Raw genomic sequence first — 91,964 nt, 5'->3', positions numbered from 1 at the left:
AAGGCCGCACAGGAGACGACCGAGCCGAAGGCCGCCACCAAGGCCCCGGCCACGAAGAAGGCAGCCGAGCCGAAGGCCGCAGCCGAGGCGGCCGCCCCCGAACCCGCGGCCGCCGACGGCGACCAGGCCCCACAGGGGCCACCCGCACCCGACGACGAGAGCAGCACGGGTGGTGCGGGCGGGAACAAGACGGCCGAAGGCGAAGCCGAGGCCAAGCCCACGGCGAAGCGGAAGGCCACACCCAAGGCCAAGACCACCACGGGGACGAAGTCCAAGACGGCCCCCGAACCCGCAACCGCCAACGAAGCCACGGCCGCCAACGAAGCCACGGCCGACGCCACAGCCGGCGGTACGGACAGCGACGCGAACAAGACGGCCGAAGGCGAAGCCGAGACCGGCCCCGCCCTCCCCCTCGCCCGCGTCAAGACGCGCGCCCCCGGCCTCACCACTGCCTACAAGGCCGCCACCACCACCCTCGACTCCCACAACCTCACCGGCACCCGCGCCAAGGTCTACCTCGTCCTCGACCGCTCCGCCTCCATGCGCCCGTACTACAAGGACGGCTCCGCCCAGGCCCTCGCCGAGCAGACCCTCGCCCTCGCCGCCCACCTCGACCCCGAGGCCACCGTCCCGGTCGTCTTCTTCTCCACCGAACTCGACGGCACCGGCGAGATCACCCTCACCGACCACGAGAACAAGATCGACGACCTGCACGCCGGCCTCGGCCGCATGGGCCGCACCAGCTACCACGCAGCCGTGGAAGCCGTCCTCGCCCACCACGACAAGACCGCGCCGGACCCGACCACCCCCGCCCTCGTCGTCTTCCAGACCGACGGCGCCCCGGACGCGAAGACCCCGGCCACCCAGGCCCTCACGGACGCCGCCAAGACCCACCCCACCGTCTTCTTCTCCTTCGTCGCCTTCGGAGACCCGGAGAACAAGGCCTTCGACTACCTCCGCAAGCTCAAGACGCCCAACACGTCCCACTTCCTCGCCGGCGAAACCCCCCGCGAGCTCACGGACAAGGAGCTCTACGAGGGCGTACTGGCGACCTGGCGCCCGTAGGGCTCCGGCCCCACCGGCACCACCCACCCGCCCCACCCCACGCCGCCCGCGTCCCACCCCGCAAAAGGGGAGGCGGGCGGCGTACCCATGTCAGCTACGATTTCAAGGTTCCGTAGACGACCGAGACCACGAGATCGTCACCCCACGTAGCGACTTGGGAGCAGCCCGCGATGGCTCGACACCTCATCACCAGCGCCCTTCCGTACATCAACGGGATCAAGCACCTGGGCAACATGGTGGGGTCCATGCTCCCGGCGGACGTCTACTCCCGGTACCTGCGCCAGCGGGGCCACGAGGTCCTCTACATCTGCGCGACGGACGAGCACGGCACCCCCGCGGAGCTCGCCGCCAAGGAGCAGGGCGTCCCCGTGGACGCGTTCTGCACGGACGCGCACCACCAGCAGAAGGCGATCTACGACGGCTTCAACCTGGCCTTCGACTATTTCGGCCGCAGCTCCTCCCCGCAGAACCACGAGATCACGCAGGAGATCGCCCGCGAGCTGAAGGCGAACGGCTTCATCGAGGAGCGTTCGATCCGCCAGGTGTACTCGATCGCCGACGGCCGCTTCCTGCCCGACCGCTACATCATCGGCACCTGCCCGCACTGCGGCTACGACAAGGCCCGCGGCGACCAGTGCGAGAACTGCACGCGCGTGCTGGACCCGACCGACCTCATCGACGCCCGCTCCGCGATCAGCAGCAGCAGCAACCTGGAGGTCCGCGAGACCAAGCACCTCTTCCTCCTCCAGTCGGCGCTCGCCGGCGAGGTCGAGGCGTGGGTCGACGAGCGCGCCGACAACTGGCCCGTCCTCGCGTCCTCCATCGCCCGCAAGTGGCTGACGGAGGGCCTGCACGACCGCGCGATCACCCGTGACCTGGACTGGGGCGTCCCGGTCCCCGCCGACACCTGGCCGGACCTCGCCGCGGAGGGCAAGGTCTTCTACGTCTGGTTCGACGCCCCGATCGAGTACATCGGCGCGACGAAGGAGTGGGCGGACCAGGACCCGGCCAACCGCGACTGGCGCTCGTGGTGGTGGGAGTCGGACGCCGACGTCCACTACACGCAGTTCATGGGCAAGGACAACGTCCCCTTCCACAGCGTGATGTTCCCGGCGACGCTGCTGGGCACCCGCGCCCCGTGGAAGAAGGTCGACGTCATCAAGGCCTTCAACTGGCTGAACTACTACGGCGGCAAGTTCTCCACGTCCCAGCGCCGAGGCGTCTTCACGCACGACGCCCTCGACATCCTGCCGGCCGACTACTGGCGCTACTTCATGATGGCGAACGCCCCCGAGTCGGACGACTCGTCGTTCACCTGGGAGCACTTCACCGCCACGGTGAACAAGGACCTGGCCGACACCCTCGGAAACTTCGTCAACCGTGTCCTGTCCTTCTCCAAGAAGCGCTTCGGCGAGGAGGTCCCGGCGGGCGCCGAGCCCGGCGACGCGGAGGCGAAGCTGGGCGAGGAGATCGCCCGCCTGCTCGCGGAGTACGAGTCCCAGATGGAGGCCATCCAGTTCCGCAAGGCCGCGGCCGCGCTGCGCGCCCTGTGGTCGGCGGGCAACTCCTACCTGGAGGAGAAGGCCCCCTGGCTGGAGATCAAGACCAACCCCGAGGGCGCCGCGCTCACCCTGCGTACGGCGATGAACCTGATCCACCTCTACGCCGTGGTCTCCGAGCCGTTCATCCCGACGTCGGCGCGGAAGATGCGTGAGGCGTTCTCCCTGGAGAACGACACCGCGACCTGGGTCACCCCGGACGAGGCCCGCTCCCTGGCCTCCGTCCCCGCGGGCACCCCGTTCACCATCCCGCCGGTCCTGTTCGCCAAGCTCACGGACGAGGACCTGGAGTCGTACAAGGAGCGCTTCGGCGGCGAGTCGGCGTAACCCCCCGCCCCGCACCCGCCCCTAGGGGGATCTCCTCCTGGGGGCGGTCCCGTTTCCGGGCCGCTGTTCCTAAGATGACCGAGGGACACAGCCAACAAAGTGGGGGGACACCGATGGCACTGTTCGGCAACGCACACACCGTGAACCCGCAGTCGGCCCAGCAGGACTACGCCCGCCTCCTCGGCCACGGCGAGCAGGTCCACGCCGCGTTCCTGCTGATCCGCGACACCATCCTCTTCACCGACCGCCGACTGATCCTGATCGACAAGCAGGGCATCACCGGCAAGAAGGTCGAGTACCACTCGGTCCCCTACCGCAGCATCACCCACTTCGCGGTGGAGACGGCCGGCACCTTCGACCTGGACGCCGAACTGAAGATCTGGATCTCCGGCACCCCGACCCCCATCGAGAAGACCTTCACGAAGGGCGTCGACATCTACGAGGTCCAGGCCATCCTGACCCAGTTCGTGGCGGGGTAATCCGGAACATCGGGTGGAAGAACGGCCCTTGGGTATACGTTCGCTGACAGCTGGTCAGACAGGTGGGGGCGATGGGGGAACCGGGGGAAGCACGTCAGAGCACGGACACTGACACGGTCACGGTCCGTAATGAGTTCGCGCTGGAGCGCTATCGCTACGTGCTGCAGCAGATCCATGCCGTGAACGAGAACGCCCACCGGTTCCTCGCCATCTACCAGACCCTCGCCACCGCTCTCGTCACCGCGGCCCTCGCCCTCTTCGTCGGCTACCGCAAGTGGGACCTGGCGGCGGCCACCGCCCGTGGCGGAGTGATCGGCCTGCTTGCACTGGTCACGATGGTGGCCGCCTTCACCGGCACGCTGATCGTCGTGGGGGCGCTCGCCTGGCTCGACTACCGCCATGAGGAGTGCGACATCACCGACGAGGTCGTGGGGCCCGGCTTCCGGAAGCGCCCCCGCCCCGGCAACCTCCTGCGCTGGTACGAAACGTACGTCCTGCTCTTCATCCTCGTGTCGGTGACCACCATGTGGGTGCTCGCCGCATCATTCCTCCTGCCTGCTATGAGGTGACTTCACCCGGTGGCCGAGCTCGACTACACCAGCACGACTCTCTGGCAGAGCACCCTTGCCGGGCGGCCGGGCCCCGATGCCCACTCCGAGCAGCGGGAACGGCTGCGCACGTCGTACGCGGAGCTGCGCAAGAAGGCGGCCGTCCTCCTCGAGGAGAACGCCCGAAGCATGCCCGACTTCACCGTGCACGACATCAGCCACGTGGACGCTCTCTGGGAGACGGCCGACCTGGTCTGCGGTACCGAGGTGGCGCTGAATCCCGCCGAGGCCTATGTGCTGGGCAGCGCCTTCGTGCTGCACGACGCGGCGATGGGAGCGGCCGCGTACGGAACGACCGTGCCCGAGGCGCTCGGTGAGAAGCGGTGGCTCGATCTCGTATCGGTCGCCTACTACCACCGGGAGGGCTGCTGGCCAGACCGGGAGGAGCTGGACGCGCCCCCCGCCGAGATCGCCGAAGCCTGCGTGGCGACCGCGATTCGCGACACCCACGCTGCACAGGCCAAGCGGTTGGTGGACCAGCCGTGGCGGTCCACCACCGGCAATGAAATCTTCCTCATCGAGGGAGTTCAGCTGCGGGAGTGGTACGGCCCGCTGATCGGCGAGCTGGCGGCCAGCCACTGGTGGCCCGTGGACCGCCTCGCCGGGGAGTTCCGGCACTCGATCGGCTCCCTGCCCTGGCAGCCCAGCGAGTGGACCATCGAACCGCTCAAGCTGGCCTGCATCCTGCGGCTCGCAGACGCCACCCAGGTCGACAGCCGACGCGCACCCGGCTTTCTGTTCTCCCTGCGCAGACCGCAGGGGCTTTCCCGCGAACACTGGCGGTTTCAGGAACACATCAGCCGTCCCTACCGGAAAGGCGACCGGGTCACCTATAGCTCCCTGCGCCCCTTTCCCCCACAGGACGCCACCGCCTGGTGGCTGGCCCTCGAATATCTGCGAGGCATCGACCGGGAGCTGAAGGCCGTCGACGCCCTCCTGCACGACCTCGGCCGGGATCGGCTCGCCGCGCGTGCGGTCGCCGGTGTCGACTCCCCGGAACGCTTCGCGGAGCTGTTCCGCGTGCAGGAGTGGCGCCCCATCGACGCGACCGTCAAGGTCTCCGACATTCCCGCGCTGGTCGGCACGCTCGGCGGACAGCAGTTGTACGGGGACATGCCCGAGGTCGCCGTACGGGAACTGATCCAGAACGCTCAGGACGCGGTGTTGGCCCGGCAGACACTGCAGCCCGACTTTCCGCTCGGTCGGGTCGAGATCCGTCTGACCAAAACAGACGGCGACTGGTACCTGGAAGTCCGCGACTACGGCACAGGAATGGACGAGGAGACTCTCGTCCACGGGCTGCTCGACTTCGGCACAAGCGGCTGGAGCTCCACCAGCGTCCGTAACCGGCTTCCCGGCCTTGCAGACGGCGGCTTCGAGCCCAGTGGCCGCTTCGGCATCGGCTTCTTCTCCGTCTTCCTTCTCGGCGACCAGGTGGAACTGATCACCCGCCGCTACGACGCATCTCTCGTCGACGCCAGGCGCCTCACCTTCGACGGGCCCTCCAGCCGTCCGCTGCTCACGCCCTACACCGGACAGGGCTGGGTACCGGAAGGTACGACCGTACGCGTGAAATTGAGGAAGAGCCCTTACGAACTCCAGGGACTTTTCAACCGGACCGACGACGAACGGCTGTACCAGCTCGCTCAGCGCCTGGTCCTGGAAAATGCGGTGCCCGTCCACACGTGGGAGCCGGGGGCGGCCGATCCCGAGATCCTTCCACCGTTCTCCCTGGCCACCGGGTCGCCGGACGAAGTGTTCGACCGCCTGTATCCGCCCCAGGCAGCGAAGTGGCGCGCCGGCGAGGAGAAACTGCGCCTCCAGATGCGCGACGACTTCGTCAGCAGGGCCACCGAGTTGCGGGACGGCAAAGGACGGCGCATCGGGCTCGCCATGCTGTGGAACAACATGCACTACCAGAGTCGGCGCGACTTCTGGGGCACCGTCACGGTCAACGGCTTCCTTGCCGACACCTCGGTCTCGTTCGCCGGTTACCTCGCCGGGCAGCCGAGCCGGGCCTCAAGGGACAAGGCGGCGTTGGTCGCCACCCGGGACCAGATGCGGCAGTGGATGCGCACCCAGGAACAACGGCTCCGCGACACCGGACATTTCGACGATTCACTCCAGCTCGAGCTGGCCTTCATCCTGCACAACGCCTTCAACCCGCTCGCTGGCGACGTCGCCTTCGCTCTGACGTCACAGGGGGTGCTGCGCCTGTCCGAAGTACCCGAGTGGGCAGGACGACACAGCGAGATCTTCCTCGCCTTCGGCTGGCCCGTCACCTGGCGGACGCGTCCGCCGGAGCTCAACCACCCGCTGTCCGGGCAGCGGCTTCAGCTTCCCGACAACTGCATCTTCATCTGCCAGATCAGCTCCACCCCACCGCTGTCCCTTGTCTTCCCGGCCGCCGCCAATCGGGACACCGCGTACGAGTTCGCCCGCGACCACGCAACACCCACCTGGCAGAAACAGTGGTGGCGCACGTCGGGCGACCTGTACGGCCTGTTCCTCCGCACCCTGTGCAAGACCTGGTCTTGCACGCTCGAGTCCCTGTTGGCCCCCGTGGAACAGCGCGACTGGTCGGACATCATCCATCTTGAGGACGAAACCCTCGGCCCCGTTTCCGGGTACCTCCTCCGGCGGCCGTCGACCACGTGATGTGAACGTTTCTGCAGCTCTCGAAAGAGCGAACGCAGTCCGATCCCCGAATTCACCGCCCGTCGACAGACTTAGCTTGCGCTCATGGTCACATCAACCCATGAGACCTCGCACCGGATCTTCCAGGACCATCCGGAGGTTCTCACTCCCGCTTTCAAGGCGCTGGGGTTGCCACCGCCCGCGAAAGCGATTATCGAGGCCCTTACCCCCGACGCCACTGAGGTCAAGCCGCTGGAACGCCGCGTCGACACGGTGCTGAAGGTCGAACCGTCCGACGGAGACGCCTTCCTGATCGCCATCGAGGCTCAGACCGCTCGATCCCATGACAAGGGGTCGAGCTGGTCCTACTACGTGGCGTACCTGCACGCGAAGTTCCGCCTGCCGGTCCTGCTCGTCGCGGTCTGCCGTAACCGGCAGACCGCGGACTGGGCAGCAGGCCCCTTCCAGAGCCGCGTCGGAACCTGGACGACTCAGGCAACGCGCCCCTTCGTGCTGGGCCCGGACAACGTTCCCGAGATCGCCGACGAGTCCGTGGTGGCCCGGGAGCCGGCGTTGGCCACCTTCTCGGCGATCGTGCATAGCGAGAGCGAAAAGGCCCCCGCCATACTGGACATGGTGGCCCGCGGCATGCGGTCGTTCGACAGGGCAACAGCGAAATACTGGTGTGAATGGCTGGAAGTCGAGCTGGAGAACACTCCGGTCCGGGAGACATGGAGAGAGCTGGAGAAGATGGTCGCCACTTACTTCCCGGGCAGGGGAACCCTCTTCGAGGAGACGTACCTCGAAGGCAAAGCCGCAGGCAGGGCTGAAGGAAAGGCCGAAGGCCAGGCGGAGGACCGCGTCGCTCTGATCCTGCGCGTCCTGGAGAAGCGCGGCATCGGCATCCCCCAGGACACCCGCGACCGCATCTCCACCTGCACCGACCTCGACACCCTCACCCTCTGGTTCGATCGCTCCCTGACGGCCACCGCAGCGGAGGACCTGTTCGCCGACGCCTGATCGGCCGGCAACGGCAAGGACCCGCCCCCTTCACAAGGAGCGGGCCTCACGCCTGAGTCGGGGTGGGTCAGCGGGCCTCGCCCACGGCCGGCTTGCCCGTCACCGCCGCGATCTCCCCGCCCCCCGAGCCCGTCCGTTCACCGCGATGCGTGTGCCGCACGAACGCCACCCCCAGCACCGCCAGGATCGACGCCGCCGACAGCGTGTACAGGCCCCCGTTCGTGCTGCCCGTCGTGTCCTTCAGGTAGCCGAAGAGCGTGGGGGAGACGAATCCGCCCAGGTTTCCCAGGGAGTTGACCAGGGCGAGACCCGGTGCCGCGATCTTCAGGTCGAGGCCCGACTGGGCCATCGGCCAGAACAGGGTGGCCGCGCACTTGCCGCCGACCGCGGCCAGCGTCAGGGCGGCGAGGCCGAACCAGGGGGAGCCGAGCGTGGCGAGGAAGGTGCCGGTGGCGGACAGGACCAGGGCGATCGCCAGGTAGGGGCGGCGGTCCGGGGCGCGGTCCGTGAAGTGGCTCATCGTGTACATCGCGATCACCGCGCAGATCCAGGGGATCGCCGACAGCAGCCCGATCTGGAACGGCGACAGCCCGCCGATCTCCTCCACCAGACTCGGCAGCCAGAACGTGATCGCGTAGCCGGTGAGGGCCATCGCGAAGAAGACCGAGGTCAGGACCGCCACCTGAGGGTGGAAGATCAGCTTCATGCGGGACACCGACGGCGCCCGGTCGCGTACCTCCTTGTCCCGCGCCACCGCCTCGCTCAGCGCGTCCTTCTCCTCCTGCGTGAGCCACTTCGCGTCCTGGATGCGGGAGACCAGGAAGAACCCGGCGATGAAGCCGACCAGGATGGAGAAGGCACCCTCCAGGGCGAACATCCAGCGCCAGCCCGCGATGCCACCCGCGCCGTGCAGTTCGAGGAGCGCGCCCGTGATCGGGCCCGTCACGATGTACGCCGTCGCCGAGCCGCCCAGGAAGATCGCGCTCGCCCGGCCCCGGCTGGAGTCCGGCAGCCACTGGGTGAAGTAGAGCAGCACACCGGGGAAGAAGCCGGCCTCCGCGACGCCGAGCAGGAAGCGCAGTCCGTAGAACATCCACACGTTGTGGATGAAGCACATCGCCACGATCACCAGACCCCAGGTGATCATGATGCGGGTCAGCCAGACCCGGGCGCCGAACCGCTCCAGCCACATGTTGCTCGGGACTTCGAACAGCGCGTACCCGATGAAGAACAGGCCCGCGCCGAGCCCGTAGGCGGTGGCGCTGACTCCGACGTCGGCCCGCAGTTCGTCCTGGACGAAGCCCACGTTCGTCCGGTCCATCTGGTTGACCAGCAGCATCAGGACCAGGATCGGCAGCATGCGGCGCAGGAACTTGCCCACCGCCCGTTGCTCGGCCTCGGGTATCACTGTTGCGGCGTCTGACATCGTTGTCTCCCTTGCTGTACACGTACATGAACAGCAATCACGTACGCGTTCTCGAAGGGACCTTATGGAGGCCCGCCTTCCGGGTCAACGGGTTGAGTGGAAGTCCATGTATGTGAATGTGGGGCGGACGTCATGTATACGTCCGCCCCACCCGTATCCCTCAGCCCGCGGACGCCGTGGCCGATGCGCCCGGCTGGACGGAGCCCCCCGTGCCGTCCTGCGTGGCCTCGGGGTCGACTCCCATGGTGAGCGTGGCGGTGACGCCCTTCGCGATGGCGCCCTTCTTGTACTTCAGCTTCAGCAGACCGCCCTCGGTGCCGTTGCCCGGGTAGATGGTGTCGTCGTCGAGGGTGGTGCGGGTCGTGGTGTTGGTGGAGTACGGCGCGACCTCGGCCGTGGCCAGCACGGACGCCTCGTCGAAGAAGAGCTGCCCGGTGTGGCAGGTCGTGCCGCCCTCGTAGCCCGCGTCGGTCCAGGTGCCGTTCACATGCACCTTGGTGTGGATGTGAACGCAACGCCCCTGGTACCAGCCGGGGAAGACCGTGCGGAACACGACCTCACCCTTCTTGTCCGTCCGCCAGGTGCCCCGCAGGTAACGCTCGTCATCGGTGGGCTCTTCATGCCCTCCACCGCCACCGCCGCCTCCCGGAGGCGCACCCGTGGGGGTCCCGGTCGGCATCCCGGAGGGCGCACCGGAGGGAGGCGTACCGCCACCGCCCCCTCCACCGCCCCCACTGCCCATCGACTCGTACCCGGAGTACACGCCCAGCGCATTGCAGTGCCAGATGTCGACGGCGGCGTTCGCGAGCGGCTTGCAGGTGTCGGAGTCGATCACCCTCAGACGCAAGGTGAGCGGAATGCCCTCCTGGTCCTCGGTGACGTCCCGGCGGAGCTTGTCCGCGTCGATGTAGTAGGGGCCTTCGGTCGTCTCGGAGGTCAGCTTGTAGCAGGCCTCGCCCGAGGTTCCGGCCGTGTTCCCCTTGCCCGCCGTCGTCTCCTCGCCGGCGAAGGCGCCCGCGGCGAACGCACCGCCGACACCGACCGCCACCACCGCACCGGCGCCCGCGGCGACCACCTTGCGGCGTGTCAGATCCCGTTTGTGCTTCGGCCCTTGGGCCGTCTCCTGTCCCGTCATGGGAAGGGAAGCTAGGGAGCGCGGCTGTCAGGAGCCTGGGTGAGAGCTGGGTAAGAGCCCTGGACGCGAAAGTGGCTCGGAACCGGCGACGGTTCCGAGCCACTCACGGCAGATCGACTACTTCGGCTGCGGCTTGCGCACCGACAGGTGCAGTTCCTTCAGCCGGGCCTCCTCCAGCTCCGTCGGCGCGCCCATCATCAGGTCCTGGGCGTTGCCGTTGAGCGGGAAGGCGATGGTCTCGCGGATGTTGGGCTCGTCGGCGAGCAGCATGACGATGCGGTCGACGCCCGGGGCGATGCCGCCGTGCGGCGGGGCGCCGAAGCGGAAGGCGCGCAGCATGCCCGCGAACTTCTCCTCGACGGTCTCGCGGTCGTACCCGGCGATCTCGAAGGCCTTGAGCATGATCTCCGGCTCGTGGTTCCGGATCGCGCCGGAGGACAGCTCGACACCGTTGCAGACGATGTCGTACTGCCAGCCGAGGATGTCCAGCGGGTCCTGGGTCTCCAGGGCCTCCAGGCCGCCCTGCGGCATGGAGAACGGGTTGTGCGAGAAGTCGATCGCGCCCGTCTCCTCGTCCTTCTCGTACATCGGGAAGTCGACGATCCAGCAGAACCGGAAGACGCCCTCCTCGAAGTGCCCGGCACGCTTGGCGGCCTCGACCCGGACCGCGCCCATGATCTTGGAGACCTCGTCGAACTCGCCCGCGCCGAAGAACACGGCGTGACCGGCGGCCAGGGACAGGCGCTTGGTCAGCTCGGCGACGTTCTCCTCGGTGAGGAACTTCGCGATCGGGCCGGACAGCGAGCCGTCCTCGGCGACGCGGACCCAGGCCAGGCCCTTGGCGCCCTGCGAGACGGCGTAGTCACCGAGCTGGTCGAAGAACTTGCGGGGCTGCGCCGAGACGTCCGGCACCGGCAGGGCACGCACGTGCTTGCCGGCGAACGCCTTGAACTCCGAGCCCTCGAAGATGTCGGTGATGTCGACGAGTTCGAGCTGGGCGCGCAGGTCGGGCTTGTCCGAGCCGTACTTCAGCATCGCCTCGCGGAACGGGATCCGCGGGAACGGCGAGGTGACGTGGCGGCCGCCGCCGAACTCCTCGAAGAGCTCGGTCATGAGCTTCTCGACGGGCTGGAAGACGTCCTCCTGCTCGACGAAGCTCATCTCGACGTCGAGCTGGTAGAACTCGCCCGGCGAGCGGTCGGCGCGGGCGTCCTCGTCGCGGAAGCAGGGCGCGATCTGGAAGTAGCGGTCGAAGCCGGAGATCATCAGCAGCTGCTTGAACTGCTGCGGCGCCTGGGGCAGGGCGTAGAACTTGCCCGGGTTCAGACGGGAGGGGACGACGAAGTCGCGGGCGCCCTCGGGGGACGTCGCGGACAGGATCGGCGTCGCCATCTCGTTGAAGCCCAGCGCCGTCATCTTGTGGCGGATCGCCGAGATGACCGACGTGCGCAGCAGGATGTTGCGGTGCATGCGCTCGCGGCGCAGGTCGAGGAAGCGGTACTCCAGGCGCCGCTCCTCGTTGACCCCGTCCTCGGTGTTGATCGTGAACGGCAGCGGGGCGGCCGCGCCGAGCAGCTCGACCTCGCCGACCTCGACCTCGATCTCACCGGTCGGCAGCTCGGGGTTGATGTTCTCCGTGCCCCGGGAGACGACCTTGCCGTCGACACGGACGGTCGACTCCTTGGAGACCTTGTCGAGGGCCTCGTAGGCGGGGGTGCCGGGACGGGCCACGAGCTGCGTGATGCCGTAGTGATCGCGCAGATCGATGAAGAGGATGCCGCCCAGGTCGCGCCGATTGTGCAGCCAGCCACTCAGCCGGACGTCGCTGCCGACGTCAGAGGAGCGGAGCTCGCCGCAGGTGTGGGACCTGTACCGATGCATCGTCGTTCATCCAGTCTTCGCTGATCGGGGTCTGTGTTTCACGTGAAACTCGTCCCCAGCGTACCGGGCAGGCGAAGTCCGGCTCTCCACAGTTATGGATCGGGCGCGCGGTGGTTGTCGATCGAAGCACGCGGTGGTCGTTGATGGAGCACGCCGCAGTCGGTCGTCGAACACGCACGCGCTCGCCGTCGTTCGGGCACACGTCCGCTATCGGTGGCAGCGTTCGACGGCCTCTTCTTAAAGTAGGGCAATGCGCACTGGCGAGCCTCTGCCCGCCGTGGGGGAGGCCCTCGCCGCCCTCGCGACCGGCCTGTGGCACTGGGACACCGCCACCGGGCTGGTCACGGTCGATGCCGAGGCGGCCCGGTTGCTCGGGCTGCCCGCCGAGCAGGTCAGCCTCACGGAGGCCCAGGCCCGGGCCCGGCTGCACCCGGTCGACTGGAACGAGATCACCGGCGTGATCCAGCTGGCCGTGGCCGAGGGCACCCTCGCCGAGGTCCGGATCCGGATCATGGACGAGCTGGGCCGGGTCGTCCGGGTCGTCCGCAGCCGTTCCAAGCCGTCCTTCGACCGGGCCCGTAAGGCGTACCGGTTGATCGGCACGCTCCAGGAGGTCACCGAGCCGACGCCGGGCACCCCGGCCGGGCGCAGCGCGGTCACCGGCGACTGGCGGCGCTCACGGGAGGCGTTCCTGCTGGACGCGGGCCGGGCCCTGGCGGAGGCGCGCTCCACCCAGGAGGTCCTGCGGGTCACGGCGAATCTGTCGATGCCCGGGTTCTCGCCTGACGGGCTGGCGGTGTTCGGGATCTCGGGCGATCGCCTGACGATCATCGGCCACCACGGGCAGCAGCGGGGCACCGAGAGCCCCTTCTCGGACATGCCGCTGGACACGGACTACCCGGCCGCCGAGGTGGTGCGGACGGGCCGGGCCGTCTATCTGTCCTCCGCCGAGCACTACAAGGCCCGCTACCCGCTGACCTGGCCGCTCGCCGAGCGCTTCGGCCGCCGCTCCTGGGCGTTCCTGCCGCTGACCGTGGCCGGGCGGACGATGGGCGCGTGGATGGCGGCGTTCACCTACCCGGTCGCGTTCACCCCGGACGAGCGGTCCGTGCTGGCGACGGTGGCGCGGATGCTGGCGCAGGCCCTGACCCGGGCGGGCGTGGCCGAGAGCGAACGGGCCCTGACCGACGGACTCCAGCGCACGATGCTGCCGAGGCTCGGACCGCAGCGCATCCCGGGCATGAGCGTCGCCGCCCGCTACGTCCCGACGGGCGGCGGGCTCCAGGTCGGCGGCGACTGGTACGACGTGATCCCCCTGCCCAGCGGACGGTTCGCGCTGGTCATCGGTGACGTCCAGGGCCACGACGTGCGGGCGGCGGGGCTGATGGGCCAGCTGCGGATCGCCCTGCGGGCCTATGCCTCGGAGGGCCACCGGCCGGACGCGGTGCTGTCGCGCGCCTCCCGCTTCCTGCACGGCATCGGCGACGAGGACCCGACCGACGAGCGCTTCGCGACCTGCGTCTACGTCGAGGTCGACCCGGCGACGGGGGTGCTGGACATCGCCCGTGCCGGGCATCCGGACCCGGCGATCCGGATGGCCGACGGCACGGTGCTGACGCGGCCGACCTCGGGCGGTCTGCCGCTGGGTATCGACCCGGACGCCGACTACCCCACGACCCGGCTCGCTCTGGAGCCCGGCGAGACGATGTTGATCTGCACGGACGGCCTGCTGGAGACCGGCGGCCACGACCTCGATTCCGGCTGGCGGCGGCTGCGCGGGATTTTGGAGGATCACAAGGGCGATCTGGAGGAACTCGCCGACACCCTGGTGCAGGCCGTGCACGGGCCGTCCTCGCACCACACCACCGGCCCGCTGGCGGACCGCCGCGAGGACGACATCGCGATGCTGCTGCTGAGCCGGGAGGGCGGGGGCTGCGGCTGCGGTGACGCGATGACCGTACGGCCGCCGGTGCGGCGCTCGGTGCTGACCGTCGCGCAGGCCGAGCCCGAGCGGGTCGCGGTCGCCCGGCAGCAGCTGCGCGAGCTGCTGCACGACTGGGCCTCGCCCGACCAGGTCGACTCGGCGGTGCTGCTGCTGTCCGAGCTGCTGACGAACGTCCTCGTGCACACCGACCACGACGCGCTGCTGGTCGCCGAGATCACGGGCGAGGTGGGCGGGCGGCGGCTGCGGATAGAGGTCACGGACGCCGGCGACGATCTGCCGCACCGGCGCAGACCAGGGGAGCTGGCGTCCTCCGGCCGCGGCCTGGTGCTGATCGAACTGCTCGCGCACGCCTGGGGCGTCGACCCGCGCGGCGAGGGTAAGAGCATCTGGTTCGAGCTCTACGAGTCCGTGAACGGCTCGGGCGACGGCTCCTGGTCGCCGTAGCGGTCACGACGCACGAGAGACGGTGGCTCCTGGTTGCCGCGACCGTCACAGCTCCTGTGCCGGCGACGGCTCCTGGTCGCCGTAGCGGGTGCGCAGTTCCTGGACGATGCCGAAGGCCGCCGCGGTGAGGGGGACCGCGAGGAGCATGCCGAGCACTCCGGCGACGGAGGCACCGGCCGTGATCGTCACCATCACCACCGCCGGGTGCATCTGCACGGTCCGGCTCTGGATCATCGGCTGGAGGACGTGCCCCTCCAGCACCTGCACCGCCAAGACCACGCCGAGCGCCCACAGCGCGATGACGAACCCCCGGTCGGCGAGGGCGACCAGCACGGCCACCGCTCCCGAGAGGAAGGCGCCCAGGTAGGGGATGTAGGCGCCGACAAAGACCAGCGCGCCCAGCCCGGCCGCGCCGGGCACGTCCAGGACCAGCAGCCCCACGGTGATGCAGAGCGCGTCGATGAGGGCGATGAAGGTCGTGCCGCGCATGAACCCCTCGACGGCCCTCAGCGCCCGCCGCGCCATGGCCTCCAGGGTGTCGGCCGCACCCCGGGGCGACAGGGAGCGCAGCGTCCCGGCGGCCTTGTCGGAGTCGCGCAGGAAGAAGAAGACGAGCAGCAGCGCGAGGACGGCCATGGCGATGGACTCGCCGACCACGCTGACCCCGCTGATCACGCCGGAGGCGGCCGTACCGCCGAACTTGCCCAGCAGTTCACGGGCGTTGGAGGCGAGGTCGTCCAGCGAGGTGCCGGCCGCGCCGAAGTGCTCGGAGACCCCGCGGGCGGCCTGCTTGAGCGAGGCGACGATCTCGTCTCCGGTGTCGATGAGCGCGGCGACCACGATGTACACGGCCCCGCCGACCACGGCGACCACCGCGACACAGGTGAGCCCGGCCGCGACCGACCGGTGGACCCCGGCCTTCACGAGCCGCCGGTGCAGCGGCCCGAGCAGCGCCGTTCCGAGCAGGGCGAGCAGCACGGGCACGACGGCGGTCCGGAACTCCACGACCAGCCGGATCCCGACGTAGACGACCCCGGCGACCAGCAGCAGCACGGCACACCAGGCGGCGAAGCGCCGGACGGGGACGGGGAGGAGCGGGGTGGGGGCCTGCACATCCCCACCCGACCACGCCCCGGGCGGGCCGTCCCGTCAGGGAGGCCCGCCAGGGTGACGGGGCGTCAGCCGCCCCGGTGCGGAACCAGTCCCCGCAGGACTGACGCCCCGTGCGGAACCAGTCCCCGCAGGACTGACGCCCCGGTGCGACGTCAGTCCTGCGGACCGCTCGCGGTCATTCCGTGCACCGCCGGGACCGTGCCCAGGCGGCCCTTCTGGAAGTCCTCGAAGGCCTGCATGAGTTCGTCCTTGGTGTTCATGACGAACGGGCCGTAGTGGGCCATGGGCTCACGGATGGGCTGTCCGCCGAGCAGGACGACCTCCAGATCCGGGGTGTGGGAGTCCTGCTTCTCGTCCGCGCGGACGGTCAGCGAGGAACCCGCGCCGAAGACGGCCGTCTGGCCCGTGTGGACCGGGCGGCGGTCGGGTCCGACGCTGCCGCGGCCGGCCAGGACGTACGCCAGCCCGTTGAAGTCCTCGCGCCACGGCAGCGTGAGCTCCGCACCCGGGGCGATGGTCGCGTGGACCATCGTGATGGGGGTGTGGGTGATGCCGGGGCCCGCGTGCCCGTCCAGCTCACCGGCGATGACCCGCAGCAGCGCGCCGCCGTCGGGGGTGCTGAGCAGCTGGACCGAGCCGCCGCGGATGTCCTGGTAGCGCGGGGCCATCATCTTGTCCTTGGCCGGGAGGTTCACCCACAGCTGGAGGCCGTGGAAGAGCCCGCCGGAGACGACGAGATGCTCGGGTGGGGCCTCGATGTGCAGCAGGCCCGAGCCCGCGGTCATCCACTGGGTGTCCCCGTTGGTGATGGTGCCGCCACCGCCGTTGGAGTCCTGGTGGTCGAAGATCCCGTCGATGTTCCTCCTCGTGTACGCCCAGTTTAGTTGAGCGTTGAACTTTCTGCCACCCCAAACAGAGAAAACCGGGAAGGCATTCCCGACCCGGGGGACGGCGCAGCGAACCACGGGAGACCGGCACGGCGGAAGGCCGTCACCCCGTTGCGGGGTGACGGCCCTCGGCGTCCGGGGCAGGTCAGGCGACCAGCTCACGCTCCTCGCGCCCCGCCCCGGCGGGCCCGGACGTGCGGTCCCGCATCACCAGCGTGGCCACGACCGCCGCGGCCAGGACACCCACCGCGCTGATCGTGAAGGTCGTCGACATCGAGGCGGCGAAGGCCTCCCGGGCCGCCCGCACCAGCCCCGCGTCCCCGCCGGCGACGGCCAGCGCCCCGCCGATGGACTCGCGGGCCTGCTCGGGGGCGCCGGCCGGCATCTCGTCCGTGTAGCCGCTGGAGAGCAGGGAGCCGAGGATCGCGATGCCGAGGGCGGTGCCGGACTGCTGGATGGTGTCGTTGAGGGCCGAGCCGACGCCCGCCTTGTCCTCCGGGATGGTGCCCATCAGCGCGGCCACCGCGGCCGGCATGGCCAGACCGGCCCCCAGCCCCAGGATCCCCAGCGCCACCGCCGGGACCGTGAACCCGCTGTCGGCGGTGAGCGTGGTCAGCAGCCCGAAGGACGCGACCATCAGCAGCATCCCGCCGAGGATGACGAACCGGTTGCCGAACTTCACGGCGAGCTGCGCCCCGGCCGTGTTGCCGGCCAGCGCGGCGACGGCCAGCGGCAGGAAGGCCAGACCGGCCTTGACGGCGGACCAGCCGAGCACGAACTGGAGGTACTGGGTCAGCACCAGCAGCAGTCCGGCGTTGCCGATCTGGACGAGTGCCAGGGAGAGCGAACCCCCGCTGAAGTTGCGGTGCTTGAAGAGGACCAGCGGGACCATCGGCGCGGGAGTCACGTTCTGCCAGATCACGAAGCCGGCCAGGGCGAGCACCGCGACGGCCAGGACGACGAGGGAGCGGCCCTCGAACGCGCCGTGCTGCGGAATCTCGATGATCCACCACACCAGGGCCGTCATGCCCACCGCCGACAGCACCGCGCCCAGCGGGTCCGGCTTCTGCCAGGGCGCCTTCGACTCCGGCATCAGCAGCACACCGGCCAGCAGGGCCAGGCCGACGATCGGGACGTTGATCAGGAAGATGGCCTGCCAGGCGAAGTGGTCGATGAGTACGCCGCCGAGCACCGGACTGCCGACCAGGCCCAGCATCGACACCGAACCCCATGCGGCCATCGCCTTGGGCCGCTCGTCCTCGTCGAAGACGGTGATGAGGATCGACAGGGTCGAGGGCATGATCAGCGCCCCGCCGACGCCCATGGCGATCCGCACCGCGATCAGCTCACCCGGCGTGGAACAGAACACCGCCCCCAGCGAGGCCGCCCCGAAGAGCAGCAGCCCGATCAGCATCACCTTGCGGCGCCCGAACCGGTCCCCCAGGCTCCCCGAGGTCAGCAGCAGCCCGGCGAAGACCAGGGTGTAGGAGTCGAGGATCCACTGCATGTCCTGGGCGCTCGCGCCGAGGTCCTCGGTCAGCGCGGGCACCGCCACCGTCAGCGCCATGTTGTCGACGACGAGCACCAGCGTGCTCAGGCACAGCACGATCAGGATCCACCATCGGCGTGGATTGCGAGCGTCCATGTCGTTTCCCCTCCCACGAACTTCCTGCGAACACCGTTCCTTCGATGCGCACACTGTACGCATGGCGGAACAGTGTGCGCAACCCTTGAGATCTGTACGCTGATTGCGCACGCTGTTCGCACGCAGAGGTTCACCAGGAGGACTCCGATGAGCAGGACGAAGGACAAGAACCCCATCCCGTCCGTATGGACCCGCGAGCAGCGCCGTACCGACCAGCCCGCGCTCAGCCGGGACGCGATCGTCCGCGAGGCGATCGCCATGCTCGACGCCGAGGGGATCGAGGCGCTCAGCATGCGCAAGCTCGGTGCCCGGCTGAACGCCGGCGCGACCTCGCTCTACCGGCACGTCGCCACGAAGGACGAACTGATGGAGCTCGCGGTGGACGAGGTCGCCGCCGAGATCCACGTCCCGCGGGCCGGCGGCCCCGACTGGCGCGCGGCGGTGACCGAGGCGGCCGGGTCCTTCCGCACGACGGCGCTACGGCACCCCTGGCTGACCCTGGTCCTCGGGCAGGCCGGACTCGCCTACCTCGGACCGAACTACATGAACTTCTCGGAGCGGCTGGCGGCCCTGTTCACCGCCGCGGGATTCCCGGAGCCGAGCCGGGCGATCGACGCCGTCTTCTCGTACGTCATCGGCATGAGCACGACCGAGGCCGCGTGGCTCACCACCGTCGCCCGCTCCGGCGAGAGCGAGTCGGAGTTCGTCGCCCGGCTGCTGCCCGCGGCCCAGCGGGCCTCGGCCGGCTACGACCACTTGGCGGCCGCCGGGCCCGAGACCTCCGCGCAGGCCTCCGACCCCGCGAAACTGCGCGACGACAAGTTCGCCTACGGCCTCGAGGTCGTCCTGGACGGCCTGGCGCTGCGCCTGCCGAAGTGACTACGGCCGGGGCTCGGCCGCCGTACATCCGGCGGTGTCAGCCGCCATACATCCGGCGCATCGCGAACTCGACCATCTGCTCCACGGCCTTCGCGTCGAACACCATGCGGTGCTCGCCCTCCATGTCGAGGACGAAGCCGTAGCCGGTCGGCAGCAGGTCCAGCACCTCGGCGCCGGTGATCACGAAGTACTTGGACTCCTTGCCCGCGTACCGGCGCAGCTCCTTGAGCGTGCTGAACATCGGGATCACCGGCTGCTGGGTGTTGTGCAGGGCCAGGAAACCGGGGTTGTCGCCGCGCGGGCAGTAGACCTTCGACGTCGCGAAGACCTGCTGGAAGTCCTCGGCGGCCATCTGCCCGGTGGTGAAGGCGCGCACCGCGTCCGTGAGGGAGGGCGGGGACGGCTCGGGGTACAGCGGCGGCTGCTGCCCGTACCCGCCGGACATCGGCTGCTGCGGAGGGGCGTACTGCCCTTGCGGGCCCGCTGTCTGGTCGTAGCCGTACATGAGCGCAAGCGTACCGAGCGCGGACGGGCCGGCGGGCCGGTACGCCCGTCCCGGCAAACCGACAGCGACTCGACAGCGCCCGCTCTGTGGATCGCCGGGGCGGCGGCTCGTAGCGTCGTGTCATGAACGGACGCCATGACGAGGGCCTTCCCGAGCACGGCGGAGGCCTCTCCCACGACCTCCCCGTCCTCGCCCGCCGGCGGATGATCCGGCTGATGGCGGGCGCGAGCCTGATCCCGCTGGTGGGCTGTACACCGGAAGGGAAGACCCCGGCGGCCCCCTCCTCCTCGTCCGCGGGGTGCGCGGAGATCCCCGAGGAGACGGCCGGCCCCTACCCCGGCGACGGCTCGAACGGCGTGAACGTCCTGAAGGAGAGCGGGGTCGTCCGCAGCGACATCACCCGCAGCTTCGGCGACTCCGCGGGTGGCACGGCCGACGGCGTCCCCCTGACGATCACGCTCACGGTGGTGGACGCGGCCTCCGGCTGCGGGATGCCGAAGCGGGGCGCCGCCGTCTACCTCTGGCACTGCGACCGGGAGGGCGCCTACTCCCTCTACTCCGAGGGTGTCACCGACGAGAACTACCTGCGGGGCGTGCAGGAGACGGACGACGAGGGCCGGGTCACCTTCCGGAGCGTCTTCCCCGGCTGCTACCCGGGCCGCTGGCCGCACGTCCACTTCGAGGTCTACGGCAGCCTGGCGGACGCCACCGCGGCCACGTCGATCACGAACACCTCGCAGCTCGCCTTTCCGGAGGACGTCTGCGACACCGTCTACGCCACCGACGGCTACGACGCGAGCGTGCGGAACCTGAGCGTCCTCTCGCTGGAGGACGACGGGATCTTCCGTGACGGCCACGACCGGCAGCTGGCGGCGATGAAGGGGAGTACGGGGGACGGCTACACCGCGGCACTGACCGTTCCGGTGTGACCTGTCACAGATGACGGATCGGGGTTGCTTCTTATTACCGACGGGTAGCATCATCGTAGCTACTTGTTGGTACGTGAACTAGCGCGAGGATCCAGTGCCTCGCCGATCTCTCTACGGAGCCGGGAGCCGTCACCATGGGGCACTACAAGTCGAATCTCCGCGACATCGAGTTCAACCTCTTCGAGGTACTCGGGCGCGACAAGGTGTACGGCACCGGTCCGTTCGAGGAGATGGACGTCGAGACCGCGAAGAGCATCCTGGAGGAGATGACGCGCCTCTCGGAGAACGAGCTGGCCGAGTCCTTCATCGACGCCGACCGCAACCCGCCGGTCTTCGACCCTCAGACCAACACCGCGCCGGTCCCCGCGTCCTTCAAGAAGAGCTACCAGGCCTTCATGGACTCCGAGTACTGGCGCCTGGGCCTGCCCGAGGAGATCGGCGGCACCACCTCGCCCCGCTCCCTGATCTGGGCCTACGCCGAGCTGATCCTGGGCGCCAACCCGGCCGTGTGGATGTACTCCTCGGGCCCGGCCTTCGCCGGCATCCTCTTCGAGGAGGGCAACGAGGTCCAGAAGCACATAGCCACGTTCGCCACGGAGAAGCAGTGGGGCTCCACGATGGTGCTCACCGAGCCCGACGCGGGCTCCGACGTGGGCGCCGGCCGCACCAAGGCCGTGCAGCAGGAGGACGGCTCCTGGCACATCGAGGGCGTGAAGCGCTTCATCACGTCCGGTGAGCACGACATGTCGGAGAACATCCTCCACTACGTGCTGGCCCGCCCCGAGGGCGCCGGCCCCGGCACCAAGGGCCTGTCCCTCTTCCTCGTCCCGAAGTACCTCTTCGACTTCGAGACCGGCGAGCTGGGCGAGCGCAACGGCGTCTACGCCACGAACGTCGAGCACAAGATGGGCCTCAAGGCCTCCAACACCTGCGAGATGACCTTCGGCGACCAGCACCCCGCCAAGGGCTGGCTGATCGGCGACAAGCACGACGGCATCCGCCAGATGTTCCGCATCATCGAGTTCGCCCGCATGATGGTCGGCACGAAGGCCATCTCCACGCTGTCGACGGGCTACCTGAACGCACTGGAGTACGCCAAGGAGCGCGTCCAGGGCCCCGACCTGGCGAACTTCATGGACAAGACCGCGCCCAAGGTCACCGTCACCCACCACCCCGACGTGCGCCGCTCGCTCATGACGCAGAAGGCGTACGCGGAGGGCATGCGCGCCCTGGTGCTCTACACGGCCTCCGTCCAGGACGAGATCCAGATCAAGGAAGCCGCGGGCGAGGACGTCTCCGCCCTGGAGGCCCTGAACGACCTGCTCCTGCCCATCGTCAAGGGCTACGGCTCCGAGAAGGGCTACGAGCAGCTCGCCCAGTCGCTCCAGACCTTCGGCGGCTCCGGCTTCCTCCAGGAGTACCCGATCGAGCAGTACATCCGGGACTCCAAGATCGACACCCTCTACGAGGGCACCACGGCCATCCAGGGCCAGGACTTCTTCTTCCGGAAGATCGTCCGCAACCAGGGCGCCGCGCTGAACTCCCTCGCCGAGGACATCAAGAAGTTCCTGGCGCTCGGCACGGGCGGCGAGGAGCTCGCCGGTGCCCGCGAGCACCTCGCCAAGGCCGCCGTCGAGCTGGAGGCCATCGTCGGCCTGATGCTCACCGACCTCGCCGCCACCGAGCAGGACGTCAAGAACATCTACAAGGTGGGCCTCAACACCACCCGCCTGCTGATGGCCTCCGGTGACGTCGTCGTCGGCTACCTGCTGCTCAAGGGCGCCTCCGTCGCCGCCGAGAAGCTCGAGACGGCCTCCGCCAAGGACAAGGCCTTCTACACCGGCAAGATCGCCGCCGCGAAGTTCTTCGCCGCGAACGTCCTGCCGGGCGTCACCCTGGCCCGCAAGGTCTCCGAGGGCGTCGAGCTGGACCTGATGGAGCTGGACGAGGCCGCGTTCTAGATCCCTCACGTCCTCTGTCCGAGGGCCTGTTCCCCTACGCCGGGAACGGGCCCTCGTCCGTCGTTAAGGTGAACCCATGACCGAACCAGCCCGCTTCGACCGCGGCCACACCGACGACCTCATGACCTTCCTGGCGGCGAGCCCCACGCCGTACCACGCCGTGGCCACAGCCGCCGAGCGACTGGAGAAGGCCGGCTTCAAGCAGGTCGCCGAGACGGACGCGTGGGACGGGACGAGCGGCGGCAAGTACGTGCTGCGCGGCGGCGCGATCGTCGCCTGGTACGTGCCGGAGGGCGCCGCACCCCACACGCCGTTCCGGATCGTCGGCGCCCACACCGACTCCCCCAACCTGCGCGTCAAGCCGCTCCCCGACACCGGGGCGCACGGCTGGCGCCAGGTGGCCGTGGAGATCTACGGCGGACCGCTGCTCAACTCCTGGCTGGACCGCGATCTCGGCATCGCGGGCCGGCTGACCCTGCGCGACGGCTCGACGCGCCTGGTGAACGTGGACCGGCCGCTGCTGCGCGTCCCGCAGCTCGCCATCCACCTCGACCGCTCGGTGACGGCCGACGGCCTCAAGCTCGACAAGCAGCGGCACATGCAGCCGGTCTGGGGCCTCGGCCGCGACGTCCGCGACGGCGACCTGATCGCCTTCCTGGAGGAGACGGCCGGCATCCCCGCGGGGGAGGTCACCGGCTGGGACCTGATGACGCACTCCGTGGAACCGCCCGCCTACCTGGGCCGCGACCGCGAGCTGCTGGCCGGCCCGCGCATGGACAACCTGCTGTCGGTGCACGCCGGCACCGCCGCCCTCGCGGCCGTCGCCTCCTCCTCGTCGCAGCCGGCCTCCATCCCGGTCCTGGCCGCCTTCGACCACGAGGAGAACGGCTCCCAGTCGGACACCGGCGCGGACGGGCCGCTGCTCGGCAACGTGCTGGAACGCTCGGTGTTCGCCCGCGGCGGCTCCTACGAGGACCGCGCCCGCGCCTTCGCCGGCACCGTCTGTCTGTCCTCCGACACGGGCCACGCGGTCCACCCCAACTACGCGGAGCGGCACGACCCGACGCACCACCCCCGCGTCAACGGCGGCCCGATCCTCAAGGTCAACGTCAACAACCGCTACGCCACGGACGGTTCGGGACGGGCGGAGTTCACGGCGGCCTGCGAGGCGGCCGACGTGCCCTTCCAGTCGTTCGTCTCCAACAACTCCATGCCCTGCGGCACCACGATCGGCCCGATCACCGCCGCGCGGCACGGCATCAAGACCGTCGACATCGGCGTGGCCATCCTGTCGATGCACAGCGTGCGCGAACTGTGCGGCGCCGACGACCCGTTCCTCCTCGCGGGCGCCCTGACCGCGTTCCTGGAGAGGTAGAACGGGCCGTCACCGCATGGGTGTTCCCTTCAGGGGTACTCGGTGTTCCGGGACCGGAACGACCGGACCGTACAGGGAGGCGACACACATGGGCCTCGGCGGATGCATCATCCTCATCGCCGTGGGAGCCATCCTCACGTTCGCGACCGACTGGGACATGCAGGGGGTCAACCTCGACCTCGTCGGCATCATCCTGATGATCGTCGGACTGATCGGCGTCACCACGTTCAGCAGCATCGCCAGGCGCCGGCGCGTGGTGGTGCCCCCGACGACGCCCGGTGTCGTCGAGGACCCGGCGGTCCACCACCGCCGTGACGGCTACAGCGACGGATACGGCGTGTGACGCCCGGGATTCTCAGGCGTCCATCCCGGCCAGCACCAGTGGAAGCCGGTCCGTCCCCGCTTCGGTGAGACGGACGGGCACGCCCCAGTCCTGCTGGTGGACATGGCAGGCCGGGTACTCGTTCTCCGGGTCGTCGTCGCAGGAGGCGGCCATCGCGGACACGTGCAGCACACCCTCCGGTACGGCGGGGTCGAGTTCGAGGGCGCGGGACAGGTCCGTCCCCGCGCCCTCGCCGCCGCGCAGCAGCTCCGGCGGCGTGGACGAGACGAGCAGACGGGTCGAAGGGCCGTACCGGGTGTCCAGCTTCTGGCCTGCCGGGGCCTGGAAGATCACGTCCAACCGGAGCTGCCCGGGGGCGACTTCGGTGGCCTCCCGCTGCGTGCGGTGAGCGACCTCGGGCACCTTCACCGCCTCCTCCGGCAGCCTCAGCCGCGTCAGACGGTGGCGGGCCGACTCGACGACCACGATGTCGTCGCCGGCGAGCACCGCGTCGCTGGGCTCGCGCAGGTCCGTGGCGAGGGTCGTCACCTCGCCGGTCGCCGGGTCGTAGCGCCGCAGGGCGTGGTTGTAGGTGTCGCTGACCGCGACCGAACCGTCCGGCAGGGCCGTGACGCCCAGCGGGTGCTGGAGCAGGGCCTGTCCGGCGGCGCCGTCGCGGTGGCCGAAGTCGAACAGGCCGGTGCCGACGGCGGTGTGCACGGAACCGTCCGGCTCGACCCAGCGCAGGGCGGACGTCTCCGAGTCGGCGAGCCAGAGCCGCTCGGGTGTGGCGGCCAGCCCGGACGGCTGCGCGAACCAGGCCTCGCCGGCCGGCCCGTCGACGAGCCCCTCGTTGGTCGTCCCGGCCGTGACCGAGACCGTCCCGTCCTGCGGGTCGTACGCCCACAGCTGGTGGACACCGGCCATGGCGATCCAGACCTTGCCCTGCCACCGGGCGACGTCCCACGGGGAGGACAGGTCGACCTCGCGGGCCGGACCCGAGGTGGGTGAGCCCTGCCACCACTGCCGGCCCGTACCGGCGAGGGTGGTGACCTCACCGGTGGCGAGGTCCAGCCGCCGCAGGGCGTGATTGACGGTGTCGGCGACGACGACGGAGCCGTCGTCCAGCAGGGCGAGTCCCTGCGGTTCGCTGAAGGCGGCGGTGTCACCGGTCCCGTCCGTGAAGCCGCGCTCCCCCGACCCGACCCTGCGCACCACGCTCTCGCCGTCCCCGGCGAGCTCGACCAGCTGATGCCGGGTGGTGTCGCTCACCAGGAAGTTCCCGGACGGCAGCGACAGGGCCTTGCCCGGGAACCGCAGCACCGTCGGCTCCGGCTCCGGCGCCACGTACGGCCCGTCGCCCCGCCGCAGGGTCCCCTTCGCCGAGTGCTCCGCCTCCAGCTCCCCGACCAGCCGCTCGATGGCGTGCACATGCCCCTCACCGGCGTGCTGCGCGACGACGTACCCCTCGGGATCGATCACGACCAGTGTCGGCCAGGCCCGCACGGCGTACTGCTTCCAGGTGGCGAGCTCCGGGTCGTCCAGCACCGGATGCTCCACCCCGTACCGCTCCACGGCATCGACGACCGCCTGATGCTCCGCCTCGTGCACGAACTTCGGCGAGTGCACCCCGATGACGACGACCGTGTCCCGGTGCTTCTCCTCCAGCTCACGCAGCTCGTCGAGGACGTGCAGGCAGTTCACGCAACAGAAGGTCCAGAAATCAAGGATGACGATCCGGCCGCGGAACTCCACGAGGCCGGGTTCCTCGTCACCGGTGTTGATCCAGCCGCCCTTGCCGATGAGCTCGGGGGCGCGGACACGTGCGCGCTGTGCCATGGCTCCAGCCAATCACACCTGTCGCAGGCTCCTCCGTACGATCCTTCGGCGAAGCCTCTAGGCCAGCGCGTGCCCCGTCGTGGCGTCCACGTGGTCCGGGACCGCCTCGTGACGGTCGCCGACCGTGAAGGTGCCGGTGGGTTCGAACATGAGGATCGTCGTGGGGACCGGGGCGTACGGCTTGTGTTCGGTGCCGCGCGGAACCGTGAAGACGCTGCCCTTCGGCAGGACGACCGTGCGCTCGCCCGCCGCCTCGCGCAGGCCGATGTGGAATTCGCCGTCGAGGACGAGGAAGAACTCGTCGGTGTGGTCGTGGACGTGCCAGACGTGCTCGCCCTCGACCTTGGCGACGCGGACGTCGTAGTCGTTGACGGCGGTGACGATGCGGGGACTCCACTGCTCGGAGAAGGAGGCCAGAGCGTGGGCGAGGGAGACGGGTTCCTTGGTCATGAGGGAATCCTGCGGGGTTCCGCCCGTCCCGCACGAGTGCTAGGAATCGCACATGCCGCAAGGATCCTCGCAGGCGCAGTCTGCGCACCGGGTCGCCGTGATCGTCGACGAGGGCACCAACCCCTTCGAGGTCGGCGTGGCCACCGAGCTGTTCGGGCTGCCTCGACCCGAGCTGGGTCTGCCGGGGCCGTTGTACGAGGTGACGTTGTGCGGGCCCACCCCGGAGGTCCGGATGAACCACGGCTTCTTCACGCTCACCGGCCTCCCGGGCCTGGACACGGTGGACCGAACGGACACGCTTCTCGTGCCTGGCCGGCCGGACAACGTCGTACCGCGCGGCCCCGACGTGCTCGACGCGATCCGGCGCGCACACACGCGAGGCGCCCGGGTCGTGAGCTTCTGCACCGGCACCTTCGCTCTCGCCGAGGCCGGGCTGCTGGACGGGAGGCGGGCATCGACGCACTGGCGCTGGGCGGACTCGTTCCGCCGGCTGCACCCGAAGGTACTGCTGGAGCCGGACGTGCTGTTCGTGGACGAGGGCGACATCCTCACGGCCGCCGGCAGCGCGGCGGCGCTCGATCTCGGGCTCTACATCTGGCGGCGTGATCACGGCGCGGAGATCGCCAACCACGTCTCCCGTCGGCTGGTGTTCGCCGCGCACCGGGACGGCGGGCAGCGGCAGTTCGTGGAGCGGCCGGTGCCGGAGGTCCGGGACGAGTCGCTGGCCCCGCTGCTGGCATGGGCGCAGGAGCGGCTGGGCGATCCGCTGACGGTGGCGGACCTGGCCGCACGCGCGCGTGTCAGCCCCGCCACGCTGCACCGGCGCTTCCGCGCCCAGCTCGGGACGACCCCGCTCGCGTGGCTCACGGGGGAGCGCGTGGCGCTGGCCTGCCGGCTGATCGAGCGGGGCGAGGAGCGGCTGGACGTGGTGGCGGCCCGGAGCGGGCTCGGTACGGCCGCCAACCTGCGCACGCGCCTGCGGCGGGCGACCGGCCTCAGCCCGTCGGCCTACAGACGGCGTTTCGGACCGGGCGGCGGGGAAGCCCTGGTGTCATGAGATTCCTCGTGTACGACCGGCTCCTCGGCTTCGGTGACGACTACTGGATCGAGGACGAGCACGGCAGCAAGGTGTTCCTCGTCGACGGCAAGGCCCTGCGGCTGCGGGACACCTGGGAACTGAAGGACACCCAGGGGCGCGTCCTCGTCGACATCCACCAGAAGATGCTCGCCCTGCGCGACACCATGGTGCTCCAGCGGAGCGGGGAGCCGCTGGCGACGATCCGCCGCAAGCGGCTGTCGCTGCTGCGCAACCACTACCGGGTGTCCCTGGCCGACGGCAACGAGCTGGACGTCAGCGGCAAGATCCTCGACCGGGAGTTCGCCGTCGAGTACGACGGGGAGCTGCTCGCGGTGATCTCCCGGCGGCGGCTGACCGTACGGGACACCTACGGTGTGGACGTCGTCCGCGAGGACGCGGATCCGGCGCTGCTGATCGCGGTGGCCGTGTGTGTGATCCACCTGGCGGAGAAGGAACGGGAGGACTGAGAGCGCCGGTCAGGGCCTGCGCGGCGGCCGGAGTCCCAGCATCCGGTCCTTCAGCGCCGGGAACTGCTCCCGGGTCGCCGCGACCTTCCCCGGGTCGAACTCCACCGTGAGGACCTCCTCGCCGGCACCGGCCTGAGCCAGCACCTCGCCCCACGGGTCGACCACGATCGAGTGACCTGCCTGGGGAACTCCGGCGTGCGTCCCGGCCGTTGCGCAGGCGAGGAGGAACGACTGGTTCTCGACGGCCCGTGCCTGGGCCAGCAGCGTCCAGTGGGACCGGCGGCGCTCCGGCCAGCCCGCCGACACCACGAGCGTCTCGGCACCGGCGTCGACGAGACCGCGGAAGAGCTCGGGGAAGCGGAGGTCGTAGCAGGTGGACAGGCCCAGGGTCGTCTCGGGCAGACGCACCGTCACCAGTTCCGTGCCCGCGCCCATCAGCACGGCCTCGCCCTTGTCGAAGCCGAAGCGGTGGATCTTGCGGTAGGCGGCGGCCAGATCCCCAGAGGGGGAGAAGACGAGGGAGGTGTTGTAGAGCGGTCCGTCAGGGTCGCGTTCCGGGATGGAACCGGCGTGCAGCCACACACCCGCGTCGCTCGCGGCCTTCGCCATCGCCTCGTACGTCGGCCCCTCGAGCGGCTCGGCCTCGCGCCCGAACTCCTCGTAGGCGAAGGCACCCGTGGTCCACAGCTCCGGCAGGACGACGAGGTCGGCCCCGGCCTGCTCACGGACCGACGCCGCCACGCGTCGGCGGCGCGCTTCGACCGATTCGTCCTCGTTTACGGCGATCTGGATCACAGAGGCGCGCACACTACCACCGTCCTGGCATTCGAGCCGTCCACTCGGGCCTACGATCGTCACACGAAAGCACTGCCGGGGTGCCTCACAGCAGCGTAACTTAGCTCGCAAGACGCCCGCCGACAGCCGCCACCTCCCACTGGCAACGCCGCCACCACCTGCCCGTGACCGAACCGCCGAGGGGTCCCGTTCCGTGAGTCTGCATCCCACCCTCCAGCCCTACGCCGACGCCTGGACCCACTCCATCGAAGCGATATCCGAGCTGCTCCAGCCGCTCCCGGAGGCCGAGTGGAACCGGCGGACGCCGTGCCCGGGGTGGTCGGTGCGGGACGTGGTCTCCCATGTCATCGGCCTGGACTGCGAGATGCTCGGCGACCCGCGGCCCATCCACAGCCTCCCGCGCGACCTCTTCCACGTCACCAACGAGCACCAGCGCTACATGGAGATGCAGGTCGACGTCCGCCGCCACCACACGGCGCCGGAGATGACCTCCGAGCTCGAGTACGTGATCATCCGCCGCAACCGGCAGCTGCGGAACGAGTCGCGCGACCCGGGCACGAAGGTGCGGGGGCCGCTCGGCAGCGAGCTCACCCTCGAGGAGTCGATGCGGCGGCACGCGTTCGACGTGTGGGTGCACGAGCAGGACCTGCGCACGGCCCTCGGCCGGCCCGGCAACCTCGACTCCCCCGGCGCGCTGGTCGCCCGTGACGTGCTGCTCGGCGAACTCCCCCGCGTGGTCGCCGAGGACGCGCAGGCGCCGCGCAGTTCGGCGATCGTCTTCGACGTGCACGGGCCCGTGGAGTTCCTGCGCACGATCCGCGTCGACATCCAGGGCCGCGGCACCCTGGAAACGGCTCCGGCCCTCGGTCCCGCCGCGACCCTCACGCTCGACTGGGAGACGTACGTCCGCCTGGCCTGCGGCCGCGTGACCGCGGAGTCGGTGTCCGACCGGCTGAAGACGGAGGGCGACCCGGACCTGACGGCGGCGATCCTCAACCACTTCAGGGTGACGCAGTAGGGACGACTCGACCCAGCTGCGGGCATGCGCAGCCGCCCCTCTGCGGGCATGCGAGCCGCCCAGGGCGGCGCCCGTCCCAAGGAGAGCGGCACCCCGCGACGCCGGGCTGCGGACCCACCCGGCCCCAGCGCCCACCTCCAGGGCCCGAAAACCCCATGCCGTCGCCCCACCCCGGCCCCTACCGTCCTGGGCATGACCACACCACCCCACCGCACCCGCCTCACCTTCCACGGCCCGCTCTCCGAGACCCGCGCAGACGCCCTCGTACGCCGCCTCACCCGCCACCACCCCACGACGGTCCTGGACATCGGCTGCGGCTCGGGCGAGCTGATGCTCCGCGTCCTGGCCACCGCGCCGGAGGCGACCGGCACCGGCATCGACCTGGACACCGACGACCTGGCCCGAGGACGCAAGGCCGCCGCTGACCGCGGACTGGCGTCCCGAGCCCGCTTCCTGGAGGAGTCCGCCACCGGAACCACCCGCGGCCCCGCCGACCTCGTGCTGTGCGTGGGGTCGAGCCAGGCCCTCGGCGACCGGCTCCCCGAGGCGCTCGGAGAACTCCGCCGCCTGGTCACCGACCACGGCCGCGTCCTGCTGGGCGAGGGCTTCTGGCAGCGCACCCCGACCCCCGACGAACTGTCCCGCATGTGGCCGGACGCGGCCGTCACCGACCACCACGACCTCGCGACGCTCATCGACCTGGCGATCGAGGCCCGGTTCCGGCCGGAGTGGACGGAGACCGCGAGCCTCGACGAGTGGGAGGAGTTCGAGTCGGGGTACCTCGCGGACACCGAGGTGTGGCTCGCCGAGCACCCCCGTCACCCCTTGGCGGAGGAGACACGGCAGCGCGTCGACCGGCACCGCGCCCGGTGGCTCGCCTACCGCGGCGTCCTCGGCCTCGCGTACCTCACCCTCGTGCCGACCGCCTGACGGACGTCACGCGGGCACGTGCACCGTCTCCACCCGGCTGGCCACCAGCCGCTCCCGTTCCCGCCGTGCCGCCTGCCCGCGCAGCCGCAGGATCTGGGAGACGCCGACGGCCTGGAGGACGAACACCACCGAGAAGGCCAGGGAGTAGTCGTCGCCGGTGGCGTCCAGGAGCACACCGATCGCGAACAGCGTGGTCATGGAGGCGACGAAGCCGCCCATGTTGGTGATGCCGGAGGCGGTGCCCTGCCGTTCGGGCGGGTTGGCCGGGCGGGCGAAGTCGAAGCCGATCATCGACGCGGGTCCGCAGGCCCCGAGCACCGCGCACAGCACGATCAGCAGCCACATCGGGGCGTGCGGGCCCGGGTAGGCGAGCGTCACCGCCCAGAGGACCGCCGTCGTGCCGACCGTGCCGAGGGCGAGCGGCAGCCGCGCGCCGTGGTGCCGGGCGACGATCTGGCCGTAGACCAGGCCGACCACCATGTTCGACAGGACGACGAGCGTGAGGAGTTCGCCGGCCACCGCACGGGACAGCCCCTGTGCCTCGACGAGGAACGGCAGGCCCCACAGCAGCAGGAACACCATCGCCGGGAACTGGGTGGTGAAGTGCACCCAGAGGCCGAGCCGGGTCCCGGGCTCCCGCCAGGAGGCGGCGATCTGCCGTCGTACGTAGGCCGCGCCCTGGTGCGGGAGGGGCTCGGGCTCGTGGCCCTCCGGATGGTCCTTGAGGAACAGCAGCACCAGGACGAGCACCACGGCACCGGCCGCCGCGCTGCCGGCGAACGCCGCCGTCCAGCCGATGCCGTGCAGCAGCCGGGCCAGGACGAGCGTGGAGACCAGGTTGCCCGCCATGCCGACCAGGCCCGCGAACTGGGCGACCAGCGGACCGCGGCGGGCCGGGAACCAACGGCTGCCGAGGCGCAGCACGCTGATGAACGTGAGGGCGTCACCACAGCCGAGCAGCGCCCGGGAGGCGAGGGCGGTGCCGTACGAGGGGGAGAAGGCGAAGCCCAGCTGTCCGGCGGTGAACAGGACCGCGCCGAGCGCCAGCACCTTCTTGGTGCCGAGCCGGTCGACCAGCAGACCGACGGGGATCTGCATGCCCGCGTAGACCAGCAGCTGGAGGATGGAGAAGGTGGAGAGGGCGGAGGCGTTCACGTGGAAGCGGTCGGCGGCGTCGAGGCCGGCCACGCCCAGGGACGTGCGGAAGATGACCGCGACGAAGTAGACGGAGACGCCCGTGCCCCAGACGGCCAGGGCGCGGCGGCCGCCGGGCGGGTCGCCGGGTATCGCGACGGCGCTCATCGGACCTCCCCCCGGGCCAGGTGGGAGAACCAGCCGATGTGCCGGTGGACGAGGCCGACGGCCGTCTCCGCGTCGTGGGAGCGCAGCGCTTCGAGGATCTCCTCGTGCTCGGCGAGGGTTTTGGCGATGCGGTCCGGGTGGGAGTGCATGACGGCGACGCCCATCCGCAACTGGCGGTCGCGCAGCTGGTCGTAGAGGCGGGAGAGGATCTCGTTGCCGCCGCTGCGGACGATCTCGGCGTGGAAGCAGCGGTCGGTGACGGCGGCCCCGGCGAGGTCCCCGGCGGCGGCCTGCTTCTTCTGCCGGGCCAGCAGCTCCTCCAGGCGCTCGATGAGCCCGGCGGGCGCGGGTACGGCCTTGCGCGCCGCGTGCTCCTCGACGAGCAGCCGGGTCTCGACGACGTCGGCGATCTCCTGCGCGGAGACGGGCAGGACGAGGGCGCCCTTCTTCGGGTAGAGCCGGATCAGCCCTTCGACCTCCAGCCGGAGCAGCGCCTCGCGGACCGGTGTGCGGGAGACGCCCACGGCTTCGGCGAGCTCGCCCTCGGTGAGGAGGGTGCCGCCCTCGTAGCGGCGCTCCAGGACGCCCTGTTTGACATGGGCGTAGACGCGATCGGCGGCGGGCGGTTGCTTCACGGCCAAGGTCATGCGGACAGCATAGATACAACAGGTACGCATGAAGAGATACGTCCAGTATGCGGACTTGTATGTCACACATCTGTGGCAAAGCGGGGGTCCGGCTCGGCAACAGCACAACCTCGTGTGCTAGTTACGAGTCAGACACGTGCGGCCCCTTTCCCCTCGTCCTAACTCGGCCGCACCGTTGGGGCATTCGACGCAATCGGGGTACTTCAGTTGATAACCGGCATTAAGGGCACTCGTCTCCGCAGAGCCGCGGCCGTCGCCGTCACCACCGGCGCCATGCTCGCGACCGGTGCCCTCACCGTCGCGCCGGCGCAGGCCGCCTCGGCGCCCTCCATCGCCGCCAAGGGCGGCTACGTGATGAACAACGCGACCGGCAAGTCGCTCTACACCAAGGCGGCCGACACCCGCCGCTCGACCGGTTCGACCACCAAGATCATGACCGCACTGGTGGTGCTGAAGCAGTCGAACCTGAACATGGACAGCAAGGTCACGATCCAGAAGGCGTACAGCGACTACATCGTCGACAACAACTACGCGTCCAACGCGAAGCTGATCGTCGGCGACAAGGTCACCGTCCGCCAGCTGCTGTACGGGCTGATGCTGCCGTCCGGCTGCGACGCCGCGTACGCGCTCGCCGACAAGTTCGGCTCGGGCTCGACGCGTTCGGCGCGCGTGAAGTCGTTCATCGGCAAGATGAACACCACCGCCAAGAGCCTGGGTCTGAAGAACACCCACTTCGACTCGTTCGACGGCATCGGCCACGGCGCCAACTACTCGACGCCGCGCGACCTGACGAAGCTCGCCAGCGCCGCGATGAAGAACTCCTCGTTCCGCACGGTCGTCAAGACGAAGAAGTACACGGCGAAGACGACCACCAAGTCCGGCGGCACGCGGACGATGGCGCCGTGGGAGAACACCAACCCGCTGCTCGGCAGCTACAGCGGCGCGATCGGCGTGAAGACCGGATCCGGCCCGGAGGCGAAGTACTGCCTGGTCTTCGCCGCCACCCGCAGCGGCAAGACGGTCATCGGCACGGTGCTCGCCTCGACCGGCCTGGACGCCCGCAAGTCGGACGCCACGAAGCTGCTCAACTACGGCTTCAGCAGGTAGGACGCGAGCAGGACGACCAAGGGGGCTCCGCCGCGCACCGCGGCGGAGCCCCCTTCGTCGTACGACGGCCGGACGGGGGTCGTACGATGGTCATACAGTGATCATGCGACGGTGCGCTGACGGCGCTCCAGGGCCCGGGCCGCCTTGCGCCGCCCGCCCGACAGCACGTTCACCGGGGAGCCCGCACCCGCGCCCGGCTCCAGCTGCCATCCGCGGATCCGCGCCGCGACCCGGACCAGCCTCTCGTCACCCGGCTGTACGTCGACGCCGAACAGCGACTCGTCGGGCGTACGGTCGTCGCCGCCCCAGCGGACCACGCCGTCGAGCTCGACGAGGATGTCGCGGATCACGACCTCCTGCTGCGGGAAGAAGCCGCCCCGGGCGCCGCGCGGGTAGGAGCCGGGCCGGATCCGCACGGCCGTGCCGGACGCCAGATTGGACTCGGGCCCGCTCCTGGCGAGGCCGGCGGGGGCGTGCCATCCGACGACGTCGCCCCGGCGCAGCGCGTCGACCTCGTAGTGGAACCGGCGCACCAGGTGGACGAGGACGGTCTCCACGTCGCCCAACCGCACGGCGACGCCCTGGAGCGGAGTGCCGGGGACGGGGCGGGTGTAGACGGTGCCGCCGTCGTCGGCGACGTTCTCCATCTCCCAGCCGTTGTGGGAGCGCGAGCCCGCCAGCACGCGCCGGGTCCGGTCCTGCGCGCTGCGCAGGGCGTCCCGTACGCGGGCCGGGATGGGGTTGTTCGCGTCGGCGTACGCCTGGGACAGGAAATGGGACAGGGGCAGGGCGGCGACGCCCACGGCACCGCCGACGGCGGCGATCCGGCCGAGCAGCGCACGGCGGGACAGGACGCGGCGGTGCGCGGCGCCGGGCGCCGGTGATCTGCGGGGCACGCGGGGGAGGTTGAGCTTCAACGGAGTCTCTTCCTGAAGTTCTCGGCGCACACGCACTCAGGCGTTGCGCACGATGCTGTTGTACTTCTCGAAGATCTGGTAGACGGCCATGCTCTGGTGCGTCTGGGACTCCACGTCGGGGTCCCAGGCCCGGTAGCGGCGCAGGAGTTCGGTGATCTCGAACTCGGCGAGGTCGAGGCGCATGGACCGCGGGGTGATGACGCGGTCGCCGGGGGGCAGTTGGCCGCCGGGCCTGCCCCGGGTGCCCCACAGGTGGATCAGGGCCGCGGTGCGCACACTGAACGCGTTGTCCTTGTTCAGCTGCTGCCACACCGTCCACAGGTCGGCGTCCTTGGCCGGGTCGCGGTGCTCGCCGGTGGCGAAGCCCCAGCCGATGCAGTGGTTCCAGGCCTGGATGGCGTCGCTCGCGCTGATCTCGCCGATGCCGGTGTGCGAGTCCCGGACGGAGCCGGAGCCCGTGAGGTGGTGGTCGGCCACCTGCCGGTCGGTGGACTGGCCGGCGAGGTCGTGGTCGCGCATGGCCCAGTAGACGGCCGTCTGGATCAGCGCCTTGCGCATGGTGTACGTCGTCGACAGCTCGGTGATCAGCCCGTCCTGGTCCTGGATCGCCGCGACGGCCTGCGCGTTGGTGTAGAGCCGTGCGTCGCTGCCGATGCCTCCGGCGTCCGGGCGGCCGATCGACTGCATGTAACGCGAGAGGTCGGCCCGCAGCGCGGGGACCTGGCGCGCGTCGAGGGCGACGTCCGGGACGGCGGGCCGCGGCCGGTCGAACGCGCCCTGCCCGGTGTCCCGCCCCGAGGCGATGTCGGCGTCGATGTCGAGCTGCCCGTCACCGGAGCCGAGGGTGCGGATGGCGAACTGGTCGTAGGCCCAGTCCCGCGGCAGCGGGTGCCCGGCGTTGCCCTCGAAGCCCGCGGACAGGTCGGCGACGAAGCTCGCGGTCGAGTAGCCGGCCGCCCCGACCCGCGCGCACACCTCGCGGGACCCGTAGACGCCGATCTCGTACGGGTGGCCGGAGTCCGCCATCGCCTCCTTGACGCCCTTGAAGTGCGGCAGGACGTTCGTGGTGATCTCGGCGTCGATCGCGTCGAAGTCGACGGCGAAGAAGATCCGGGCCCCGCGGCGGAAACCGTGGTCGCGGGCGGCGTTGACCGCCGCGTACCCGGCGGTCCGCCCGGCGACGTAGTCGAAGTCCGAGGCGTCGTTGTTGACGGTCTGATAGATCGGGAAGCAGCGCAGCCCCTGCTGGGCGATGATGGCGAGCTCGCCCGGCTGGATGGCCTTCTCCGGCAGGGAGGTGGCGCTCGGGTTGGTGAGGTACCGGCCGACATACGCGATCCCGGCCGCCTTGAGCGATGCCGCCCGGGCCGGGGTGACCTTCGCGATGGTGTCGCAGGCCTTGGCGGGGCGGGACTGGTCGCCGAAGGACGCGAGCAGGGAGGCGAAGGTGGCGAAGTCGCCCTCTCCCGTGGCCGGGAGCGCGACGAAGGTCTGGAAGGCCCGGACGGCGGCGGCGAGGGAGGAGTCGAAGGCGTCGGTGAGGGCCGCGGGCCGCCGGCCCAGGACCATCCCGGCGGAGAACAGCTGGACGAAGACGCCCTTGTCGCCCTGCTTCACCGGATGCGACTTCAGGCCCGACTGGGTACCGGGCCCGAAGGTGCCGTTGGCGGTGCCGTCCGCCATGCCCAGCTCGTACTGCACGCCGAACAGGAGCGCTTTGACGGTGTCCCTGGACACCAGCCCGTCGCAGGCGGTGGCGTAGAAGTCCTGCCGGCTCAGGTAACGGCCGTTGAGCCACTGCTGGACGGCCCTGGCCTGTCCGGTGCCCGAGGCGGCGGGGACGTACGCGTCCCTCGTCAGCAGCGCCTTGACCAGCTTGGGCGTCAGACCGGTGCCCGGCAGGACCTGTTCGACGCCCATGTCGGTCTTCAGCCGGGTGACGGCCGCCCGCACCCGGGTGCCGTAGGTGCCGTCGAGGTCGCCGCCGTCGTAGCCCTTGCAGTACAGGCCGGACTGGAGGATGCGGCAGAAGTCGGGCGAGGGGACGGTGTCCGCGTCGAGCTCGGGGTACTTGGCCGTCAGGGTGCCGAGCGTGGTGGGGCCGAAACTGTCGGAGAGCGCTGTGATGCCCAGCTCGTACTGCAGGGCACGGGTCAGTGCGTACATGGTCGCCCAGTCGGCCTCGCCGCTCTCCTGCACGGTCGTGCCGATACGGCTGCCGTAGACGGAGTTCACGAACCTCTGGGCCTTGAGCACCATCGCGTCGCGCATGAAGAGTGATCGTATGTCCGGTGAAACCGCTTACTGTGGGGTACTCGGGCAGATCCCGGGCGCTTCTTGTGCTCCTCGCACCACCGGCGGTTAACCCTGCGGGCAGACGCCGGCGGCCCCCCGCCCGCAGGGGCAGGGGGCCGCCGCAGTCGGCTCACGCCCAGGTGATCAGGCGCTTCGGCTGCTCCAGGATCGCCGCCACGTCGGCCAGCACCTTCGAGCCCAGCTCGCCGTCGACCAGGCGGTGGTCGAACGACAGCGCCAGGGTGGTGACCTGACGGGGCTTCACCTTGCCCTTGTGGACCCAGGGCTGCGGCTTGATCGCGCCGACCGCGAGGATCGCGGACTCGCCCGGATTGAGGATCGGCGTGCCCGTGTCGACGCCGAAGACGCCGACGTTGGTGATCGTCACCGTGCCGCCCTGCATCGCCGCCGGGGACGTCTTGCCGTCCCTGGCCGTCGACACCAGCTCGCCCAGCGACTCGGCCAGCTGCGGCAGCGTCTTGGCGTGCGCGTCCTTGATGTTCGGCACGATCAGACCGCGCGGGGTCGCGGCCGCGATGCCCAGGTTCACATAGTGCTTGACCACGATCTCCTGAGCGGCCTCGTCCCAGGACGCGTTGACGTCCGGGTTGCGGCGGATCGCGACCAGCAGCGCCTTGGCGATCAGCAGCAGGGGGTTCACGCGCAGGCCCGCGAACTCCTTGTCCGCCTTCAGCTCCTCGACCAGCTTCATCGTGCGCGTGACGTCGACCGTCACGAACTCGGTGACATGCGGCGCGGTGAACGCCGAGCCGACCATCGCCGCCGCCGTCGCCTTGCGGACACCCTTGACCGGGATGCGGGTCTCGCGCGCGGTGTCGTAGGACGCCGGGACCGCGGCCGGGGCGGACGCGACCGACGGCTCGGGGGCCGGCGGGACGGCGGCGGCGACCGCCGCGTGCACGTCCTCGCGGGTGATGATGCCGTCCGGGCCGGTCGGGACGACCGTCGTCAGGTCGACGCCCAGGTCCTTGGCCAGCTTGCGGACGGGGGGCTTGGCCAGCGGGCGGTCCGGGCCGGCCGGGGCGGCCTGAGCCGCGGCGGAGGCCGGCTCCGGGGCCGTCGGCGCGTGGCCGTTCAGCTCCGTCCGGATCGCCGTCGAGGCCTGCTGGACCGGGACCTCCGGGCCCTTGCGGGGGCGGCGGCGGGTGGACGAGGTCGCCACCCCGTAGCCCACCAGGACCGGCTGGCGGCCCGAGCCCACGGCCTTCGGCTCCTCGGCGGGCGCGGCCGCCGCGGGCTGCGCGGCGGCGGGCTGCGCGGCGGCGGGCTGCGCGGCGGATGGCGCGGGTGCGGCGCTGCCGCCGCCCACGTCCACCGAGATGATCGCCGTGCCCACGTCGACCGTGGTGCCCTCGGGGAAGTGCAGGTCCCGGACCACGCCGTCGTACGGGATGGGCAGCTCGACGGCCGCCTTCGCCGTCTCGACCTCGCAGACCACCTGGCCGTCGGTGACCGTGTCACCGGGCTGGACGTACCACTTGAGGATCTCGGCCTCGGTGAGTCCCTCGCCCACGTCGGGCATCTTGAACTCGCGCACGGACGCTTCCGTCATCGTCGTCACGACCCTCTCCTCAGTACGCCAGCGAGCGGTCGACGGCGTCCAGTACCCGGTCCAGGTTCGGCAGGTACTCCTCCTCAAGGCGGGCCGGCGGGTACGGCGCGTGGTAGCCGCCGACCCGGAGCACCGGGGCCTCCAGGTGGTAGAAGCTGCGCTCCGTGATCCGCGCGGCGATCTCCGCGCCCGACCCGAAGAACACCGGGGCCTCGTGGACGACGACCAGGCGGCGCGTCTTCTCCACCGAGGCCTGGATCGAGTCGAAGTCGATCGGGGAGACCGAGCGCAGGTCCAGGACCTCCAGGTTCTTGCCCTCCTCGGCGGCCGCGTCGGCGACCTCCTGGCAGAGCTTCACCATCGGGCCGTAGGCGGCCAGGGTCAGGTCGGTGCCCTCGCGGACCACCTGGGCCTTGTGCAGCGGACCCGGGATCGCCTCCGCGTTGACCTCGCCCTTGTCCCAGTAGCGGCGCTTGGGTTCGAAGAAGATCACCGGGTCGTCGCTCTGGATGGCCTGCTGCATCATCCAGTACGCGTCCGACGCGTTCGACGGGCTGACCACCTTCAGGCCCGCCACGTGCGCGAAGAGCGACTCGGGGGACTCCGAGTGGTGCTCGACCGCGCCGATGCCGCCGCCGTAGGGGATGCGCACGACGACCGGGAGCTTGACCTTGCCCAGCGAGCGGGCATGCATCTTCGCGAGCTGCGTGACGATCTGGTCGTACGCCGGGAAGACGAAGCCGTCGAACTGGATCTCCACCACCGGGCGGTAGCCGCGCAGGGCCAGGCCGATCGCCGTGCCGACGATGCCCGACTCGGCGAGCGGGGTGTCGATGACGCGGCTCTCGCCGAAGTCCTTCTGCAGGCCGTCCGTCACCCGGAAGACGCCGCCGAGCTTGCCGACGTCCTCGCCCATGATCAGGACCTTGGGGTCGGACTCCAGGGCGCGGCGCAGCGACTCGTTGATCGCTTTGGCCAGTGCCATCTTGTCGGCCATCTCAGTTACCCCCCTCGTCGGCGAACGACGCCTGGTACGCGGCGAACTGGGCGCGCTCCTCGTCGACGAGCGCGTGTCCGTCCGCGTAGGCGTTCTCGAAGATCGCGAAGTGGTCCGGGTCCGGCATGGCACGGACCGCCTCGCGCACTCGTTTGCCCAACGCCTCGGACTCGGCCTCCAGTTCCGCGAAGAATCCCTCGTCCGCGTGGTTTGAGGCCTCCAGGTACCGGCGCAGGCGCAGGATCGGGTCCTTGGCCTCCCAGGCCTGGCGCTCCTCGTCGCCCCGGTAGCGGGTCGGGTCGTCGGAGGTGGTGTGGGCGCCCATGCGGTAGGTGAACGCCTCGACGAGGGTCGGGCCCTCGCCGCCGCGGGCCCGCTCCAGGGCCCACCGGGTGACCGCGAGGACACCGAGCACGTCGTTGCCGTCCACCCGGACGCCCGGGAAGCCGAAGCCCTGGGCGCGCTGGTAGATCGGCACGCGGGACTGCTTCTCGGTCGGCTCGGAGATGGCCCACTGGTTGTTCTGGCAGAAGAACACGACCGGGGCGTTGTAGACCGCGGAGAAGGTGAAGGACTCGGCCACGTCGCCCTGGCTGGAGGCGCCGTCGCCGAAGTACGCGATCACCGCGCTGTCGGCGCCATCCTTGGCGACGCCCATCGCGTAGCCGGTGGCGTGCAGCGTCTGGGAGCCGATGACGATCGTGTACAGCTGGAAGTTGTTGCTGTTGGGGTCCCAGCCGCCGTTGTTCACCCCGCGGAACATGCCCAGCAGGTTGGCCGGGTCGACGCCGCGGCACCAGGCCACGCCGTGCTCGCGGTAGGTCGGGAAGACGTAGTCGTCCTCCCGGGTGGCCCGGCCCGACCCGATCTGGGCGGCCTCCTGGCCGAGCAGCGACGCCCACAGGCCCAGCTCGCCCTGGCGCTGCAGGGAGGTGGCCTCGGCGTCGAAGCGACGGGTGAGCACCATGTCGCGGTAGAGGCCGCGGAGCTCTTCCGGGGTGATGCCGGCGACGTACTTGTCGTACTCGGCGTTCTTGACGCGCTTGCCCTCGGGCGTCAGCAGCTGCACGAGCTGGGGCTCGGTGCCGGCGTCCTTCTTGGCGGTCGTGCGGGTGCGCTTGGTGCCGGTGGTGCCGGCCTTGCTTCCGGCGCTGCGTCGCGGTGTGCGCGCGGCAGTGCTCTCCACGGTCACGTGTGCTCCTCCGTCGGTCCGACCCCCGGGGTTGCCGGTAGGCCAGTGCGGCTCACCTGTTCTCGGCCCACGGGACACGGGGTGGGTGCCACTCGGCCGGGAACAGGCGTGACAGGTGCCCCGGCGAGCGCCCTGCAGAAAGCACGTTACCCAGTGCGCCACATTTCTGTGAAACCCTCTCTGACCTGCGATTTTGCTTGGATATCCAAGTAAATCGGGAAGGCGGTGAAGGGGCCCTGGTCACAGCCTTGCAGGAGGCCGGAGCAACCGCACGTTAACCCGGTGACCCAGGTCACGGGAAGAGTCCACTTTTCGGCGCGCCCAAAACGGCACGCGCGTGCGGGTCCCGTTCCCGGGCCCCACACGCGCGTGGATCATGCCTGTGAGCTGGGGGAGGTCAGCCTTCGCCGCCGCCCGCGCCTCCGACGACGCCCTCCGTGGTGCCACCGTCGACACCGCCCGTGTCGCCGGTCGGCGTGCCCGGGTCCGTGGGCTCCTCGTCCGTCGGCTCGCCGGTCGGCTCCGCCGTGGTCGGCTCGCCCGTCGGCTCGCCGGTGGGCGTCTGCGGAGCGCTCTGCGACGGGGTGTAGGAGGGCGAGTAGGACGGCGTCCAGTTGCCGTTTCCGTTGCCCGTGCCGGTGCCGTCGTCCGTGGACGTGTCGGTCGGCTCGCCGGTGTCCTCGTCGCTCGGCGTCTCGCTGGGCGTCTTCTTCTCGGTCGTCTGCGAGGTGGTCGGCGACTGCTTCTTGCTCGGGTCGTCCGTGCCGCCGCCGGTGTTCTGCAGGGCGAGCGCGACGCCCGCGGCGACGGCGATCACCGCGAGCACGGCCAGGATCCACAGCTTGCCGCGGCCGCTGCCCTTGTTGCCGTGGCCCTCGAAGCCGCCGTCGTCCCCGCCGCCGTAGCCGCCGGGCAGGATTGGTGAGGGGATCTGCGTGGTACCGGAGGCGTCCCCGGGGTGGCCCATCACGGCCGTGCCGGCGAAGCCGCCCGACGGGGTGTGCCGGCCGTCGTGCATGTCGACCGGGCCGGTGTTCCAGGTGCCGGTGTGGCCGCCCTGGTCGTAGAGCATCTGGAGCGCGTACTGGACCAGCCCGCGCATCTCCTCGGCCGTCTGGAAGCGGTCGTCGGGCTCCTTGGCGAGGGAGCGCATGACCAGGCCGTCCAGCTCCGGCGGGCAGGCGTCGGACGCCTCGGACGGGGGCGTCGGGATGTCCTGGACGTGCTGGTAGACCACGGACAGCGGGGTCTCGCCGGTGAACGGCGGGCGCAGCGAGAGGAGTTCGTAGAGCAGGCAGCCCGTGGCGTACAGGTCGGAGCGGTGGTCGACGGCCTTGCCGAGGGCCTGCTCGGGGGAGAGGTACTGCGGGGTGCCCATGACCATGCCGGTCTGCGTCATCGTGGTGGACGCGCCGTGCAGGGCGCGGGCGATGCCGAAGTCCATCACCTTCACGGCGCCGTTGTGCGTGATGATGACGTTGGCGGGCTTGATGTCGCGGTGCACGATGCCGTGCTGGTGCGAGTAGGCGAGCGCCTCCAGGACGCCCGAGACGATGATCAGCGCCTGCTCGGGGCCGGGGGCCTCCGCGTTCAGCAGCAGGTCGCGGATGGTGCGGCCCTCGACGATCTCCATGACGATGTACGGCACGGACTGGCCGCCGACGAAGTCCTCGCCGGAGTCGTACACGGCGACGATCGAGTGGTGGTTGAGACCGGCCACCGACTGGGCCTCGCGCGTGAAGCGCGCCTTGGACACCGGGTCCTCGGCGAGGTCGGAGCGGAGCAGCTTGACCGCGACGGTGCGTCCGAGACGGACGTCCTCGGCTGCGAACACCTCGGCCATGCCGCCCCGGCCGAGTCTGCGGGTCAGCCGGTACCGGCCGTCCCCGACCAGCCCGCCGTTACCCCAGAGCTCCGGCGCGTCCGACATGCCGCCGCCAGACGCCTCGGGGTCGGACGGGCCCTGAGCGGCCTGCTGCTGTGCCATCAGTCCTCGCCGTCGTTTCTGCCCGCGGTGCGCGCGGTGTTGTTACGGTCTCCGTCGGCCACGCTACAGCCTCCGCGCAAGCCTCCGGTCCGGGAAGGGGCACCGGGACCGGCACGAGACGGACCGGCCATGAAACCTTCACTCCTTACTGTCGTGCAAATTCCGTGTGCCGGCCGTACGCCCCCTGTAACGCTTCCGCGACGCTTCTTTCGCGTACGGTCACGGAACGGGCACCGAGCTTGACGTGTCGGTGCCCTGGGGCAGACTTGGCCGGGAATGGCGGTTTGGATCAACGACGGATCAGCGACAGTCGGCGGCGCCTGCAGGGGCTACGGGGGACAGGGAACATGAGCCAGGACGGCGCACAGGGCCAGTACACGGGGCGGGCGCTCGCCAGTGGCCGCTATCAGTTGCGCGACCTCCTCGGCCAGGGCGGCATGGCCTCGGTGCACCTCGCGTACGACAGCGTGCTCGACCGGCAGGTCGCCATCAAGACACTTCACACGGACCTCGGACGGGAACAGGCCTTCCGCGAGCGGTTCCGCCGCGAGGCCCAGTCCGTGGCCAAGCTCACGCACACCAACATCGTGTCGGTCTTCGACACCGGCGAGGACACCCTCGACGGCATGACGACGCCGTACATCGTCATGGAGTACGTCGAGGGCCGCCCGCTCGGCTCGGTGCTCGACGAGGACGTGCGGCAGCAGGGCGCGATGCCGGCCGACAAGGCGCTGAAGATCACGGCGGACGTGCTGGCCGCGCTGGAGATCAGCCACGAGATGGGCCTGGTCCACCGCGACATCAAGCCGGGCAACGTGATGATGACCAAGCGGGCCGTGGTCAAGGTCATGGACTTCGGCATCGCCCGCGCCATGCAGTCCGGCGTGACGTCGATGACACAGACCGGCATGGTCGTCGGCACCCCGCAGTACCTCTCGCCGGAGCAGGCCCTCGGCCGCGGTGTGGACGCCCGCTCCGACCTGTACTCGGTCGGCATCATGCTGTTCCAACTGGTCACCGGGCGGCTGCCGTTCGAGGCGGACTCGCCGCTGGCCATCGCGTACGCGCACGTGCAGGAGGAGCCGCCGGTTCCGTCCTCGATCAACCGCTCGCTGCCCCCGGCCGTGGACGCGCTGATCGCCCGTGCGCTGAAGAAGAACCCGAACGAGCGTTTCCCCAGTGCCGAGGCCATGCGCGACGAATGCCTGCGGGTGGCGGCGTCCTTCAACGCCGCGCCGCCGAGCATCGTGCCGGGCACCCAGGCCCCGAGCGGCGCGGGCGTCGGCTCGGCCGTGTTCCCGCCGGTCGACCAGGCGACCCCGACGCCGTCGGGCCCGGTCCAGACGCCGTACCAGCCGACCCCGCCCCCGAACCCGTACGGCACGCCCGCCCCGACGGGGCCGTCCCCGGCGTACGGCTATCCGCAGCAGGGCGGCTACCAGACGCCGTCCCCGGCGGCGTACTCCCCGCAGCCCGGCCCGTCGACGCCGCCGCCGTACAACCTGACGCCCCAGACCGCGGTGGCCTCCTCCGGCGGCGGCAGGAACAACAAGCCGGTGATCATCGGCTCGATCATCGTGTCGGTCGTCGCCGTCGGCGGCCTCGTCACAGCACTGCTGCTGAACGGCGGCGGCGAGGACGACAAGGGCGGCGGCGGCAGCAGCGCGAGTGCGTCGGCCTCCGCGGAGAAGAAGCCCGGCTACCGCGGGCCGGACACCACGAAGACGATCGACACCGAGGAGTGCACGGAGCCGCAGGAGTCGTACAACGACCCCGACAAGATCCGGATCCCGGACTTCAAGTTCAAGAACATCAAGTCGGTCAAGGCCTGTCTCCAGGCGGCCGGCTGGGAACTGAACGAGAAGAAGGTCGACGAGAACACCTACGGCGACGGCACGGTCATGAACCAGTTCCCGTCCGCCGACACGGACGTCGACCCGGAGGACATGCCCGAGATCGAGCTCAGCGTCTCGACGGGCAACCCGCCCTCCTGACGTCCCCGGACGCACAGGGGCCCGGCAGCGTCGGCTGCCGGGCCCTTCGTTCTGTGCGGACTGCGGACATCCGCGGGTCGTGGCCTGCGGACGTCTCCAGGTGCGGCCTGCGGACGACTACAGGTAGGGGCCGCCCGTCCGGCCGCCCGGGTGCTGCTCGTCGAGGCCGTCACCGACCCCCGGCGGGAGGGCGCGGCGCATCTGCTCCAGCTGGGCGCGGGCCGCCATCTGCTGGGCGAACAGCGTCGTCTGGATCCCGTGGAAGAGCCCCTCCAGCCACCCGACCAGCTGGGCCTGCGCGATGCGCAGCTCCGAGTCGCTGGGGGTCGCCTCGTCCGTGAAGGGCAAGGAGAGCCGCTCCAGCTCCTCGACCAGCTCGGGCGCCAGACCGTCCTCCAGCTCCTTCACCGAGCTGGCGTGGATGTCCTTGAGCCGCACCCGGCTGGCCTCGTCCAGGGGAGCCGCGCGCACTTCCTCCAGCAGCTGCTTGATCATGCTGCCGATCCGCATGACCTTCGCGGGCTGCTCCACCTGTTCCGTGACCGGGGTCTCGCGGGAGTCCTCGTCTCCGCTGCCGCCACCGAGCGCCATGCCGTCCTGGCCCACGACCAGGATCTGCGGGTTCTCCGGCGACCTTTCGTTCCTCGGCATCTCCATGCCGCCATTCTCTCGCACGCCTGCACCTCACCTCCGTGGTGCCCCCCAGGGAGGTTGATCCACCACGCCGGAGGAGACGAGTCGGTCAGGCTTCGGGTTGCTCCCCGTCGGGCGGTTCCTCCTCGCGGGTGAAACGGAGCAGGCGGGCCTCGCAGTGGTCCAGCCAGCGGACCTCGGCCTCGGCCTGGAAGACGAGCTGCTCCAGGACGAGCAGCCGGGCCATCTCCTCGGGGTGCTCCGGCGCGCGGGCCAGGGCCTCGGCACGCTGCCGCACATGGTCGTGCAGGGCCCGCGCCACGTGCCGCCGCTGTGCCTCGACGACCTCCCGTACGTCGACGCCGTCCGCGCCGAGTGCCATCACCAGCTTGATCGCCAGCTCGTCGCGCGGCGGGTCGGCCCGTTCGACGGGGCGGTCGTACCAGGCACGGAGCTCGGCCCGGCCGGCCTCGGTGAGCGCGTACAGCGTCCGCCCGGCGGCGTCGACGTCGTCCTGGGCGACCATGCCGTCCCGTTCCAGGCGGCCGAGCGTCGTGTAGACCTGCCCGATGTTCAGCGGCCAGATGCCGCCGGTGCGGGTCACGAAGTCGGTGCGCAGACGGGAGCCGTAGCGGGGGCCGGCCGCCAGGAGGGCCAGCAGCCCGTGACGTATCGACATAACCGGATTGTGCAGCGATTCCGCCCCGTCGGCCGAACCCGGAGTGCCGGGATCCGGGGGCGGTGTGAGGCTGATTGCCTGGATATGACCGAACTTGCCGTATCTGCCCCACCGGGCAGGCGGCGGGAGGGGGTCACCCACGTGACTCCATGGCTACGCGCACTGCGGGCGGCGGGACTGGTGCTCGCCCTGGGGGCCGGCGCGGTCGTCTCACCCTACGGTTCCGTCCCGTCCCACGGGGCTGCCCTCGCGTACGACGAGGAGGGGGCGGCAGAGGAGGGGACGGCGGCGGAGGGGGCGGCGGAGGAGGGGGCGGCGGACGAGGACACGGGGTCCGGACACACCACGGCCCGGACGCCCAAGCCCACCCTGTCGGCCCCTACGCGTCCGACGGCACCGTCGTCCCGGTCCACCCCGTCCCCCCGGGCAGCGGGGTCGTCCCGGCCCGCTCCGCCGCCCCTGGCGGCCCCGTCGGCACGGGCGGCTTCGTCGACCCCGTCCGCGGTGGCGGCCCCTTCCGCCGCCGATGAGCCCTCGCGGGCCGGGAGCCGGCCCGGGGAGGGCCGGGTGCGGCCGGGACGGCCGGAGGACGCCGGGGAGAAGCCGGGCGTCGCGGACGCCACGGCCGTCCCGGAGGAGCCGTGGGAGACCGCCCCCGAGCCCTCCGCCCCGGCGGAGCAGCCCGTCCGAGAGGCGGCGACAGCCGAGCGCCCCACCGGCCAGGTCCTGCGCATCCTGCCCCTGGGCAGCGGCCTGCTCCTGATCGGCCTGGGCCTGGCCTTCTTCGCGCTGCGGCTGCGGCGGGTCTAGGGGCGGGGTCGGGCGTTTGCGGTGGTGGTGAGGCCGCCGCCGTGAGCCACCTGCCTCCGGGGCGGGTCGGGCGCTTCGCCGAGGACGGTGAGGTCATCGCCGGGCAGGGCGGGCGCTTCGCGGTGCGCCGGGCTGGCGCCGCGGGCCGTCTGCCGCCGAGGCAGGTCAAGGGCTTCGCCAACCGCGGTGGGACTGCCGCCCGCCGTGAGCCGCGCCTCCCGCCGGGGCGGTGTTGCTGCCGCCGGCCGGGGGCGCCGCGCTGCCCGGCTGGTGGTGGTGTCGGCGCCGGGGGAGGCCTGCACCGGGCTGCGGCCCCCGCCGGATCGCAGCGAGCCCGGGGGCGAGGTCCTGCCGATGTCGGGCTGCCCCGGGCCCGCCGCACCCCGGCCGGAACGGGGTGCAGCCGCCCCGGCCAGAAGGGTGCAGCCGGCCCGGCCCGGCCAGGAGGGTGCGGCCGGCCCGGCCAGAAGGGTCAGGCGGTGTTCGGGGCGATCAGGAGGACCTTGCCGACGTGGCCGCTCTCCTCCACCACGCGGTGCGCGGCGGCGGCCTCCGGCATCGGGAGCTCGCGGTCGACGACCGGGCGCAGGTGGCCGCCGGTGAACAGCGGCCAGACGTGTTCGCGGACGGCGGCGACGATGGCCGCCTTCTCCTCCAGGGGGCGGGCGCGCAGGGACGTCGCGCTGATGGCGGCGCGCTTGGCCAGCAGGGCGCCGATGTTCAGCTCGCCCTTCACGCCGCCCTGCATGCCGATGATCGCGAGCCGGCCGTTGACGGCCAGGGCCTTGACGTTGCGCTCCAGGTACTTGGCGCCCATGTTGTCGAGGATGACATCGGCCCCGGCGCCGTCCGTCGCCTTCCTGACCTCCTCGACGAAGTCCTGCTCGCGGTAGTTGACCAGGATGTCGGCGCCCAGCTCGGCGCACCGCTGGAGCTTCTCCTTCGTACCGGCCGTCACGGCCACCCGCGCACCCACCGCCTTGGCGAGCTGGATGGCCATGGTGCCGATGCCGCTGGAGCCGCCGTGCACGAGGAGCGTCTCGCCGGGCCGCAGGTGGGCAACCATGAAGACGTTCGACCAGACGGTGCAGGCCACCTCGGGCAGCGCCGCGGCCTGCGTCAGGCCGACCCCGTCGGGCACCGGCAGCAGCTGCCCGGCCGGCACGGCCACCTTCTCGGCGTAACCGCCGCCGGAGAGCAGCGCGCACACCTCGTCGCCGACGTTCCAGCCCGGGACGCCGGTGCCGATCGCGGCGATCCGTCCGGAGCACTCCAGGCCGGGATAGGGGGACGCTCCGGGCGGGGGTTCGTAGAAGCCCTGCCGCTGCAGGATGTCGGCCCGGTTGACGGCACCGGCCGCCACCTCGACCAGGACCTCGCCCTCGCCGGGCACGGGGTCCGGGACCTCGTCCCAGACCAGCGCCTCGGGCCCACCAGGTTCGGGAATCGTGATCGCATGCATGCAAGGGACCGTACCCCTCGGTCCCCGGACGGAGTCCCCTCCGTCCCCGGGCCCCCGCCCCCTACGCCATTGGTCCGGTCCCGGCGAAAATCCGTGTGCGTCACCGATGAGTTTGCGCGACGGTAAAGGTCTCCCCATGCGTAGCCCAAGCACGCGGAAGGACCCGAAGCATGAGCACGCAGATGTCCGGCCTGGCGATCGAGACAGCGGGCCTGGTGAAAACGTTCGGCGAGACGAGGGCCGTCGACGGCGTCGACCTGTCCGTGCCCGCGGGCACGGTGTACGGCGTCCTCGGCCCGAACGGCGCCGGCAAGACCACCACCGTGAAGATGCTCGCCACACTCCTGCGGCCGGACGGCGGCGAAGCGCATGTCTTCGGCCACGACATCGTCCGCGAGGCGGACGAGGTGCGCGGCCGGGTGAGCCTCACCGGCCAGTACGCCTCGGTCGACGAGGACCTCACCGGCACCGAGAACCTGGTCCTGCTGGGCCGGCTGCTCGGCCACCACAAGAAGGCCGCCCGTGAGCGCGCCGCCCAGCTCCTGGAGGCCTTCGGCCTTTCGGAGGCCGCCGCGAAGCAGGTCAAGCACTACTCGGGCGGCATGCGGCGCCGTATCGACATCGCCGCGTCCATCCTCAACACCCCCGACCTGCTGTTCCTCGACGAGCCGACCACCGGCCTGGACCCGCGCAGCCGCAACCAGGTCTGGGAGATCGTGCGGGCCGTGGTCGCCCAGGGCACCACGGTGCTACTGACCACGCAGTATCTGGACGAGGCCGATCAGCTGGCGTCCCGGATCGCCGTCATCGACCGCGGCAGAGTGATCGCCGAGGGCACCAAGGGCGAGCTGAAGTCGTCCGTCGGGGCCGGGTCCGTGCATCTGCGGCTGCGCGATCCCGACCAGCGCGACCTCGCGGCCGAGCTGCTGCGCCGCGCCCTGGAAGCGAAGGTGCAGCCGGAGCCCGACCCGGTGGCCCTCACCGCCCGCCTCGGTACGGCGGCGAGCGACGACTCCGCGGCCGAGCAGGCCTCCCGCGCCCTGGGCGCGCTGGCCAGCGCCGGGATCACCGTGGACAACTTCTCGCTGGGCCAGCCCAGCCTGGACGAGGTGTTCCTCGCCCTCACCGGCCACGACACGCACGACTCCTCCGACCGCTCCGACGACCCGAAGGACGAGGTGGCGGCATGAGCACCGCGACGACCACCGAGAGCAAGGAGCTCGCCCCGGTCAGCGCCGAGTCGCTCGCCGCCCTGCTCGTCACCAAGGAGCGGCCGCCGCGGCCCAGCGCGTGGTCGGCCTCGATGACCTTCGGCTGGCGGGCCATCCTCAAGATCAAGCACGTGCCGGAGCAGCTCTTCGACGTCACGGCGTTCCCGATCATGATGGTGCTGATGTACACGTACCTGTTCGGCGGGGCGTTGGCCGGCTCGCCGGAGGAGTACATCCAGTTCCTGCTGCCGGGCATCCTCGTGATGTCGGTCGTGATGATCACGATGTACACGGGTGTCTCCGTGAACACCGACATCGAGAAGGGCGTCTTCGACCGGTTCCGCAGCCTGCCGATCTGGCGGCCGTCGACGATGGTCGGCTATCTGCTCGGTGACGCCCTTCGGTACACCATCGCCTCGATCGTGATGCTCACCGTCGGCATCATCCTCGGCTACCGGCCGGACGGCGGGGTAGCCGGTGTGCTCGCCGGGATCGCCCTGCTGGTGGCCTTCTCGTTCGCCTTCTCGTGGATCTGGACGATGTTCGGGCTGATGCTGCGCACCGAGAAGTCGGTGATGGGCGTCAGCATGATGGTGATCTTCCCGCTCACGTTCCTGTCCAACGTGTTCGTGGACCCGACGACCATGCCGGGCTGGCTGCAGGCGTTCGTGAACAACAGCCCCATCACGCATCTGGCGTCGGCGGTGCGCGGCCTGATGGGCGGGGACTGGCCGGCCGACGAGGTCGCCTGGTCGCTGGGCTGGGCGGCGCTGTTCGTGCTGGTCTTCGGGCCCGTCACGATGCGGCTCTACAACCGGAAGTAGCCCTGGATCGCCGCGCTTTCGGCCGGCCGTCGCGCACCGTACGGGTGCGGGGCGGCCGGCCGTTCGCTGACGCTCGTCAGTTCGGGGCGGCCGGCCGTTCGCTGCGCTCGTCAGTTGTTGCGGGGCATGGGCGGCATCGGGCGGATGTCCGGCGCGACCTGGGTGGCCGGGGTCTTCCGCACGATCGTGATGAGCCGGTCCGTCAGCTCCAGCCTCCCGACGGACGGGTCGTCGTAGCCGAGGACCCGGTGGCCGCGTATGACGCTGACGACCAGGTCGGCGACCTCCCGAGGCGTCTTGCCCACCTCGGCCTTGACGACCGGCCGTTCGACGATGTCGAGGCCGCTGCCCTGCTGGATGAGGTCCTCCATGACCATGCCGGCGGAGGGGCTGAGCACGGACAGGCCCAGCAGCCGGCCGGCGGCGCTGGCGCTGGTGACGACCGCGTCGGCGCCCGACTGCTTGAGCAGCGGCGCGTTCTCCTCCTCCCGCACCGTGGCCACGATCTTCGCCCCGCGGTTGAGCTGGCGGGCCGTCAGCGCCACCAGGACCGCGGTGTCGTCGCGCTGGGTCGCGATGATGATCTGGCGCGCCTTGTGCACCTCGGCCTGCTTCAGCACCTCGCTGCGAGTCGCGTCCCCGACGATGCCGGCGTAGCCCTCGGCGGTCGCGGCTTCGATCACCTTGGCACTGGGGTCGACCACGACGACCTGTTCCTTCTTCAGACCCGTCGCGCAGACGGTCCGGATCGCCGACCTGCCCTTCGTGCCAAAGCCGATGACGACGGTGTGATCGCGCAACGTGGACCTCCAGCGGGTCAGCCGCCACTCCTCCCGGGTGCGTTCGGTGAGGGCTTCGAGGGTGGTACCGACCAGGATGATCAGGAACAGCACGCGCAGGGGCGTGACGACGAGGATGTTCGTGAGCCGGGCACTCTCGCTCGCCGGGGTGATGTCACCGTAGCCGGTGGTCGAGAGCGTGACGGTGGCGTAGTAGAACGCGTCGAGGAGGCTGAGGCCGCCGCCCGCGTTGTCGTTGTAGCCGTCGCGGTCGGCGTAGACGATCAGCGCGGTCAGCACGAGGACGAACAGCGCCATGGAGAGGCGCTTGGCGACCTGGCGGATCGGGTGCTCCACCACTTTCCTCGGAAGCTTCACCCGATAGGTCACCAGATGCTCGTCGGCCTGGCGGGCGATCACGTCCTGGCCCGGAAGTTTCACGTGAAACACACCCCGATTCCTGCGGACGCCCAGGGCAGGTCGAGCAGTTCCGCCTCCTGCCCGGGACGTGCGCCGCCCGGCGGCACGACGGCCAGCGCGTCGGCCGCCGCGATGCCGCGCAGCATCGCGGGGCCGTTGTAATGCAGCGGCACGGCCTCGTCGCCGCGCAGGACGACGGGGACGAGCCGGGTGTCGTGCGGGTGCCCGTGCACGGCGTCCCGGAGCGGCATCGTGTACGGCTCCGGGGCAGGGCGGGCCGCGAGGATCCGCAGCAGCGGCTCGGCGAGCGTCAGCAGCCCGGAGACGGCGGCGAGCGGGTTGCCCGGCAGGCCGACGAGGTGCTGGGCCGGCCTGGTGCGGGCCAGCAGCATGGGGTGGCCCGGGCGCACCTTGACGCCGTCCACGAGGAGTTCGGCGCCGATCCGGCGCAGGGTGGGGTGGACGTGGTCGAGGGGACCCGCCGCGGTGCCACCGGTGGTGAGGATGACGTCGGCGTCGGAGGCGGTGACGGCCTGGTGCAGGGCGTCGGCGTCGTCGCGGATGCGCCGGACGGCGGTGACCTCGGCGCCGAGCGCCCGCAGCCAGGGCGGCAGCATGGGGCCGAGCGCGTCCCGGATCAGGCCGTCGTGCGGCAGACCCTGGGTGAGCAACTCGTCTCCGAGGACCAGGACTTCGGCGCGGGCGCGGGGGACCGCGGTGACGGCGTCGTAGCCGGCCGCCGCCGCGAGCCCGAGGACGGCCGGGGTGACGAGGGTGCCGACGGCGAGAAGCTGGTCGCCGGTGCGGCACTCCTGGCCGCGCGGGCGGATGTCCTGGCCGGGGACGACGTCCCGGGTCGCGTACAGGCGGCCCTTGTCGTCGGTGCGGCCGTGCTCGCTGCGCAGGACCGCGGTGGTGTCCGGGGGGATGCGGGCGCCGGTGGCGATCCGGACGGCCTCGCCGTCGGTGAGGGACGGGGGCGCGGCGTGGCCGGCGAGGACGCCCTCGTCCCGCACGTGCCAGGGGGCGGGGCCGCAGACCGCCCAGCCGTCCATCGCGGACGTGTCGAAGGAGGGGAGGTCGGTGAGGGCGTCGAGCGGGGCGGCGAGGGTCAGACCGAGGGCGGTGTCGAGGGGCGCCGAGACGGGCTCGCGACGGGCCGCCCGGGCGGCGTCACGGCCGGTGCGTTCGGCGAGGGCCCTGGCCTCGGGCCAGGGGGTGGCGCGGTGGCGGGTGTCGGGCCGGGCGGAGGGGTCGGGCCGGTGGGCGCTGCCGGTCTCACCTCCCTCACTGCGTGCCGCGGGGTCGGGCAGGTGATCGCCGTTGCTGTTCCTCACGAGGGCGAGCACCTCCTCGACGTCGAGGTCCTCGGCGTCCTCACCGGCACGGGCGCCGTGCGGGGTCATCCGGCGTCCGGGCGGGTGTCAGGGGTGGCGTCGGGGGCGAGATCGCCCGGAGACGGCTGCGGGCCGTCGCCGGACGGTTGCGTCCCAGTGCCTGACGGCTGCGGCCCACTGCCCGACGGCTGCGGTCCGTCGCCCGACGGCTCGGCCTCGGAGGTGCTCTCCTGCGCCCAGCGGGCGGCGAGGGCCACGGCCTTGCGGGCGGCCTCCGCGACCGCCTCGGGGCCGCCGCCGGCCTGCGCGGCCGCGTAGCCGACGAGGAAGGTGGTCAGCGGCGCCGCGGGCCGGGCCACACCGTGGGCGGCGTCGCGAGCGAGGTCGAGCAGGCCGTGGGTGTCGACATCGAGGTCGATCCCCAGTTCGTCCTTGACGGCGGAAATCCATTCATCCAACACGTGCCCATGCTCCCTGATACGTGCCCTGGCGGTGGCGATGTCGTCCCAGGTGTCGCAGTCGAAGGACGCGACGGGGTCGGAGATGCGGGTGAGGTCCAGCTCGGCGGTGAGACGCCGCAGGGGGAGACCGGCGAGAGCGCCGTGCCGTCCGGCGAGGAGCGCGAGCTCCTCACGCAGCCGCGGCGCGCGGTAGGCGGCCACGAGCGGCTGGTCACGGCCGCCGGGGTCGGTCAGCAGCACGCCGTCGCGGCCGCCCGCCCGCAGCGCGCCCAGCAGGCGGCCCACGGTCGGCTCCTGAAGGAACGGCAGGTCGGCGGAGAGCACCACGACGTGCTCGGCCGTGGTGTGGCGGAGCCCGGCGTCGAGCGCGGCGAGCGGTCCACCACCGGGCGGGTCCTCGCGGGCCCAGGTCACGGGCCGAGCGGTGGGCCGGGGCGCGGCGACGACGACGGTGGTGCGAGCGGTGGCGCAGGCCGCGAGCACCCGGTCGAGCAGGGGCCGTCCGCCCACCCGCACGCCGGGTTTGTCCGTGCCGCCCAGGCGCCGGGAGGCGCCGCCCGCGAGTACGACGGCGTCGTACCGGGCGGGGCCTGACCCGTGCGCGGGGCCAGTGGCGGCGCCGGGTTCACCGGGGGGCTCGTAGGCGGTCACCCCCCGAGTATGCGTGCCCCCGCGATCACACGGAACGCGGGGGAAGCGACGCGATCACGAGCACCAGCTCGGACGAGGAACGGGAATCACAGCGTCCGCAGCAGCACCGCCGGTTGTTCCACGCAGTCCGCCACGTACCGCAGGAAGCCGCCCGCCACGCCCCCGTCGCACACCCGGTGGTCGAACGTGAGCGAGAGCTGCACGACCTGCCGCACCGCCAGCTCGCCCTCGTGCACCCACGGCTTGGGGACGATGCGTCCGACGCCGAGCATGGCGGCCTCGGGGTGGTTGATGATCGGGGTGGAGCCGTCGACGCCGAAAACGCCGTAGTTGTTCAACGTGAAGGTGCCGCCGGTGAGTTCGCCCGGTGTCAGCGTCCCCGTGCGGCCCGCCTCGGTCAGCCGCGCGAACTCGGCGGTCAGCGACTCGGCGTCCCGCACGTGCGCGTCCCGCACGACAGGGACGACGAGGCCCCGGTCGGTATGCGCCGCGAAGCCCAGGTGCACGTGGTCGAACCGGACGACCTCCCTGGCCTCCGTGTCCACCGTGGAGTTGAGCTCGGGGAAGCGGGTGAGGGCCGCGGTGCAGATCCTGGCCAGCAGGGCCAGGAGGGAGATCTTCGGACCGCCGGCCGCGTTCATGGCCGCGCGCGCCCGCATCAGCTCCGTGGCGTCGGCGTCCACCCAGCAGGTGGCGTCCGGGATCTCGCGGCGACTGCGCGCCAGCTTGTCGGCGACGGCGCCCCGGATTCCCTTGAGCGGGGTGCGGATCTCGCCGGGGGCCGCCGGCGCCGAGGACCGGGACGCGAGGGCCGGACTCGGTGCCTGCGGCACACGCGGGTGCTGCTCGGCCGCCGGTGCCGCCGTGGCGCCCTGGACCGATGCACGCAGGGCGTACTCGACGTCCGCACGCAGGATCAGCCCGTCGGGGCCGGACCCGGTCAGCTCCCGCAGGTCCAGGCCGTTCTGCCGGGCCAGCCGGCGCACCAGGGGCGAGATCACGGGGACGGGACCGTCGTCCGCCCCGGGGCCGCCGGCCTGCCCGTTCACCGATGCCGGGGGCTCGCCCGCCTGCGTGGCCACTGCGGCCGCGGGGCCTGCGGCGGCCTGCGCCTGCACCGGCTCCGCGGCGGCACCGGTCGGCCCGGCTGCCGCGGACGCGCCGGACACCGGCCGCTCCTGCCGTACCCGGCGGCGCCGCGCGGGCGCCTCGGAGGTGCCGTATCCGACCAGGACGTTGCCCGACCCCTCGGAGGCGGTGCCACCGGAGCCGGAGGCGGAAGCGGGCCGCTCCCCCACCGCCACCGTGATCAGCGGCGCCCCGACGGGCAGTTCCGTGCCCTCCTCGCCGAAGCGGGCCGTGACCACACCGCCGTAGGGGCACGGCACCTCGACCATCGCCTTGGCCGTCTCGACCTCGACGACCGGCTGGTCGATGGTGACGAGGTCTCCGACCTCGACAAGCCACCGTACGATCTCCGCCTCGGTGAGCCCCTCCCCGAGGTCGGGCAGCTTGAATTCCAGGCTGTGCATACCAGAAGCGTGTGCCATCAGCTCTCGGCCTCCCACTGCAGGCGCCCCACGGCGTCCAGGATCCGGTCCACACCGGGCAGGTGGTGGCGCTCCAGCATCGGCGGCGGGTACGGGACGTCGAACCCGGCCACACGCAGCACCGGCGCCTCCAGGTGGTGGAAGCAGCGCTCCGTGACCCGGGCCGCGATCTCCCCGCCCGGGCCCCCGAAGGAACCCGACTCGTGGACGACGACCGCGCGTCCCGTCCGCCGCACCGAGGCGCACACCGTCTCGTCGTCGAACGGCACCAGGGAGCGCAGGTCGACGACTTCGAGGTCCCAGCCCTCGGCCCGGGCCGCCTCGGCCGCCTCCATGCAGACGGGTACGGACGGCCCGTACGTGATGAGCGTGGCGCTCCGGCCCGGGCGCCGCACCACCGCGCGGCCGATCGGTTCAACGGGCGTCGGCTCCTCGGGGTTCCAGGAGTCCTTCGACCAGTACAGCCGCTTCGGCTCCAGGACGACGACCGGGTCGTCGGAGGCGATGGCGGCGCGCATCAGCCCGTAGGCGTCGGCGACCGTGGCGGGCGTGACCACATGGAGCCCCGGAGTCGCCATGTAGTACGCCTCGGAGGAGTCGCTGTGGTGCTCGACGCCGCCGATGCCGCCGCCGTAGGGGACGCGGATGGTGATCGGCAGGGGCATCCTGCCGCGGGTGCGGTTGCGCGTGCGGGCCACGTGCGAGATGAGCTGCTCGAACGCCGGGTAGGCGAACGCGTCGAACTGCATCTCCACGACCGGGCGCAGGCCGTACATCGCCATGCCGACGGCGGTGCCGAGGATGCCGGCCTCGGCGAGCGGGGTGTCCGTGCAGCGGTCCTCGCCGAACTCCTTGGCGAGGCCGTCGGTGACGCGGAAGACGCCGCCGAGGGTGCCGACGTCCTCGCCCATGACGTGCACGGCGGGGTCGGCGGCCATGGCGTCGCGCAGCGCGCGCGTGAGGGCCTGCGCCATGGTGGCCGGCTTGACGGCGACGGTGGTCATCGGTGCGTGCCCCCCTCGGTGTCGGCTTCGGCCTCCAGCTCGGCCCGCAGCTGGTCCTGCTGCTCGCGCAGGTGCGGGGTGGGCTCGGCGTAGACGTGGGTGAACAGGTCCATCGGGTCCAGGACCGGGTCCTGGTTCATCTGCTCGCGCAGGGCCGCCGCCATGGTCTCGGCGTCCTGGCGGGCGGCCTCGATGCCGGCCTCGTCGAGCAGGCCGCGCGCGGTCAGCTCGTGCTCCAGCAGCCGGATCGGGTCGTGCTCGCGCCAGGTCTCGACCTCGGCGTCGCCGCGGTAGCGGGTCGCGTCGTCGGCGTTGGTGTGGGCGTCGACGCGGTACGTGATCGCCTCGACCAGCGTGGGACCGCCGCCCGCGCGGGCGTGGCGTACGGCGTCGGAGAGCACCTCGTGCACGGCGGCTGCGTCGTTGCCGTCGACCAGGCGGCCGGGCATGCCGTAGCCGACGGCCTTGTGGGCCAGCGACGGGGCCGCGGTCTGCTTGGCCAGCGGTACGGAGATCGCGAAGCCGTTGTTCTGCACGAAGAAGACGACCGGGGCCTGCCAGACGGCGGCGAAGTTCAGCGCCTCGTGGAAGTCGCCCTCGCTGGTGCCGCCGTCGCCGACCATGGCCAGCGCGACCACGTCGTCGCCCTTGAGGCGGGCGGCGTGGGCGAGACCGACGGCGTGCGGCAGCTGCGTGGCGAGCGGGGTGCACAGGGGGGCGACCCGGTGCTCGTAGGGGTCGTAGCCGGTGTGCCAGTCGCCGCGCAGCAGGGTGAGCGCCTCGACGGGATCCACGCCGCGGGCCACCACGGCGAGGGTGTCGCGGTAACTCGGGAAGAGCCAGTCCTGCTCCTTCAGCACCAGCGCGGCGGCGACCTCGCAGGCCTCCTGGCCGGTGGTGGAGGGGTAGACCGCGAGACGGCCCTGCTTGGTGAGGGCGGTGGCCTGCGCGTTGTAGCGGCGGCCCTTCACCAGCTGCGCGTACAGCGTCCTCAGCAGCTCGGGGTCGGCCTTCGCGGCCGCCTCGGTGCCGAGGACGCGGTACGGCTCGGCGTCGGGCAGCAGCGGCGCGGGATCCGTCCGGGGCTGCCAGGCGGGCGGCGGGGTCGGCTTGTACGCGCCCCGCTGCTCCATGACCGTCATGACGGCACCTCCTCGTGGGAGCGGCTCGAAGAGGCGCGTCGGCTGTGACCCGCCTCACCTACCGATTGTTCGGTCGACGGCACAATTTGGCTATGGGTGGCCTCAGGCTGTGGACAAACGGTTCTCCACAGCCTGTGATGGACGCAGTACGTCCATGGCAGAGAGGCGGGGGCGGGTGGCATCTGAACAAATGGCCGAGAGCCAGGACGACAGCGGTGTGCTTCCGCCGCCGCGGCCCCTGGACGCCATCGATCAGGACATCCTGCGCATGCTCCAGGCGGACGGCCGCGCCTCGATACGGTCCGTCGCCGACCGGGTCCACGTCTCGCGCGCCAACGCCTACGCCCGTATCAACCGGCTCGTCGAGGACGGCGTCATCCGCGGCTTCGGCGCCCGCGTCAACCACGAGCGGGCAGGTCAGGGCACGTCCGCGTACATCACGCTGAAGATCGTGCAGAACTCCTGGCGCACGGTGCGCAAGGAGCTCAGACAGCTGCCCGGCGCCTCCCACATCGCCCTGGTGGGCGGCGATTTCGACGTGCTGCTGCTGGTGCACGTGTCCGACAACCGGGCGCTGCGCGAGCTGGTGCTGACCCGGCTCCAGGCGATCCCGCAGGTGCTCAGCACGCGCACGCTGCTGGTGTTCGAGGAGGAGGACCTGGAGCCGCAGGGCTAGAGGTCAGGGGCGGGTGTCAGGCGGCTTTGCGCAGGCCCCCGAAGGCCAGCTGCACCACCGCGTCGGCCACCTCGCGCTCGTTCATGCCGCGGCCGTCCGGCCGGTACCACTCGACGATCGAGTTGATCATGCCGAAGACCAGTCGGGTCACCAGCCGCACCTCTATGTCGGCGCGCACGTCCCCGTCCGCGGCGGCCGCCTTGAGCAGGTCGGCGACCCGGTGGTCGAAGTCGCGGCGCCGATCCAGGGCCCACCGCTCGGTGTCGGTGTTGCCGCGCACGCGCAGCAGCAGCGTCACGTAGGGCAGTTCGGCGATGAGCACCTCGACCATGCGCCGGACGACGTACTCCAGGCGGTCCGAGGCGCGCCCCACGCGCGCGTGCTCCTCGTCGAGGATCCCGAAGAGGCCGTCCAGGGCCCGGCTCACGGCCCGGCGCAGCAGCTCCTCCTTGCCGGCGACGTGGTGATAGATCGACGACTTGGAGATGCCGGCCGCCTTGGAGAGGTGCTCCATGGAGGTGCCGTCGTAGCCACGCTCGTTGAACACCTGGACGGCGACGGACAGCAGCGTGTCCGGGGTGTAGGTGTCGCGCTTGGCGGTGGTCATGAGGTGCCCTCCCGCGAGTCGGAGGCGTGGGCGTGGCGGTACAGGGCCAGGGAGGGCGCGTAGCGGCCCGAGGGATCGCGCCGGTGCAGGTCGTCCAGGAGCACGTAGGCCCAGGTGCGGCCGAGGCGGCGGCTCCACTCGAAGGGGCCCAGGGGGTAGTTGACGCCGAGGCGCATCGCGGTGTCGATGTCCTCCTCGGTGGCCACGCCCTTGGCGACCGCGTCGTGCGCGAGGTCGATGATGCGCGCGACCGTGCGGGCGACGATCATGCCGGGGACGTCGCCGATGACGCTGACCCGCTTGCCGAGCGCCTGGAAGAGGCCGATGGCCTCGGCGAGGACCTGTGGGGAGGTTTCCTGGGAGGCGGACAGGGCGATCCGGCCGGCCGTGCGGTAGTCCAGGGCGAGGTCGAAGTAGACGAAGTCCCGGTACTCCACGGCGGTCTGCCCGTCGGCGAGGACGAGCCGGCCGCCGCTCGGGAGGAGCAGACACGCCCCCTGGTCGTCGTCGTCGCTGTCGTCACGGACCGGAATGCCCGCCTCGCGGATCAGCTCGAGCAGTTCGGACGCCGGGCCCAGGTCGCCCTCGGCGACGACGTACGCGGGCGGCTGCCGCTTCTCGGCGGTGTCCGGCTCGGGTCGCTCGGCGCCCTCCCCGTGGTCGTACCAGCCGTGGCCCGTCTTGCGGCCGAGCCGGCCGGACTCGACCAGGCGCCGCTGGGCGAGGGACGGCGTGAAGCGCACGTCCTGGAAGAAGGACTGCCAGACCGACTGCGTGACGGACTCGTTGACGTCCTGGCCGATCAGGTCGGTCAGCTCGAAGGCGCCCATCCGGAAGCCGCCCGACTCGCGCAGCACGGCGTCGATGGTGGCCGGGTCGGCGACCTGCGCCTCGTGGACCGCGAAGGCCTCGGCGTAGAAGGGCCGGGCGATGCGGTTGACGATGAAGCCGGGGGTGTCCGCGCAGGCGACGGGTGTCTTGCCCCAGGCGCGGGCGGTCTCGTACGCGCGCGTGGCCGACGAGACGTCCGTGGCGAACCCGGAGACGACCTCGACCAGCGGCAGCAGCGGCGCGGGGTTGAAGAAGTGCAGGCCGACGAACCGGCCGGGGTTGCGCAGGGCGCCGCCGATGGCGGTGACGGACAGCGACGAGGTGTTGGTGGCGAGCAGGCAGTCGTCGGCGACGATGCCTTCCAGCGCGCGGAACAGGTCTTGTTTGACGTCCAGCCGCTCCAGGACGGCCTCGATGACGAGGGCGCAGTCGGCGAGCTCGGGGAGGTCCTCGGCGGGCAGCAACCGGGCGCGGGCGGCGTCCCGGTCGGCGTCGCTGAGCCGCTCCTTCTCGACGAGCCGGTCCAGGCGGGCACCGATCGCGTCTGCCGCCTCCCGGGCCCGCCCGGGGAGGGTGTCGTACAGCCGTACGGGATGGCCCGCGACCAGCGCGACCTGGGCGATTCCCTGGCCCATGGTGCCGGTGCCGACGACGGCCACGGGGCTGCTGAGGTCGAGTGCTGTCATGTGCGCGATCCTCCCGCACGGGGTTTTCCACAGATGCGGCGGACCCCCTTGAACCGACCGATCGTTCGGTTACTCTAGCTCTGTCCGAGTGTTCCTGCCCAGGTTTCTGCCCAGGTCATGAACTCGACGAAGAGTTCTTGAGACGAGGAGATGGTCACCCATGACCGCCGCACTCTCGGCGCACGAGCTGATCGCCCGGCACCGGTCCACCCTCGACCAGGCGCTGGAAGTGATCCGCACGCGCGCCTACTGGTCCCCGCACCCCGAGCACCCCAAGGCCTACGGGGAGAACGGCAGCCTGGACGCGGCGGCGGGCAAGGCCGCCTTCGACGCCCTGCTCGGCTCCCGCCTCGACCTCGGCCAGCCGGGCACGGACGACTGGGTGGGCGGCGAGACGTCCCCGTACGGCGTCGACCTGGGCGTGACGTACCCGCACGCGGACCTCGACGTGCTGCTGCCCGCCATGAAGGCCGGTCAGCGGGCCTGGCGGGACGCGGGCGCCGAGCAGCGCGCCGTGGTCTGCCTGGAGATCCTCAAGCGCATCAGCGACCGGACGCACGAGTTCGCGCACGCGGTCATGCACACCTCCGGCCAGGCGTTCATGATGGCGTTCCAGGCGGGCGGGCCGCACGCGCAGGACCGCGGCCTGGAGGCGGTGGCCTACGCCTACGTCGAGCAGGTGCGCACGCCCGACAACGCAGAGTGGACCAAGCCCCAGGGCAAGCGCGATCCGCTGGCCATGAACAAGCAGTTCACGCCGGTCCCGCGGGGCATCGCCCTGATGATCGGCTGCAACACCTTCCCGACGTGGAACGGCTACCCGGGCCTGTTCGCCTCCCTCGCCACCGGCAACGCGGTCCTGGTCAAGCCCCACCCGCGCGCGGTGCTGCCGCTCGCCCTCACCGTGCAGGTCGCGCGCGAGGTGCTCGCGGAGACCGGCTTCGACCCGAACCTGGTCGCCCTGGCCGCCGAACGCCCCGGCGAGGGCATCGCCAAGACCCTCGCGCTGCGCCCCGAGATCCGGATCATCGACTACACGGGCTCGACCGAGTTCGGCGACTGGCTGGAGGCCAACGCCCGCCAGGCGCAGGTCTACACGGAGAAGGCCGGCGTCAACACCGTCGTCGTCCACTCCACGTCCGACTACAAGGGCATGCTCTCCAACCTGGCGTTCTCGCTGTCCCTGTACAGCGGCCAGATGTGCACGACCCCGCAGAACCTCCTCGTCCCCCGCGAGGGCATCTCCACGGACCAGGGCCCCAAGTCCTACGACGAGGTCGTCGCGGACCTCGCCAAGTCCGTCGACGGGCTGCTCGGCGACGACGCCCGGGCCAACGCCCTGCTCGGGGCGATCGTCAACCCGGACGTGAAGGCCCGGCTGGAGGCCGCGGCGGGCCTGGGCGAGGTCGCCCTGGCCTCCCGCGAGATCACCAACCCGGACTTCCCGGGGGCGGTCGTCCGTACGCCGGTGATCGTGAAGCTGGACGGGGCCAAGCCGGACGACGAGGCCGCCTACATGAGCGAGTGCTTCGGCCCGGTGTCCTTCGCCGTCGCGGTCGACTCGGCCGCGGACGCGGCGGAGCTGCTGCGGCGGACCGTCCGCGAGAAGGGCGCGATGACCGTCGGGGCGTACACGACCGACCCGGAGGTCGAACAGGCCGTGCAGGAGGTCTGCCTGGAGGAGGCGGCGCAGCTGTCGCTGAACCTCACGGGTGGGGTGTACGTGAACCAGACGGCCGCGTTCTCCGACTTCCACGGGTCCGGAGGCAATCCGGCGGCCAGTGCGGCGTTGTGCGACGGGGCGTTCGTGGCCAACCGGTTCCGGGTGGTCGAGGTGCGGCGCGACGCGTAGCTGGGGCTCGGGGGTGCCCAGGAGCTCGGGGGCTCTCCTCGGCGCGCGGGTGCCGATGCGTTGTGGTTACTCGCGCAGTTCCCCGCGCCCCTGACGGGGCGCTTCTAAAGGGGTGCTCCGAAACTCCAGTGGTACAGGGTCATCGCCACGCTGGTCGCCAAGTTGTAGCTGCTGACCTGGGGGCGCATGGGGAGGGACAGCAAGTGGTCCGCACGCGCGCGTAGTTCCGTGGACAGGCCGGTGCGCTCGGAGCCGAAGGCGAGGACGGCGTCGTCCGGGAGTTTGACGCTCCGGATGTCGTCGCCCTCCGGGTCCAGGGCGAACAACGGGCCCGGCGGCAGTTCCTCGGCGGCCAGCCGCTCCACCGTCGTCGCGTAGTGCAGTCCCGCCCCGCCCCGCACGACCGTCGGGTGCCAGGGGTCGACCGTCCCGGTCGTCACCACACCGGTCGCCCCGAAACCGGCGGCCAGGCGGATCACCGCTCCCGCGTTGCCCAGGTTGCGCGGGTTGTCGAGGACCACGACCGGGGCCGTGCGGGGCATGCGCGCCAGCTTCTCCAGGTTGGAGGCGCGGGCCGGCCTTTCGGCCAGGGCGGCCACGGCGGTGGGGTGCGGGCGCGGCACGAACGACGCGTACGTCGCGTGCGGCACCTCCGTCAGCAGCCCGGCCAGCGCGTCCCGTACGTCCGGGGCCAGCTCGTCGGCGAGGGCGAGGGCGGCCGCCCGGTCGGCGGTGACCGCCACCGGCACCTCGGCGCCGAAGCGCAGCGCGTGCTTGAGCGCGTGGAACCCGTCGAGCAGGACGGTGTCGCCGGCGAGCCGGTGCCAGACGGTCACGGGGTCGGTCATGCCCCGAAGCCTACGTGCGTGGCCTCGGAGCTCCCCTCGGTGCGCTGCCCGGGCAGGGGCGTACGCCCCCCGCCCCCGCGCCGGAGCCGGTCACGCGCGCCTGCCGCCAGGTCGCCCAGGCGGCGCAGGAAGCCCGTCGGCAGGAACACCGCGTCCGCCGCGATCATCGCCAGCGAGAAGAACGGCAGCCCCAGGACCACGGCGATCACGGCGTGCTCGGTGATCATCACTGCCAGCAGGACGTTCTTCACCCGCCGGTTGAACAGGGTGAACGGGAAGGCGACCTGCACCAGGACCGTCCCGTAGGTCACCAGCATCACCATCGTGCCGCTGGCCGACAGCAGGTCGGCAAGGGCCGGCCAGGGCGAGAAGTACTCCAGGTGGAGCGGGTAGTAGACCGCGGTGCCGTCCTGCCAGCGCGATCCCTGGATCTTGTACCAGCCGGCCGTCGCGTAGATCAGACACGCCTCGGCCATGATCACGAGCAGGGCGCCGTTGTGCACGACGTTGGCGATCACGTCCAGCATGATCCGCGGCTCACCGGTCCCGGCCCGGCGCCCGACCAGCCACCACAGGGCCTGCACGACCCACACCGTCCACAGCAGTGCCGGTATCAGCCAGTCGCCCTGCATCCGGCCGACCAGGGTGCCCGCGACCAGCACGAACCCGAGCACGCCCCACAGGGCCGGGCCGGTCCGGTCCGTGACCCGCTCGCCGCGCGCGCGTGCCGCCCTCTGCCGCACGGCCCGCCGGGCGTCCAGCGACCACACCCGGGCGCACCGCGTGAACACCAGGTAGATCGACATCAGGTGCAGCACGTTGTCGCCGCCGTCGCCCATGAAGACGCTGCGGTTCTGCAGCGACAGCACGCCGACCATGAACAGCACCGACATGGTGCGGGTGCGCCAGCCCAGCATCAGCAGTGCGGCGGAGAGGACCGCCAGCGCGTAGACGATCTCGAACCAGACCCGGCCGTCCGACCACATCAGGACGGTGAACGAGCCGTTGGACCCGACCAGCTGCTGCGCGAGATCCCAGCTCCAGGGGCCGTCGGGACCGTAGAGCTCGTGGCGGTGGGGGAGCTCACGGAGCAGGAACAGCAGCCAGGTGGCGCTGAAGCCGATGCGGATGACGGCCGTCTGGTAGGGGCCGAGGGCCGCCTCGGTGACGCGGGCGATACCGCCCGAGACGGCCAGCGAGAAGCGGTTCACCGCACGCCTCCCCGGGCCTCGTCCTGCGGGACCCTCCACCACGGCAGCTCCCGGTACGACGGTGTCGTGGAGACCTTCTCCCGGCTCCACTCGGGCGGCGGCACGTTGCTGGTCCGGGAGCGCACCTGCACCCGCTCGATCACCCCGGAACTCCCGGTCGCGGCCCGCACCGCGTCGTCGCGGTCGAGGCGCAGCACCATGATCCGGCGCAGATACGACTCCGAGAGCGAGCCGCGCAGGCCCACCGGGCGGTTCTCGCTGTCGTGCGTGGCGACGAAGAAGTCCCAGGCGCGGCGCAGCTCGTTCTGCTGGGTGTGGCTGGGCAGCAGGTTGCCGTCGATGGCGCCGCCGTCCTCGGCGGACAGGTCGTACCAGCCGGTGGTCAGCGTCATGCCGTCCGGCCCCCGGACCCCGGCACGGACCTGGATCGAGATGTTCTGCTGGAGCGGGTTCGGCGCGAACAGCTTCCAGTTCTGCTCGAACTCCGGATAGATCCAGTCGTCCACGGCCTCGCCGTGCGCCCGGGTGACCGTGTTCGCCGGCGCGACATGCAGGAACGTCATCCCGATGTGCACGCACACGCCGATGGCGACGACCGCGAGCGCCAGGGCGACCCCGACCTGATAGCGGGGGGAGAGCGCGGCGATGCCGGTACGGGGTTCACCCGGCGGGTACGGCTCGGGCGGTGCGAGCGACGCGACCGGCTCAGGCGGTGCGAGCGACGCGACCGGCTCAGGCGGTGCGAGCGACGCGACCGGCTCGGGCGGTGCGAGCGACGCGACCGGCTCCTGCTCAGGCCCCGGCTGCACGTCCGGCTCGGGCGGCCCGGGGGGCACGTCCGGCTCGGTCGAGTCCGCCGGGGCGCCCCGCTGCGCGGGCGGGGCCGGGCGGCGAGGCGCGTTGGGGCCGTGCCGGGCGTTCGAGCCCTCGTCGTACGCGTCCATTCCGCCCCGTTCCACGATCCCGGTCCGTCGTTCCGTCCGCCCGGCCGTGAGGGCGTCGTACCGCCCGCGCAGCCTGCGCGGCGTCGGCACGGGCACGGTACTCAGGACACCCACCCGGGCACAGCCCCTGTCCGCAGGTCCCGCCGTGGCCGTCGCCACACCACGGAGGCCGACCGTACGGCGAGTGCGACCGTCCGAGAGCCGCGGTCCCCCTGGTCCACAGGGGCCCACGCAGGTTATCCACAGGACGCCCCGGCCGGTCGTCCGCAGGAGTGACACCCTACGGCGCCCGCCCGTACACCCATTCCCTTCTTCTAGAACCTGTTCTATCTTGACGCCCCGTCAGCTCAACGGGATCCGCCGGAAGGACAGGCACCGTGGACTTCACCTTCAGCGAGGAGCAGCAAGCGGCGTCCGAGGCGGCGAAGGGCGTGTTCGCCGGCGTCGCACCCGACGCCGTGCCCAGTCCGGCCATGACCCCGGGCGCCGTGGCCGAGACCTGCGACCGCGCCCTGTGGGCCAGGCTCGCCGACGCGGACCTGCTGAGCCTGCTGCTCGACGCCCGGTACGGCGGTGCCGGTCTGGACGCCATCGCTCTCTGCCTGGTGCTGCGGGAGTCGGCGAAGGTCCTGGCCAGGGTGCCCCTGCTGGAGAGCTGCGCGGCGGCGGCGGCCGTCCAGGCCCACGGCGGTGAAGAGGCGAAGGCGGACCTGCTCGCCCGGGCCGGCCGGGGCGAGATCGTCCTGACCGTCGCCGGGCACGGCCGCACCGGCCACGACCCGGCCGAACAGGCCGTGACCGCCCGGCAGGACGGCGGGACCTGGGTGCTGGACGGGGTGCAGACGGCCGTGCCCTGGGCCTACGACGCCGACGTCACCCTCGTCCCCGCGCACACCGAAACCGGCCGGACCGTGCTCGCCCTGGTGCCGCGCGGGCACGAGGGCGCCGTCCTCGCGGAGCAGTTCTCCACCAGCGGCGAGCGCCTCGGGGAGCTGCGGCTGGAGTCGGCACGGCTGCCCGCCCGGGACGTCATCGACACCCACGGGGCGTGGGAGTGGCTGCGGGACCTGCTGACCACCGGGACGTGTGCGCTGGCGCTCGGACTCGGGGAGCGCGTGCTGCGGATGACCGGGGAGTACACGGCCGAGCGGGAGCAGTTCGGGTTCCCGATCGCGACCTTCCAGGCCGTCGCCGTGCAGGCCGCCGACCGCTACATCGACCTGCGCGCGATGGAGGCCACGCTGTGGCAGGCCGCGTGGCGGATCGCCTCCGGGGCACCGGGCCCGCTGCCCGCCGCCGGGGACGTGGCCGTGGCCAAGATCTGGGCGGCGGAGGGCGTACGCCGGGTCGTGCAGACCGCGCAGCACCTGCACGGCGGGTTCGGCGCCGACGTCGACTACCCCCTGCACCGCTACCACGCCTGGGCCAAGCACCTGGAGCTGTCACTCGGCCCGGCCGCGGCCCACGAAGAAGCCCTGGGCGACCTGCTGGCGGCCCACCCACTGGCCTGACCAGGCATGAAGCGCCGGTTCTTCGGACGCCCGGCTAGAGGACGAACCCCTGCTGCCCGTCGTCCGTCACCACGGGACGGCCCACCGCCTCCCACACCTGCATGCCGCCGTCGACGTTCACGGCGTCGACGCCCTGCTGGGCCAGGTACATCGTGACCTGGGCGGACCGGCCGCCGGAACGGCAGATCACATGGACCCGGCCGTCCTGCGGGGCGGCCTCGGTCAGCTCGCCGTACCGGGCGACGAACTCGCTGATGGGGATGTGCAGCGCCCCTTCGGCGTGACCGGCCTTCCACTCGTCGTCCTCCCGGACGTCCAGCAGGAAGTCACCGTCCTTGAGGTCCGCGACCGCGACCGTGGGCACACCAGCTCCAAAACTCATGCGTCCGACGCTACCCGAACCGTCCGGGCCCGGGCGCGGCTCAGCCCTGGCCCCCGCCGTCGCCCTGGCCCTGGCTCCGGCCTTCTCCCTCGCCGAGCAGCGCGGCCAGCTCCGTCTCCCGTTCGGAGACCTGGGCGAGCAGACCCCGCCCGATCTCGTCGAGGAGCCGGTCCGGGTCGTCCGGGGCGAGCTGGAGCATGTGGCCGATGGCGCTGTCCTCCAGTTCCCTGGCGAGCAGGCCGAGCAGCTCCTTGCGCTGGGCGAGCCATTCGAGGCGGGCGTAGAGCTCCTCGGCGCGGCTCGGGCCCCGCTTCAGCTCGGGCCCCTTCGCCCACTCCGCGGCGAGCTCACGCAGCTCCGCCTCGTCGCCCCGGGCGTAGGCGGCGTTGACGCGCGTGATGAACTCCTCGCGCCGCCGGCGCTCCTTCTCCTCCTGCGCCAGGTCCGGGTGGGCCTTGCGGGCGAGGTCCCGGTAGAGCTTGCGGGCCTCCTCGCTGGGGCGGACCCGCTGCGGGGGCCGCACCGGCTGGTCGGTGAGCATCGCGGAGGCCTCCGGGAACAGGCCGTCGCCGTCCATCCAGCCGTGCAGCAGTTCCTCCACGCCCGGGATGGGGGCGAGCCGCGCCCGGGCCTCGTCCGCCCGCTGCCGGTCCGCGGGGTCGCCGCTGCGGGCCGCTCTGGCCTCCAGGATGCGGGCGTCCAGCTCCTCGAGCCGGGCGTAGAGCGGGCCGAGCTTCTGTTCGTGCAGCCGGGAGAAGTTCTCGACCTCGACGCGGAAGGTCTCCACCGCGATCTCGTACTCGATCAACGCCTGCTCGGCGGCCCGCACGGCCCGCTCCAGCCGCGCCTCGGGCCGTGCGGCGTCGTCGCCGTCCTGCTCAGCTTCCGGGGTCGTCACCCGACCAGCCTAGGTGACGAACCGACGGCGCCCGCGCCCCGGAGGCCAGGACCGGGGAGCGGCCCATCCGGGGCTGCCGGACGGCCCGAGCAGCCCTACACCCCCATCTCCGCCGCGACCTTCCCCGCCCGCACCCCCGCCAGCAGCTCCGCATGATCCGCCTCGGTCCGGTCCGCGTAGGCCACGGCGAAGTCCGCCATCGCCTCGTCCAGCTCCTCGTTCTTCCCGCAGTACCCGGCGATGAGCCGCGGATCGGCGCTGTGGGCGTGTGCGCGGGCCAGGAGCGCACCGGTCATGCGGCCGTAGTCGTCCATCTGGTCGGCGGCCAGGGCGGCCGGGTCGACGCTGCCCTTGCGGTTGCGGAACTGGCGGACCTGGAAGGGAAGCCCGTCGACCGTCGTCCAGCCCAACAGGTTGTCGCTGACGACCTGCATCCGCTTCTGGCCCAGCACGACCCGACGGCCCTCGTGACCGGCCTGAGGCGCCTCGAAACCGGCCGTCACCAGATGCGGCACGAGGGCCGACGCCCGCGCCTCCTTCACCTGGAGCACCAGCGGCTCGCCCCGGTGGTCCAGAAGCAGCACGACGTAGGAGCGGGTGCCGACACTGCCCGTGCCGACGACGCGGAAGGCCACGTCCTGCACCGCGTGCCGGGCGAGGAGCGGCAGGCGGTCCTCCTGGAGGGTGCCGACGTACTCCTCCAGGGAGGCGGCCACCGCGGCGGCCTCCGCGTCCGGGACGCGCCGCAGGACCGGCGGGGCGTCGACGAACCGGCGTCCGCCGTCCTCGGTGACCTCGGTCGACTTGGCCGCGAAGCGGCCGCTGGTGTTGTGGCGGGCCTTCTCGGAGACGCGCTCCAGCGTGCCGAGCAGATCATGGGCGTCCGTGTGGGAGACGAGTTCCTCGTCCGCGATGGCGTTCCACGCGTCCAGCACCGGGAGCTTGGCCAGGAGCCGCATGGTCCTGCGGTACGCGCCCGCCGCGTCGTACGCCGCCTTGCGGCACTGGTCCTCGTCGGCGCCGGCGACCCGGCCCGCGAGCACCAGGGAGGCCGCGAGACGCTTGAGGTCCCACTCCCAGGGGCCGAACACCGTTTCGTCGAAGTCGTTCAGGTCGATGACCAGGCCGCCGCGCGCGTCCCCGTACAGGCCGAAATTGGCCGCGTGGGCGTCGCCGCAGAGCTGGGCCCGGATTCTGGTCATGGGCGTGCGCGCCAGGTCGTAGGCCATGAGGCCCGCCGAGCCGCGCAGGAAGGCGAACGGGGTGGCGGCCATGCGGCCGACCCGGATCGGGGTCAGCTCGGGCAGCCGTCCGCGGCCCGACTCCTCGACGGCGCTCACCGCGTCGGGCCGGGACGCGTCCAGGTCGAGCGTGGCGTGGGCGCTGCGCGGGATCCGCTTGCGCAGGGCCTTGCCCTCGTCCTTGGGCGAGCCCTCGGCCGGCCACTCGGCGAAGCCACGCACCCGGGGCAGCCGGCGCCGGGCCTCTTCCTTCGCCATGGCCCCGCCCTCGCCTTGAGCTCCAGCCCTGGTCATCCCGACCGCCTCCCCCGCACGCGCACGAACATCAACTCGTTCCGACCGTACAACCGGCGGCCGAAACGCGTCAGACCCTGTGGACAACTCCACAGCTGTGGACAATTCGTGCCGGGTCCGCAGGGCAGCGGCGGGCTACGCACCCGAGGGCACGGTGGCCTCCTCCGAAACCGCCGCCGCGTCCTCCTCCGTCCCCACCTGCGCCAGCAGCCGCTCGGCCCGGTCCACGGAGACGTCGAGCCGGGCCAGCACCGCCGGAACGGTGATGCTGGGCAGGAAATGCTCGAACAGCACGACGACCCGGCGCTCCAGATCCTGCCGCTGGCAGCGCAGCTGGGACAGCAGCTGCACCCCGGAGAAGCTGCCGACCAGCAGCTCCGCCGTCTCCGCCACGTCGACGTGCTGCAACAGCTCGCCCCGGGTCTTCGCCTCGCCCAGCACCTGCGTGTTCTGGTCGATCCACATCCGGAAGGCCGGGGTGCGGTCGAGGTCCATGGCTCCCTGGTCGAGGGCGAGCCCCACGCTGGCCCGCACCAGCGGTTCGGATCGCAGCCGGCGGGCCATCACCAGACCGGAGTCGACGAGCTCCTGGAGCCTGGTGGACTGCGGCGGGAGCGCGATCGCGAGCTGCTCCTCGAACACCCCCACCGCCAGCTCCTCCTTGGAGCCGAAGTGGAAGTACAACGCGCCCTTGGTGACGCCTGCCCGGTCCAGGATCTCGCCGATGGTCGCCGAGGTGTAGCCGCGTTCGTCGAAGACGGCCGCCGCCGCCTCCAGGATGGTCCGCCGGGTGCGGATCGCGCGCTCCTGTCGCGCCATCGGGTGCCTCCTGATCTCCGTCGATCCCTGTGAAGTCGCTGTGTGGCGAGGGCGCGAGGGCCAGTCCCAGCGGCTTGGCTCACCCTTTGAAAAAAACCGGTTCGTCCGTATCTTAGTCAGGCGTCGATCGCGGCCAGGCAGCCGATCCTGGGGGTTCTCATGCCGCAGACAGGGCCTTTAAGCGCACTCACGGACGATCAGACCGGACGCGGGGGCCGTCCGGCAAACGGAACCGCTACGACCGTCGAGAACACGCCACAGACCACCGTGCCCCCAGAGGCGGCACCACCACGACCCACCACCGGAGAACCCACCCCGTCGGCCACCGCCACTGCCGAAGCCGCCCCGCCCGCCGAAGCCCCCAAGCGCCACTCCCACACCACCGTCACCAAGGAACTCGCCCATCGCACCACCGAGACGGACGTCTTCCCCGCCCGGTGGGTCCGAATCTCCGGCACCCGTTTCCGCTTCACCGCGCACTGGCCGGCCGCCCATCCCTTCTTCGGCCCCGTGGACGGCCGCCACCAGGACCCGATGGTCGTGGGCGAAACGTTGCGGCAGGCCTCCATGGTGCTGGCGCACGCCGAGTTCGGCGCCCCGGCCGACACGCACTTCGTCATGTGGGACCTGACGGTCCACGTCGACCCGTCCGCGCTCCTGCTGGCCGACGCCGCCGAGCCGGTCGAGTTCGACGTCGTGTGCTCCGAGGTGCGCCGCCGCGGCCGCGGGCTGCACAGCATGCGCACCACGATGGAGTTCCGCCGCGCGGGGCGGCTCGTCGCCCGCGGCACCGGCAGCACCGGCTGCACCTCCCCGCGTGCCTACCGCCGCCTGCGGGCGGGCAGGTTGAACGCCCCGGACACCCCGGTGCCACTGCTGCCCGGCATATCCCCGCAGACCGCGGGACGGACCCGCGCCGAGGACGTCGTCCTCGCCCCCGCGGACCGCCCCGGTGTCTGGCACCTGCGCGTCGACACCGGCCACCCGGTGCTCTTCCCACGGCCCAACGACCACGTCCCCGGCATGGTCCTGTTCGAGGCGGCCCGCCAGGCCGCGACCGCCGCGTCCGGCCTGCGCCCCTTCCTGCCGATCACGATGACGGCCGGCTTCACCCGGTACGCCGAGCTGCACAGCCCCTGCCGGATCGAGACCGAGATCCACGACGAGCGCCCCGGGGAGGTGACCGTACGGGTGTCGGGGCGGCAGGACGGTGAGCCGGTCTTCACCGCCGCCCTGACCGCCGCCCGGCCGGCGCGGGTACGGTCCCTGTCGTGACGGTCAAGATTCTGATCACGGGCGCGAGCGGCTTCGTCGGCAGTCGCGTCGCCGCCACGGCACAGCGTCAACCGGACGCCCACGTACGCCTGTTGTCCCGGCACGCACCGCACGGACCCGAGTACGTCCACGGCGACCTCTGCGCCCCGCCCTCCCTGCGCGGCGTCTGCGCCGACACCGACGTCCTGGTGCACTGCGCCGCGCGGATCGGCGGCGACGCCGAGACCGCCGAGGCGGTCAACGACCACGGCACCCGTGCCCTGGTCGAGGAGGCCGTGCGCGCCGGAGTGCGCCGGATCGTGTACGTGAGCACGGCCGCCGTCCACGGCCGGGGCCCCTTCCGCGGCGTGGGCCCCGGGGAGGTGCCGATCGCGCCCGCGTCGCCCACCAGCCGTACCCGGGCCGCCGCCGAACGGTACGTCCTCGACGCGGGCGGCCTGGTGCTGCGCCCGCACCTCGTGTACGGCGAGGGCGACCGCTGGGTGATACCCGGCCTGGTGTGGCTGATGAAGGAACTGTCGGCCACCACCCTGACCGGCTGCGAGGCGCTCCAGTCGATGATCGACGTCGATTCCCTGGGCCGTGCGGTGGTGGCCGCCGCGCTCTCCCCGGCGCCCGGCGGCGGCGTGCACCATGTCCATCATCCCGAGCCGGTGGCGGTCCCCGACCTGCTGGCTTCCGTGGGACGGGAGTTGGAGGAGCCCGGCGGCGGGGCACCCGTGGACGTCGCCACCGCCCTGGCCCGGGCCGCCGGGGCACCCCTCGCCCTGCATCACCTCGGCATCCTCACGGTCGACCACTGGTTCGTGGACGACGCGTTCTGGAAGGACTTCGACTGCTCGCCCGGCGAGGGGTTCGCGGCCGCGTTCCGCCGCGCGGCGCCCTGGTACCGCGCGTTCCTCCAGGGCCGGAGAGTCTCCTGACCTCCTAAGCCTCCGCCGCCTCGGCCTCCGCTTCCCCCGCCTCCGTCTCCGCTTCCCCCGCCTGCGTCTCCGTCTCCGTCTCAGTTTTCTCCGACGCCTCCGGGCGCGGGCCGCCGCCCGGATCCCGGCCGTGCAGCAGCACCGGCAGCTCCTCGTGGCCGGTGGAGATGATGGACCGCAGCCGCTTCGGCGGACGCGACGGATCGGCCAGGGCCAGCCGCGGGAAGCGCGCGAACAGCGACGTCAGGGCCACGGTGGCCTCGGCCATGGCCAGGGGCCGGCCCAGGCAGTGGTGCACGCCGTGGCCGAAGGACACGTGGTCGCGACTGGTGACACGTGTGACGTCGAAGCGTTCGGCGTCCGGCCCGTGCCGCTCGGGGTCGCGCCCGGCGCCCGCAAAGGAGACCACGAGCGGGTCGCCCTTCGGGATGGTCAGGCCCGGCTCGATCTCGATGTCCTCGACGGCGTAGCGCAGACCCGACATGGCGCCCGGCGCCTCGAAGCGCAGCGACTCCTCCAGGGCGTCCTCCCAGGTCACCCGCCCGGAGCGGACGAGGTCGAGCTGGTCGGGGTGGGCGAGCAGGCTGTGCACGGTGTTGTCGATGAGGTTGACGGTCGTCTCGAACCCGGCGGTGAGCAGCAGGATCAGGTTGTCCATCAACTCCTGTTCGCCGATGCTGCCTTCGTCGTGCGCGGCGATGAGCGCCGTCGTCAGGTCGTCGGCCGGGTGCTCGCGCTTGTACCGGAGGAACGCGGTCAGCGTGCCGTAGAGGTCGACGGCGTTGGCCTGGGCGTCCTCCAGTGAGATCGCCGTGTCGAAGAAGCGGCTGATGATGCGGTAGAGGGCCGCGCGCGGCCCGTCCTCGCCGGGCGGTACACCGAAGAGCTCGCACACCACCTCGTGCGGGACGGGCGCCGCGAACGCCGCCCGCAGATCGACGACTTCGCCCTCGGGGAGACGCTCCAGGGCGTCCAGTGCCTGGTCGACGATCTCCTGGACGCGCGGCAGCAGCGCGTCGACGCGGCGTTTGGTGAAGGCGGCGGCCATCGGCTTGCGCAGCCGGCTGTGGTCGGAGCCGTAGGCGGTGACCATGTTGCGCACCGAGACCCAGATGGCGAGCGGCCAGGTGCGGGAGATGTCCCCGTTGATCCAGGCCGGCCAGTGCTGGTAGGCGTCCTTGCTCGTCTCGGGGCCGGCCAGGAGCCGCTTGTTCAGCTCCAGGCCGGTGATCCACCACGCCCGTACACCGCCGGGGAGTTCGACCTCCACGGCCGGGCCCTGGGCACGGATCCGGGACATCTCGCCGTAGAGGTCCTGACCGGTCGGGTCGATCGACAGGAAGGGGCAGGCCTGCTGTGCCATGACTCATCGCTCCTTGGTCCGGAGGCTGGGGGACCATCGTGCGATCCGCAGGGCGAAAAAACTTGGCAACCGGTTTGTTTTGGCCATGGCTTCACCCATGGTCGGCCGGCCACGTGTGGCTACCGCACTGCGAGCCCCACCCGGCCCGCCTCCGCCTGAACGCCCGGCCCGGCCGGCCCACTTCCCGCCGATCCGCTCCCCGCAGGCCCGCTTCCCGCAGGTTCACTCCCCGCCGCTTCACTCCCCGCCGGATCCAGCGTCCCGGCCAGGCACGGCGCCGCCAGGCACGGCAGCAGCAGCTGCCACAGGTCGGTCAGCGAGGGCCGGGCGAGCCAGCCGTCGTCCTCGCGGGCCAGCACCTCGATGCCGGTCGTGGCGGCCAGGACGACGGCGCTGGTGCGCTGCGGCGTCACCCCGGCGGCGAGTTCACCCCCGCGCTCCGCATCTGCCAGCAGCCCCTGCACGCACTCCCACCATTCCCGGCGCAGGTCCCGCACCCGCCCGGCGATCTGCTCGGCGTTCAGCCGCAGCCCGGCCCGGACCACGACGTCGGCGCAGAGCAGCCGGGCGACGTGGTGGGTGACGTCCACCAGGCGTTGCAGGGCGCTGCCCTCACCGTCGCGGTGACCGGCCGCGGCCTCGCGCAGGGCTTGTTCGGCCGCGTACTCGACGGCCTCGGCGACGGCGGCCTTGTTGGCGAAGTGGAAGTGCAGCGCGCCGGAACTGACACCGGCTCCCGCGCTGATCTCCGCCAGGCTGGCCCGGACGAATCCGCGGGCCTCGAACTGTTCGGCCGCCGACCGGATCAGCGCGAGACGGGTCCGGACGGCCCGGTCCTGTTTGGTCACCCGTGGCTCCCCTGCAGGGCTCTGATGGCGACGCAATGAAACCAACTCGCTCGTTTTTATACAACGCGTCGACGACCCGACGGCCTTGGGCGCGTCCTCAAGCCCGCAGGTACGCCAGCACGGCCAGCACCCGGCGGTGGGTCGCGTCCGCCGGCGGCAGGTCCAGCTTGGTGAGGATGCCGGAGACGTGTTTGCCCACGGCCGCCTCGGAGACGACGAGTTCGCGGGCGATCGCGCTGTTGGACCTGCCCTCGGCGATCAGCGCCAGCACCTCACGCTCGCGCGGGGTGAGCCGCTCCAGCGGATCGCGGCGGCGGCGCAGCAACTGCCGTACGACCTCGGGGTCGACGACCGTGCCGCCGTCCGCCACCCTGCCGAGCGCCTCGACGAACTCCTCGACCTGGCCGACGCGGTCCTTGAGCAGATAGCCGACGCCCGTGCCGTCGCCGGAGTCCAGCAGCTCGGCGGCGTACCGGCGCTGCACGTACTGGCTGAGGACCAGCACGGGCAGCGTGGGCCGCTCCCCGCGCAGCCGCACGGCCGCGTGCAGCCCCTCGTCCTGGAAGCCGGGCGGCATGCGCACGTCCGTGACGACCACGTCCGGGTCGTGCTCCCCGACGGCCGCGACCAGGGCCTCGGCGTCCCCCACGGCCGCGACGACCTCGTGCCCGCAGCGCCCGAGCAGTGCGACCAGCCCGTCCCGCAGCAGGACGCTGTCCTCCGCCAGGACGACCCGCAGCGGCCGCTCAACTCGCAGGGTCACAAGGGATCTCCACACGCAGCAGGGTCGGTCCGCCGGGCGGACTGGACAGGGAGAGTCTGCCATCGAGCACCGACACCCGGTCCGCGAGTCCGGTCAGTCCGCTGCCCTGCCCGGCCCGTGCGCCACCGCACCCGTCGTCGCGTATCCGCAGCAGCAGCCGCCCGTCGCGGTGCCCGCCGCTCACCTCGGCGCGGCTCGCGCCGCTGTGCCGGCCCACGTTGGCGAGCGCCTCGCACACCACGAAGTACGCGGCGGCCTCGACCGCCGGGGAGAGCCGGCCGGGCAGCTCCAGGTCGACGTCCACGGGCACGGCCGAACGGTCCGCGGCGTCGGCGACGGCGGCTTCGAGGCCGTAGTCGGCGAGGACCTTGGGGTGGATGCCGTGGATGAGCTCGCGCAGTTCCGCGAGGGCCGTGCCCGCCTCCTGCTGCGCCTTGGCGAGCTGGTCGGCGAGCGGGCCGGGCGGGGCGTCGAGACGGGCCAGCCCGAGTGTCATCGTCAGGGCGACGAGCCGCTGCTGCGCCCCGTCGTGCAGATCGCGTTCGATACGCCGCCGCTCCGCCTCGAAGGCGTCCACCAACCGCACCCGCGATCGGGCCAGTTCGACCACCCTGGCTCCCAGGTCGGCCTCCCGCGGCGCGACCAGCAGCCGCGCCAGCCCGGCCCGGGCCCCGGCCAGCACACCCAGCAGGTAGACACCCAGGACGAGCAGGACCAGCCCGAGGACGGCCCACCCGACGGCAGCCGGCCAGGTCGAGACCAGCCACACCTTGAGGACCTTCGCGTCGCCGAGGACGGCCAGGAGCAGCGGAGTCGCCACCACGGAGAGCGGCCCCAGCAGGAAGACGGCGAACGCGAGGGCGTCGACCGGCCACAACAGCCCCGCGAACAGCAGGGCATGACCCAGCTCGCGCCAGGTGGCCCGCTCCCGCAGCCGCGTCGACAGCCAGGCCCGCAGCCCCGGCTCACCGGGCGACCGGTGCGGGTCCGACGCCGGCTCCGCGTCGACCAGCCGCAGCCGGAACCGCTCCAGTGCCGCCACCGGAATGCCCGCCAGGGCCGTCCCGAGCAGCACCGGAAGCCCCACCAGCGCGAGCGCGAGCACCCCGCCGGCCGTCGCCGAGAGCACGATTCCGACGAGCACGACGGCACCGGTGACCGCGCCGGTGAGCAGGTAACACGCCGACCGCCACGGCCACGCCGACAGCAGGTAGCCGGGGCGGGACAGGGCCTGCCACACGTTGCGAGGGTGCATGGGGATCACCGTAGAAGCCGCCCGGGGCCCCGGCCATGGGCGCAGACCGAGGCCGGGGGGTATGCCTGGCCCTACCCCAGGTCTAGGTCCCGCCGCACTGCGCCGGCCCGCCCCCGCCCGGTTTCGTTGGGGCGACACCGACCCAGGCGACACCGACACCGACACCGGGGGACCCCATGACACAGGACAGGCCCATGACACAGGACAGGCCCATGACACACGACGCCGTCCAGTTGGACTCGGTCACCAGGACCTACGGACGCGTGAGGGCACTCGACGAGGTATCGCTCGCGTTCCCCACCGGGACCTTCACCGCCGTCATGGGCCCCTCCGGCTCCGGCAAGTCGACCCTGCTCCAGTGCGCGGCCGGTCTGGACCGGCCCACCTCCGGGTCGGTCACCGTGGGCGGCACCGAACTGACCGGGCTCGGCGAGCGGCGGCTGACCCTGCTGCGGCGCGAGCGCGTCGGGTTCGTCTTCCAGGCGTTCAACCTGCTGCCCTCGCTGACCGCCGAGCAGAACGTGGCGCTGCCCCTGCGCCTGGCTGGCCGCCGCGTCCCCTCCGCCCGGGTGCGCGAGGCGCTCGGGCAGGTCGGTCTCGCCGACCGGGCCCGGCACAGACCGTCCGAGCTCTCCGGCGGTCAGCAGCAACGCGTCGCCCTGGCCCGTGCGTTGATCACCCGGCCCGACGTGCTGTTCGGCGACGAACCGACCGGCGCCCTGGACACCCGGACCGGCCGCGAGGTGCTCGGGCTGCTGCGCGGCATGGTCGACCGTGAGGGCCAGACGGTCGTCATGGTCACGCACGACCCGGTGGCCGCGGCGTACGCCGACCGTGTGGTCTTCCTCGTCGACGGCCGTGTGAGCGGGGAGCTGACCGGCGCCGGCGCCGACACCATCGCCACGCGCATGACCCGTCTGGAGGCTGTGCCGTGCTGAGCGTCACCCTGCGCACGCTGCGCATCCGCTGGGCCGGCTTCACCGGCAGCTTCGTGGCGCTCTCTCTCGGCGTGGCACTGCTCACCGTGATGGGCCTGGCCCTGGCCTCGACGGCCGACGCCCCGGAGCGCGGCCCCGAACGCTTCGCCGCCGCGCCGGTCGTGGTCAAGGGCCAGGACACCCTGCGCGTACCGACCCCGGTCGGCGCCCGCGAGTCCCCGTTCGCCCACCCGCGCCCCGTACCGGCCGCGACCGTCGCCCGGCTGCGGACGCTGGGCCCGGTCGTCGAGGACCGCTCGTTCCCCGTCCGGGCGGCAGGCGGCCCCGCGGACCTGGTCGGGCACCCCTGGTCCACCGCCGCGTTCGCCCCCTACGAGCTCGCCACCGGCCGGGCACCCCGCGCGTCCGGCGAGGTCGTCGTCACCGGCGACTGGGCGCGCCCGGGCCGGAAGGTGCGCACCGACAAAGGCTCGGTGCACGTCGTCGGCACGCTCACCGCACGCGGCTTCGAGAACGCCGTGTTCTTCACCGACGCCCACGCGGCCCGACTGGCCCCCTCCGTCGCCCAGTTCGTCGTGCGGGCCGACCCGGCGTCCGTGCGGGAGGCGGTGGGCGGCGGCGTCCAGGTGCTCACCGGCGACGCCCGCCGCCTCGCCGACGCCGACCCCGGCCGGGACGGTGAGGTGCTCACCGCGATGAACGCCCTGTTCGGCACCGCCGGCGGCGTCACCGCCTTCGTGTCGGTCTTCGTCGTGGCGTCGACCTTCGCCTTCGCGGTCGCCCAGCGCCGCCGGGAGTTCGCCCTGCTGCGCACCGCCGGGGCGACCCCGGCCCAGATTCGCCGGAGCGTCCTCGCCGAGGCCCTCGCCGTCGGCACCCTCGCCTCGGCCGCCGGCTGCGTGCTCGGCTCCCACGGGGCGCCGTTGCTGGCCGCCCGCGTGGCCGACGAGGGTCTCGCCCCGGTCTGGTTCACCATCGGCGAGCACACCTGGCCGTACCACGCGGCCTTCTGGACGGGCCTGCTCGTCGCCCTGTGCGGAGCGACCGCGGCCTCCTGGCGGGCCGGCCGCACCGCCCCCACCGAGGCCCTGCGCGAGGCGGCGGCCGACAAGGGGCCCCTGACCCGGGGACGCCTGCTCTGCGGCGTGGCCCTCCTGCTCGCCGCCGCCGTGACCCTGGCCCTGTCCCTCACCGCGGACCCGTCCGACCTGCTCCACCGCAAGACGTACATCATCCGCCCGATGCTGCTGATCACCGCGACGGCCCTGCTCGCGCCCCTCGTGCTGCGGCCCCTGACCCGCCTGCTGAGCTGCTTCCCGTCGGCCGTCGGCATGCTGGTCCGTGAGAACACGGCCACCGGAGTACGCCGCACCGCCGCACTCGCGGCCCCCGTCCTCGTCACGGTCGCGCTCGCCGGTTCACTCCTCGGCGCCACGGCGACCCTGAACGACGCGAAGACCACCGAGACGAGCGACCGCACCACCGCCGCCTTCGTCGTCACCCCGGCCGCCGGAACGGCCTTCGACACCGCCGCCCTGCACCGGCTGGGCGCGGTACCGGGCGCGCGGATCTCACCGACGTCGTCGACGGCCGTGCACCTCCTGGAGGACGGCGTGGCCCTGATCCGCTCCGAGGCCCGCGCCGCGACCCCCGGCGCCCTGGCCGCCACCACCCACCTGCCACTCACCGCCGGCAGGCTGGGCGACCTCGACGACGACTCGATCGTCGTCAACGAGGAGTGGCACCGGCACCGGGTGGGCGACCGGGTCCGGGTGTGGCTCGGCGACGGGACACCGCGCACCCTCCGCATCGCCGCGGTGATGCCCACCGGCACCGGCGGCAACGGCGTCTACGTCACCCCGCGCAACGCCCCCGGAGCCGGAGTCGACCGCGTGGACGTGGCCCTCGAGAAGGGCACGGACCCGGGCCCCGTCGCCACCGCCCTGCGCAGGGCGATCGGCCCGGGAGGCGGCGAGGTCCTCACCCGGGACGCATGGATCCGGGCCACGCACCCCGAAACCAACCGCACCACCCGGCTCGGCCTCCTCCTGGTCCTCGGCATCGCCCTGCTCTACACGGGCATCTCCGTGGCCAACACCACGGTCATGGCGGCCGCCGACCGGCTCCGCGACCTGGCCGTGCTGCGGCTGGCCGGAGCCACCCGGTGGCAGGTGCTGCGGCTGACCGCGGCCGAGGCCCTGACGGCCGTCGCGGCCGGAGCGCTCCTCGGCCTGCTGGTCACCGGCGTCAACCTGGCCGGGATGTGGGGAGCCCTCGCTCTGCTGTCGGTCCGGCCCACCCTCACCCTCCCGTGGCAGGCCCTCGGCACGACGGCGCTCGCCTGCGCGCTCCTGGCCGTGGTCTGCGCGACGGCACCCGCCGCCCTCACCCTGCGCCGCCGCCCGGCGGACCTCGCCGGGATCCGCGCATAGCCCTCCGGACCGGGTCGATCTCATCATGAGACCAGCCGGGACAAGCCGCCTACAGTGGGGCCATGAGACGGACCTCGTTCGGCAACTGGCCCTGCTCGATCGCCCGCACCGCCGACATCCTGGGCGACGCCTGGACCCTGCTGGTCCTGCGCGAGGTCTTCTACGGCGAATCCCGCTTCGACGGCTTCATCGGCACGCTCGGCATCGCCCGCAACACCCTCACCGACCGGCTGCGGCGCCTGGAGGCCGAGGGCCTGCTGCGGCGGCACGTCTACCAGCGGGACCCCGTCCGCCACGAGTACCTGCCCACGGACAAGGGCCGCGACTTCTTCGGTGTGCTCGCCGCGATCAACGCCTGGGGCGACCGCTGGCTGGCCGGCGAGGAGGGCGCCCCGGTGGTCCTGCGCCACACGCCCTGCGACCACGACACCGAGGCCCGGGTCGTCTGCTCCGCCTGCGGCGAGCCCCTGCAGCAGCGGGACATGACCGCCCGGACCGGACCGGGCTACCCGGCCCGCCTGCTCGACGACCCGGTCGTACGGGAACGCTTCGCCCCGGGGCGGACGCTCGGCGACGGCCCGCCCGACCAGGCCTGAGAGCTTCCTCACACGGCGGGAATCCAGGCCGGGCCCGAGAGAAGCGCCACATCCATCAACACGAAGAACGGGCGGCATCTGATCGATGCCGCCCGTTCCGACGGTGCGCGAGGGGGGAGTTGAACCCCCACGCCCTTGCGGGCACTGGAACCTGAATCCAGCGCGTCTGCCTATTCCGCCACCCGCGCATTGGGTGTGTCCTGGGTGCCTGCCCCTTGGGGCGTGGCGCCTTCCGACACCCAGAACATTAGCACGCTGGAAGGGGTGGGTTCACATCCCTTATCCCCGCAGGCAGACCCCCCACCGAACCTTCGATGCCCATGCCACGTATCAACCCGTAGCGGTTCACGTATCAACCTCGTACCGGTACCCGCCGTCTCCGCAGGAGGGGGTCGGGGTCCACAGTCAGGTGCGGGACACTGGTCTTCAGCCGCCTCTACGATCCTTGCAGGCATACCGGAGGCGGTTACGCGCAGCAGTACCACCGGAGGAGTTCGAAGAGGAGCTCCACAGGGAACGTCGTCATGCGTCGACACCCGTCGGCGGGGCTGACAGGGGGAACCAGCCGATCGAGCGGCGCGTGGATACGATCAGTAAGCAGTACCAGCAGTACCCGGCAAGCGGCCCGCAGGGCAGTACACAGGACGGCAGCCAAGGAGGAGGTGCCCCATGGGAGTCCTGAAGAAGTTCGAGCAACGTCTCGAAGGTCTGGTCAACGGCACCTTCGCCAAGGTGTTCAAGTCCGAGGTCCAGCCCGTGGAGATCGCGGGAGCGCTCCAGCGCGAGTGCGACAACAACGCCACCATCTGGAACCGCGACCGGACGGTCGTGCCCAACGACTTCATCGTCGAGCTGAGCACTCCTGACTTCGAGCGGCTCAGCCCCTACTCCGGCCAGCTCGGCGACGAGCTCGCCGGCATGGTGCGCGACTACGCCAAGCAGCAGCGCTACACCTTCATGGGCCCGATCAAGGTGCACCTGGAGAAGGCGGACGACCTCGACACCGGCCTGTACCGGGTGCGCAGCCGCACGCTCGCCTCCTCCAGCAGCCAGCAGGGCGGCCCCGGAGGCGGCGGCGCCGCACCCGCCGCCCCGCAGGGCGGACGCCCCGGTGGTTACGGCTACCCGCCGTCCGCGGCGCCCTCCGGCGCCCCGCCCATGCCGTCCGCGCCGCCGCCCGGCGGCCGTCCCGGCGGCTACGGCTACCCGCCCGCCGCCAGCGGCCAGCGGCCCCCGGCCGCCCCGGCCGCCGGCGGACGCACCCGCCACTGGATCGAGATCAACGGCACCCGCCACCAGATCTCCCGCTCGACCCTGGTGATGGGCCGCAGCACCGACGCCGACGTGCGGATCGACGACCCCGGCGTCTCCCGCCGGCACTGCGAGATCCGGACCGGAACGCCCTCGACGATCCAGGATCTCGGATCCACCAACGGCATCGTGGTGGACGGGCAGCACACCACCCGCGCTACGCTCCGCGACGGCTCGCGGATCGTCGTGGGCAGCACCACCATCATTTACCGGCAAGCCGAAGGGTGAAGCGGGGGCAATGTCAGAGCTGACCCTCACGGTCATGCGGCTGGGTTTCCTGGCCGTACTGTGGCTGTTCGTGATCGTGGCCGTGCAGGTCATCCGCAGCGACCTGTTCGGTACGCGTGTCACGCAGCGCGGTTCGCGCCGCGAGGCAGGCAGGCAGCAGCAGGCCGCCGCCGCCCGCCAGGCGCCGCCGCAGCAGCGCCAGCAGCCCGCCGGAGGCCGGCGCGGCCGTAACGCCCCCACCAAGCTGGTCGTGACCGAGGGCACCCTCACCGGCACCACGGTCGCGCTCCAGGGCCAGACCATCACCCTGGGCCGGGCGCACGACTCGACGATCGTGCTGGACGACGACTACGCCTCCAGCCGCCATGCCAGGATCTACCCGGACCGCGACGGCCAGTGGATCGTCGAGGACCTCGGCTCCACCAACGGCACGTACCTGGACCGGTCCCGGCTGACGACTCCCACACCGATTGCGCTGGGCGCGCCGATCCGCATCGGCAAGACCGTCATCGAGCTGCGGAAGTAGTGCTACATCATGGATAGGCGCGAGCGGAGCGAGCACGCAGTGGCGGGCCCCACCCCGGCCCCCCGCGCGCTCCCGACCGGAGGGTGGGCAGTGTGGCTCGACACGACCGGCTGTACCCGGAGCCGACAGGCGAGGTGCGCATGAGTCTGTCACTGCGCTTCGCGGCCGGATCGCACAAGGGCATGATCCGGGAGGGCAACGAGGACTCCGGTTACGCCGGCCCGCGCCTGCTCGCCATCGCCGACGGCATGGGCGGCGCGGCGGCCGGTGAGGTCGCCTCCTCCGAGGCCATCTCCACCATCGTCGCCCTCGACGACGACGTCCCCGGCTCCGACGTCCTCACCTCGCTCGGCACGGCGGTACAGCGCGCCAACGACCAGCTGCGCTCGATGGTCGAGGACGACCCCCAGCTGGAGGGCATGGGCACCACCCTGACCGCCCTGCTGTGGACGGGCCAGCGCCTCGGCCTGGTGCACGTCGGCGACTCGCGCGCGTACCTGCTCCGCGACGGCGTCCTCACGCAGATCACCCAGGACCACACCTGGGTGCAGCGCCTGGTCGACGAGGGCCGGATCACCGAGGAGGAGGCGACCACGCACCCGCAGCGCTCGCTGCTGATGCGCGCCCTCGGATCCGGCGACCACGTCGAGCCGGACCTGTCCATCCGCGAGGTCCGCGCCGGCGACCGCTACCTGATCTGCTCCGACGGCCTGTCCGGCGTGGTGTCCCACCAGACCCTTGAGGACACCCTCGCCAGCTACCAGGGCCCCCAGGAGACCGTCCAGAACCTCATCGAGCTGGCGCTGCGCGGCGGCGGCCCGGACAACATCACGGTCATCATCGCCGACGTCCTCGACCTCGACACCGGCGACACCCTCGCGGGGCAGCTGTCCGACACCCCCGTCGTGGTCGGCGCCGTCGCCGAGAACCAGCACCAGCTGCACGACAACGGCATCATGCAGACCCCCGCCGGCCGCGCCTCCGGGCTCGGCCGCCAGGGGCACGGCCGGGGCGGCGGGGGCGGCGAGTTCGGCCCGCCCGGATCCGGCGACACCACCGGCTACATCCCGGCGGCCGGCTTCGACTACGGCGACGACGACTTCACCAAGCCCCGCAAGAAGGGCCGGTGGCTGAAGAGATCCCTCTACGGCGCCCTCGCGCTGGCCGTCATCGGCGGCGGCCTGTACTGCGGATACCGCTGGACGCAGACCCAGTACTACGTCGGCACCGAGGAGCAGCACGTCGCGCTGTACCGGGGCATCAGCCAGGACCTGGCCTGGGTCTCGCTCTCGAAGGTCCAGAAGGACCACCCCGAGATCGAACTCAAGTACCTGCCGCCCTACCAGCAGAAGCTGGTCGAGGCGACGATCCCCGAGGGCGGACTGAAGGACGCCCAGGCGAAGATCCAGGAACTGTCGGTGCAGGCCTCCGCGTGCAAGAAGGAGGCGCAGCGGCGCGACGCCGAGAGCAAGAACAACTCCAAGACCGGCGAAGGCGAGGCCGGGGGCACCACGGGAACCACTCCCGCCTCCTTCACGTCCAAGGCCACACCGACGCCGAACCCGTCCAGCCCGTCGGGTTCACCGTCGGCCCCGGAGAAGTCCACGCCCCCGACCACGACCGCACCCACTCCCAGCCCCGGCCCCAGCCTCTCGGAGGAAGAGCAGAAGGTCGTCTCGCTGTGCGGTAAGCAGTAGCCGTGAGAGGCCCTGTCACACGATGAGCGGTACGAATACGTCGCACTCGCCGACGAACCACACGTCCACGATCGGCGCCATCGGCGCGCCGAGCCGGCGCAACACCGAGCTCGCGCTGCTGGTGTTCGCCGTCGTCATCCCGGTGTTCGCCTACGCCAACGTCGGCCTGGCGCTCCACGACTCGGTGCCGCCGGGCCTGCTGAGCTACGGGCTCGGGCTCGGCCTGCTCGCGGGCGTCGGGCATCTCGTCGTCCGGAAGTTCGCGCCGTACGCCGACCCCCTGATGCTGCCGCTGGCCACCCTGCTGAACGGGCTCGGACTGGTAGCCATCTGGCGCCTGGACCAGTCCGAACTGCTCCAGTCCATCCAACAGGCCGGCACCGCGGCACCCCGCCAGTTGCTGTACACCGCGTTGGGCATGGCTCTGTTCGTAGCCGTGATGATCTTCCTCAAAGACCACCGCACCCTGCAGCGCTACACCTACATCTCCATGGCCGGCGCTCTGTTCCTGCTGCTGCTCCCGCTGGTGCCGGGTCTCGGCAAGAACATCTACGGCGCCAAAATCTGGATCCAGGTCGGCTCCTTCTCCATCCAGCCCGGCGAATTCGCCAAGATCGTCCTCGCGATCTTCTTCGCCGGCTACCTGATGGTGAAGCGCGACGCGCTCGCACTGGCCAGCCGCCGGTTCATGGGCCTTTACCTACCCCGAGGCCGCGACCTCGGCCCCATCCTGGTCGTCTGGATGGTGTCGATCCTCATCCTGGTCTTCGAGACCGACCTCGGCACCTCGCTGCTGTTCTTCGGCATGTTCGTGATCATGCTGTACGTCGCCACCGAGCGGACCAGCTGGATCGTCTTCGGTCTGATGATGTCCGCCGTCGGCGCCGTCGGCGTGGCCAGCTTCGAGCCTCATATCCAGCAGCGCGTCGACGCCTGGCTCGACCCGATGCGTGAGTTCACACTCTCCCGCGCCAACCAGCCCGGTCACTCCGAGCAGGCCATGCAGGCGCTGTGGTCTTTCGGCTCCGGCGGCACGCTCGGCACGGGCTGGGGCCAAGGCCACTCCGAACTCATCCGCTTCGCCGCGAACTCCGACTTCATCCTCGCCACCTTCGGCGAGGAACTCGGTCTCGCCGGCCTCATGGCCCTACTCATGCTCTACGCCTTGATCGTGGAACGCGGGGTGCGCACCGCCCTCGCAGCCCGCGACCCGTTCGGCAAACTGCTCGCCATCGGCCTGTCAGGCGCCTTCGCCCTCCAGGTCTTCGTCGTCGCCGGCGGCGTCATGGGCCTCATCCCGCTCACGGGTATGACGATGCCCTTCCTTGCCTACGGAGGCTCCTCGGTCATCGCCAACTGGGCTCTGATCGGCATCCTCCTTCGCATCAGCGACACCGCCCGCAGACCAGCACCCGCCGCTCCCGCCAACCCAGACGCCGAGATGACCCAGGTGGTCCGACCGTGAACAAGCCACTGCGCCGAATCGCGATCTTCTGCGGCCTCCTCATCCTCACTCTGCTCATCCGCGACAACTGGATCCAGTACGTCCAGGCCGAAGAGCTTCGGACCGACAAGAACAACCGCCGCGTCATCATCGCGCGCTACGCCTCCCCTCGCGGCGACATCATCGTCAACGGGAAGCCGATCACCGGTTCCGCCGAGACCTCGGGCAGCGACTTCAAGTTCAAGCGCACCTACAAGGACGGCCCCATGTGGGCGCCGGTCACCGGCTACGCCTCGCAGGCCTTCGGCGCCAGCCAGATCGAGAACCTCGAGGACGGCATCCTCACCGGCAACGACGACCGGCTGTTCTTCCGCAACACGCTCGACATGCTCACGGGCAAGAAGCAGCAGGGCGGCAACGTCGTCACGACGCTGAACGCCGCCGCGCAGAAGGCGGCGTACAACGGCCTGAAGCGGCAGGGGGGCAAGGGCTCCGTCGTCGCCCTGGATCCGTCCACGGGCAAGATCCTCGCGCTCGCCTCCTACCCGTCCTACGACCCCTCCTCCTTCGCGGGCAACTCCACGTCGAAGGACGGCGGGGCCTGGAACAAGCTGCAGAAGAAGAACAACCCGGACGACCCGATGCTCAACCGGGCGCTGCGCGAGACCTACCCGCCCGGCTCCACCTTCAAGGTGGTCACCGCGGCCGCGGCGCTGGAGGACGGTCTGTACACGTCCGCCGACGCCAAAACGGACTCGCCGGACCCGTGGATCATGAAGGGCACCACCACCAAACTGCCCAACGAGGGCAACATCCCCTGCGAGAACGCGACACTGCGGGTGGCCCTCCAGTACTCCTGCAACACCGTCTTCGGCAAGATCGGCTCGGACCTCGGCAACGACAAGATGCTGGACATGGCCAAGAAGTTCGGCTTCGACGAGGAGCAGTTCACGCCGGTCCGCGCCAATGCCTCGGTCTTCTCCGACAAGATGAACCCCTCGCAGACCGCGCTGTCGTCCATCGGCCAGTTCAACACCGCCGCGACCCCGCTGCAGATGGCCATGGTCGCCTCGGCCGTCGCCAACGACGGCAAGCTGATGAAGCCCTACATGGTGGACGAGCTCCAGTCGCCCGGTGTCGACCCGATCGAGAAGACCGACCCCGAGGAGCTGAGCCAGCCGCTGTCGGCGGAGAACGCCCAGATCCTCCAGTCGATGATGGAGACGGTCGTCGACAAGGGCACCGGCTCCAACGCCAAGATCGACGGCGTCAAGGTGGGCGGCAAGACCGGTACCGCCCAGCACGGCGTCGACAACAGCGAGAACCCCTACGCGTGGTTCATCTCCTACGCCAAGGACGAGGACGGCAGCTCCCCGGTCGCCGTCGCGGTCGTCGTCGAGGACGACAACGCCGTCCGTGACGACATCTCCGGTGGCGGCCTCGCGGCCCCGATCGCGCGGAACGTGATGGAGGCGGTCATCAAAAGCAAGAAGTGACCCCGCTCACGCCTGCTTCACATCGGTGCACGTTGCGATACCGGTCCTGTATCGGCTGACGGGCTTGGCCAGGTCACACAAAGCGAGCCGGGTACGGTAGGCCCGGACGGCAGCCTCCGACCGTACAAGCGTGCCGGTCGGGACCGACGGAGAGGGCTGGTAGGTAGCTATGGAAGAGCCGCGTCGCCTCGGCGGCCGGTACGAACTGGGCCAGGTGCTCGGGCGTGGTGGCATGGCGGAGGTCTACCTCGCGCATGACACCCGCCTCGGCCGCACCGTGGCGGTGAAGACGCTGCGCGCGGATCTCGCGCGTGACCCTTCCTTCCAGGCCCGGTTCCGCCGGGAGGCCCAGTCGGCCGCCTCGCTCAACCATCCCGCGATCGTCGCGGTCTACGACACGGGCGAGGACTACATCGACAACGTGTCGATCCCGTACATCGTCATGGAGTACGTGGACGGCTCGACGCTGCGTGAACTGCTGCACTCCGGCCGCAAGCTCCTGCCGGAGCGTGCCATGGAGATGACCATCGGCATCCTCCAGGCCCTGGAGTACTCCCACCGCGCCGGCATCGTCCACCGCGACATCAAGCCGGCGAACGTCATGCTGACGCGCAACGGCCAGGTCAAGGTCATGGACTTCGGCATCGCCCGCGCCATGGGCGACTCCGGCATGACGATGACACAGACCTCCGCGGTCATCGGCACCGCCCAGTACCTCTCACCGGAGCAGGCCAAGGGCGAGCAGGTCGACGCCCGGTCCGACCTGTACTCGACCGGCTGTCTGCTCTACGAGCTGCTGACCGTCCGTCCGCCGTTCGTCGGCGACTCCCCGGTGGCCGTGGCCTACCAGCACGTCCGCGAGGAACCGCAGTCCCCGAGCGTCTTCGACCCCGAGATCACGCCCGAGATGGACGCGATCGTGCTGAAGGCGCTCGTCAAGGACCCGGACTACCGCTACCAGTCGGCCGACGAGATGCGCGCCGACATCGAGGCCTGCCTGGACGGCCAGCCGGTCGCAGCGACGGCCGCGATGGGCGCGGTGGGCTACGGCGGCTACCCCGACGACCAGCCGACCACGGCCCTGCGCGCCGACTCCGGCGCCGGCGCCACGTCCATGCTGCCCCCGATGAACCCGGACGACGGCGGCTACGGCTACGACGACCGCCCCGACCGACGCCGCGGGCAGCAGCGCAAGTCCAACACCTCCACGATCCTGCTGGTGGTGGCCGGCATCCTGGTCCTGGTCGGCGCGATCCTGATCGGCCGGTGGGCGTTCAGCGGCGACGGAGGCGTGGGCAACAACTCGCTCGAAGCGCCCAACTTCGTCGGCGAGACGAAGAGGAGCGCCCAGCAGCTGGCCAAGAATTCCGACCTGGAACTGACCTTCTCCAGCAAGCCCTGTGAAGACCAGATCAAGGGCAAGATCTGCTCCCAGGACCCCAAGGCCGGGGTGCAGGTCAACAAGGGCGACACCATCTCCCTGGTCGTGTCGACCGGGGCGCCGAAGGTGACGGTCCCCAGCGTGACCGGCCTGAGCCTCGACGAGGCGAAGGAGAAGCTGGAGGGCGACCGGTACCAGTTCGACGTCCAGACGGAGACTCGGGAGTCACCGGAGGACCCGGGCACCGTGCTGGAGCAGGACCCGAGCACGGGCGACGAAGTCGAGAAGGGCTCCACGATCACCCTGACCATCGCCAAGGCGACGGAGAAGTCCACCGTCCCGGACGTGCTCGGCCAGAGTTGTGACCAGGCCAAGGCGCAGATGACGGCCAACAACCTGGTCGGCAACTGCACCGAGGTGGAGACCGACGACGACAGCCAGGTCGGCAAGGTCATCCAGACCACACCGCAGGCGGGCACGTCGGCCGAGAAGAACTCGTCGGTCAACATCCAGATCGGCAAGAAGAAGCAGCAGCAGAAGGTCAAGGTCCCGCAGGTCGTCGGCCAGACGGTCGGCCAGGCCAAGCAGATCCTCGCGCAGCAGGGCTTCACCAACATCCAGTTCGCGGGCGGCAGCGACCAGAGCGACAACGCCCTCGTGGCCGGCCAGAACCCGGGCCCGAACCAGGAGGTCGACGACCCGGCGGCCACGACGATCACCCTCCAGACCGTCGGCGTCGGAGGCAACAACAACGGCGGCAACGGCAACGGCGGCATCTTCGGCGGCCTCAACGGCAGCGAGGACGACTGACCCCGCCCACCACACCGTCACACCACAGAGCCCCCGGCCCCCAGAGGCCGGGGGCTCTGATTTTCACGACCGAGGACATCCCCGAAAAGGCGTGCGTCCATCGATCGTGTCTTCATATGTCCCGACTCGTTCACCGGGTGGGGTGGGGCATCGGAACCCCGCCCCGGCCACACGAGCCGAAGGGCAGAACGTGATCAACGAAACGGCCTTGCTGGAATCACCGACCCTGCGCGGCAGCGTGCTCGCCCGCACGGACGTACTCGACAGGGTCAAAACACTGTCGCTGCTGCCGGACGAGATGCATGTGACGACCGCGATGGTGGCGTCGTACTTCTCCGTGACGGTGGAAGTCATCCGTGCTCTTGTGCACGACCACCGTGCGGAACTCGAAGCGAGCGGATACCGAGTTCTGACCGGGACGGAACTGAGTGACTTCAAGCAACTCAGTGGAATCCAGTCACGCACCCGCTCCCTCGCCCTCTTCCCCCGACGCGCCGTCCTCAACATCGCCATGCTGCTCCGAGACAGCGAAGTCGCACGTCAGGTGCGTGTGTACCTCCTCGACACGGAGTACCGGGCACGCACACAGCCTGTGGAAAACCCCACCCCGATGGACGCCGCCTCCCTCGACGCCCGCATCGACCAGCGCATCACCCACGTCCTAGGGACGACCGTCGTCCCCCTGTTCAACGCGCTGATCGAAACGTCGGGCGAGCACCGGCGAGAGCTCATCGCCCTACGGGCAGGCGTCCAGCGCATCGAGAAGCGGCTCCGACAGCACCACACCCGGCTACAGCGGCTGGAAAGCCCCAAGGAGAACCGCCCCCTCGCCGGCGTCATGGCCGCCATGGACGCCATGAACGGGCGCGAGTTCGAAGAACACGTCGCCGAGCTGCTCCGCCGCGACGGCTGCACCGACGTCGTCGTGCAAGGCGGCGGAAGGGACCGGGGCATCGACATCACCGCGCTCACAGCCGACGGGCGGCGCATCGTCGTCCAATGCAAGAGGTTCGCGCCCCACCTCTCCATCACCAGCCCCGAGATCCAGAAGTTCCTCGGGGCGGCCAAGGTGCTGCACGACTCCGAGGTGGCCCTGTTCGTGGCGACCTGCCCCTTCACCCGCGACGCCCTCAACATCGCAGCCGAGAGCGGCATCACCGCCGTACATCGCGGGCTGCTGGAGGAATGGAGTGCCGGGGCGGCCCTGACCGTCCTGGAATGACGGCCCGGCCGTGACAAAGGCCCGAAGCCGCAAGAGAAAGTTGCGGCTTCGGGCCTCCGTCATGCTACCGGCCGGTCTCCCCCAAGGAGCACAGTCAGCCCAGTTCCTTCGGCGGTGTCCGCTCGCTGTCCACCTTCTCCACCCGCTCCAGCTCGCCCCACACGACGTACCGGTACGTGCTCGTGTACACCGGCGTGCAGGTCGTCAGGGTGATGTAGTGGCCCGGCTTCTTCCTGCCGGACTCCTTCGGGACCTGGGAGAGGACCTTGACGTTGAACTTCGACGTCTCGGGGAGGATGTCGTAGACCTTGTAGACGAACCACTTGTCCTTCGTCTCGAAGACGATGGGGTCGCCCTTCTTGATCTTGTCGATGTTGTGGAACTTGGCCCCGTGGCCGTCGCGGTGGGCGGCGAGGGAGAAGTTGCCGTCCTTGCCCGACATCGGCAGGGTCGCCTTGACCGGGTCGGTGTAGTAGCCGGCGACACCGTCGTTGAGGATCTTGTTCGACGTGCCCTTCTCGACCAGGACCTCGCCGTTCCTCATCGCGGGAACGTGCAGGAAGCCGATGCCGTTCTTGGTGTCCAGCGCGCCGGGGCCGCCCCGGCCGTGCGCCCAGTCCTCACGGACCTTGTCGGCCTGCTTGCCGGCCGCACGGTCGGCGACCACGTTCGTCCACCACAACGAGTAGACGACGAACAGGCCGAGGACCAGTCCCGCGGTGATGAGGAGTTCCCCGAAGAAGCTGACCGCCATGGCGATCGGGCCGGGCCTGCGACGTGCCGCAGGCGGCCGGGACGCCCCGCCGGTGTGCTTCTCGTGGTCGGTGTCGGTGGTCGCTGCCACTGGTTCATCTGCCCTTAACTGACGAGCGCATCCGGCTTGCCCTTGCTGCGCGGCCGTTCCTCGACCATCTTGCCCCAGACGATCATCCGGTACTTGCTGGTGAACTCCGGCGTGCACGT

77 protein-coding genes, 1 tRNA gene and 1 pseudogene (1 of these 79 only partly in view) are annotated in these 91,964 nt (G+C 71.3%); 36 read left to right on the top strand and 43 right to left on the bottom strand.

Annotated features, from left to right (window positions below; genetic code table 11):
- From IE153_RS17440 to IE153_RS17415, 6 genes are all read left to right on the top strand, one after another.
- Nucleotides 1-1,065 (top strand): VWA domain-containing protein (locus IE153_RS17440; protein WP_189590579.1); only part of this gene is annotated, 1,065 nt, incomplete at its 5' end.
- A 170-nt stretch (nt 1,066-1,235) separates the two neighbouring features.
- Nucleotides 1,236-2,951, top strand: coding sequence for a methionine--tRNA ligase (gene metG, locus IE153_RS17435; RefSeq protein ID WP_189590578.1), 1,716 nt, complete (start codon nt 1,236-1,238; stop codon nt 2,949-2,951).
- Between the two features lie 113 nt (nt 2,952-3,064).
- Nucleotides 3,065-3,430, top strand: a complete 366-nt coding sequence (locus IE153_RS17430) for a PH domain-containing protein (RefSeq protein WP_189590577.1) — start codon at nt 3,065-3,067, stop codon at nt 3,428-3,430.
- A gap of 71 nt (nt 3,431-3,501) precedes the next feature.
- Nucleotides 3,502-3,999: a hypothetical protein gene (locus tag IE153_RS17425; RefSeq protein WP_229829024.1), complete on the top strand. Its 498-nt coding sequence runs from the start codon at nt 3,502-3,504 to the stop codon at nt 3,997-3,999.
- 9 nt (nt 4,000-4,008) lie between these two features.
- Nucleotides 4,009-6,696, top strand: coding sequence for an HD domain-containing protein (locus tag IE153_RS17420; RefSeq protein ID WP_189590576.1), 2,688 nt, complete (start codon nt 4,009-4,011; stop codon nt 6,694-6,696).
- Between the two features lie 84 nt (nt 6,697-6,780).
- A complete protein-coding gene (locus IE153_RS17415) occupies nt 6,781-7,695 on the top strand; it encodes an RpnC/YadD family protein (RefSeq protein WP_189590575.1) in 915 nt (304 codons plus the stop codon).
- A 67-nt stretch (nt 7,696-7,762) separates the two neighbouring features.
- Here the strand turns inward: IE153_RS17415 and IE153_RS17410 are convergent, their stop codons facing one another.
- The 3 genes from IE153_RS17410 to aspS all read right to left on the bottom strand — a co-directional run bounded on the left by IE153_RS17410 (nt 7,763) and on the right by aspS (nt 12,137).
- Complete coding sequence (locus IE153_RS17410; protein ID WP_189590574.1) at nt 7,763-9,121, bottom strand: MFS transporter; 1,359 nt, start codon at nt 9,119-9,121, stop codon at nt 7,763-7,765.
- Between the two features lie 160 nt (nt 9,122-9,281).
- The gene (locus tag IE153_RS17405) at nt 9,282-10,256 is read right to left on the bottom strand and encodes an intradiol ring-cleavage dioxygenase (protein WP_189590573.1); all 975 of its coding nucleotides are present in this window, start codon (nt 10,254-10,256) and stop codon (nt 9,282-9,284) included.
- 117 nt (nt 10,257-10,373) lie between these two features.
- Nucleotides 10,374-12,137 carry an aspartate--tRNA ligase gene (gene aspS / locus IE153_RS17400; RefSeq protein ID WP_189590572.1) on the bottom strand — a complete coding sequence of 588 codons (1,764 nt, stop codon included), beginning with the start codon at nt 12,135-12,137 and terminating at the stop codon, nt 10,374-10,376.
- A gap of 250 nt (nt 12,138-12,387) precedes the next feature.
- Between aspS and IE153_RS17395 the strand changes: the two genes are divergently transcribed.
- Complete coding sequence (locus tag IE153_RS17395; RefSeq protein WP_189590571.1) at nt 12,388-14,526, top strand: ATP-binding SpoIIE family protein phosphatase; 2,139 nt, start codon at nt 12,388-12,390, stop codon at nt 14,524-14,526.
- A gap of 45 nt (nt 14,527-14,571) precedes the next feature.
- On the opposite strand, the gene IE153_RS17390 is transcribed toward IE153_RS17395, so the two are convergent.
- The 3 genes and pseudogenes from IE153_RS17390 to IE153_RS17380 form a co-directional block, all read right to left on the bottom strand.
- Nucleotides 14,572-15,639, bottom strand: a complete 1,068-nt coding sequence (locus tag IE153_RS17390; protein WP_189590570.1) for an AI-2E family transporter — start codon at nt 15,637-15,639, stop codon at nt 14,572-14,574.
- A gap of 152 nt (nt 15,640-15,791) precedes the next feature.
- Nucleotides 15,792-16,496 (bottom strand): annotated as a pseudogene (locus tag IE153_RS17385) (pirin family protein); the annotation flags it as partial.
- A gap of 175 nt (nt 16,497-16,671) precedes the next feature.
- Nucleotides 16,672-18,171 (bottom strand): MFS transporter, encoded by a 1,500-nt coding sequence (locus IE153_RS17380; RefSeq protein ID WP_189590569.1) that lies wholly within the window; start codon nt 18,169-18,171, stop codon nt 16,672-16,674.
- Nucleotides 18,172-18,318: 147 nt separating this feature from the next.
- On the opposite strand from IE153_RS17380, the gene IE153_RS17375 reads away from it, so the two are divergent.
- Nucleotides 18,319-19,050, top strand: coding sequence for a TetR/AcrR family transcriptional regulator C-terminal domain-containing protein (locus tag IE153_RS17375; RefSeq protein WP_189590568.1), 732 nt, complete (start codon nt 18,319-18,321; stop codon nt 19,048-19,050).
- Between the two features lie 37 nt (nt 19,051-19,087).
- On the opposite strand, the gene IE153_RS17370 is transcribed toward IE153_RS17375, so the two are convergent.
- Complete coding sequence (locus IE153_RS17370) at nt 19,088-19,555, bottom strand: SseB family protein (RefSeq protein WP_053670262.1); 468 nt, start codon at nt 19,553-19,555, stop codon at nt 19,088-19,090.
- A 122-nt stretch (nt 19,556-19,677) separates the two neighbouring features.
- On the opposite strand from IE153_RS17370, the gene IE153_RS17365 reads away from it, so the two are divergent.
- The 4 genes from IE153_RS17365 (at nt 19,678) to IE153_RS17350 (ending at nt 24,163) form a co-directional block, all read left to right on the top strand.
- Nucleotides 19,678-20,484, top strand: coding sequence for an intradiol ring-cleavage dioxygenase (locus IE153_RS17365; protein WP_189590567.1), 807 nt, complete (start codon nt 19,678-19,680; stop codon nt 20,482-20,484).
- Between the two features lie 134 nt (nt 20,485-20,618).
- Nucleotides 20,619-22,445: an acyl-CoA dehydrogenase gene (locus IE153_RS17360; RefSeq protein ID WP_189590566.1), complete on the top strand. Its 1,827-nt coding sequence runs from the start codon at nt 20,619-20,621 to the stop codon at nt 22,443-22,445.
- 76 nt (nt 22,446-22,521) lie between these two features.
- On the top strand, nt 22,522-23,820 hold the full coding sequence (locus tag IE153_RS17355) for a M18 family aminopeptidase (protein WP_031104339.1): 1,299 nt from the start codon (nt 22,522-22,524) through the stop codon (nt 23,818-23,820).
- 88 nt (nt 23,821-23,908) lie between these two features.
- Complete coding sequence (locus IE153_RS17350) at nt 23,909-24,163, top strand: DUF6458 family protein (protein ID WP_030846811.1); 255 nt, start codon at nt 23,909-23,911, stop codon at nt 24,161-24,163.
- 12 nt (nt 24,164-24,175) lie between these two features.
- Here the strand turns inward: IE153_RS17350 and IE153_RS17345 are convergent, their stop codons facing one another.
- Nucleotides 24,176-25,981, bottom strand: a complete 1,806-nt coding sequence (locus IE153_RS17345; protein ID WP_189590565.1) for an NHL domain-containing thioredoxin family protein — start codon at nt 25,979-25,981, stop codon at nt 24,176-24,178.
- Nucleotides 25,982-26,038: 57 nt separating this feature from the next.
- Complete coding sequence (locus IE153_RS17340; RefSeq protein ID WP_189590564.1) at nt 26,039-26,431, bottom strand: cupin domain-containing protein; 393 nt, start codon at nt 26,429-26,431, stop codon at nt 26,039-26,041.
- A gap of 52 nt (nt 26,432-26,483) precedes the next feature.
- On the opposite strand from IE153_RS17340, the gene IE153_RS17335 reads away from it, so the two are divergent.
- The gene (locus IE153_RS17335; RefSeq protein ID WP_189590563.1) at nt 26,484-27,488 is read left to right on the top strand and encodes a GlxA family transcriptional regulator; all 1,005 of its coding nucleotides are present in this window, start codon (nt 26,484-26,486) and stop codon (nt 27,486-27,488) included.
- Nucleotides 27,485-27,976 (top strand): LURP-one-related/scramblase family protein, encoded by a 492-nt coding sequence (locus IE153_RS17330; protein WP_189590562.1) that lies wholly within the window; start codon nt 27,485-27,487, stop codon nt 27,974-27,976. The genes IE153_RS17335 and IE153_RS17330 overlap by 4 nt, the downstream gene beginning before the upstream one ends.
- A gap of 9 nt (nt 27,977-27,985) precedes the next feature.
- Here the strand turns inward: IE153_RS17330 and IE153_RS17325 are convergent, their stop codons facing one another.
- Entirely contained in the window at nt 27,986-28,783 is a 798-nt protein-coding gene (locus IE153_RS17325; protein ID WP_189590561.1) for a carbon-nitrogen family hydrolase, read from the bottom strand.
- A 181-nt stretch (nt 28,784-28,964) separates the two neighbouring features.
- On the opposite strand from IE153_RS17325, the gene IE153_RS17320 reads away from it, so the two are divergent.
- On the top strand, nt 28,965-29,789 hold the full coding sequence (locus IE153_RS17320) for a maleylpyruvate isomerase family mycothiol-dependent enzyme (protein ID WP_189590560.1): 825 nt from the start codon (nt 28,965-28,967) through the stop codon (nt 29,787-29,789).
- Between the two features lie 192 nt (nt 29,790-29,981).
- Entirely contained in the window at nt 29,982-30,719 is a 738-nt protein-coding gene (locus tag IE153_RS17315; protein ID WP_189590559.1) for an SAM-dependent methyltransferase, read from the top strand.
- Between the two features lie 6 nt (nt 30,720-30,725).
- Here IE153_RS17315 and IE153_RS17310 read toward each other — a convergent pair whose 3' ends face one another.
- Both IE153_RS17310 and IE153_RS17305 read right to left on the bottom strand, forming a co-directional pair.
- The gene (locus IE153_RS17310) at nt 30,726-32,021 is read right to left on the bottom strand and encodes an MFS transporter (RefSeq protein WP_189590558.1); all 1,296 of its coding nucleotides are present in this window, start codon (nt 32,019-32,021) and stop codon (nt 30,726-30,728) included.
- Nucleotides 32,018-32,668 carry a GntR family transcriptional regulator gene (locus IE153_RS17305; protein WP_031110740.1) on the bottom strand — a complete coding sequence of 217 codons (651 nt, stop codon included), beginning with the start codon at nt 32,666-32,668 and terminating at the stop codon, nt 32,018-32,020. The genes IE153_RS17310 and IE153_RS17305 overlap by 4 nt, the downstream gene beginning before the upstream one ends.
- 207 nt (nt 32,669-32,875) lie before the next feature.
- Here IE153_RS17305 and IE153_RS17300 point away from each other — a divergent pair, with 207 nt between their 5' ends.
- A complete protein-coding gene (locus tag IE153_RS17300; RefSeq protein ID WP_189590557.1) occupies nt 32,876-33,775 on the top strand; it encodes a D-alanyl-D-alanine carboxypeptidase family protein in 900 nt (299 codons plus the stop codon).
- 101 nt (nt 33,776-33,876) lie between these two features.
- On the opposite strand, the gene IE153_RS17295 is transcribed toward IE153_RS17300, so the two are convergent.
- The 6 genes from IE153_RS17295 to IE153_RS17270 all read right to left on the bottom strand — a co-directional run bounded on the left by IE153_RS17295 (nt 33,877) and on the right by IE153_RS17270 (nt 42,736).
- Entirely contained in the window at nt 33,877-34,671 is a 795-nt protein-coding gene (locus tag IE153_RS17295; RefSeq protein WP_229829023.1) for a twin-arginine translocation signal domain-containing protein, read from the bottom strand.
- A gap of 57 nt (nt 34,672-34,728) precedes the next feature.
- On the bottom strand, nt 34,729-36,963 hold the full coding sequence (locus IE153_RS17290) for a glycoside hydrolase domain-containing protein (protein WP_189590556.1): 2,235 nt from the start codon (nt 36,961-36,963) through the stop codon (nt 34,729-34,731).
- A gap of 154 nt (nt 36,964-37,117) precedes the next feature.
- Nucleotides 37,118-38,569, bottom strand: coding sequence for a dihydrolipoamide acetyltransferase family protein (locus IE153_RS17285; RefSeq protein WP_189590555.1), 1,452 nt, complete (start codon nt 38,567-38,569; stop codon nt 37,118-37,120).
- Nucleotides 38,570-38,579: 10 nt separating this feature from the next.
- On the bottom strand, nt 38,580-39,557 hold the full coding sequence (locus IE153_RS17280; RefSeq protein ID WP_031109371.1) for an alpha-ketoacid dehydrogenase subunit beta: 978 nt from the start codon (nt 39,555-39,557) through the stop codon (nt 38,580-38,582).
- Between the two features lies 1 nt (nt 39,558).
- Nucleotides 39,559-40,749, bottom strand: coding sequence for a pyruvate dehydrogenase (acetyl-transferring) E1 component subunit alpha (gene pdhA / locus IE153_RS17275; RefSeq protein ID WP_030846844.1), 1,191 nt, complete (start codon nt 40,747-40,749; stop codon nt 39,559-39,561).
- A 397-nt stretch (nt 40,750-41,146) separates the two neighbouring features.
- The gene (locus IE153_RS17270) at nt 41,147-42,736 is read right to left on the bottom strand and encodes a protein kinase domain-containing protein (protein ID WP_189590554.1); all 1,590 of its coding nucleotides are present in this window, start codon (nt 42,734-42,736) and stop codon (nt 41,147-41,149) included.
- Nucleotides 42,737-43,083: 347 nt separating this feature from the next.
- Between IE153_RS17270 and IE153_RS17265 the strand changes: the two genes are divergently transcribed.
- Nucleotides 43,084-44,730 carry a protein kinase domain-containing protein gene (locus IE153_RS17265; RefSeq protein WP_189590553.1) on the top strand — a complete coding sequence of 549 codons (1,647 nt, stop codon included), beginning with the start codon at nt 43,084-43,086 and terminating at the stop codon, nt 44,728-44,730.
- Between the two features lie 117 nt (nt 44,731-44,847).
- Here the strand turns inward: IE153_RS17265 and IE153_RS17260 are convergent, their stop codons facing one another.
- Entirely contained in the window at nt 44,848-45,387 is a 540-nt protein-coding gene (locus IE153_RS17260; protein ID WP_031109377.1) for a bacterial proteasome activator family protein, read from the bottom strand.
- An 85-nt stretch (nt 45,388-45,472) separates the two neighbouring features.
- Nucleotides 45,473-46,042 carry a PadR family transcriptional regulator gene (locus IE153_RS17255; RefSeq protein WP_189590552.1) on the bottom strand — a complete coding sequence of 190 codons (570 nt, stop codon included), beginning with the start codon at nt 46,040-46,042 and terminating at the stop codon, nt 45,473-45,475.
- 141 nt (nt 46,043-46,183) lie between these two features.
- Here IE153_RS17255 and IE153_RS17250 point away from each other — a divergent pair, with 141 nt between their 5' ends.
- On the top strand, nt 46,184-46,852 hold the full coding sequence (locus tag IE153_RS17250; protein ID WP_189590551.1) for a hypothetical protein: 669 nt from the start codon (nt 46,184-46,186) through the stop codon (nt 46,850-46,852).
- A gap of 472 nt (nt 46,853-47,324) precedes the next feature.
- On the opposite strand, the gene IE153_RS17245 is transcribed toward IE153_RS17250, so the two are convergent.
- Nucleotides 47,325-48,314, bottom strand: coding sequence for an NAD(P)H-quinone oxidoreductase (locus IE153_RS17245; protein WP_189590550.1), 990 nt, complete (start codon nt 48,312-48,314; stop codon nt 47,325-47,327).
- Between the two features lie 170 nt (nt 48,315-48,484).
- Between IE153_RS17245 and IE153_RS17240 the strand changes: the two genes are divergently transcribed.
- Both IE153_RS17240 and IE153_RS17235 read left to right on the top strand, forming a co-directional pair.
- Nucleotides 48,485-49,504, top strand: coding sequence for an ATP-binding cassette domain-containing protein (locus tag IE153_RS17240; protein WP_189590549.1), 1,020 nt, complete (start codon nt 48,485-48,487; stop codon nt 49,502-49,504).
- The gene (locus tag IE153_RS17235) at nt 49,501-50,349 is read left to right on the top strand and encodes an ABC transporter permease (protein WP_189590548.1); all 849 of its coding nucleotides are present in this window, start codon (nt 49,501-49,503) and stop codon (nt 50,347-50,349) included. The genes IE153_RS17240 and IE153_RS17235 overlap by 4 nt, the downstream gene beginning before the upstream one ends.
- 110 nt (nt 50,350-50,459) lie before the next feature.
- On the opposite strand, the gene IE153_RS17230 is transcribed toward IE153_RS17235, so the two are convergent.
- The 6 genes from IE153_RS17230 to pdhA (IE153_RS17205) form a co-directional block, all read right to left on the bottom strand.
- Nucleotides 50,460-51,569: a potassium channel family protein gene (locus IE153_RS17230; protein ID WP_189590547.1), complete on the bottom strand. Its 1,110-nt coding sequence runs from the start codon at nt 51,567-51,569 to the stop codon at nt 50,460-50,462.
- A complete protein-coding gene (locus tag IE153_RS17225; protein ID WP_189590546.1) occupies nt 51,566-52,954 on the bottom strand; it encodes a molybdopterin molybdotransferase MoeA in 1,389 nt (462 codons plus the stop codon). Before IE153_RS17225 ends, IE153_RS17230 begins: the two co-directional genes overlap by 4 nt.
- Nucleotides 52,951-53,997 carry an NTP transferase domain-containing protein gene (locus IE153_RS17220; protein ID WP_189590545.1) on the bottom strand — a complete coding sequence of 349 codons (1,047 nt, stop codon included), beginning with the start codon at nt 53,995-53,997 and terminating at the stop codon, nt 52,951-52,953. Before IE153_RS17220 ends, IE153_RS17225 begins: the two co-directional genes overlap by 4 nt.
- Nucleotides 53,998-54,083: 86 nt before the next feature.
- Nucleotides 54,084-55,547 carry a dihydrolipoamide acetyltransferase family protein gene (locus IE153_RS17215; protein WP_189590544.1) on the bottom strand — a complete coding sequence of 488 codons (1,464 nt, stop codon included), beginning with the start codon at nt 55,545-55,547 and terminating at the stop codon, nt 54,084-54,086.
- Complete coding sequence (locus tag IE153_RS17210) at nt 55,547-56,551, bottom strand: alpha-ketoacid dehydrogenase subunit beta (protein ID WP_185008501.1); 1,005 nt, start codon at nt 56,549-56,551, stop codon at nt 55,547-55,549. Before IE153_RS17210 ends, IE153_RS17215 begins: the two co-directional genes overlap by 1 nt.
- On the bottom strand, nt 56,548-57,693 hold the full coding sequence (pdhA, locus tag IE153_RS17205) for a pyruvate dehydrogenase (acetyl-transferring) E1 component subunit alpha (RefSeq protein WP_189590543.1): 1,146 nt from the start codon (nt 57,691-57,693) through the stop codon (nt 56,548-56,550). Before pdhA (IE153_RS17205) ends, IE153_RS17210 begins: the two co-directional genes overlap by 4 nt.
- A gap of 190 nt (nt 57,694-57,883) precedes the next feature.
- Between pdhA (IE153_RS17205) and IE153_RS17200 the strand changes: the two genes are divergently transcribed.
- Nucleotides 57,884-58,369: an Lrp/AsnC family transcriptional regulator gene (locus IE153_RS17200; RefSeq protein WP_097217995.1), complete on the top strand. Its 486-nt coding sequence runs from the start codon at nt 57,884-57,886 to the stop codon at nt 58,367-58,369.
- 16 nt (nt 58,370-58,385) lie between these two features.
- On the opposite strand, the gene IE153_RS17195 is transcribed toward IE153_RS17200, so the two are convergent.
- Nucleotides 58,386-58,976, bottom strand: a complete 591-nt coding sequence (locus IE153_RS17195) for a TetR/AcrR family transcriptional regulator (RefSeq protein WP_031108543.1) — start codon at nt 58,974-58,976, stop codon at nt 58,386-58,388.
- On the bottom strand, nt 58,973-60,493 hold the full coding sequence (locus tag IE153_RS17190; protein ID WP_189590542.1) for a 3-hydroxyacyl-CoA dehydrogenase: 1,521 nt from the start codon (nt 60,491-60,493) through the stop codon (nt 58,973-58,975). Before IE153_RS17190 ends, IE153_RS17195 begins: the two co-directional genes overlap by 4 nt.
- 160 nt (nt 60,494-60,653) lie before the next feature.
- Between IE153_RS17190 and paaN the strand changes: the two genes are divergently transcribed.
- Nucleotides 60,654-62,345: a phenylacetic acid degradation protein PaaN gene (paaN, locus tag IE153_RS17185; RefSeq protein ID WP_189590541.1), complete on the top strand. Its 1,692-nt coding sequence runs from the start codon at nt 60,654-60,656 to the stop codon at nt 62,343-62,345.
- A 104-nt stretch (nt 62,346-62,449) separates the two neighbouring features.
- Here paaN and IE153_RS17180 read toward each other — a convergent pair whose 3' ends face one another.
- Genes IE153_RS17180 through IE153_RS17170 form a run of 3 tightly spaced genes read right to left on the bottom strand, consistent with a single transcriptional unit; the run spans nt 62,450 to nt 65,348 of the window.
- The gene (locus IE153_RS17180) at nt 62,450-63,193 is read right to left on the bottom strand and encodes a TrmH family RNA methyltransferase (protein WP_189590540.1); all 744 of its coding nucleotides are present in this window, start codon (nt 63,191-63,193) and stop codon (nt 62,450-62,452) included.
- A complete protein-coding gene (locus IE153_RS17175; protein ID WP_189590539.1) occupies nt 63,190-64,404 on the bottom strand; it encodes an HTTM domain-containing protein in 1,215 nt (404 codons plus the stop codon). Before IE153_RS17175 ends, IE153_RS17180 begins: the two co-directional genes overlap by 4 nt.
- Nucleotides 64,401-65,348 (bottom strand): DUF5819 family protein, encoded by a 948-nt coding sequence (locus IE153_RS17170; protein ID WP_189590598.1) that lies wholly within the window; start codon nt 65,346-65,348, stop codon nt 64,401-64,403. Before IE153_RS17170 ends, IE153_RS17175 begins: the two co-directional genes overlap by 4 nt.
- A gap of 377 nt (nt 65,349-65,725) precedes the next feature.
- Here IE153_RS17170 and IE153_RS17165 point away from each other — a divergent pair, with 377 nt between their 5' ends.
- Nucleotides 65,726-66,859, top strand: coding sequence for an acyl-CoA dehydrogenase family protein (locus IE153_RS17165; RefSeq protein ID WP_189590538.1), 1,134 nt, complete (start codon nt 65,726-65,728; stop codon nt 66,857-66,859).
- 34 nt (nt 66,860-66,893) lie between these two features.
- Here the strand turns inward: IE153_RS17165 and IE153_RS17160 are convergent, their stop codons facing one another.
- The 4 genes from IE153_RS17160 to IE153_RS17145 all read right to left on the bottom strand — a co-directional run bounded on the left by IE153_RS17160 (nt 66,894) and on the right by IE153_RS17145 (nt 70,493).
- The gene (locus IE153_RS17160) at nt 66,894-67,223 is read right to left on the bottom strand and encodes a rhodanese-like domain-containing protein (protein WP_030846909.1); all 330 of its coding nucleotides are present in this window, start codon (nt 67,221-67,223) and stop codon (nt 66,894-66,896) included.
- Between the two features lie 58 nt (nt 67,224-67,281).
- Nucleotides 67,282-68,139: a hypothetical protein gene (locus IE153_RS17155; RefSeq protein ID WP_189590537.1), complete on the bottom strand. Its 858-nt coding sequence runs from the start codon at nt 68,137-68,139 to the stop codon at nt 67,282-67,284.
- Nucleotides 68,140-68,234: 95 nt separating this feature from the next.
- On the bottom strand, nt 68,235-69,638 hold the full coding sequence (locus IE153_RS17150; RefSeq protein ID WP_229829022.1) for a DUF2252 domain-containing protein: 1,404 nt from the start codon (nt 69,636-69,638) through the stop codon (nt 68,235-68,237).
- 171 nt (nt 69,639-69,809) lie between these two features.
- Nucleotides 69,810-70,493: a ScbR family autoregulator-binding transcription factor gene (locus IE153_RS17145; protein ID WP_189590535.1), complete on the bottom strand. Its 684-nt coding sequence runs from the start codon at nt 70,491-70,493 to the stop codon at nt 69,810-69,812.
- A gap of 267 nt (nt 70,494-70,760) precedes the next feature.
- On the opposite strand from IE153_RS17145, the gene IE153_RS17140 reads away from it, so the two are divergent.
- On the top strand, nt 70,761-71,768 hold the full coding sequence (locus IE153_RS17140) for a ScbA/BarX family gamma-butyrolactone biosynthesis protein (RefSeq protein WP_229829021.1): 1,008 nt from the start codon (nt 70,761-70,763) through the stop codon (nt 71,766-71,768).
- The gene (locus IE153_RS17135; RefSeq protein WP_189590533.1) at nt 71,765-72,691 is read left to right on the top strand and encodes an NAD-dependent epimerase/dehydratase family protein; all 927 of its coding nucleotides are present in this window, start codon (nt 71,765-71,767) and stop codon (nt 72,689-72,691) included. The genes IE153_RS17140 and IE153_RS17135 overlap by 4 nt, the downstream gene beginning before the upstream one ends.
- A gap of 4 nt (nt 72,692-72,695) precedes the next feature.
- On the opposite strand, the gene IE153_RS17130 is transcribed toward IE153_RS17135, so the two are convergent.
- The 4 genes from IE153_RS17130 to IE153_RS17115 all read right to left on the bottom strand — a co-directional run bounded on the left by IE153_RS17130 (nt 72,696) and on the right by IE153_RS17115 (nt 76,920).
- On the bottom strand, nt 72,696-74,054 hold the full coding sequence (locus IE153_RS17130; protein ID WP_229829020.1) for a cytochrome P450 family protein: 1,359 nt from the start codon (nt 74,052-74,054) through the stop codon (nt 72,696-72,698).
- Between the two features lie 119 nt (nt 74,055-74,173).
- Nucleotides 74,174-74,902, bottom strand: coding sequence for a ScbR family autoregulator-binding transcription factor (locus tag IE153_RS17125; protein WP_189590532.1), 729 nt, complete (start codon nt 74,900-74,902; stop codon nt 74,174-74,176).
- Nucleotides 74,903-74,999: 97 nt separating this feature from the next.
- A complete protein-coding gene (locus tag IE153_RS17120; protein WP_189590597.1) occupies nt 75,000-75,659 on the bottom strand; it encodes a response regulator transcription factor in 660 nt (219 codons plus the stop codon).
- The gene (locus tag IE153_RS17115) at nt 75,649-76,920 is read right to left on the bottom strand and encodes a sensor histidine kinase (protein WP_189590531.1); all 1,272 of its coding nucleotides are present in this window, start codon (nt 76,918-76,920) and stop codon (nt 75,649-75,651) included. Before IE153_RS17115 ends, IE153_RS17120 begins: the two co-directional genes overlap by 11 nt.
- Before the next feature lie 212 nt (nt 76,921-77,132).
- Here IE153_RS17115 and IE153_RS17110 point away from each other — a divergent pair, with 212 nt between their 5' ends.
- The 3 genes from IE153_RS17110 to IE153_RS17100 all read left to right on the top strand — a co-directional run bounded on the left by IE153_RS17110 (nt 77,133) and on the right by IE153_RS17100 (nt 80,886).
- A complete protein-coding gene (locus IE153_RS17110; RefSeq protein WP_189590530.1) occupies nt 77,133-77,858 on the top strand; it encodes an ABC transporter ATP-binding protein in 726 nt (241 codons plus the stop codon).
- Nucleotides 77,852-80,290, top strand: a complete 2,439-nt coding sequence (locus IE153_RS17105; RefSeq protein ID WP_189590529.1) for an ABC transporter permease — start codon at nt 77,852-77,854, stop codon at nt 80,288-80,290. The genes IE153_RS17110 and IE153_RS17105 overlap by 7 nt, the downstream gene beginning before the upstream one ends.
- Before the next feature lie 62 nt (nt 80,291-80,352).
- The gene (locus IE153_RS17100) at nt 80,353-80,886 is read left to right on the top strand and encodes a winged helix-turn-helix transcriptional regulator (RefSeq protein ID WP_189590528.1); all 534 of its coding nucleotides are present in this window, start codon (nt 80,353-80,355) and stop codon (nt 80,884-80,886) included.
- 104 nt (nt 80,887-80,990) lie between these two features.
- Here IE153_RS17100 and IE153_RS17095 read toward each other — a convergent pair.
- Nucleotides 80,991-81,074 (bottom strand) — tRNA-Leu (locus IE153_RS17095).
- A 481-nt stretch (nt 81,075-81,555) separates the two neighbouring features.
- Here IE153_RS17095 and IE153_RS17090 point away from each other — a divergent pair.
- The 7 genes from IE153_RS17090 (at nt 81,556) to IE153_RS17060 (ending at nt 91,001) form a co-directional block, all read left to right on the top strand.
- The gene (locus IE153_RS17090; protein ID WP_189590527.1) at nt 81,556-82,425 is read left to right on the top strand and encodes an FHA domain-containing protein; all 870 of its coding nucleotides are present in this window, start codon (nt 81,556-81,558) and stop codon (nt 82,423-82,425) included.
- 10 nt (nt 82,426-82,435) lie between these two features.
- On the top strand, nt 82,436-82,951 hold the full coding sequence (locus IE153_RS17085) for an FHA domain-containing protein FhaB/FipA (protein ID WP_142161889.1): 516 nt from the start codon (nt 82,436-82,438) through the stop codon (nt 82,949-82,951).
- 140 nt (nt 82,952-83,091) lie between these two features.
- On the top strand, nt 83,092-84,648 hold the full coding sequence (locus IE153_RS17080) for a Stp1/IreP family PP2C-type Ser/Thr phosphatase (protein ID WP_189590526.1): 1,557 nt from the start codon (nt 83,092-83,094) through the stop codon (nt 84,646-84,648).
- Nucleotides 84,649-84,670: 22 nt separating this feature from the next.
- A complete protein-coding gene (locus tag IE153_RS17075) occupies nt 84,671-86,113 on the top strand; it encodes an FtsW/RodA/SpoVE family cell cycle protein (protein ID WP_189590525.1) in 1,443 nt (480 codons plus the stop codon).
- Entirely contained in the window at nt 86,110-87,588 is a 1,479-nt protein-coding gene (locus tag IE153_RS17070) for a peptidoglycan D,D-transpeptidase FtsI family protein (protein ID WP_189590524.1), read from the top strand. Before IE153_RS17075 ends, IE153_RS17070 begins: the two co-directional genes overlap by 4 nt.
- A 169-nt stretch (nt 87,589-87,757) precedes the next feature.
- Complete coding sequence (pknB, locus tag IE153_RS17065; RefSeq protein WP_189590523.1) at nt 87,758-89,779, top strand: Stk1 family PASTA domain-containing Ser/Thr kinase; 2,022 nt, start codon at nt 87,758-87,760, stop codon at nt 89,777-89,779.
- A gap of 190 nt (nt 89,780-89,969) precedes the next feature.
- Nucleotides 89,970-91,001 (top strand): restriction endonuclease, encoded by a 1,032-nt coding sequence (locus IE153_RS17060; RefSeq protein WP_189590522.1) that lies wholly within the window; start codon nt 89,970-89,972, stop codon nt 90,999-91,001.
- A 94-nt stretch (nt 91,002-91,095) separates the two neighbouring features.
- On the opposite strand, the gene IE153_RS17055 is transcribed toward IE153_RS17060, so the two are convergent.
- Nucleotides 91,096-91,845, bottom strand: a complete 750-nt coding sequence (locus IE153_RS17055; protein WP_189590521.1) for a class E sortase — start codon at nt 91,843-91,845, stop codon at nt 91,096-91,098.
- A 14-nt stretch (nt 91,846-91,859) separates the two neighbouring features.
- Nucleotides 91,860-91,964 carry the end of a class E sortase gene (locus IE153_RS17050; protein WP_189590520.1) on the bottom strand. The gene runs 1,035 nt beyond the window's last position, so the window shows 105 of its 1,140 coding nt (coding positions 1,036-1,140); its start codon lies beyond the right edge, outside the window — the gene reads right to left on this strand; its stop codon occupies nt 91,860-91,862.

It is taken from the genome of Streptomyces massasporeus, from assembly GCF_014648995.1.
GTDB lineage: Bacteria > Actinomycetota > Actinomycetes > Streptomycetales > Streptomycetaceae > Streptomyces > Streptomyces massasporeus.
This window is presented reverse-complemented; position numbering and strand designations above follow the sequence as displayed.

Bases quoted from the DNA above. Each gene is read 5' to 3' on its own strand.
- metG (WP_189590578.1), top strand. From the start codon at position 1,236: ATGGCTCGACACCTCATCACCAGCGCCCTTCCGTACATCAACGGGATC.
- IE153_RS17430 (WP_189590577.1), top strand. From the start codon at position 3,065: ATGGCACTGTTCGGCAACGCACACACCGTGAACCCGCAGTCGGCCCAG.
- IE153_RS17425 (WP_229829024.1), top strand. From the start codon at position 3,502: ATGGGGGAACCGGGGGAAGCACGTCAGAGCACGGACACTGACACGGTC.
- IE153_RS17415 (WP_189590575.1), top strand. From the start codon at position 6,781: ATGGTCACATCAACCCATGAGACCTCGCACCGGATCTTCCAGGACCAT.
- IE153_RS17410 (WP_189590574.1), bottom strand. From the start codon at position 9,121: ATGTCAGACGCCGCAACAGTGATACCCGAGGCCGAGCAACGGGCGGTG.
- IE153_RS17405 (WP_189590573.1), bottom strand. From the start codon at position 10,256: ATGACGGGACAGGAGACGGCCCAAGGGCCGAAGCACAAACGGGATCTG.
- aspS (WP_189590572.1), bottom strand. From the start codon at position 12,137: ATGCATCGGTACAGGTCCCACACCTGCGGCGAGCTCCGCTCCTCTGAC.
- IE153_RS17395 (WP_189590571.1), top strand. From the start codon at position 12,388: ATGCGCACTGGCGAGCCTCTGCCCGCCGTGGGGGAGGCCCTCGCCGCC.
- IE153_RS17380 (WP_189590569.1), bottom strand. From the start codon at position 18,171: ATGGACGCTCGCAATCCACGCCGATGGTGGATCCTGATCGTGCTGTGC.
- IE153_RS17375 (WP_189590568.1), top strand. From the start codon at position 18,319: ATGAGCAGGACGAAGGACAAGAACCCCATCCCGTCCGTATGGACCCGC.
- IE153_RS17370 (WP_053670262.1), bottom strand. From the start codon at position 19,555: ATGTACGGCTACGACCAGACAGCGGGCCCGCAAGGGCAGTACGCCCCT.
- IE153_RS17365 (WP_189590567.1), top strand. From the start codon at position 19,678: ATGAACGGACGCCATGACGAGGGCCTTCCCGAGCACGGCGGAGGCCTC.
- IE153_RS17360 (WP_189590566.1), top strand. From the start codon at position 20,619: ATGGGGCACTACAAGTCGAATCTCCGCGACATCGAGTTCAACCTCTTC.
- IE153_RS17355 (WP_031104339.1), top strand. From the start codon at position 22,522: ATGACCGAACCAGCCCGCTTCGACCGCGGCCACACCGACGACCTCATG.
- IE153_RS17350 (WP_030846811.1), top strand. From the start codon at position 23,909: ATGGGCCTCGGCGGATGCATCATCCTCATCGCCGTGGGAGCCATCCTC.
- IE153_RS17345 (WP_189590565.1), bottom strand. From the start codon at position 25,981: ATGGCACAGCGCGCACGTGTCCGCGCCCCCGAGCTCATCGGCAAGGGC.
- IE153_RS17340 (WP_189590564.1), bottom strand. From the start codon at position 26,431: ATGACCAAGGAACCCGTCTCCCTCGCCCACGCTCTGGCCTCCTTCTCC.
- IE153_RS17335 (WP_189590563.1), top strand. From the start codon at position 26,484: ATGCCGCAAGGATCCTCGCAGGCGCAGTCTGCGCACCGGGTCGCCGTG.
- IE153_RS17330 (WP_189590562.1), top strand. From the start codon at position 27,485: ATGAGATTCCTCGTGTACGACCGGCTCCTCGGCTTCGGTGACGACTAC.
- IE153_RS17315 (WP_189590559.1), top strand. From the start codon at position 29,982: ATGACCACACCACCCCACCGCACCCGCCTCACCTTCCACGGCCCGCTC.
- IE153_RS17310 (WP_189590558.1), bottom strand. From the start codon at position 32,021: ATGAGCGCCGTCGCGATACCCGGCGACCCGCCCGGCGGCCGCCGCGCC.
- IE153_RS17305 (WP_031110740.1), bottom strand. From the start codon at position 32,668: ATGACCTTGGCCGTGAAGCAACCGCCCGCCGCCGATCGCGTCTACGCC.
- IE153_RS17290 (WP_189590556.1), bottom strand. From the start codon at position 36,963: ATGCGCGACGCGATGGTGCTCAAGGCCCAGAGGTTCGTGAACTCCGTC.
- IE153_RS17280 (WP_031109371.1), bottom strand. From the start codon at position 39,557: ATGGCCGACAAGATGGCACTGGCCAAAGCGATCAACGAGTCGCTGCGC.
- IE153_RS17270 (WP_189590554.1), bottom strand. From the start codon at position 42,736: ATGGCACAGCAGCAGGCCGCTCAGGGCCCGTCCGACCCCGAGGCGTCT.
- IE153_RS17265 (WP_189590553.1), top strand. From the start codon at position 43,084: ATGAGCCAGGACGGCGCACAGGGCCAGTACACGGGGCGGGCGCTCGCC.
- IE153_RS17260 (WP_031109377.1), bottom strand. From the start codon at position 45,387: ATGGAGATGCCGAGGAACGAAAGGTCGCCGGAGAACCCGCAGATCCTG.
- IE153_RS17255 (WP_189590552.1), bottom strand. From the start codon at position 46,042: ATGTCGATACGTCACGGGCTGCTGGCCCTCCTGGCGGCCGGCCCCCGC.
- IE153_RS17245 (WP_189590550.1), bottom strand. From the start codon at position 48,314: ATGCATGCGATCACGATTCCCGAACCTGGTGGGCCCGAGGCGCTGGTC.
- IE153_RS17240 (WP_189590549.1), top strand. From the start codon at position 48,485: ATGAGCACGCAGATGTCCGGCCTGGCGATCGAGACAGCGGGCCTGGTG.
- IE153_RS17235 (WP_189590548.1), top strand. From the start codon at position 49,501: ATGAGCACCGCGACGACCACCGAGAGCAAGGAGCTCGCCCCGGTCAGC.
- IE153_RS17225 (WP_189590546.1), bottom strand. From the start codon at position 52,954: ATGACCCCGCACGGCGCCCGTGCCGGTGAGGACGCCGAGGACCTCGAC.
- IE153_RS17215 (WP_189590544.1), bottom strand. From the start codon at position 55,547: ATGGCACACGCTTCTGGTATGCACAGCCTGGAATTCAAGCTGCCCGAC.
- IE153_RS17210 (WP_185008501.1), bottom strand. From the start codon at position 56,551: ATGACCACCGTCGCCGTCAAGCCGGCCACCATGGCGCAGGCCCTCACG.
- pdhA (WP_189590543.1), bottom strand. From the start codon at position 57,693: ATGACGGTCATGGAGCAGCGGGGCGCGTACAAGCCGACCCCGCCGCCC.
- IE153_RS17200 (WP_097217995.1), top strand. From the start codon at position 57,884: ATGGCCGAGAGCCAGGACGACAGCGGTGTGCTTCCGCCGCCGCGGCCC.
- IE153_RS17195 (WP_031108543.1), bottom strand. From the start codon at position 58,976: ATGACCACCGCCAAGCGCGACACCTACACCCCGGACACGCTGCTGTCC.
- IE153_RS17190 (WP_189590542.1), bottom strand. From the start codon at position 60,493: ATGACAGCACTCGACCTCAGCAGCCCCGTGGCCGTCGTCGGCACCGGC.
- paaN (WP_189590541.1), top strand. From the start codon at position 60,654: ATGACCGCCGCACTCTCGGCGCACGAGCTGATCGCCCGGCACCGGTCC.
- IE153_RS17180 (WP_189590540.1), bottom strand. From the start codon at position 63,193: ATGACCGACCCCGTGACCGTCTGGCACCGGCTCGCCGGCGACACCGTC.
- IE153_RS17170 (WP_189590598.1), bottom strand. From the start codon at position 65,348: ATGGACGCGTACGACGAGGGCTCGAACGCCCGGCACGGCCCCAACGCG.
- IE153_RS17150 (WP_229829022.1), bottom strand. From the start codon at position 69,638: ATGGCGAAGGAAGAGGCCCGGCGCCGGCTGCCCCGGGTGCGTGGCTTC.
- IE153_RS17145 (WP_189590535.1), bottom strand. From the start codon at position 70,493: ATGGCGCGACAGGAGCGCGCGATCCGCACCCGGCGGACCATCCTGGAG.
- IE153_RS17130 (WP_229829020.1), bottom strand. From the start codon at position 74,054: ATGGCACAGCAGGCCTGCCCCTTCCTGTCGATCGACCCGACCGGTCAG.
- IE153_RS17115 (WP_189590531.1), bottom strand. From the start codon at position 76,920: ATGCACCCTCGCAACGTGTGGCAGGCCCTGTCCCGCCCCGGCTACCTG.
- IE153_RS17110 (WP_189590530.1), top strand. From the start codon at position 77,133: ATGACACACGACGCCGTCCAGTTGGACTCGGTCACCAGGACCTACGGA.
- IE153_RS17100 (WP_189590528.1), top strand. From the start codon at position 80,353: ATGAGACGGACCTCGTTCGGCAACTGGCCCTGCTCGATCGCCCGCACC.
- IE153_RS17090 (WP_189590527.1), top strand. From the start codon at position 81,556: ATGGGAGTCCTGAAGAAGTTCGAGCAACGTCTCGAAGGTCTGGTCAAC.
- IE153_RS17085 (WP_142161889.1), top strand. From the start codon at position 82,436: ATGTCAGAGCTGACCCTCACGGTCATGCGGCTGGGTTTCCTGGCCGTA.
- IE153_RS17080 (WP_189590526.1), top strand. From the start codon at position 83,092: ATGAGTCTGTCACTGCGCTTCGCGGCCGGATCGCACAAGGGCATGATC.
- IE153_RS17075 (WP_189590525.1), top strand. From the start codon at position 84,671: ATGAGCGGTACGAATACGTCGCACTCGCCGACGAACCACACGTCCACG.
- pknB (WP_189590523.1), top strand. From the start codon at position 87,758: ATGGAAGAGCCGCGTCGCCTCGGCGGCCGGTACGAACTGGGCCAGGTG.